Raw genomic sequence first — 86,074 nt, forward strand, 5'->3', positions numbered from 1 at the left:
TCGCCGCAGCCGGTGTCGGCTATGTCCTCGGTGCCCGTGCGGGCCGCGAGCGCTACGAGCAGATCGCCGCGACCACCCGCAAGGTGGCCGGCAACCCCAAGGTGCAGAGCGCGGCGAAGTCCGCCCAGGACACCGTCGCCACCCAGGCGCCCGTCGTCGCCGACGCGGTGAAGGACAAGGTCACGACCGCTGCGTCCGCCGCGGCCGACAAGGTCCGCAAGGACGACGGCAGTGACGGCGCCCCCGGTGATGTCAGCGTGACGCCCGGCGTCACGCCGCCGCCGGCCGGCTACTGAACCGCGCGGCGCCACCTGATCCGTCGTACGAGGTCCTCGGTGAGGATGGGGGAGTGAGCGAGCTCCTGCCCCATCCCCTCACCGGGGACCTCTTCGCGTCCCCGGTCCCGCCGGGCACCGGCTGGCCCGGAGACCCGGCGGACCAGGCGACGCCGGTCGCGCAGGACGCCGACGACGTGCGCCGATTGGTCACAGACGACCACCCCCATCCCGAAATCGCTGCCGTTGGGGACCAAACGGCAGCCCTGGCCGCCCTCGACGCCCGCGTCTCCGTCTGCCGGGCCTGCCCCCGCCTCGTCACCTGGCGCGAGGAGGTGGCGCACTCCAAGCGGGCGTCGTTCCGGGGCGAGCCCTACTGGGGCCGGCCCATCGGTGGCTGGGGGTCGCCGACCCCGCGGGTGCTGATCATCGGGCTGGCGCCGGCGGCCAACGGCGGCAACCGGACGGGGCGGATCTTCACCGGCGACCGGTCCGGGGACTGGCTGTTCGCGAGCCTCCACCGGGTCGGGCTCGCCAACCAGTCGACGAGCGTGCACGCCGGGGACGGGCTGGAGCTGATCGACACCCGGATGATGGCGGCGGTGCGCTGCGCCCCGCCCGCCAACAGGCCGAGCGTCGAGGAGCGCGACACCTGCGCGCCGTGGCTGCACGCCGAGCTCGCGCTGGTCGCGCCGAGCGTGCGGGCGGTGGTGGCGCTGGGCGGATTCGGGTGGGATGCAGCCCTCGGCGCCTACCGCGCGATCGGGTACGGCGTCCCGCGGCCCAAGCCGCGCTTCGGGCACGGCGTCGAGGCGGTTCTGGCCGCCCCGGAGGGCAGCGCGCTGCCTCCTGTGACCCTCATCGGCAGCTATCACCCGAGCCAGCAGAACACCTTCACCGGACGGCTCACGGAGACCATGCTGGACGACGTGCTCGGCCGGGCTGCGACAATGCCCGGGTGACCCTCCACGCCATCACCGTCCTCGGCCACGACCGACCCGGCATCATCGCCGAGACCACGGGCATCCTCGCCGGTCTGGGCCTCAACCTCGAGGACACCACGATGACCCTGCTGCGGGGTCACTTCGCGATGACGCTCATCTGCGAGGGCGACGCCACCGACGCCGCGATCGTGGAGGGCCTCGCCCCGCTGACCGCCGACGGCACGTTGACCGTCACCGTCCGCGAGGTGCCGCGCGAGGACACCGCCGCGGTGGGGGGTACGTCGTGGGTGCTGACTGTGCACGGCGGCGACCGGGCCGGCATCGTCTCCACGATCGTCGGAGAGGTCGCGAAGGCGGGCGGCAACATCACCGACCTCACGACCCGGCTGGCCGGTGATCTCTACCTGCTGATCGCGGAGGTCGACCTGCCCTCCGGTGCCGACGTCGAGGCCGTCGAGACGGCGTTGCGCGACGCCGCGGATGCCCTCGGGGTGGACGTGTCGCTGCGTGCGGTGGAGGCCGACGAGCTGTGATCGACGAACGCCTCGCCGCCTGGACCGAGGACGAGCTGGGCGTCGAGGGCAGGATCCTCGATGTCGTGCGCGCTCCCGCGAAGGTGCTCTCCACCGTCGGTGCGGAGGTCGACCCCACCGCCCCCGACATCGTCCAGCTCGCCGCCGACCTGGTGGCCACGATGCGCGTCAGTCCCGGCTGCGTCGGGCTGGCCGCGCCCCAGGTCGACGTCTCGGCGAAGGTCTTCTGCGTCGACGTCTCCGCGCACCCCAAGACCCGGGAACACCACGGCACGTTCGTGCTGTGCAACGCGGTGGTGGTCGAGTCCTCGCGCAACGAGAAGGCCCGCGAGGGCTGCATGTCGGTGCCCGACTTCACCGGCGACGTCAAGCGTGCGACGCGGCTCGTCGTACGAGGTCAGCTGCCCGGCACCGGCGAGCAGGTCGAGCTCAGCGCCAACGCCTTCGAGGCGCGGGCCCTGCAGCACGAGATCGACCACTGCGAGGGTCTGCTGTTCCTCGACCGGGCCGCGGGTGCCCACGCGATCTATGCCCGCAAGACCTACCAGTAGGACCCGCGGCCCCGGCCGAGCCCCCGTATCCCAATGGCAGAGGAAATCGCCTTAAAAGCGACTCAGTGTGGGTTCGAGTCCCACCGGGGGCACCACGCAGGCGAAGCCGGGCCGCCGAGCCGGGAACGTGCAGTCCCGTCAGGGTGTCGGGGCCCGCAGCAGTGACTCCGTGATCTGCCGCGAGCGTCGCGACAGCACTGCGAGGAACGTCAGCCCCCCGGCGACGCTCCCGAGGATCACCGCGAGGCCCCAGTCCTCCCCGAGCCGCAGCAGCACGAAGATGGCCACCGCCGCGACGCCGGCGGCGATGAGCTGGGCGCGCACGAGCAGGGCGAGCACATCGGCATAGATCGCCCAGGCGACGCGTCCGGGCACGGGCTGGCGAACAGGCTGGCCAATGGGATGGGGGGCATCAGGAGACCGGGTCACGAGCAGCACCGTAGGCGACCCGGGCGCAGGACCCCGCGAGGAGAGGCGCGCCGGCGGACGTGGAGAATGTGCGGGGCACGTGATGTTCGAAGGCGGTTCATGCGCGCGCCGGGGCGGGGACACCGCTGTGTCGGTGGTGGCCTGCCACGCTGGCCGCTCAGTCGGACGGGCACGTCAGAACGGGGGAGTCGCATGCGCACGGTGATCGTGGTGCCGACCTACAACGAGGTCGACAACCTGGCCTGGATCGTCGGCAGGGTCCGCACGGCCGTGCCCCAGGCCGACGTCCTGATCGTGGACGACGGGTCCCCGGACGGCACCGGCGAGGTGGCCGACCTGCTGGCCGCGGCCGACGCGCAGGTCCAGGTCGTGCACCGCACGGAGAAGGCCGGCCTCGGCGCGGCCTACGTGCACGGGTTCACGGTGGCGCTGGAGCGCGGCTACGACGTCATCGGGGAGATGGACGCCGACGGCTCCCACCAGCCCGAGCAGCTGCCCGACCTGCTGCGCGCCATCGACGCGGGCGCCGACCTCGTGCTCGGCTCGCGCTGGGTCCCGGGTGGGTCGGTCGTCAACTGGGCGCTCTCGCGCCGCCTGCTCTCGCAGGGCGGCAACCTCTACGCCCGGCTCCTGCTCGGCATCCCCGTGCGCGACGCGACCGGGGGGTTCCGGCTCTTCCGCGCGTCGACGCTGCGGGCCATCGACTATGCCTCGGTCCAGTCGTTCGGCTACTGCTTCCAGATCGATCTGGCCCGCCGCACGCTCGAGGCCGGCCTGTGCGTGGAGGAGGTCCCGATCGAGTTCGTCGAGCGGACCCTCGGCGAGTCCAAGATGAGCGGCTCCATCGCGCTCGAGTCGCTGTGGCGGGTCACCGGATGGGGCTTCGCGACCCGCTTCGGGCGGCGCCCCCTGGCCGTTGCCCGGGAAGCCGATCCGGTGGGCCCTTGAGCGTGCCCACGACCGGGGCCGCACCCGATGTCGAGCGCCCCTCCAGCCGGCTGCTGCCGCTGGCGGTGGTGCTCGTGGTGCTCGCCCGCTTCCCCGGCCTGCTCTGGCCGCTGAGCTCCGACGAGGCCGGCTTCCTGCTGGTCTCGCGCGCCTGGGACCCGACGCCCGACAGTCTCTACGGCACCTACTGGGTCGACCGGGCCCCCATCCTGATCGGCACCATCCGGCTCTCCGACCTCGCCGCCGGGGCGTACGGCGCTCGCCTGCTCGCCGCTGTCTTCGCGGCGCTGCTGGTGGTCGCCGTCCACCGTCTCGCGGCCCTCGTCGCCGGACCGGTGGCCGGGCGCTGGGCCACGATCATGGCGGTCGGGCTGCTGGCGAACCCCTACCTGAACGCGTGGACCGGCAAGGGGGAGGTCTTCGGGACCGCACTGGTGGCGCTGGCGTGCTGGTGGGCGGTCGCGGCGGTGCGGCGTCCGCCCGGCCTGTCCCGCGTCGCGCTGCTCCTGGCCGCAGGCGCGGCCGGTGCGCTCGCCGTCGGCATGAAGCAGAGCCTCGTCGGCGGGCTGGTCTTCGCCGGGGTCTTCTGGGTGGGGGCGACCTTCGCCGGGCGGGTCAGCGTGCGCGAGTGCGTCGGCGCTGCGCTCGCACTGCTCACGGGAGCCGCCGTGCCCGTCGTGGCCACCGTGGCCTGGGCGGTGTCGCACGGGATCCGGCTCGAGACGCTGAGCTATCAGGTGCTCGGGTTCCGCTCGGACGCCTCCGCGGTCATCGCGGACGGCAGCATGCGGATGGTGCTCATCCGCGGAGCGCTGCTGCTGCTGGTCTTCGTCACCGCGGGGATGGCGCCGGCGCTCGTGCTGCTCGCGAGCTCGGTGCGGCACCTGGTGCCCCACCATGCGCCGGAGCTCACCGCGCTGGGGGCGATGCTCGCGGTCGACCTGGTCGGGGTGGCGCTGGGCGGCAGCTACTGGCGCGCCTACCTGATCCCGCTGGTCCCCGGCGTCGCGCTGGCGGTGGCGTTCGTCGCGCTGCTGCCCGGCTGGCGCCGGCGCGCGACCCGGCTCCTGACGCTCTCGGCCTGCGCCCTGTCCGTCGTGCTGCTGGTGCAGTGGACGGCGACGCGCACGACCGGCCTGCTCGGCCCGGAGTCGCACAACATCGGCACCGCCATCAAGGAGGTGGCCGAGCCCGACGACACGGTCGTCACGCTCTATGGCATGACCGCGCTCGAGGAGGCCTCCGGGCTGCGCTCGCCCTACGAGCACCTGTGGAGCCTGCCGATGCGCACGCTCGACCCCGAGCTCACTGATCTGAAGGCGCTCCTCGCCGGACCCGAGGCACCCACCTGGGTGGCCGAGCTGATCTCTGCCAACTCCTGGAAGATCGACGAGTCGGGTGAGCTGCGCGGTCTCCTCGCCGAGCGGTACGTCGTGGCCGGTGAGCCCTGCGACTCGACCATCTGGCGCCTCGCGGACGAGCCGCGCCCCGAGCTGCCGGACGTCGACTGCTCGGCGCCGTGGACGCTGTGGACCGACTGACCGACTGACCGATTGACCGGCTGACCGGCTGACCGACTGGGGCTCAGCAGCCGGCGTCGTTGATGTCGCCGTCGAGCAGGACGCCACCCCCACCTGCTCGGCGCACGCCGTACGCCGAGCAGTAGTAGAAGCTCAGCAGCTCGTCGCGGCGCAGCGTGACCGGGTCCCAGCGTCCGCCGCCGGTCGGCTCGAGGTAGCGGAACCGCTTCGCGAGCAGGGCCCGGTCGTTGCGGCGGTGCTTGAGGTAGCGGTCCAGCCACCGCTGGACGTAGACGCTGCTCAGCGCCTGCCCCCAGCGGCTCGCGGGGAGCACCAGCGGGATGTCGGTGTAGTCCAGGTGCGTCGAGGCGCGCGGGACCATCAGCATCGCGTCGACGCCGGCGCGCCGCCACGCGTCGAAGCCGGTGGCGCGCTCGCGACGCGGGTCGGGGCCCTGCGGGGAGAGGGACGGGGACAGCGAGCTGCCGCCGCTGGTGAGGTACGGCGAGACCGTGAAGCCGTAGTCCGACTGCAGCGCCAGCGCGGGCACCACCGGTCGGTTGCCGGTGCCGTCCAGCAGACCCGCCGAATCGGGTCCGGTCAGCTTGTCGAGGGCGACCACCGCGGCCACCCGCCGGTCGGTGGCCTGGACCTTGGAGACCGCGGCAGCGCCCATCGAGTGCCCGACGATCGCGATCCGCATCCGGCGCCCCGGGGTGTGCGGCCGCGGGTCGCGCGAGCGGTCGAAACGGCGCCACAGCGGGTTGTGCCCGCTCACCGGGGCGCCCGCGGCGGCCGGGTTGGCATAGGGCCGGGCCGGGGTGGAGACGAAGAAGTCGAGGGCGTCCTCGGTGCCGACCACGAAGTTCGACAGCTGCTGGGACGGGACGCCGGGGCAGCCCAGCTGCTCACCGTCGCGCGGGGTGGCGAACGGGTTGCAGAAGGGCAGCGCGTCGATGGGGCCCTCGTGAGGCAGCGTCTCGCTGGTGCCCTGCCCCTGGACGTCGTAGGTCAGCACGACGTAGCCGCGCTCGGCGAGGTCCTGGGCGAGCCAGAGGTACATCCCCTCGGAGCCCTGCACCGATCCCGTGGTGATCACGACGCCGGGGAACGGTCCGCGCAGCCGCTTGCCGGTGTAGGGGTCGCGGGCGCCCGGCCGCGGGGCGTGCACGGTGCCGCGCAGCAGCGCGCCGTACCGGTTGGTGAAGGTGACCTTGCGGCTGATCCCGCGGGTGCCTGCCCAGCCGGCGCGCAGCGGGTTGCCGGCGTTCCAGCCCGGCACGACCAGACCCGGCGTCAGCGCGAGCCGCGCCGGGGTCGCCACCTGGGCCAGCAGCTGAGCGACGCTCACCTGGGTGGCGCTGGTGACCAGCCCCGGGAGGTAGGCGGGGTTGCGCAGCTGGCCGCCCGGTCCGGTGATCCGGCCGTAGGCGTCGGCGATGTTCGCCGCGTCGCGCGCGACGTACGCCGGGGTGCCCGGCTCGGGCGCTGCCGAGGCTGCGGGGACCACGGTGGCCGTCAGCGCGAGTGCCAGAGCGGGGGCCAGCGGGGAGGCCAGGCGGGCGAGTAGGCGGGCGAGCAGGGACATCGGTTCTCCTCCGGAGGGGGCTGCGGTGCCCAACGAGCAGCGCCGGCCGCCGTCACGCGCAGGGTCTTCGCGCAGAGGTAACCTCCGGCCTCCGGCGCCGTTGGTAGAACGTGTTGCACATGAGCGCTCGGGGTCCGCGTCCGGTTCTGGTCTGGCTGCTGAGCGTGGTGATGCTGCTCGGCTCGCTGCTGGCGCTCGACGCCTCGCCGGCCGTGGCAGCCCCCGGCGCTGCCCCCGTCGCTGCCGCCGAGCGATCACCCGCACCTCCGCCCCAGCTGCGCCGCCAGGGGCGGTGGCTGGTGGACCCGCAGGGCCGTGTGGTGATCGTGCACGGGCTCAACCTGGTGTGGAAGCGCAAGCCCTACGCCCCGCCGGCGACGAAGGCCGGGTTCACCGCCCGTGACGCCCGCTGGCTGGCCCGGCACGGCTTCAACGGCGCCCGGCTCGGCACCCTGTGGGCCGGCCTCACCCCGGACGAGGCCGGCGTCGAGGACCCGGCCTACGTCGCGAAGTGGCAGCGGGTGATGGACCAGCTCTCGAAGCGCGGGATCTGGATGATGCTCGACTTCCACCAGGACCAGTGGCACGAGACGTACGGCGGGGAGGGCGCGCCCGACTGGGCAGCGGTCCGCCCCTCGCCGTACGACCTGCTGCCGCCGGTGAACGCGCCCTTCCCGACCGGCTACTGGACGCCGGAGGTCTCCACGGTCTTCGACGACTTCTGGGCCAACAAGGGGGGCGTGCTCGACGGGTGGGTCGACGCGTGGAAGGTCGCGGCGCGGACCTGGCGCCGTCAGCCGCACCTGATGGGCTACGACCTGATCAACGAGCCGTGGGCCGGGAAGGAGTGGGCCGCCTGCCTGATCGGCGGCTGCGCGTCGACCTACGAGCGGGAGCTGCAGCCGGCGTTCGAGAAGGCACTGCGCGCCATCCGTCGCATCGACGGCGAGAACGTCGTGTGGTGGGAGCCCCAGCAGTTCGCCGGCGGCCAGCAGCTCGAGACCTTCTTCACCGACGTGGCCGGGGAGGACCAGCTCGGCCTGTCCTGGCACAGCTACTGCCCCGAGGTGTTCCTGGAGTCGCAGGGCCTCCCGATCGGGGACGTGGAGAAGTGCACGGACTTCGCCGGCGAGCGTCAGGAGCACGCGCTCGACCAGGCGAGGCGGATGCGCGCCGTGCCGCTGATGAGCGAGTGGGGCGCCACCGACAACGTGCGCGCCGTCGAGATCGACGCCGCCGCGGCCGACAGGCACCTGATGGGCTGGACCCACTGGGCCTACAAGTTCTGGAACGACCCGACCACCGCCGACACCGACCAGGGCCTCTTCCGTGACGACCGGGACCTGTCCACCGCCAAACGCGACAAGCTGCGCGTGCTGGTGCGCACCTATGCGCAGGCCACCGCGGGCACGCCGATGGCGATGTCGTTCGACCCGCGCAGCGGCGACTTCCAGTTCCGCTACCGCCCCGACCGGCGGATCTCGGCGCCGACCCGGATCTTCGTCAGCCCGCTGCACTACCCCGAGGGGTACGACGTGCGCGTGCGCGGCGGTCGGGTCGCGGAGCGCACCGCACGTCAGGTGCTGGTCCGGGCCCGCGGGAAGGGCCAGGTGACGGTGCGGATCACCACGCGGGTCCGCTGATCGGGGCCCGGCTCGGCCCGGGGCTGAGATGTTCCTGAGAGTGGGAACACCGGGGCCCGACCCCTCGTTGAACCTGACACAACCGCACGATGCGCGCTGACCCCTAGACTGGGCAGCACGCTTGATCGTCACCCGACGGTACCCCCGGCCTCGAGGAGAGACCATGCAGAGCAACAACCCGGTGTTCAGGCGCTCGGCCGAGTTCAACGGGTCGAGCACCAACCAGACCTACCCCGGCGGCTACGGCCAGCAGGGATATGGGCAGCAGGGCCAGCAGGGCTACGCCCAGCCCGGCTACTCCGACCCGTCCACCTGGGACATGACCCGCCAGGCCCCCCCGGCGCAGCAGGACCGGATGACCATCGACTCGGTCGTCCAGGCCACCGGCGTCTCGCTGGGCGTCGTGATCGTGACCGCGTTCGCGACCTGGCTGCTCACCCCCGAGATCACGGCCGAGACCGGGGTCTCCGGCTCGCTGATGCTCGCGTTCCTCGTCGGCTCGTTCGGCGCCTTCGCGATGTCGCTGGTCAACTCCTTCAAGCGCGTCATCAGCCCCGCCCTGGTGCTCGTCTTCGCGGTCCTCGAGGGCATGGCGCTCGGCGGCCTGAGCAAGATCTTCGACGCACAGTTCGGCGACGGTGTCGTCACCAACGCGGTGCTGGGCACCTTCGCGGCCTTCATCGGCACGCTGGCCGCCTACAAGTTCCTCAACATCCAGGTCAGTGACAAGTTCCGCAAGATGGTCGTGGCCGCGATGTTCGGCATGGTCGCGCTCGGCCTGCTCGAGCTGATGCTCTCCGCCTTCGGTGCCTCGTTCGGGCTCTTCGAGACCGGCGCGCTCGGCCTGATCTTCGCGGTCGCCGGCCTGGCGCTCGGTGTCTTCATGCTGATCCTCGACTTCGACTTCGTCGAGAAGGGGATCGCCGCCGGCCTCGAGCAGCGTGAGTCGTGGCGCGCGGCGTTCGCGATGACCGTCAGCCTGGTCTGGATCTACACCAACCTGCTGCGTCTGATGGCGATCTTCAGCTCCGACTGACGCAGCACCCACCACACGTCGTACGACGAGAGCCCCGGGCAGTGCGCCCGGGGCTCTCGTGCGTTCGGGCCGGGCTACTCCGTGTCGGTGGCCGGCGCGAAGCGCGCCGTCATCGCCGCGGAGATCGCGACGTGGCGCTCCAGGAACGCCCGCTCGTCGAGCTTCTTGCGACGCAGCCAGCCGGTGACCTCGTCGTTGCACTTGCTGGCGTTGCACGAGCCGCAGGCCGGCGCGATGTTGTCGAGGGTGTAGCGCCCGCCGCGTGAGATCGGCAGCACGCAGTCGCGCTGCAGCGGCTTGTCGCTCACGCCGCAGTAGGCGCAGCCGCCCCACGCCGACTGGAGGGCCTCCCACTGCTCGGGGCTCAGGTCGTGCTCGACGCGTCCCATCCGGACCTTGCGTCTGCGCGCATAGCGCGCCTTGCGACTCCGGTTGACCGCCACCGCACAAGTCTAGGAGCGGCCCGGTCCGAAGTGTCAGCCGAGCAGCCGGCTGATCCAGCGGCGCGTGTCGGCGGGGTCGATCACGTCGTCGAGCTCGAAGACGGTGGCGGCGTTGAGCGCCTTGCCCTGCTCGTAGGCGAGCTCGATCATCTCGTCGAGGAAGCGCTGCCGCTCGGCCTCGTCCTCGATCGCGTCGAGCTCGCGGCGGAAGCCGAGCTTGACCGCACCCTCGAGGCCCATCGCGCCGACCTCCCCGGTCGGCCAGGCCAGCGTCGCCAGCGGCACCTTGAAGCCACCGGCCGCCATCGCCATCGCGCCCAGCCCGTAGGCCTTGCGGACCACGACCGTGACGACCGGCACCGTGAGCCGCGCGCCCTTCGTGAAGAGCCCGCCGAACCGGCGCACCGACCCGCTGCGCTCGGCGTCCGGACCCACCATGAAGCCGGGGGTGTCGCACAGCGAGATCACCGGCAGCCCGTGGCTCTCGCAGAGCTCGAGGAAGGCCGCGGCCTTGTCGGCGCCCTCGCTGTCGATGGCGCCGCCGAGGTGCTCGCTGCTGTTGGCGAGCAGTCCGTAGGGCCGTCCCTCGACCCGGACCAGCGCCGTCACGATCCCGCGCCCGAAGCCGCGGCGCAGCTCGAGAACCGAGCCGGTGTCCGCGAGCAGCTCGACCAGGCGTCGTACGTCGAAGGCCCGGACCCGGTCGAGGGGGACGACGTCGCGCAGCTGCTCCTGGGGGGCGCACTGCCAGTCGTCGTGGGGTCCATCGAAGTAGGAGAGGTAGCGCTTCGCCACCGCGACGGCCTCCGTCTCGTCCTCGACCAGCACGTCGATGACGCCGTTGGCGCTCTGCACGTCGGAGGGGCCGATCTCCTCGGGGCGGTGCACGCCCAGGCCGCCGCCCTCGATCATCGCCGGGCCACCCATCCCGATGTTGGAGTCGCGGGTGGCGATGATGACGTCGCAGCAGCCGAGCAGGGCGGCGTTGCCGGCGAAGCAGCGTCCGGCCGCGATGCCGACGAGCGGGACCTGCCCGCTCAGCCGGGCGAAGCGGTGGAACGTCGAGAGGTCGAGCATCGCGACGACCGGCATGTCGGTGTCGCCGGGCCGCCCGCCCCCGCCCTCGGCGAAGAGCACCACCGGAGTCCGCAGCTGCTCGGCGAGCTCGACGAGGCGGTCGGTCTTCTGGTGGTTGCGCAGCCCCTGCGTGCCGGCCAGCACCGTCGCGTCGTACGCCAGGACCGCGCAGCGGCGCCCGTCGATCTCGGCGATCCCGGTGATCAGCCCGTCGGCGGGGGTGTTGGCGACCAGGTCCTCGAGCGAGCGACGGCTGCGCTGGGCGGCGATGGCGAGGGGGCCGTACTCCACGAGCGTGCCCTCGTCGCAGAGGTCGTTCACGTTCTCGCGCGCGGTGCGCTGGCCGCGCTCGCGGCGCCGGGCGACGGCCGTGGGGCGAAACTCGTCGAGGCCGAAGGAGTGGCGGTGCACGACCTCGGCGACGTCGGGGCGCAGGGTGTCGCTGTCGTCGGGCTTCGGGTCGGCCGCCGTGGGGGACGGGTCGGCCGGTGCCTGGGCCTCGCGGAGCACGACCAGCGGCTGGTCGCGCCGTACGCCGTCGCGCAGGGCGACGCTCACCGCGGTGACCTCGAACCAGCCGGATCCCGCGGGTGCCGTGATCGGGTGCTCCATCTTCATCGACTCCAGGACCAGCAGCGTGCCGCCGGCGGGGACGAGGTCGCCGGGGCCGGCGCTCAGCCGCACCACGGTGCCGATCATCGGGGCGCGTACCTGCAGCTCGTGAGTCACGGTGGACACCTTTTCATGCGACCTCGGCCCCGGGGCGCTGCGCAGGCCCTAGCCTCCTCGCATGCGCCTGAAGCTCGGTCGTCCCGACCTGGAGAGGTATGCCGCTCGCTTCGACGTGCCGGCGGCCCAGGGACCCTTCGCCGTCACGTTCCTGGGGGTCTCGACCCTGCTCGTGGACGACGGCAGCTGCGCCGTGATGACCGACGGGTTCTTCTCCCGGCCCTCGCTGCTGCGCGCAGGCGTCCGGCGGATCGCCCCCGACCGTGCGCGGATCGAGGCGGCGCTGGCCCGGGCCGGGGTCGACCGGCTCGAGGCGGTGGTGCCGGTGCACACCCACTACGACCACGCCCTGGACTCCGCCGTCGTCGCGGAGCGGACCGGTGCGCTGCTCGTGGGCGGCGAGTCGGCGGCGTACGTCGGGCGAGGGCACGGCCTGACCGAGGACCGTCTCCGCGTCGCCGTCGCGGGGGAGTCGATCGCCCTCGGGGACTTCGAGCTGGTGCTCATCGAGTCCGACCACTGTCCTCCCGACCGCTCGCCCGGGGTGATCACCGAGCCCGTGGTCCCCCCGGTGCGCCGCGATGCCTACAAGTGCGGCGAGGCGTGGTCGATCCTGCTGGCGCACGGCTCCGGGCGGACCGCGCTGATCCAGGGCAGCGCCGGCTTCGTGCCCGGGGCTCTTGCGGGATGCAGCGCCGACGTCGCCTATCTCGGGGTGGGACAGCTCGGGCTGCTGGACGAGGACTACCTGCGCGACTACTGGGCCGAGACGGTGGAGGCGGTCGGCGCGCGCCGCGTCGTACTCATCCACTGGGACGACTTCTTCCGCCCCCTGGACCGGCCGCTTCGGGCGCTGCCCTATGCCGGCGACGACCTCGACGTCACGATGCGGGTGCTCGGCGACCTCGCCCGGCGGCAGGGGGTCGTGCTCAGTCTGCCGACGGCGTGGCGGCGCGAGGATCCGTGGGCCTGACGTCCGCACCGCCCCCATGTAACGCGGGGTTATCGTGACTGCCACAGCGTTCTAGCGCTGCGGTAGCCGCGATAACCCCGCGTTACAAGGGGGCAGTGGGGGCTAGCGTGCGGCCATGACCTTCGCCGTCACGACGTACGCCGGCCCGGCCGGGGACCACAACGAGCGCGCCATGCGGGCCGTCTCCGCGGTGGGGGAGGCGCTGGGGCGACGACTCGGGGTGGCGCCGGTGTGCGTCGGCTCGCCCGGGGCGCCGCTGGACCAGGGGTGGGAGCCGGAGCTGGTCCACGCCACGCCTGCGCTGCGGGAGATGGCCGCGCGCATCGACGACGTGCTGAGCGGCGGGCTGACGCCGATCTCGGCGATCACGCGCTGCGCCGTGGCGCTGGCGACGCAGCCGGTCGTGCTGCGGCACCGGCCGGACGCCGTGGTCGTCTGGCTCGATGCGCACGGCGACCTGAACGTGCCGGCGGACACGGGCACCGGCTACCTCGGCGGGATGGCGCTGTCCGGGCCGCTGGGCTGGTGGGACTCCGGGCTGGGCGCCGGGCTGCCCGCCGAGCAGGCGATCCTGGTCGGCGCCCGTGACCTCGACCGGCCGAGCAGGAGCATCTCGACGCGGGGCGGGTCGCGCTGGTCGCGGGCGGTCCGTCGCTGGGGGAGCGGCTCGCCGAGGCCGTGGCGGGGCGGCCGGTCTACTTCCACCTCGACTGCGACGTGCTCGAGCCCGGTGTGATCAGCACCGACTACCGGGTGCCCGGCGGGCTCACGCTGGCCGACCTGCGGGCGTGCGCCGACGCGGTGGCGACCGGCGAGCTGGTGGGGGCGGAGATCGGTGAGCTGGAGGGGGAGGGGACTGCGAGCATCGACGAGCTGCTGGACGCCCTCGACCCGCTCTGGAGCGGGCCGCGGAGCTGAGGTCAGCCGATGGCCGGCTGTGACTCCCCGTCGGCGGCGCCGCTCGGACCCTCGTCCGCCTCCTGGCTGGGCTCGTCGTCGTCCTGCGGAGCCTCGGCCTCGGCCTGCGGGTGCCGGCGACGGTGGCGGATCTCCGCCCAGCGACCGCGTACGCCGCGGCGCGCGCCGGCCACCTCGGTGCCGTCGACCTCGGTGCCCGGGGTCCGGGCGGCCTGGACCGCCGCCGTCGCGATGGGCAGCACGCCCTCGCCGCGGAAGGCCTCGGGGGCTGCCTCGTCCTCGGGGATCAGGCCGAGCGCGGCCAGCGTCGAGGGCAGCAGCACCGCCGCCAGCGAGCGGTAGCCGTCCGCCGAGGGGTGGAACTGGTCGGGTCCGAAGAGCAGCGCGGGCGCCGCCTCGAACTCCGGGCCCAGCACCGAGCTGAGCGAGACGGTCCGTCCGCCCGCCTCGACGGCCGCGATCGTCTGTGCCGCGGCGAGTCGGCGCGACCAGGTGCGGGCGATCTGCTTCAGCGGCGGCGCGATCGGCTTGATGGTGCCCAGATCCGGGCAGGTGCCGACGACGACCTGCACTCCGGCCTCACGCAGCCGTCGTACCCCCTCGGCGAGGTGCTGCACCGACTGCGACGGCAGCACGGTGTGGGTCACGTCGTTGGCGCCGACGAGGATCAGCGCGACGTCGGGCTCGATGGGCAGGGTGCGGTCGATCTGGGAGGCGAGGTCGGAGGACTGGGCCCCGACGACGGCGAACTCGCGCAGGTAGACGCGCCGGTCCGCGCGCGCGGCCAGGCCCGAGGCTAGCCGGGCTCCCGGCGTCTCCTCGACGCGCTCGACGCCGTACCCGGCCGCGCTCGAGTCGCCGAGCAGCGCGACCTTGATCGCGGGCCCGGGGCGGCCGCGGCCGTACCAGCCGGTCGCGTCCGGGGGCGGCTCCTCGGAGACGGTCCCGATGGCCTTGCGGGCGAGCTTGGCCTCGGCGGTGAGCACGCCGTACAAGCCCGCGCCGAGGACTGAGAGGCCCCCGCCGCCGTAGGCGGCAGCCGAGGCGAGTCTCCTGGCGGCAGCAGCTTTCCCCACGGGGCCACTCTACGAGGGGGTGCGTGGGTTTGCTGCCCGACGGGTGCGGTGGCACATTGGGCCGGTGCAGTATGTGGACTCCCTCCTTGACCTGATCGGCAACACCCCGCTCGTGCGGCTGTCCCGATCCCTCGACGACCCCGACACCGACGCAGCCGCTCGCCTGGCCGGCACCACGACCGGGCCGATGGTCCTGGCGAAGGTCGAGTACCTCAACCCCGGCGGCTCCATCAAGGACCGCATCGCGGTCCGGATGGTCGACGCGGCCGAGAAGTCCGGCGCGCTGCAGCCCGGCGGCACGATCGTCGAGCCCACCTCCGGCAACACCGGCGTGGGGCTGGCGATGGTCGCGCAGGAGCGCGGCTACCAGTGCATCTTCGTGTGCCCCGACAAGGTGAGCGAGGACAAGCGCAACGTCCTCAAGGCGTACGGCGCGCAGGTCGTCGTGTGCCCGACCGCGGTGGCCCCCGAGCACCCCGACTCCTACTACAACGTCTCCGACCGCCTGGCCTCGCAGCCCGGCGCGTGGAAGCCGGACCAGTACTCCAACCAGGAGAACCCGCGCTCGCACTACGAGACCACCGGCCCCGAGATCTGGGCGCAGACCGACGGTCGGATCACCCACCTGGTGACCGGCGTCGGCACCGGCGGCACGATCAGCGGCATCGGGCGCTACCTCAAGGAGCAGAACCCGGCCGTCCAGGTCGTCGGCGCGGACCCGGCCGGCTCGGTCTACTCCGGCGGCACCGGTCGCCCCTACCTCGTCGAGGGCGTCGGCGAGGACTTCTGGCCGACCACCTACGACAAGTCCGTGGCAGACCGGATCATCGAGGTCTCCGACGCCGACTCGTTCGCGATGACCCGTCGCCTGGCCCGCGAGGAGGCGCTGCTCGTCGGCGGCTCGTCGGGCATGGCGGCCTGGGCCGCGCGCCAGCTGGCCCGTGAGCTCGCCGGCACCCCCGAGGGCGAGAACGCCGTCATCGTCGTGGTCCTGCCCGACTCCGGTCGCGGCTACCTGACGAAGGTCTTCAACGACGAGTGGCTGGGCCAGTACGGCTTCCTCGCCGCCTCATCGGAGCAGACCGTCGGCGAGGTGCTGCGCGGCAAGTCCGGCGTGCTGCCCGACCTCGTGCACACCCACCCCAGCGAGACCATCGCCGAGGCCGTGCACATCCTGCGGGAGTACGGCGTCTCGCAGATGCCCGTCGTCCGCGCCGAGCCGCCGATCGTGGCGGCGGAGGTCGCCGGCTCGGTCTCCGAGCGGACCCTGCTCGACGCGCTCTACGCCGGCACGGCCAAGCTGACCGATCCCGTCGAGGACCACATGTCCCCGCCCATGCCGACGGTCGGCGCGACCTCGTCGGCCTCCGCGGCGGTCGAGGAGCTCGAGGCGGCCGACGCCGTGCTCGTCCACGAGGACGGCAAGCCGGTGGGCGTGCTGACCCGGCAGGACCTGCTGGCCTTCCTCGCCCGCAGCTGAGTCAGGGGTGGAGGAGCTGGGCCAGCTCCTCCACGCCGTCGACCAGGCGGGTGCCCGGGCGGGCCCATGAGGCGTTCGCGTCGACGGCGTGGACGGGCACGCCGTCCGGGAGCACCCCCGATGCGACCAGCTCGTCGGCGAGCCGCTGCGACTCCGCCCGGTCGAAGCCGCACGGCGCGCAGACGATGACGTCGGGGGCGGCGGCGTGCACGTCCTCCCAGGTGACCCGGACCGACTTCTCACCGGCCGTCCCGAGGACGGCATCACCGCCGGCGAGCGCGATCATCTCCGGGATCCAGTGCCCGGGCGCGAACGGCGGCTCGGTCCACTCCAGGAGCATCACCCGGGGCCGCGACCTGCCTGCGACCCGCGCCGCGACCGCGGCCAGCCGGCGTCGTTGGTCGGCCACGAGCGCGTCCGCCTCGTCGAGGTGGCCGGTCGCCCGCCCCAGCGTGACGATCGATCCCAGCACCTCGTCGAGCGTGTGCGGGTCGATGGTGAGGACCTCGGCCCGGCACCCGAGGTGCGCGAGCGCGTCGTCCACCACCGAGACGTCGACCGCGCACACCGCGCACAGGTCCTGGGTGACGACGAGGTCGGCGTCGAGCCCGGCGAGCGCCCCCTCGTCGAGGTGGTAGAGGTCGACCCCGCGCCGCATCGCGTCCGCCACCCAGGCGTCGATCTCCGCGGGCGCGAGCCCCTCGGGCATCGCCGAGGTCGACACGATCGTGCGCTCGCGTGCCGCGGCGGGGAAGTCGCACTCGAAGGTCACCCCCACCACGTCGTCGCCCGCCCCGATCGCGAACAGGATCTCGGTGGTCGACGGCAGCAGGGAGACGATGCGCATGGCGGGGATCCTCCCAGGTGTCGGTTTCCCCGGTCGACCGGGGAAACCTGATGTTGTCGGGTGAAGTTTCGCCCGACAACATCAGCGATCCCCGGTCGACCGGGGATTCATGCAGCCCTATGAGCCCCTCAGGCCCACCACGGCCAGTCCGGTGACGGCTGCATAGGGTGCAGGCATGGACGACCCCACCACCACCGTCCTGCTCCTGCTCGGGCTGGCGGCGCTGGCGGCGGGGTTCGTCGACGCGGTGGTCGGCGGGGGCGGACTGATCCAGCTGCCGGCGCTCGTCATCGGGCTGCCGGGCGCGTCGCCGGTGCAGCTGCTGGCCACCAACAAGCTCGCGAGCATCTGCGGCACGACGGTCAGCTCGGTGACCTACTTCCGCCGGATCCGGCCGGACCCGCGCACGTTCCTGCCGTTGATGGCGTCGGCCTTCGCGGGATCGCTGGGCGGAGCGCTGATCGCGAGCCTGATCCCGCGCTCGGCGTTCGACCCGATCGTGCTGGTGGTGCTGGTCCTGGTCGGGGCCTACGTCGTGATGAAGCCCAGCGTCGGCGAGCTGACGCTGCTGCGCTTCGAGGGCCGCCGCCACCTGTGGGCGACCGCGCTCACCGGGCTGATCGTCGGTTTCTACGACGGCGCGCTCGGTCCCGGCACCGGCTCGTTCTTCGTGTTCGCGCTGGTGGGGCTGCTCGGCTACGGCTTCCTCGAGGCCTCGGCCAAGGCGCGGATGGCCAACTGGGCCACCAACCTGGCCGCGCTGGTCATCTTCGTCCCTCAGGGTGCGGTGCTCTGGCACGTCGGGCTGCTGATGGGCGTCGCCAACCTCGTCGGCGGCTACCTCGGCGCCCGCCTCGCGGTGGCCAAGGGCGCCGGGCTGGTCCGGGCCTTCTTCATCATCGTCGTGTCGGCGTTCATCGTGCGCATCGGCGGCGACGTCCTCGGGTTCTGGGGATGAGCGTCTCCTCCTACCTCGTCCCGGCCCGCGACGGCGAGGCGTCGATCGAGATCAAGCGCTCCCGCTTCCTCGCCACCGTGGCCCGCGTCGAGGACGAGGCGGCCGCCCGCGCGGTCGTCGAGCGGCTGCGCAAGCAGCACTGGGACGCCCGCCACCACTGCTCCGCGTTCGTGCTCGGTCCCGACGGGGCGCTCCAGCGCTCCAGCGACGACGGCGAGCCGGCCGGTACGGCGGGCGCCCCGATGCTCGAGGTCCTCCGCGGCCGCGAGGTCTCCGACGTGGTCGTGGTCGTCACCCGCTGGTTCGGCGGCATCCTGCTCGGCGCGGGCGGCCTGGTCCGAGCGTACGGCGACGCGGTGCGCGCCGGCCTCGACGAGGTCGGCACCCGGCGTCGCGACCTGGTCCGGGAGTTCACGCTCAGCGTCGACCACGCCGACGCGGGCCGGCTCGAGAACGACCTGCGCACCCGCGGCATCGCGATCCTCGGCACCGACTACGCGGCCCGCGCCACGTTGCGGATCGGCGTCGCCGACGAGACGGCGGACGCGCTGCCCGGGCTGCTGGCCGAGCTCACCGCCGGCTCCGCGGTCGCCGAGCCCGCGGGTGAGCGCTGGGTCGATCGGTAGGAGGGGTCGATCGGTAGGAGGGGTGGATCGCTGACCGGACGGACCGCGGGTCAGCCCACGTCCCCGTCGACGTAGACCCAGCGCCCACCCCGCCGCGCGAACCGGCTCCGCTCCACCAGCTCGTCGACCCCCGCGGCGGTGCGGAACCGCGCCCGGAACGCCACCACGCCCTCCACGTCGTCGGGGCCGCCGGCCACCACCTCGACGACCTCGAGGCCCAGCCACTCGAGGCCCGGGTCGGCGGTGAGGTCGTCGGGACGGGTGCGCGGGTGCCAGGTCCGGAAGACGTGGTCGAGGTCCCCGACCGCATAGGCCGAGTAGCGCGAGCGCATCAGCTCCTCAGCCGTCCCCGCCTGGCGCTGCTGGCGGTGCAGCGGCCCGCAGCACGCGTCGTACGCATCGCCCGAGCCGCAGGGGCACACGCGCCCGAAGAGCTCCTTGAGGTCTACTGAGTCAGCCACGCGCCGCAGCGTAGCCTCGGGCCATGAGCATCCCCGTGGCTGTCTCCGAGCTCCCCGCCACGCTGACCGGCTTCGGCGTCGGCTACCTGCTGACCGCCGGGGACCCGGCCGAGCGCCCGGGCGTCAAGGCCGTCTCCGTCGCCCCGGACCTGCGCGACGGCGTGCTCGTCGTACGCGCACCGGGCCGCGGCTCGCTGGCCAACGCGACCCACCAGCCGGCCGTCACCGTGCTCTACCCGCCGCGCGAGGAGGGCGGCTACTCGCTGCTCGTCGACGGGCAGGCGCAGGTCGCCGGCGACGACGTGCTGGTCACACCCACCTCCGCGGTGCTCCACCGACCCGTCGACCAGGGGGCGGTCGATCAGGGGCCCGCGCACCCGTGAGCGCGCCGTTCTGGATCTCCGCGTTCCTCGACCTCGCGCCCGGGGAGCACGGGGAGGCGACCCGCTTCTGGGCGGCGGTCACGGGGTACGACGTGTCCCCGGCGCGCGGCGCGCAGGGCGAGTTCACGACGCTCGTGCCGCCGGACGGCGACGACCACCTCCGCCTCCAGCGACTGGGCGATGGTCCGTCGCGGATCCACCTCGACGTGCACGTCGAGGACCCTGAGAGCGAGGCGGAGCGGGCCGTCGGCCTGGGGGCGAGCGTCGTCGCCCGGCCGCCGAAGGGGTACGTCGTGCTCGCCTCGCCGGGCGGGCTGGTCCTCTGCCTGGTGACGCATCCGTCGCGTCGTCGGCCCCCACCGGCGGACTGGGGCGGGCACCAGAGCATCCTCGACCAGGTGTGCATCGACGTCCCCGGCGAGCACTGGGACTCCGAGCGTGCCTTCTGGTCCGCGCTCACCGGGCAGGCGCCGCGGGCCTCGACGGTCAGCGACTCCTTCGTCGCCCTGGAGCGACCGCCGGGGATGGCGCTGCGGCTGCTGATGCAGCGCCTGGACGAGCCGACCGGCGCGGTGCGCGCCCACCTCGACCTCTCCACCACCGACCGCGCCGCCGAGGCCGCCCGCCACGAGGCGCTCGGGGCGAGCATCCAGGACATCCACGAGCGCTGGACGGTGCTGCGCGCCCCCACCGGCACGTCGTACTGCCTCACCGACCGGGATCCGCGGACCGGTCGGCTGCCCTGATCCGGCTAAGGTGCGCTGGTTGCGTTCTGCAACGAGCGGCCGACATCGGCATCACCGACGGGGGGGCGACGTGAGCAGCGGGACCATCGACGCGCGCCGGGCCCACCACTGGCTGACGTTCGGGGTGCTCGCGGTAGCCGTCTCGGCGTTCACCCTGCTGCAGTCACTGATCGTGCCCGTGCTGCCGGAGGTACAGCGTGAGCTGAGCACCGACCAGGCCACGGTCACCTGGGTGCTCACCGGCTACCTGCTCTCCGCGTCCATCTGCACCCCCCTGATCGGACGCATCGGCGACGTCGTCGGCAAGAAGCGGATGCTCGTCTTCGTGCTCACCGCGCTGACGGTGGGCTCGGGCATGGCGGCGCTGTCCACCACCGTCGAGTGGCTGATCGTGGCGCGGGTCGTCCAGGGTGCGGGCGGGGGAGTGCTGCCGCTGTCCTTCGGGATCATCCGCGACGAGTTCCCCCGCGAGCGCGTCAGCTATGCCATCAGCGTGATCGCCTCGCTCTCCGCGGTCGGGTTCGGCATCGGGATCGTGGTCGCCGGACCGATCGTCGACGGGCTCGGCTATCCCTGGCTGTTCTGGCTGCCGATGATCGCCACCGCCGTCGCGGGCCTGACCGCCGTCGTCCTGGTGCCCGAGTCGCCGGTGCGGACCCCCACCCGCCTGCCGGTGCTGCCGGCGCTGCTGCTGTCGACGTGGCTGGTTGCGCTGCTGATGGCGATCAGCCACGGCAACGACTGGGGCTGGGCCTCGGTGCGAGTGGTCGGTCTGCTCGTGGTCGCCGTCGTCGTCCTGGTCGTTTGGGTGGTGCTCGAGAGCCGGATCGAGGTGCCGCTCATCGACATGGCGATGATGCGACGCCGTGGGGTGTGGACGACGAACGTCGTCGCGGCCTGCGTGGGCTTCTCGATGTTCGCCTCGTTCGGCTTCCTCCCGCAGTTCCTGCAGACGCCGCCGTCGGCCGGCTACGGCCTGGGCGCCAGCATCAGCGAGTCGGGGCGGCTGATGCTGCCCTCGGCGCTGGGCAGCTTTCTGATCGGCTTCGCGACCGCGCCGCTGGTCCGGGTGTTCGGCGGGCGCCGGGTCGTGGTCACCGGCACGCTCACCAGCGCCCTGGCCTTCACCCTGCTCGCGCTCTTCCACGACGAGGCCTGGCAGGTCGTGGCGGTGACCTCGATCCAGGGGTTCGGCTCGGGTCTGGTCTTCTCCAGCCTCGCCGGGATCGTGGTCGCGTCCGTGCCGCCGTCGCAGACCGGAGTGGCCAGCGGGATGAACGCCAACATCCGCACCATCGGCGGTGCGGTCGGCTCGGCCGTGATGGCCGGGGTCGTGACCTCCCACATCGGTGTCGGCGGGCTGCCTGCCGAGCGGGGCTACACGATCGGCTTCTCGGTGATGGCGGGCCTGATGGTGGTGGCCGCGCTCGCCGCGCTGGCGCTGCCCGACAGCCACGAGCAGCACACGCACGACGCCCTCGAGGACGCCGACAACGCGGGTCTCGGGATGGTCGCCGTCGGCTCCCGGCCGTCGATCGAGGGGCCGTCGCGACACCGGCGCAATCCGGATGCCGGCGACGGCGCCGGTCACTAGGCTGCCTCACCATGATCGAACGCAGGGACCCGCCGATCGCCGGCGACGAGATCACGACGCTGCGCGGATGGCTCGACTTCCACCGCGACACGCTTCGTCTCAAGACCGCCGGCCTGGACGCGACGCAGCTCGACACAGCCCTGGCCCCCAGCTCGCTCACCCTGGGCGGACTGCTCGCGCACCTCGCGTTCGTCGAGGACTACTGGCTGCCGCACGTGATGGCAGGGCGCGACCCGGCCGCGCCCTGGGCCGGGATCGACTGGCGCGCCGACCGCGACGCCGACTTCCACCTGGCGGCGGGCAGGGAGCCCGGTGAGCTGCACGCGCTCCTCGACGACGCGGTCGCCGCCTCCGACCGGGTCCTCGACGAGCTGCTGGCCGACGGCGATGGCCTGGAGCGACTCTCAGCGCGGAGCCGTCACGGCAACCACGTCAGCCTGCGCTGGACGCTCACGCACCTGATCGAGGAGTACGCCCGCCACAACGGCCACGCGGACCTGATCCGCGAGGCCCTCGACGGGAGCACCGGCGAGTGAGCGACATCAGGGGGGCCACCGCCGACGACTGGCCCGCGATCTGGCCGATCTTCTCCGAGACCGTCGCCGCCGGTGAGACCTACGCCTACCCCGCCGACCTGTCCAGCGAGCAGGCGCGGGCACTGTGGGTCGAGCCCGCGCCGGGGCACGCCGTCGTACTCACCGCCGAGGGACAGGTCCTCGGCACCGCCAAGATGGGGCCGAACCGTCCCGGCAACGGCGCCCACGTCGGCACCGCCAGCTTCATGGTCGCGCCCGAGGCGCGCGGGCGCGGGGTGGGTCGCCGGCTGGGGGAGTACGTCGTGCAGTGGCACCGCGACGCCGGGTTCCGCGCGATCCAGTTCAACGCCGTCGTGGAGACCAACACCGCGGCCGTCCGGCTGTGGGAGAGCCTGGGGTTCACGATCGTCGGGACCGTGCCGGGCGCGTTCCGCTCGCCGGCGCACGGCTACGTCGGTCTGCACGTGATGCACCTGGACCTGACGACGGACTGAGCGGGACCCTCGCTGGCACCCGGCCTCCCTTGCGCCCCGGACTAGCGTTGAGGGCGTGACCCACGGACCCTCCTCCGCTGCCTCGACCACCGCGATCCCCACCCCCACCATCTCCACTCTGGGGGAGCTGCGCGCCTCCGGGCACGAGCTCCGCAGCCTGCGCGCCGAGATCCGCGCCAACCTCCTCGCCGCCCTCGCCGAGGGCCGCGACCCCTGGCCCGGCCTGCACGGCTTCGAGTCGACGGTGATCCCGCAGATCGAGCGGGCGCTGATCGCCGGCCACGACATCGTGCTGCTCGGCGAGCGCGGGCAGGGCAAGACCCGGCTGCTGCGCACGCTGGTGACCCTGCTCGACGAGTGGACGCCGATGATCGCCGGCTCCGAGCTCGGCGAGCACCCCTACGACCCCGTCACCCCGGCGTCGCGGCGGCGCGTGGCCGAGCTCGGCGAGGACCTGCCCGTCGCCTGGCGCCACCGCAGCGAGCGGTACGCCGAGAAGCTCGCGACGCCGGACACCTCGGTGGCCGACCTTATCGGCGACGTCGACCCGATGAAGGTGGCCGAGGGCCGCTCCCTGGGCGACCCCGAGACGATCCACTTCGGCCTGATCCCGCGCAGCCACCGCGGCATCGTGGCGATCAACGAGCTCCCAGACCTGGCCGAACGGATCCAGGTCGCGATGCTCAACGTGATGGAGGAGCGCGACATCCAGATCCGCGGCTACGTGCTGCGCCTGGACCTCGACGTGCTCGTCGTCGCGAGCGCCAACCCCGAGGACTACACCAACCGCGGACGGATCATCACGCCGCTCAAGGACCGCTTCGGTGCGGAGATCCGGACCCACTACCCGACCGAGCTGGTCGACGAGGTCGCGGTCATCCGGCAGGAGTCCCGGATGGTGGCGAAGGTGCCGGACCACCTGATCGAGATCCTCGCCCGCTTCACCCGCTCGCTGCGCGAGTCGTCCGCGGTCGACCAGCGCTCGGGCGTCTCCGCGCGCTTCGCCATCGCCGGCGCCGAGACCATCGCCGCCTCGGCGCTGCACCGCGCGACCGTCCAGGGCGAGGAGGTGGCCGTCGCCCGCGTCGTCGACCTGGAGACGGCCGTCGACGTGCTCGGCGGCAAGGTCGAGTTCGAGACCGGTGAGGAGGGCCGCGAGCAGCAGGTCCTCGAGCACCTGCTGCGTCTCTCGACCGCCGAGACCGTGCGCCACCACCTGCGCGGCATCGACTTCGCGCTGCTCGTCGACGCGATCGAGGAGGGTGCCTCGGTGACCACGGGCGAGCAGGTGAGCGCCCGCGACTTCCTCGCCGGGCTGCCGGTGCTGGGCGAGTCCGACCTCTACGACCAGGTGACCGACCGGCTCGAGGCAAGTGACGACGGCGAGCGCGCCAGCGCCATCGAGCTCGCGCTGGAAGGGCTCTTCCTGGCCCGCAAGGTCGGCAAGGAGTCCAGCGAGACCGGCGAGACGACGTACGGCTGATGGCCGGTCCAGGGAAGCACCCGGCCGACAAGAACCGGGCCGACAAGCACCGGGCCCGCTACGCGCGGTACGACGGCGGGCCCGACCCGCTGGCACCGCCGGTGGACCTCGCCGACGCGCTCGACGCGATCGGCGAGGACGTGATGGCCGGCTACTCGCCCGAGCGCGCCATGCGGGAGTACCTGCGCCGCGGCAGCGACAACCAGCGCGGCCTCGACGACCTGACCCGCCGGGTCGCCGAGAAGCGCAAGGAGCTGCTCGCCAAGCACAACCTCGACGGCACCCTGCAGGAGGTGCGCGAGCTGCTGGACCGCGCCGTGCTCGAGGAGCGCAAGCAGCTGGCGCGCGACCTCGACGACGACGCCCGGTTCGCCGAGATGCGGATGGGCAACCTGCCCCCCTCGACGGCGGCGGCGGTCAACGAGCTGGGCGACTACCAGTGGCGCAGCCCCCAGGCCCGCCAGGACTTCGAGAAGATCAAGGACCTGCTCGGCCGCGAGATGCTCGACCAGCGCTTCGCCGGCATGAAGCAGGCGCTGGAGGGAGCGACCGAGGAGGATCGCGCGGCGATCGCCGAGATGCTCGCGGACCTCAACGAGCTCCTCGCGAAGCACGCTCGCGGCGAGGACACCGCGCAGGCCTTCGAGCAGTTCATGGACAAGCACGGGGACTTCTTCCCCGAGCAGCCGCGCGACATCGAGGAGCTGCTCGACGCCCTGGCGGCGCGGGCCGCGGCGGCCCAGCGAATGCGCAACTCGATGACGCAGGAGCAGCGCGACGAGCTCGACGCCCTCGCCGCCCAGGCCTTCGGCTCTCCTGAGCTGATGGACCAGCTCTCCGCGCTCGACGCCAACCTGCAGACGCTGCGACCCGGCGAGGACTGGTCGGGCTCGGAGCAGTTCGACGGGGAGCAGGGGCTCGGCCTGGGGGACGGCACGGGCGCCCTGCAGGACCTCGCGGACCTTGACGACCTCGCCGAGCAGCTCGCCCAGTCCTATGCCGGCGCGCGGATGGACGACGTCGACCTCGACAAGCTGGCGCGCCAGCTGGGCGACGAGGCGGCCGTCGACGCGCGCACGCTGTCGGAGCTGGAGAAGGCGCTGCGCGACTCCGGCTACATGAAGCGCGGCACCGACGGGCAGCTGCGGCTCTCGCCCAAGGCGATGCGTCAGCTCGGGAAGGCGCTGCTGCGCGACGTCGCGCAACGGATCTCCGGACGGCAGGGCAACCGCGACCTGCGGCGCGCCGGCGCGGCGGGGGAGCGCAGCGGCGCGACGCGGGAGTGGGAGTTCGGCGACACCGAGCCGTGGGACGTCACCCGGTCGGTGCTCAACGCGGTGACGCGTACGGCGGGGGAGGGAGGTGTCCTCCCCACCACGTCCGGGCGGCGTCCGGTGCGGCTGGAGATCGGCGACGTCGAGGTGATGGAGACCGAGGCGCGCACCCAGGCGGCGGTCGCGCTGCTGGTCGACACGTCGTTCTCGATGGCGATGGACGGACGATGGGTGCCGATGAAGCGGACCGCGCTCGCGCTGCACACGCTGATCCGCAGTCGTTTCCGCGGCGACCACCTCCAGCTGATCGGCTTCGGCCGGCACGCGGAGGTGATGGACATCGAGGAGCTCACCGCGCTCGACGCGATGTGGGCCAAGGGGACCAACCTCCACCACGCGCTGCTGCTGGCCAACCGGCACTTCCGCAAGCATCCCAACGCCCAGCCGGTGCTGCTGATCTTGACCGACGGTGAGCCGACCGCCCACCTCGAGCCGGACGGGGAGGTGTGGTTCTCCTACCCCCCGCACCCGCTGACCGTGGCCTACAGCGTCAAGGAGCTCGACGCGGCCGGACGGCTGGGTGCGCAGACGACGTTCTTCCGGCTGGGGGACGACCCTGGTCTGGCGCGCTTCATCGACCAGATGGCGCGTCGGGTCGACGGCCGGGTGGTCGCGCCGGAGCTCGACGATCTGGGGGCCGCGGTGGTGGGCAGCTACCTCGGGTCCCGGCGAGGCGGCGCCGGCGGAGGCGGGGGCACGAGTGGGGGCAGGTTCGGCGACATGTTCGGGGGCCGCGGCTTCTGGGTCGGCGACTGAGTCCCACCATGTGAGCCGGCTCATGTTCAGAGCCGGTCTAGTCAGGGAAGGGTGGGCAGGTGCCTTCCCTTCCCGATCCCCGGCAGGACCTCGCCACGAGGGCTGCCTCGTGGCCGCTCCTCGCGGTGGCCGCGGGTGTGACCGTGGTGACCGTCGGGGTGGGCGCCGTGCTCGTGGAGCCTGCCCCCGGTCGGCTCGTGGCCACCGACGACGGGCAGATCGCCGAGCTGACGGGCGCCCGCCCGGTCAATGCCGCCCGGTCCGGAGCCCCGGAGGTCCTGGGAGGGACCCATCTGCGACGGCACTCGGCGAAGCCCTCGCCCGCGTCCGGTGCGTCGTCCTCGCAGGGCTCGCCGTCGCGGCGAGGGCCGGGCGAACAGCCGCTGAACGGCGCGCCCGGGCCTGAGGAGACGGATCCGCGCCCGGGCTCCGATCCTTCGACGAGCGAGCCGTCGCCCCTGGTGACCACCGAGCCGGAGCCCGACTCGTCTCCGGCTCCTTCTCCGTCCGGAGGCGCCTCGCCGACGTCCGAGCCGACCTCCGCGCCCACGAGCGATCCGGACCCCACACCGGAGCCGGAACCGGAGCGCGACCCCTGGCCGCCCAAGCCGTCCTGGTGGCCCTGGTAACGAGCCCAAGGGCGGGCCAGGAAGCTCAGCCGTGGACCCGCTGCAGCTCCTCGCCCATCTTGGCGACGACCGCGTGGAGCGCCTTGAGGGGACGGATCATCACCGTGAACTCCTGGATCAGCCCGTCGGCGTTCCAGGTGATCCGGTCGATGCCATGCACCTCGAGTCCCTCGACGGTGGTGGAGAACTCCAGGATGGCGTCGCTCTCGCGCACCCACTCGTCGTCGTACCGGAACCCGTCGCCCACCCCGTTGTCGAGCACGACCATGGCAGCGGAGAGGTACGCCGCGACGAGGTCGCGGCCCTCCTGGGGCCGGTGCACGGCGGGGGAGCGGAAGATCGCGTCCTCGGCGATCATCGCGGGGAGCAGGGAGGAGTCGCGCGAGGTGAAGACCTCGTGCCAGCGCTGCAATCCGCGAGCGGCTGGGGTGGTGTCGTCCTGGTGGTTGGTGTCGGGCATGGGACGACCGTAGCGGCCTACTCGCCGGTGCGGCCGTCGATGCGCTCGCGGAGCAGGTCGGCGTGCCCGTTGTGGCGCGCGTACTCCTCGATCAGGTGGACCAGCACCTCGCGCACGGAGATCGGCCCGTCCTCGCTCGACCCTGTGCTCGAGAGGTCGGCGGTGTCGTGGACGAACTGGTCGGTGAACGCGCACTCCGCGCGCCAGGCCGCCCAGGCCTCCTCGACCGCCACCGGGTCGGCGACGTCGCCGTCGAACGCTGCGTCGCGGTTGTCGGGCTGCCGAAAGTGGAAGTCGACCTCCTGGCCGGCCAGCCGGCGACGGGACCACGACAGCTCGACGTCCGCGAGGTGGCGCACCAGCCCGAGCAACGACATCGTGGACGGCGGGACCGAGCGCCGCGCCAGCTGGGCGGCGTTGAGCCCCGAGCACTTCATCTCCAGCGTCAACCGCTGGGTGCGCAGGTATTCCAGGAGCGTGGTGCGCTCGTCGCCCCGCGATGGTCCGCCCTCACGGGGATCGTCCTCCGGGTCCACCCACATGTCGGGGCGGGCGCGCGAGGGGCCTGCCGTCTTGGAGACGAGCTCGACGAGGTTCCCGTCGGGGTCGCGCACGACCGCGTTGCGGTTGTCGTTGCCGGCATCGTGCGGCTCCTTGACGGCCGGGGCGCCCGCCGCCACCAGGTCGGCGTACGTCGCATCCACGTCGTCGTTCCACAGCACGAGCGCCATCGCAGGGGTGCCCGGGGTGCTGTCGATCCCGTGCACCCGCCTGGCTGCCTCGACGGTGCCCAGCCCGAGCGTGAAGCCACCGGCCGCGAACTCGATGTGCTCAGGTGTCCCGGACGCGGGCGTCCTGAACGTCTCGGCGAGCCCGAGCCGGTCGCGGTAGAACACGATGGCGGCCTCCATGTCGCCGGTGAAGACGTTGACCATGCCCGAGGTGATCATGGAGGGCACTCTAATGCGCCGGACCCCGCCCGCCCCCTCGTTGGTCGAGCAGGTTGCGCAGCCCCCTCGCTGGTCGAGCAGGTTGCGCAGCAACCGACGTCGAGACCACCCGTAGACGCGCCGAAACCCCCGCCCGGTGCTGCCTACGACGGGGTCCGGGGCGGTACAGCTACTGGTCGGGTGGTGGTACGGCGCGCGACCGGTCGCGGGTCACGTCGAGCGTCCCAGTGTGATCACGCAGGTACTGATACCCCTGCGGACTCGTCCACAGGAACGTCCCGGGATCGATGACGGTGTAGGACCACGGCGAATGCGTCTTGTGACGGTGATGCCGCCGACACAACGGAGCCAGATTGCACGAACACGTATCTCCGCCGGCCGCGTGTTCCCGGACGTGGTCACAGTCCGCCCGGTGCCCATCAGGCTTGAGCTTGCGGGCTGGTCGGGTGCACCACGGGAACACGCAGCTGTGGTTGATCAACCCGATGCGCTCGACCAGTCGGTCGGGGACCTCGTAGGCGTTGACGTGGACGTGGTCCTCCAGATCGATGACCGGCTTCACCACGACCTGGGTGTCAGGGTTGGCGCACCAGTCGCGGACCTGATCGACCGAGACGAAGGAGCGGGTGTTCTCCACCCGGGCGAGGTGGATCCCGTCCCGGACCCCGTCGCGATCAGCGCCGACGCTGTTGTCGAGGCTCCGGGCGCGCAGGGCGTCGTGGGAGAGGTGGACGTAGAGCACGACCTGACGCGGACGACGTCCCGCGCCACGAGCGGGGGCCGGGCCGTCAGGGGCCGTAGAGGATGAGCGCGGTTGATCGGAAGGAGGGGGTGAGTCGGATCCACCGCGCTGAGCGGGTGCGGCGACATCGTCGGGGGTGCCGGGGTCATCGCTGGTGGTGTTGAGGTCGAACGCCAGCTGCTGACGGGCGAGGTCCGCGACCGCCTTCGCCCGGCGGACATCGAGGGGCTCCTCCGAGCCCAGGGCACGCTGGGCCTCCGCACCCGCTGCCACGGCGGCGTCGAGGTCCATCGCGTCCGCGATGTCGAGCTCGCCTCGGATCTGCATGGTGCCCTCGTAGGAGACCTGGTCGGTGTCCACATCGAAGCAGCGCCCGTCGGCCGCGGCGCGGCGGCGCTGTTCGGCGTCCTCGGGCTGGAACCGGACCCGGGCCTCCTCGATCAGCCGGTCCAGGGCCGCGATGCCGATCTTGTGCGCGACCGGCGCGACGTGACGGTCCACGAACGCCGCACCAGCGGGCACGAGGCTCATCGTGGCGTCGGCGATGCGGCGGGCCTTCCACGCCACCAGGTCACCGGCACAGACCCGCTTCCACACCTTCGGGAGGCGATACCTGAGCTCGACGGCTTGGCCGATGTAGCGGTTGCCGGCGTCGGTGGAGAGTCCGACGGCGAGGGCGAACTCGGTGATCGCGAACTCCGCGACCAAAGGTGCACCGGGCCCGGCGATGGGGAGGCCGTGGTCGCCGTACCCGTCGTGGGCCATTGCGGCGTCGGTGAGGGAGTCGACCGAGTGCATCGCCGCCCAGTCCACGGCCAACCGAAGCTGTCGAGCCTCTGCCGCATCAGCTCCGACACGGGTGATCCGGGCAGCCTCCAGCACCGCGGCGGCGGTGTCGGGGGCGGCTGTCTGGGTCATGGATCTATTGGATCAGGGACCGCCGACAGTGACCCCGCCCAGAAGCGGGGCGACGCGCCATCTGTGGAGAACTTTTTTCGCGGGTGGGTCTCGACGTCGGTTGCTGCGCAACCTGCTCGACCAGCGGGTGGGGCTGCGCAACCTGCTCGACCAACGAGCGGGGCTGCGCAACCTGCTCGACCAGCGGGTGGGGCTGCGCAACCTGCTCGACCACCGAACGGGGCTGCGCAGCCCCGAGGCTCAGACGGTCTCGGGGAACGGCACGCCGGTGGCGGAGTGGCAGCGGTAGCCGTTGGGGACCTTGACGAGGTACTGCTGGTGCATGTCCTCGGCGTAGTAGTAGGCAGGCGTCGGGGCGACCTCGGTGGTGATCTCGCCGTAGCCGCGGTCGGTGAGCGCGGGCTGGTAGGCGCGGATCATCTCCTCGGCGACCTGGCGCTGCTCGTCGGAGGTGTAGTAGATCGCGGAGCGGTACTGCGTGCCGAGGTCGTTGCCCTGGCGCATGCCCTGGGTCGGGTCGTGGACCTCGAAGAAGGCGCGCACCAGCGCGGCGTACGAGACCTTCGTGGGGTCGTAGACGACGCGGACGGCCTCGGTGTGGCCGGTGCGGCCCGAGCAGACCTCCTCGTACGACGGGTTGGGGGTGATGCCGCCCGCATAGCCGGCGGAGGTGGACCACACGCCCGGGATCTGCCAGAAGATCTCCTCCGCGCCCCAGAAGCAGCCGAGGCCGAAGAGCGCGACCTCGAGGCCGTCGGGGACCTCGTCGGTGACCAGCGGAGCGTCGAGGACCAGGTGCCGCTCGGCCAACGGGAACCAGCGCTCGGGGCGGCCGGGCAGTGCCTCGTCTGCGGTCGGCAGCGTGGACTTGTTGCGGTTCAGGAACACGTGAACTCCCAGGGGCTCGGGGCCGCCCGGAGGCGGGCCGTCGTCGGCGGCGGTCATCGGGGTCAACAGCGGACGGCCCGCAATCGTTCCCGAGATCGTGCCTGTCCCCGGACAGCACTACAGTCGGCCAGATGAGCGAGCAGGAGCACCAGTCCAAGTCCGGCTTCGAGACGCGTGCGATCCACGCCGGCTATGAGCCCGACCCGATGACGGGGGCGGTCATCCCGCCCATCTACGCGACCAGCACCTACAAGCAGGACGGTGTGGGCGGCATGCGCGGCGGCTACGAGTACAGCCGCTCGGGCAACCCCACGCGCACCGCGCTCGAGGGCAACATCGCGGCGCTGGAGGAGGGGGAGCGCGGCTTCGCGTTCGCCTCCGGCCTCGCCGCCGAGGACACCCTGATCCGGGCGCTGTGCCGACCGGGCGACCACGTCGTGATCCCCGACGACGCCTACGGCGGCACCTACCGGCTCTTCGACAAGGTCGAGAAGGTCTGGGGTCTCGGGTACGACGCGGCGCCGGTCTCCGACGTCGACGCGGTGCGCGCCGCGATCCGCCCGGGCGAGACCAAGCTCGTCTGGGTCGAGACGCCCACCAACCCGCTGCTCAACATCGGCGACATCGAGGCCCTCGCGGCCGTCGCCCATGACGCCGGCGCCCTGCTGGTCGTCGACAACACCTTTGCCTCGCCCTACCTCCAGCAGCCGCTGACGCTGGGTGCCGACGTGGTGGTGCACTCCACCACGAAGTACTGCGGCGGTCACTCCGACGTGGTCGGCGGGGCACTCGTCGTGAAGGACCTCGACGTCGCCGAGAAGGTCGCCTTCCACCAGAACTCCATGGGCGCCGTCGCCGGCCCGTTCGACTCCTGGCTGGTGCTGCGCGGCCTGAAGACGCTCGGGGTCCGGATGGACCGGCACTGCGACAACGCCGAGCGGATCGTCGAGTTCCTCACCGCCCACCCCAAGGTGGCGCAGGTGATCTACCCCGGTCTCGAGGAGCACCCCGGCCACGCGGTCGCGGCCAAGCAGATGAAGCGCTTCGGCGGCATGGTCTCCTTCCGCGTCACCGGCGGCGAGCAGCACGCGCTCGACGTGTGCGAGCGCGCCGAGGTCTTCACTCTCGGGGAGTCGCTCGGCGGCGTCGAGTCGCTCATCGAGCACCCCGGCCGGATGACCCACGCCAGCGTCGCCGGCACCGACCTCGAGGTCCCCTCCGACCTGGTCCGGATCAGCGTCGGCATCGAGACCGTCGAGGACCTGCTCGCCGACCTCGACCGTGCCCTCGGCTGACCCGCAGCCGGTGAGGGAGGGAGCCGTCGTCTGCGTCGACTTCGGCTCCACCTTCACCAAGGCAGCCCTGGTCGACCTGACGCAGGCCCGCATCGTCGCGGCCGCCTCGCACCCGACCACGATCGACACCGACGTCCTCGACGGGTACGACGCGTGCCTGGCGTCGCTGGCCGAGCATGACCCCCGTGCGCGTGACGCCGAGGTGCTCGCCTGCTCGTCGGCCGGAGGCGGCCTGCGGATCGCCGTCGTCGGCAACGAGGAGCTGGTCACCGCCGAGGCGGGGCGCCGCGTGGCGCTGTCCAGCGGCGGCACGGTCGTCGCCGTCCTGGCGGCCGGCCGCGGCGACGACCTCGCGGCCGGCGTGGAGAGCAGCCGCCCCGACGTCGTGCTGCTCACCGGCGGCACCGACGGCGGCAACGCCGAGCCCCTGCTGGCCTGCGCCCGTCAGCTCGTCGACGCTGGCTGGCGGGGACCGGTGGTGGTCGCCGGCAACGTCGAGGCCCGCGACGACGTGGCGGCGATCCTCGGCGCGGCGGGCACGCCGTACGTCCTGGCCGACAACGTCGTGCCTCGCATCGGGATCCTCGCGCCAGACTCGGCGCGCGCCGCCGTCCGTGAGGTCTTCCTCGCGCACGTCATCGGCGGCAAGCACCTGAGCGCCCGCGCCGACTTCGTGGCCATGGTCCAGGGCGCCACGCCCGACGTGGTGCTGACCGGTGTGGAGCTGCTCGCCCGCGGCCTCCAGCGGGACGAGGTGACAGGTGAGGGGGCAGGCGAGGGCACAGGTCACGACGGCATCGGCGACGTCGTGGTGGTCGACGTGGGCGGAGCCACGACCGACGTGCACTCGGTGGTCGAGGTCGACCCGGACACCGGCCTGGTCGAGACCGCCCCCGGCGGCGTGGGCCTGTCGCGCGAGGTGGTCGCGACCACCCCCGTGACCCGGACCGTGGAGGGGGACCTCGGCATGCGCTGGTCGGCGGTGTCGACGCTCGAGGCGGCCGTGGCCGAGGGACTGGAGGTCCCCGACGGCCTGGCCCGAGCGGCCGCCGCGCGGCGCGACGACCCGTCCCTCGTGCCGACGGACAGCGCAGGAGCCGACGACGACGAGGCGATCGCGCGCGCCGCGGTCCAGCTGGCGATGCGCCGCCACGCAGGGCGCTCCCGGGTCAGGCTCGGCGACGACGGCAGGGTGCTCGAGCGGACCGGCAAGGACCTGCGCGAGGTCGCGTTGCTGATCGGATCGGGTGGCGTGCTGCGGCACGGTCGCCCGGGGGTGGCAGGGCGGGTGCTCGCCGCCAGCACGGGCACGGACGTCCCCGGCGGCTGGCAGCTGCCCCGGGCGCCTCGGGTCGTGGTGGACACCGACTATGTCCTGGCCGCGGCCGGGCTGCTCGCGGCCCGACATCCCGAGGCGGCCCACCGGCTCGTCCGGCGGCTCGCGGGTGGGGACGATGGGTAGCCTGACCCGGTGAATGACGAGGTGGGAGGGAACCCCTCCGGCGAGCCCGGTGTGCCTGCTGCAGGGGAGGCGCGCGACAGCGGTGGGCCGGGGGAGGGACGCCGGCTCCTGCTGCCGATGATCAAGCCCCGCAGCCGCGGGCGGCTCGACCTCCCCGCGGGGGCCGAGCGGCCCGATCGGGAGGACGAGGAGAGCCTCGCCGAGCGGCTCACCCAGCAGCTCTCCCAGCAGTGGGCCCAGATCCGCGCGGAGCGCCGCACGGAGCCCGCCGTGATCACCTCAGGGCGCTCCAACTTCACCCGTGCCCAGGTGCCCTGGGGCCTCGACCTCGCGGCCGCCTGGGCCTGGCGCTTCCTGGTGATCGCCGGTGCCGGCTATCTCGTCCTCTGGCTCTCGGCGAAATTCGCGCTGGTCACCGTCCCGGTGGCCGTGGCACTGCTGATCTCGGCTCTCGCCACGCCTGCGGTCCGTGCGATGCACCGCGTCGGGATCCCCCGCGGGCTCGCCGCGGGGCTGGTGATCGTCCTCGGGCTCGCCGCGCTGACGGCCCTGCTCACCTTCGTGGGCCAGCAGATCGCCGACGGCTCGTCCCAGCTGGCCGACCAGGTCGTGCAGGGGCTCGGCAAGATCCGGGTCTGGCTCAAGGACGGTCCGCTGCACGCGAGCGACTCCCAGATCAACAGCTACATCGAGCAGACCCAGCGGGGCATCACCAACTGGAGCAAGGACGGTGGTGCGGTCAGCTCGGTAACGGAGCTGGGGTCCGCCCTGACCAACGTGTTCGCGGCGTTCTTCATCGTGCTGTTCTCCACCTTCTTCTTCCTCGCCGACGGCGGCCGGATCTGGGCCTGGGTCGTCCGGCTCGCCCCGCGCGCGGCCCGCGAGCGGCTCGACAGCTCGGGCCGGGTGGCGTGGGTCTCGCTGACGCAGTTCGTCCGGGCCACCGTGATCGTCGCGCTCGTGGACGCCATCGGCATCATGGTCGTGGCCGCCATCCTGGGGGTGCCGTTCCTGCTGGCGATCGGGGTCCTCGTCTTCATCGGCGCCTTCGTCCCGATGGTCGGCGCCACCGTCGCGGGCGCGGTCGCCGTCCTCGTCGCCCTGGTGGACCAGGGGCCGGTGACGGCCCTGCTGATGCTGGGCGGTGTGATCCTCGTGCAGCAGATCGAGGGCCACATCCTGCAGCCCTTCCTGATGGGTCGCTTCGTGTCGGTGCACCCGCTCGGCGTCATCCTCGCCATCACGGCGGGCATCCTCGTCGCGGGCATCGCCGGGGCGCTGATCGCGGTGCCGCTCGTGGCGGCCGTCAACGCGGTGGTGCTGCACCTCGCCGACGAGACCGATCCGGGAGACGACCCCGTCGAGGAGCTCAGCGAGGATCTGAGACCCGACGGACCTGAGCAGTTCGACGACGACGGCAACCCGCTCGCCGACAAGGTCGGCTCCGACAGCCCCGCGACGACGGAAGGCCAGGACCATGACTGAGCCCGCTCTCCCCGGCCCCCCGCGGGTCGCGCTCGCCGACATCGAGGCCGCCCGCGAGCTGCTGCGCGGCGTGGCGATCGAGACGCCTCTGGACCAGTCGCGCTGGCTCTCCACGCTGGTCGGCGGCCCGGTCGGACTCAAGTGCGAGAACCTCCAGCGGGCCGGGTCCTTCAAGATCCGCGGTGCCTACGTCCGCATCGCCGGGCTCTCCGAGGATGAGCGTGCCCGCGGCGTGGTCGCCGCCAGCGCCGGCAACCACGCCCAGGGCGTGGCGCTGGCCGCGTCCCTGCTGGGCATCCGGGCCCGAGTCTTCATGCCGGAGGGTGCTCCGATCCCCAAGGAGAAGGCGACGCGCGGCTACGGCGCCGACGTGGTCTTCCACGGGCGCTACATCGACCAGGCGCTCGTCGCCGCCAAGCAGTACGCCGAGGAGACCGGCGCGGTGCTGATCCACCCCTTCGACCACCAGGACATCGTGGCCGGGCAGGGCACCTGCGGGCTCGAGATCCTCGAGCAGGCGCCGGATGTGCGCACGGTCCTGGTGCCGACCGGCGGCGGTGGCCTGGCCGCCGGGGTCGCGACCGCCATCAAGGAGACCCGCGCCCGCGCCGGGCACCACGACGTACGCATCGTGGCGGTGCAGGCCGAGGGCGCTGCGGCGTTCCCTGGCTCGCTGGCCGCCGGGCACCCGGTGCCGATCGGGGACATGCTGACGATGGCCGACGGGATCGCCGTCGGCTGCCCCGGCGAGGTGCCCTTCGAGGCGGTACGACGCTACGTCGACGACGTCGTCACGGTCTCCGAGGAGTCGCTCTCCCGAGCGCTGCTGGCGCTGCTCGAGCGGGCCAAGCTGCTCGTCGAGCCTGCCGGAGCAGCAGCGGTGGCGGCGCTGCTCGACAACCCGTCTGCCTACGAGACCCCGGCCGTCGCCATCGTCTCCGGGGGCAACATCGACCCGCTGCTGCTCGGCAAGGTGATCCGGCACGGTCTGGCCGCAGCCGGGCGCTACCTGACGCTCGGGGTCCAGATCCCCGATCACCCCGGAGGCCTCGCGGGCCTGCTCGCCGTGCTGGCCGACGCGGGTGCCAACGTGCTCGAGGTGGTGCACGGTCGGGTCTCACCGTCGCTGCGCCTCGACGAGGTCGAGATCCGTGTCCAGCTGGAGACCCGCGGCGAGCCGCACGCCGAGCAGGTGCTCTCGCGCCTGCGGGCGTGCGGCTATCGCGTCGTGGAGTGACTCAGCCGTATGTAGGGACTCAGCCGGTGTAGGGGACCGCGTCCACGATCTCGACCTGGAGCTCCTTGCCGTTGGGTGCGGTGTAGGCGACCTTGTCGCCCTTCGACGCGCCGTTGATGGCGGTGCCCATGGGGGACTGGGGGGAGTAGACGACCAGGTCGCCCTCGTCGATCTCGCGCGCGCCGAGCAGGAACTCCTCGGTCTCGTCGTCGCCCTCGAAGCGGATCGTGACCAGCATGCCGGGCTCGACGACGCCGTCGTCGGGGGGCGTCTCGCCGACCTCGGCGCGGCGGAGCATGTCCTCCAGCTGAAGGATCCGGCCCTCGAGCTTGCCCTGCTCCTCGCGAGCGGCGTGGTAGCCGCCGTTCTCCTTGAGGTCGCCCTCGTCGCGGGCAGCCGAGATCTTGGCGATGACCTCTTGGCGCACGGGGCCCTTGAGGTCCTCCAGCTCGGCCCGGAGCTTGTCGTACGCCTCCTGGGTCAGCCAGACGGTCTTCGGTTCGGTGGACTGCGTCATCGTTACTCCTGCCGTGATTCACAGGTGCGAGGTCGCACCTGTTTGTCTCGTCTGGTTGCCGTCCTGCCGGGCGCGTCGGGGAGACGTGCGGGTGCGGCGCAACGTGGGCGGGCACTTCGTGCGAGCTCCGTCGGCTGCACGAGCCAGTCTCCTGGGCGGCCCTGCGGGACAGTGAGAAAGATCCAGACTAGCAAGGAACCCCGCAAACGTCGGGTCCTCGCCGAGTCCCAGTCAGCGGGGAAGGTCAGCGAGGCCGGTTCTGGTCCTCGGTGGTGCAGCCGAGGAGCTCCACGGAGGTGGCCCGACGCTCGGTGCGGATCTCCACGTCGTTGCGCCCGTCCACCGGGGTGAAGGCGAGGTCGCCGACCGCCGTCTTGTCTGCAGCCAGGGCGCGCACCCGACACTCGGCCTCGACGCCGTCCTTGAGCTGGACCTCCACCGAGGTGCGGGCCGTGTGCTCGTCGACGACCTCGAAGGTGACCTGGCTGGACTGCACGTCGGGGCTGGCCTGGTCGAACCCCGCCCAGGCGACCATGACCACGATCGCCGCCGCGATCGGTGTGAGGACGGCGAGCAGCACGACCGTCTTGCGCGAGAAGGACCGACGGCCGTAGCGCTCGGCGAGGAGGGCGTCCTGGGAGTGGTCCGAACCTGCCGGGTCACGCTGCTGGGTCACCTCTGCATGGTCCCACCTAGAATCGGCGCATGCCGAACCGCCCCCGCGCTGGCCTGCGCCTGATGCACGTGCACGCCCACCCCGACGACGAGTCCAGCAAGGGTGCGGCGTCGACGGCGAAGTACGTCGCCGAGGGCGTCGACGTCCACGTCGCCACCTGCACCGGAGGGGAGCGCGGCTCGATCCTCAACCCCAAGATGGACCGCCCCGAGGTGCTCGCCAACATCTCCGAGGTGCGGCGCCAGGAGATGGACGCCGCCCGCGAGATCCTCGGCGTGCGCCAGGACTGGCTCGGCTTCGTCGACTCCGGCTGGCCCGAGGGCGACCCGCTGCCGCCCCTGCCCGAGGGCTGCTTCGCCTCGGTGCCTGTCGAGGAGGCCGCCGAGCCGCTGGTCCGGCTGATCCGGGAGTTCCGACCGCACGTCCTCACGACGTACGACGAGCGCGGCGGCTACCCCCACCCCGACCACGTGATGTGCCACAAGATCTCTGTGGAGGCGTTCGCCGCAGCCGGCGACCCCGAGCGCTACCCCGACGCAGGGGAGCCGTGGCAGCCGCTGAAGCTCTACTACCACCACACCTTCAACCGGCCGCGCACCCAGGCGCTGCACGACGAGATGGTCGCGCGCGACCTCACCTCGCCGTACGCCGAGCGGCTGGAGAAGTGGAAGCCCGAGCCCGACTGGGACGCCCGGATCACCACCCGGGTGCCGTGCGGCGAGTTCTTCGCGGTGCGCGACCAGGCGCTGCTCGCCCACGCGACGCAGATCGACCCCGACGGCCCGTGGTTCGCTGTCCCGCTCGAGGTGCACCAGGCGGCCTGGCCGACCGAGGACTACGAGCTGGTGTCGAGCCACGTCGTGGCCCCGACCCCGGAGGACGACCTCTTCGCGGGCATCACCCTGGACGAGTAGGCGACCGTGCGGGTGAGACACTGGGCGGCATGGACGTCCTGATCGTGCACAGCCTGACCCTGCTCGCCACCCTCGCCGAGGAGGGTCCCGAGCCCAAGGACGTCAAGGCCGGCTGGACGGCGTTCGCGATCTGGATCGGTCTCGGCCTCGCGGTGGTCTTCCTGGCCTTCTCGATGACCAAGCGGCTGCGCAACGCGCAGGCGTCGAAGGACGCCGGCCGGTACGGCGACGAGCCGACGCCGACCGACGCCCAGACCGAGTCCGAGGACGGGCCGCGGGCCTGAGTCGCACGGCGGGACGCGCTCAGCGTCGTACGACGCGCACCAGGCAGTCGTAGGCCGTTCGCCCGCCGGACGGGTGCTCGTGCGTGCCGGACGCGTCCGTGACCACGCGCTCGACGCGCTCCGCGCGCACCACCTCGAGGTCGAGTCCCTCCAGGTCGCCGAGCACGTCCTCGGCCGTCATCAGCACGCGCTCGTCCTGGGGCCCGCCCGTGCCCTCGGTGAGGTTGGTCGTGTCGTGGGCGACCACCAGCAGCGTGCCGCCGGGCGCCAGCGCCTCGAACGCGTTGCGCACCGCCGCACGGCGCTCGGTCGCCGGCAGCTGCAGGTAGGCCAGGACCGCGAGGTCGTAGGTCCGGTCGGGCTCCCAGGTGGTCGCGTCGGCCCGCACCCACTCGACAGGCCGGGCGACCGGGACCTCCCCGGCGAGCCGGCGCCCCTTGTCGAGCGCCACCGCCGAGAAGTCCAGGGCCGTGACGTCCCAGCCGCGGGTGGCCAGCCAGATGGCGTTGCGCCCCTCGCCCGCCGCGACGTCCACCGCGGACCCAGGGGAGAGGTCGGCGCACTCGCGGGCCACGAACTCGTTGGGCTCCGCGGACCAGACCAGCTCGCGCGCCGTGTAGCGCTCGTCCCAGTCAGAGGTGTCCATGCTCAGGCGTGCTTGCGGTCGTCGGGCTGACCGGCGGCCTCGGCTGCCGTCTGCGCCGCGAGCTCACGACGGATCTCGTCCATGTCGAGTCCGCGGACACCGTCGATGAGCTGGTCGAGGGCGGCCGGGGGAAGGGCGCCGGGCTGGGAGAAGACGAGGATGCCCTCGCGGAACGCCATCAGCGTGGGGATCGAGGAGATCCGCGCGGTGCTGGCGAGCTGCTGCTGCTCCTCGGTGTTGACCGAGCCGAACCTGATGTCGGGGTGTGCCTCGGACGCCGCCTCGTAGGTCGGCGCGAACTGCCGGCACGGCCCGCACCAGGAAGCCCAGAAGTCCACGAACACGATGTCGTTGTCCAGGACGGTCGACTCGAAGTTCTCGACGGTCAGCTCGAAGGTGGCCATGGCGTCCACCGTAACGCGGTGCCGGAGAGCACCCGGTGACCATCGTGGTGACCAGCGGCTTGCTACGGTCTTCCAAAGATCATTGGAGGATTGATGGACAGCATGCAACGCAGAGGTCAGGTCTTCGACCAGCTCGCGGTGGTCGGCAAGGCCTTCGGCTCGGCCCGCCGCCTCGAGCTGGTGGAGCTGCTCGCGCAAGGAGAGCGCACCGTCGACGCTCTCGCCCAGGCGGCGGGCATGGGCGTCAGCACGGTCTCGGCGCACCTGCAGGTGCTCAAGCTGGCCAACCTGGTCCAGACCCGCCGCGAGGGGACCCGCATCCACTACCGCCTGGCCGGCGACGACGTCGCCCGGCTCTATGACGCGATGCGCACGGTCGCCCGTGAGCGCTCGGCCGACGTGGAGCGGGCCCTGCAGGCCTACCTCGACGTGCCCGGGTCCGGCGAGGTCGACCTGGTCACCCGGGTCGAGCTGGAGCGCCTGATCGAGCAGGAGGCGGTCGAGGTGATCGACGTGCGCCCCACCGAGGAGTACGCCGCCGGGCACATCCCCGGTGCGCGAAGCCTGCCGCTCGAGGCGCTGGCCGCGGCAGCCGACTCGCTGCGAGCACTGTCGCTGCCCGTGGTGACCTACTGTCGCGGGTCCTACTGCGTGCTGGCTCACGACGCCGTGCGCCTGCTGGGTGCCGAAGGAGTGCCGGCCCGTCGGCTCGAGGACGGGATGCTGGAGTGGCGCACCCATGGCCATCGCGTCGAGATCGGGGCCCTTCCATGAGTGCCCCGAAGGCCCCGAGTGCCCCGAAGGCCCTGAGCACCCTGAGCACCCTGAGTGCCCTGCGCGCCTGGCCGGTACGGCGCTGGCTCGCCGCCGCAGGAGCCGCGATCCTCTTCGTGCTCGCCGTGGCGATCCCCACGGACCTCATCGACAACCCCGTCTTCGGACGCGAGATCCCGCCCACCTGGTGGGCCTGGCCGTCGCTGCTCGTCTCGTCCGTGCTCGCCGGACTGCTCGTCGCGTCGTACGTCACCGGGCCGGAGTCCACCCCCACCGACCGCGGCTCCACGCGCGGCGGCTGGGCCGGCAGCCTGCTGACCTACTTCGCCGTCGGCTGCCCCGTCTGCAACAAGCTCGTCCTCGTCGCGCTGGGCAGCGCCGGCGCCCTCACCTGGTTCGAGCCGGTCCAGCCGGTCCTCCAGGCTGTCGCCGTCGCGCTGCTGGCCTGGGCCCTGCGCCAGCGCCTGCGCGGCGAGCTCTCCTGCACCATCACCCCCGACCGAGAGGCATCGCGTGTCTGATCGCAAGAGCCCACTCGTCCCGATCGCCGTCGCGGTCATCGCCATGATCTCGCTGATCCTGATCGTCGTCGCCTCGGGCGGCGAGGAGGAGCCGCAGCGGGCCGCCGACGTCGTCCCCGGGGGCAGCAGTCCCCGTAGCGGCGTCGAGGGCTCCGACGACCCACTCGAGCAGATCGTCCGTCGTGAGGAGGGCGACCCGATGGCCATCGGGGACGTGGACGCCCCTGTGGTGATGATCGCCTACTCGGAGTTCCAGTGCCCGTTCTGCGGCAAGTTCGCCCGTGACACTGCCCCGACCCTCGAGGAGAAGTACGTCGACGAGGGCGTCCTGCGCATCGAGTGGCGCGACTTCCCCTACCTCGGTGAGGAGTCGGTGCTCGCTGCCCGGGCCGGCCGAGCGGCGGCCGCGCAGGCCTCCTTCTGGGAGTTTCACGACGCGATGTTCGCCGATCAGCTGCCGCCCAACAGCGGGCGCCTCACCGAGGACCACGTCGCCGGCATCGCCGAGGAGATCGGCCTCGACGTCGAGCGCTTCCGCGCCGACCTGGACTCGGAGCCGGTGCGCAAGCTCGTCGACGCGGACTTCGAGGAGGGCCAGTCGATCGGGGTGACGGGCACCCCGTCGTTCCTCATCAACGGCACGCCGATCGTCGGCGCCCAGCCGACGGAGGTGTTCGAGCAGGTCATCGAGGAGGCCAGCGGAGCCGCCTCGTGATGGAGGTCGGGCTCCTGGCGGCGTTCGCCGCCGGAGTCCTCGCCCTCCTCTCGCCGTGCAGCGCACTGCTGCTGCCCTCGTTCTTCGCCTACGCGTTCGCGAGCAAGCGGGCACTGGTGCTGCGCACGCTGGTCTTCTACCTCGGTCTGCTGATCACACTGGTCCCGCTCGGGACCGGTGCCGGCGCGGCGTCCTCGCTCTTCTACGGCCACCGCTCCACGCTCATCGCCGTCGCCGGCTGGTCGATCATCGGGCTGGGGGTGCTGCAGATCCTCGGGCGGAGCTTCGCGATGCCATTCGCGGGACGACTGCAGGGGTTCGCGGCGGCCCGGTCGGGGGCCGGCTGGCTGCCCACCCTGGTGCTGGGCGGCGTCTACGGCCTCGCGGGGTTCTGCTCGGGGCCCGTGCTCGGAGCGATCCTCACCGTGGCAGCCACCCAGGACACCCCCTGGAAGGGCGGCGCGCTGCTGGCCGTCTATGCCCTGGGGATGGCCGCGCCGCTGCTGGTGCTGGCGGCGCTGTGGGACCGCCTCGACCTGGGTGCCCGGCCCTGGCTGCGGGGACGCACCCTCACGCTGGGGCCGCCCCGGTGGGCGCCCTGGCTGCGGCTGAGCGTGCACAGCACCTCCCTGCTGGCGGGCGTGATGTTCGTCGGGGTCGGGGTACTGTTCCTCCGCTTCGACGGCACCGCCGGGATCACCGGCGTGCTGGGCATGGGCGACACCGTCGACCTGGAGTTCCGACTCCAGCAGGCGGCTGCAGCGTGGGCGGCGCGCGTGCCGTCGTGGGCGGTGCCCGCGACGATCATGCTGGTGGCCACCGGCGTCGCCTGGCGCCGTACTCGGGAGAGCGATCCGCAGGACGAGGCGGAGAGCGCGCGCGAAGGTGTCCGGGTGGACGTCTAGCGCGACGCCGTCGGGGTGGAGCATGCTCTGGGAACCACACCGACCTCAGGAGGATCAGTGACCGACCACTCGGCAGCCGCCGACGCGCACGAGGAGCAGCGCGGAGCGTTCGCGTCTCGTCGCGTCTTCATCCTGGCCGCGATCGGCTCCGCCGTCGGGCTCGGCAACATCTGGCGCTTCCCCTACGTCGCCTACGAGAACGGCGGCGGGGCGTTCGTGCTGCCCTACCTGATCGCGCTGCTCACGGCCGGCATCCCGTTCCTGCTGCTCGACTACGCCATCGGCCACCGCTACCGCGGCTCCGCGCCGCTGTCGTTCCGGCGCGCCGGGGGCTGGGCCGAGGGCATCGGCTGGTGGCAGGCGGGCATCTGCGCGGTGATCGGCATCTACTACGCGGTGATCATCGCGTGGGCCATCCGCTACATGTTCTTCTCGGTCGACGAGGCCTGGGGCAACGACGCGGAGGCCTTCTTCGGCGGCGAGTTCCTCCAGGTCGGCGACTTCGAGATCAGCACCGACGTCGTCCCGGGGGTGCTGCTGCCGCTGCTCCTGGTCTGGGCGGCGACGCTGCTGGTGATGGCCCTCGGCGTCCAGCGCGGTCTCGGGTCCACGGCCGTGGTGTTCATCCCCGTGCTCGTGCTCGCCTTCGGTGCGCTCGTCGTGCGCTCACTGTTCCTCCCGGGGGCCGCCGACGGTCTCGACGCGCTGTTCTCGCCCAACTGGTCGGCGCTCGGCCACGCCTCGGTGTGGGCTGCGGCCTACGGCCAGATCTTCTTCTCGCTCTCGATCGGCTTCGGCATCATGATCACCTACGCCTCCTACGTCGGGAAGCGCACCGACATGAGCGGCTCGGGCCTGGTCGTCGGCTTCGCCAACTCCGGCTTCGAGCTGCTGGCCGGGATCGGCGTCTTCGCCGCGCTCGGCTTCATCGCCCAGGCGCAGGGCGTTGCCGTCGACGAGGTCGCCGCAGGCGGCATCGGGCTCGCCTTCATCGCGTTCCCGACGATCATCTCCGAGGCCCCGGCCGGCGCGCTGATCGGCGTGCTGTTCTTCGGCTCGCTGGTGATGGCCGGCTTCACCTCGCTGGTCAGCGTGCTCGAGGTCGTCGTGGCCGCGGTGCGCGACAAGTTCGAGCTCAGCCGAGTGGCCGCGGTGATGGTGGTCGGGCTGCCGGCCGCACTCGTGAGCATGGTGCTCTTCAGCACCACCAGCGGGCTGCACGTGCTGGACATCCTCGACAACTTCATCAACAAGTTCGGCATCCTGCTGGTCGCGATCGTCAGCATCGTGGTGGTCGCCTGGGTGCTGCGACTGCTGCCGACGCTCGAAGGACATCTCAACCGGAACGGCTCCATCCAGCTTGCCGGCTGGTGGTGGGCTCTGGTCGCGATCGTGATCCCGATCGTGCTCACGCTGATCCTGGGGCAGGAGTTCTACGACGAGCTGAAGGACTCCTATGAGGAGTACCCGTCCTGGATGATCCTGCTTGTCGGCTGGGGTGCCGTCGCCACGGTGATCGTGGTGGCCGCCGCGCTCACCGTGCTGCCCTGGAAGAGGGGCACCTCGCTGGCCGCACCGCCGGACGACCCGATCGGGCCACGAGGCCCCCGAACCTCAGACGGCTTCACCAAGGAGGCAGGACGATGAGCACCGGAGCGATCGTGATGATGCTGCTGGCGATGATCATCCTGTGGGGCGGGCTGATCGTCGCGGCGATCAACCTCAGTCGCAGCGAGGAGTCGATGGACGACGTGCCGATCCGCGACCTCTAGCCGACCTGGAAGGACGCTCGCGAGGCGAGCAGGTGGTCGGCCAGCCCGGTGGACTGGGCGCGCAGGTCCGGGATCGCGGCGACCTCCCACTCGACGCCGCGCCGGGCCGCGCCCACGACGTACACCCGCGGGTCCACCAGCCCGTCGGCACCGACGATGCGGCCGTCGGGGTCGAGATCGAGGCCCAGTCCGAGCCGATGGGGCCGGAGTGCGCCGCGCTCCAGCAGCGCGTCGACGAGCGGGTTCCAGCCGGGCGTGGGGACCGGCGCCGGCCCGGTGCAGTTCACGACGTGGTCGAAGGACCCCTCCTCCAGCTCGTCGACCCGGGTCACCCGCAGCACGCCGTCCGCACGCAACTGCGAGATGTGGGTCGCCATCGTCGGTGACATCCGGTGGCGCAGGGTCTCCCAAGTACGGGCCGTCTCGGCCACGAAGCGGTCCTGGTCGGCAGGGGAGAGGATCGCCCACAGGTCGTTGGCGTGGACGCGGAGCGAGTCGACGGCGTCGCGCCAGTCGCCGCCGACCTCGGCCAGCTCGTTGATCCGCTGACTGACCCGGTCGACGAGCTCGTCGAGGGTCGACGCCCCCGGGTGGAACACGTCGTGCAGGCGCTGACTGCCGAGCCGGTGGGCGTTCGGGAGTCGACCGCTGCGCGAGACGGCCGTGAAGCGAGTCCCAGGCGATGCTGCATGCAGCTGAGCGACGACGTCCGCCATCGTCAGTCCGGTCCCCACCAGCAGGACGTGCTGAGCGCCGGCGACCGAGGCGGTGAGGTCCTCCGCCCACGGGTCGTCGTGGACCGGCGCGTGCCGGCGCCAGGACGGGGCGAGCGGACGCGGCGGGGGGCTCCCCAGGGCGAGCACGACCACGTCGGCCGGGGTCGCCCATCCCTCGGCCAGCTCGACGCTGAGCTCGCGGTCGGGCCCTTCTCGGACATCGCTCACCGTGCCGAGCGCCCGGCGCAGCATGCTGCCCTCCGGCACGTCTGTCGCGTCCAGCACCTCGGCGAGATAGTCGCCGTAGAGCGCCCGGGGAAGGAACGACGTGGGCTCGGCCGGGATGCCTCGCGCGGCGCACCAGCGCAGCAGGTGGTCGGGATCGCCCTCCACCGCGCTCAGTCGTCCGGCGAAGTTGTTGAGCGTGTGCAGCGGGTCACGGGTGCGGTAGGCGAGCCCCGGGCCGAAGCCCTCGTCCCTCTCCGCGATCAGGATGTCCACCGGTCGCGCCCGGCCGGCGGCGCGCAGCAGGCCGCTCGCGGTGATCACCCCTGCGGCTCCGCCTCCCACGACCACCACCCGGGTCGGTCCTGCGTCGACTTGGCCCGACGGTACGAGATTCCTCATCGTTCTGCCTCCTTCTCACCCGCTGCTGGGGGTCCACTCCGCGAGCCGCCTTGCGTGACGTCCCGTCGCTGTGTCTAGTATTCCTACCAAGTTAGTCAACTTACAACTCGAAGGTGGCGACATTGAGCACTCTCCGCATCCCCGAGTACGACGAGCCCCCGGGCCCGGTGACCGACGACCTGTTCCGAGCGGTCTTCCGCGACCACGCCGCCCGCGTGGTCGTCGTCACGGCTCCCGGCGACGCCGGACCGGCCGGCTTCACGGCGACGTCGCTCGCCTCGGTCTCGCTGCGCCCGCCGATGGTGTCCTTCTCCGTCGCCCGGTCCGGCTCGGCCTGGCGGACGGTGTCGCGCTCGCGCCGGGTGGCCGTCCACCTCCTGGCCGAGGACCAGGACTGGCTGGCGAGCACGTTCGCCACCAGCGGCATCGACCGGTTCGCCGGTGTGACCTGGCGCAGTGCGCCGCGAGGGGAGCCGCTCATCGACGGCTGCGCGGGCTACCTGGGCTGCCAGGTGGTGCAGCACGTCCCGGCCGGGGACCACGTCGTCGTCCTCGCCCGGGTGACAGAGGTCCGGATGAGCCGGGCCGGCGCGCCGCTGGTCTATCACGACGGCGCCTACACCTCGGTGGCGCGATGACGACCCTGGCGTCGCCGCCGGTCGCGCCTGCGGTGCCCGAGCCGGCGGAGAAGCGCCGTGGCCCCCGTCGCCGTACCGGCCTCTCGTGGCTGCGCCGCTGGGTCAGCCCGGTGCTCCTCGTGCTCGGCTGGCAGGCCCTGAGCAGCACCGGCATCCTCACCGCCGACGTGCTCGCCTCCCCGTGGCAGATCCTGGCCACCGGGTCCGAGCTGCTCGCCGACGGCACCTTGCAGGCAGCGGCTGCGATATCGGTGACCCGGGTCGTCGTCGGGTTCACGATCGGGGCCACCGCGGGACTGCTGCTGGCCGTGGTCGCCGGGCTGTCCCGGCTGGGGGAGGACGCCGTCGACCCGGTGATGCAGATGCTCCGCACGCTGCCGCACTTCGGGCTGATCCCGCTCTTCATCGTCTGGATGGGGATCGGCGAGACACCCAAGGTCGCGCTGATCGCCCTGGGTGTGGCGTTCCCGCTCTACCTCAACACCTTCGCGGGCATCCGCAGCGTGGACCGCCGCCTGCTCGAGGCCGCCCACGCCCTCGACCTCACCCGCGCCCAGCGCCTGCGCCACGTGATCGTCCCCGGCGCACTGCCGCAGGCGCTGGTCGGTCTCCGGCAGAGCCTGGGCGTCGCCTGGCTCTCGCTGATCGTCGCCGAGACCGTCAGCGCCGACTCCGGGCTCGGCTACCTGATCAACGACGCCCGCGAGTTCCTCAAGACCGACGTGATCGTGGTCGGGCTGGCCGTCTACAGCCTGCTCGGCCTGATCACCGACACCCTCGTCCGACTCATCGAAAGGAAGGCGCTCGCATGGCGCTCCTGACCACCACCCACCCCGACGCCCCATCCGTCGCCACCGTCACCGAGCTGCACCGCTCCTACGGCGCCGCGCAGGTCCTGCGAGGGCTCGACCTGTTGATCCGGCGTGGAGAGTTCGTCGCCCTGCTCGGGCGCAGCGGCTCCGGCAAGTCGACTCTGCTGCGCACCCTCGCCGGCCTCGACCCGGCGTCGGCCACGGAGCTGGCCGTGGACGGCTCGGTCTCGGTGGCCTTCCAGGAGCCGCGGCTGCTGCCGTGGCGCAGCGTGGAGGCCAACGTCGCGCTGGCTCTCGCCAACGCCCCGGATCCGGGCCGACGCCGCGCTCGCGCATCGCTCGCCCGCACGGCGCTGGGGGAGGTGGGGCTCACCGACAAGGCGAGCGCGTGGCCGGGGCACCTCTCCGGCGGCCAGGCCCAGCGGGCCTCGCTGGCCCGGGCGCTCGTGCGGGAGCCCGACCTGCTGTTGCTCGACGAGCCCTTCAGCGCACTGGACGCGCTGACTCGCATCGACATGCACCGACTCGTCATCGACCTGTGGGAGCGTCACGGTCCGGCCGTCCTCCTCGTCACCCACGACGTGGACGAGGCGCTGGCCCTGGCCGACCGGGTGCTGGTCCTCGACCACGGCCGGGTGGGTGCGCAGTGGCCGGTGACCGTTCCCCGCGATGAGCGGCTCGACCACCCGCGGGTGGCATCGCTGCGTGGCGAGGTGCTGGGCGCGCTCGGCGTGGACCCGGTGGCGCACGATCCGCGCGCCGCTCGGCGTCCCGAGAGCGGTGCGGCATGAGGCGCGTCGGCCCGGGGGCCCGCATCGCCGCGGTCGCCGTCGTGGCGGCGACGGTGCTGGCCGGCTGCGCCGGTGCCGAGGGGCGCAACGCCGACGCGGTCCGCGAGGACGGCAGCGTCGACCTCGCCAAGGTGACCCTCGTGATCGGCGACCAGAAGGGCGGGTCCAAGGCGCTGCTGGCAGCGGCCGGCGAGCTCGACGACCTGCCCTACGAGGTGGAGTGGAAGGAGTTCACCTCGGGCCCGCCCCTGCTGGAGGCGATCAACGCCGGCGCGGTGGACGTCGGCGCGGTCGGCAACACGCCTCCGCTCTTCGCAGCGGCGGCCGGGAGCGACCTCCTCGTCGTCGCCGGCGACACGATGGGCGCCGAGGGCGACGCCATCGTAGTGCCGGAGGACTCGAGGATCGAGGACGTCGCGGACCTCGAGGGCAAGGACGTAGCCGTCGCCAAGGGCAGCTCGGCCAACTACAACCTCCTGGCCCAGCTCGAGGAGGCGGGCGTCGCCTTCGACGACGTCGACGTGCAGTACCTCCAGCCCGCGGACGCGCTGGCCGCCTTCAGTGCCGGCCACGTCGACGCCTGGGCGATCTGGGACCCCTACACCGCGCAGGCCGAGCTCGAGCACGGCGCCCGCGTGATCGCCGACGGCGCCGGTCTCGTCAACGGCATGCTCTTCCAGGCTGCCGCCCCCGAGGCCCTCGAGGACAAGGCGACGGCGGCCGGCATCGAGGACTACCTCGCGCGCCTCGCCCGGGCCAAGGTCTGGAGCAACACCCACCGCAAGGAGTGGGCCGCGGTCTGGTCGGAGGAGACCGGACTGCCGCTGCCCGTGACGACGCGCGCCGCCGAACGGCGGGTGGCGACCCCCGTGGCGCTCGACGAGGAGGTCATCGCATCCGAGCAGGCGATGGCCGACGCGTTCGTGGCCGCAGGGCTGCTGCCCGACGAGTTCGAGGTCGCGCCGTTCTTCTCCGACCGCTACGACGACACGGTCCTGCGCAGCTGGACCACCACCGAGATGGAGTGACGAATGAGGATCGAGCTGCACTGGTTCCTGCCCACCACCGGAGACTCCCGAGGCCTGGTCGGAGGCGGCCACAGCGTCCCGCAGGGAGTGGGACTCCCGACAGGAGGCGACGGGAGCGCCACGGCCATGCGCGAGGCGAGCATCGACTACCTCGCGAGCGTGGCGCGCACCGCCGACCAGCTCGGGTTCGAGGGAGTGCTGACGCCCACCGGGACGTGGTGCGAGGACGCCTGGCTGGTGACCGCCGCGCTGATCCGCGAGACCCGGCGGCTGAAGTTCCTGGTCGCCTTCCGTCCCGGCGTCACCAGCCCGACGCTCGCAGCCCAGATGGCGGCGACCTTCCAACGGATCTCCGAGGGCCGGCTCCTGCTCAACGTCGTGACCGGTGGCGAGCCTGTCGAGCAGCGCCGCTTCGGCGACCACCTCGACCACGCCGCCCGCTATGCCCGCACCGACGAGTTCCTCTCGGTCGTGCGAGGGGCCTGGACCCAGGCGCCGTTCGACTTCGCGGGGGAGCACTACCAGGTGGAGGGGGCCCAGGTCCGCGGCGAGCTCGACCCGCTGCCGCAGATCTACTTCGGTGGGTCGTCGGAGCCCGCCGGGCCCGTGGCCGCCCGCCACGCCGACGTCTACCTCACCTGGGGTGAGCCGCCCGAGCAGGTGGCGCAGAAGGTCGCGTGGATCCGCGACCTCGCCGCAGCCGAGGGGCGCCGGCCGCGGTTCGGGATGCGCGTCCACACCCTGTCCCGCGACACCAGCGAGCAGGCCTGGCAGCAGGCGCAGGGGCTGCTCGATGCGTTGGACCCGCGCGAGATCGACAAGGCACAGCGCGTCCTGGCTGCCAGCGAGTCCGTGGGCCAGCAGCGGATGCGGGCGCTGCACGGCGGGCGCTCGTCGTACCGCTCGGCGCACGACCTCGAGATCTCGCCGGGCCTGTGGGCCGGTGTCGGGTTGGTCCGCGGCGGTGCGGGGACGGCCCTGGTCGGCAGCCACCAGGAGGTCGCCGACCGGATCGAGGACTACCACCGCCTCGGCATCGACGAGTTCGTGCTGTCCGGCTACCCGCATGTCGAGGAGGCCTACTGGTTCGCCGAGGGCGTGATGCCGCTGCTGCGGAGCAAGGGACTGCTCGGCGACGATCGTCCGGGGTGGGTCGCCGAAGCGGTGGGGCGTACGGCGTGAGCGGGTCGGCGTGACGGGTCAGCCTCGGCGGCCGAGCAGGGCGAGCAGCCGGGCCTGCCGGTCGGCGTCCGCGGGGACCTCGGGGCCGCGTCGACACACACCCTCGCTGTAGAGCGCCTCGCCGAAGCCGGCCGCGCTGGACTCCACGAAGTCCAGCTCCTCCTCCGTGAGCCGCTCCTCGAGGCCGGCCGAGGTCGCGAGGTCCCAGCGGTGCACGACCAGGTCGAAGCCGTAGAAGCGCAGCAGGGTGTCGCCGACGGTCGTGGGGCCGAAGTGCCCGTCGTACTCTCGCTCGGCCACGGCCGGGTCGGCGAGCGCCGCAGCGAGGGCGTCAGTGTGAGCGTGCCAGGCAGCGGCCGGCTCGGCGTCCGGGGGCGGCTCGGGGAGCTCCACGCCCTGCAGGGTGAGGAACTCGCGCTCGGTGTCGATCACGTGGCGCAGCACGTCGCGGGCGGTCCATCCCTCGCACGGGGAGGGCTGGTCCCAGGCCGCGGCGGGCAGCCGGTCGCAGACGGCGCCGAAGGGGCCGGTGAGTCGCAGGAAGTCGGTGGCGGGGAGCGTCGAGGTGTCCATGCACCGAAATGTAGGCGCGGTGCGAGAGGCTGTGCTTGATGAAATCCGACAAGCGCCTCGATCCGGTCGAGCGGGCCCACCTGGTGGATCCCGCCGACCGCTCCTGGCGCATCGAGCGGCACGCGCCGCCACCGGAGCTCACCGACCTGCTGCAGCGCTTCTGGATCCCGCTGTGGAGTGTCCCGCCGGGGGAGGAGTCGACCCAGCAGGTGCTGCAGTACCCCGTCTGCCTGATGGTCGTCACCCCCGACTACGCGCGGTTCTACGGCGTCGTCTCGGGGCTCTCCTCGACGACGCTGACCGGGACGGGCTGGGCGGTGGGGGTGATGCTGCAGCCGGCGGCCGGCTCGCTGCTGACCGGCGGGTCGGTCGCTCGCTGGACCGACCGTCACGACGAGCTCGCGGTCGCGCTGGGTGAGCCGGGCGAGCGGGTCGCCGCCCGGGTGCGAGCTGCGATGGCCGGCGGTGCCGAGCTTCCCGGCTCTCAGGGGGAGGCGATGGACGCCTGCGCCGACCTGCTGCGGACTCTGCTGCCCGTGGACGAGGAGGGCCTGCTCGTCAACGAGATCGTGGCCCACGTCGAGGACGACCCCGAGCTGCTGCGCGTCGACCAGCTCTGCGAGCGGTTCGCGCTGAGCGAGCGGGGACTCCAGCGGCTGCTGCGGCGTCGTACCGGACTGAGCCCGAAGTGGCTGATCCAGCGCCGGCGCCTGCAAGAGGCAGCCGAGCGGCTGCGCAGGAGCGACGAGACCCTCGCCGCGACCGCGGCCCACCTGGGCTATGCCGACCAGGCCCACTTCACCCGCGACTTCCGGCGGGTGACGGGGATGACGCCGGGGCAGTTCGCCCGGCGGTTCCGATAGGGCTACCTGAGGGAGTACGTCGCCAGGGAGACGCCGATGTAGTGCGAGGCGAAGGCGAGGATCGTGAGGGTGTGGAAGATCTCGTGGAACCCGAACCACTGGGGCCACGGATCGGGACGCTTGAGCCCGTAGACCACGCCGCCGAAGGTGTAGAGCAGCCCGCCCACGATCACCATGACCAGGGCGGCCACGCCGGCGGTCCCGAGGGTGCGCGCGCCGTCCGCCATCGCGGGGATGAAGAAGACCGCCGCCCAGCCCAGGGCGATGTAGATCGGCGTGTAGAGCCAGCGCGGTGCACCGGTCCAGAAGACCCGGAACAGCACGCCCAGGATCGCGCCGGTCCACACCACCACCAGCAGCGTGGTGCGTTGCTGGCCCTCGAGCAGCAGCAGGCTGAACGGCGTGTAGGAGCCGGCGATCAGGATGAAGATGTTGGAGTGGTCGAAGCGCCGCAGGAACGCCCACGTCTTCGGCGACCAGGTCCCGCGGTGATAGATCGCGGAGACCGTGAACAGGATCATCGCCGAGGCGATGAACACGATCGAGCCGATCCGGGTCATCGTCGTGGGGGAGAGCACGATCAGCACGATGCCCGCGGCCAGCGTGGCCGGGACGGTGCCGAGGTGCAGCCAGCCGCGCAGCTTGGGCTTGATGTCGGCGATGGCCTCGCGCAGGTGATCCCCGGCTTCGTGGCGCAGTTCGGAGAGGCGAGGGTCCATGGGGGCTAACTTACCCTTCCGTAGGTTGAGCAAACGCGACGTGCGAGTCAGGTCACGAATCATCTTCGGCACACGGTGTTCGCGTCATGAGTCCGAAGTCCCGCCGGTACCATCGGCCAGGTGGCGGACTGGAAGAGCGGGCTTCGACGGGTGCTCTACCCGGCCTACGAGGCACGGATGGTCCGCCGACTGCCGCACGACAAGCTGCCCAAGCACATCGGGGTGATGCTCGACGGCAACCGCCGCTGGGCGAAGGCCGTCGGTGCCGACACCGCGCACGGCCACCGCGCGGGGGCGGCCAACATCGAGCCCCTGCTGTGCTGGAGCGAGGAGGTCGGCATCGAGGTCGTCACGCTGTGGCTGCTCTCGACCGACAACCTCAACCGCGCCCCCTCCGAGCTGGAGCCGCTGCTGGCGATCATCGAGGACGCGGTCGCCTCGCTGGCCGACGAGCGACGCTGGCGGCTCAACCCGGTCGGGGCCCAGGACCTGCTGCCGGCCGCGACGGCGGCCAAGCTCAAGAAGGCGGCCGAGGAGACCCGCGACGTCGACGGCATGCTCGTCAACATCGCGGTCGGCTACGGCGGACGGCGCGAGATCGCGGACGCCGTACGCTCCCTGCTCCTGGAGCACGCCGAGAAGGGCACCTCGCTGGAGGACGTCGCCCACAGCCTGGACGTCGACGACATCTCCGACCACCTCTACACGCGCGGCCAGCCCGACCCCGACCTGGTGATCCGCACCTCCGGCGAGCAGCGGCTCGGCGGCTTCCTGCTCTGGCAGAGCGCGAAGTCGGAGTTCTACTTCTGTGAGGCCTTCTGGCCGGACTTCCGGCGCGTGGACTTCCTGCGTGCCCTGCGGGCGTACGCCGAGCGCGAGCGCCGCTTCGGCTCCTGACGGGCCTCGCGACGACTCTCGTCGGCCCGAAGGAGAGCGACATCACCTCGTAACACAGCATTCACCCCGCAGACGGGCGTGTCGCGCTTGCGTCGACGTCTCGCGGCGTACCGTCGACGCCATCGGCGAGTGGGGAAGCTCGCCGCCACCGGAAGGCCCGAACGTGTCCGAGCACGACTGCTGCGAGCGCCAGTCCCGCTGGCGTGCGCAGAGGGGCCGGCACTCCGGTCCGCGGGCATCCTCCCGGTCCGTCAGCACGAGATAGGGCCGGGGCGAGGAGTGCGCGTGCCGGGCCGTGAGGGGTAACACCATGGCGACCACGCGCACGTACGTGCTCGACACCAGCGTCCTGCTGGCCGACCCCGGCGCGATGCGCCGCTTCGACGAGCACGAGGTCGTGCTGCCGGTCGTCGTGATCACGGAGCTGGAGGGCAAGCGCCACCACCCGGAGCTGGGCTTCTTCGCCCGCGCCGCGCTGCGTGCGCTGGACGAGCTGCGGATCCAGCACGGTCGTCTCGACCAGCCGGTCCCGATCGGGGAGGCGGGCGGCTCCCTGCGCGTCGAGCTCAACCACACCGACGCCGACTCCCTGCCGTCGGGCTTCCGCCTCGGGGACAACGACACCCGGATCCTCGCCGTCGCCCGCAACCTCGCCAACGAGGGCCACGCGGTCACGCTGGTCTCCAAGGACCTGCCACTGCGGATCAAGGCCTCCGCGGTCGGACTCGACGCGGAGGAGTACCGCGCCGAGGCGATCCACGAGTCCGACACGGGCTACACCGGCATGGCCGAGCTCGAGCTGGCGGCCGCCGACCTCGACGAGCTGTACGACGACGGGGTGCTCGCCCTGGACGCGGCCCGCGAGCTGCCCTGCCACACCGGGCTGGTGCTGCTCTCCGAGCGGGGGACCGCCCTGGGGCGGGTCGGTCCGGACAAGCAGGTGCACCTGGTCCGCGGCGACCGTGAGGCGTTCGGCGTGCACGGGCGCTCGGCCGAGCAGCGGATCGCGCTGGAGATGCTGCTCGACCCCGAGGTCGGGATCGTCTCCCTGGGCGGCCGGGCCGGCACCGGCAAGTCGGCGATGGCGCTGTGCGCCGGGCTCGAGGCGGTGCTCGAGCGCGGCCAGCACAAGAAGGTCGTGGTCTTCCGCCCGCTGTTCGCGGTCGGCGGCCAGGAGCTCGGCTACCTGCCCGGCTCGGAGTCGGAGAAGATGTCGCCGTGGGGACAGGCGGTCTTCGACACGCTGGGCGCCATCACCTCGCGCGAGGTGATCGAGGAGGTCCTCGAGCGCGGCATGCTCGAGGTGCTCCCGCTGACCCACATCCGCGGTCGCTCGCTGCACGACGCGTTCGTGATCGTCGACGAGGCCCAGTCCCTGGAGCGCAACGTGCTGCTTACGGTGCTCTCGCGGATCGGGGCCGGGTCCAAGGTGGTGCTCACCCACGACGTGGCCCAGCGCGACAACCTCCGCGTCGGCCGTCACGACGGGGTGGTCGCGGTGGTGGAGAAGCTGAAGGGGCACCCGCTCTTCGCCCACGTCACGCTCACCCGCTCGGAGCGATCGCCGATTGCCGCCCTGGTGACCGAGATGCTCGAGAACGTCACGCTCTGACGCGTCGTACGGCGACCTCTCGGTGAGGCCGCCCACACCGGCCCCAGGCTCCGGCTCGGGGCCGGTGTGACGTGTGGTGACCCCTGTGACGACAGAGGCCGGATGTGGGGAACTTCATCGGCTGGATTCGTGCGGTTCGGTTTGCAGACATCTGCCGAACCATGCAAGGTGGCCTGTGGTCGGGAGCCAGCCCCCGGCCGTTCTCCTGCTGCCTACCCCCGTGAGCACCTACCTGTGACCAAGCCCGAGAAGTACGTCCCGAAGCACCGCCAGGCGCCCGCCCGGCCGCCGATCGGACAGACTCCCAAGCTCGTCCTGCGCAACTCACTGCTCCTGTCGACGGTGGCGGTTGCCGCCACCGGAGTGTCGATCGCGGGCGGGGTCCTCGACGGGAGCTCCGCCACCGAGGAGACCACCGTGGCCGCCGCCGCGCTCCCGGACGTCCCGGTGGACGAGCTGAGCGAGGCCGAGCTCGCCGATCGTGAGGTCGCGACCCGCTCCGACCGCCGCGACAGCGCGGACCCGGTCAAGGAGGCGGCGCTGACCCAGGAAAGCGGTCGGGCCATCACCGGCGCCGAGACCCTGGCCGACGACGACCCGCGCGACATCGGGCGCGCACTCCTCGGGGAGTACGGCTTCGGTCCCGACCAGTTCCAGTGCCTCGACTCGCTCTACGTCAGCGAGAGCAACTGGCGCGTCGACGCCGACAACCCGACGAGCTCGGCCTACGGCATCCCGCAGGCGCTCCCCGGCGAGAAGATGGCCTCGGCCGGTGCCGACTGGGCCACCAACCCCGTCACCCAGATCCGCTGGGGCCTCGGCTACATCGCCGACGTCTACGGCACCCCGTGCAGCGCCTGGTCGTTCAAGCAGGCCAACAACTGGTACTGAGGTGGCGTGCTCCTGACCGTTTCACGAGTTAACTCGTGAAACGGTCACCTCCCACGTGAAGGTTCGTGTGGGAAGTGACCGTTTCGTGTGGTCAGTACGACGCGCCGCGGGCGCCCCGGCTCAGGGGTGCGTCATCGACTCCACGTCGAGACCGGCGTCGAGCTGCTCCTCGGTGAGCTCGCCGCGCTCGAGGAAGCCCATCGCGATGATGGTCTCGCGGATGGTCGCACCGTCGGCCATCGCCTTCTTGGCGACCTTGGCCGCGTTCTCATAGCCGATGTGCTTGTTCAGTGGCGTCACGATCGAGGGCGACGACTCGGCATAGCGGCGCATCCGCTCGGCGTCGGCGGTGATGCCGTCGACGCAGCGCTCGGCGAGCAGCACCGAGGAGGTCGACAGCAGCCGGATCGACTCGAGCAGGTTGCGCGCCATCACCGGCATCATCACGTTGAGCTCGAAGCTGCCGCTGGCCCCGGCGTGGGCGACGGTCGCGTCGTTGCCGATCACCTGGGCGCACACCATCAGCGTCGCCTCCGGCAGCACCGGGTTGACCTTGCCGGGCATGATGCTCGACCCGGGCTGCAGGTCGGGCAGGTGGATCTCCGCGAGGCCGGTGGTGGGGCCGCTCGACATCCAGCGCAGGTCGTTGCAGATCTTGGTGATGCCGACCGCGATCGTGCGCAGTACGCCGCTGAGCTCGACGAGTGAGTCGCGTGCGCCCTGGGCCTCGAAGTGGTTGCGCGCCTCGCTGAACTCCTGGCCGGACTCGGCGGAGACGACCTCGATCACCCGGGCCGCGAAGCCGGGCGGGGTGTTGATGCCGGTGCCCACCGCGGTGCCGCCCAGGGGCAGCTCGCGCACCCGGGGGAGTACGGCGTCGAGCCGCTCGGCCGCGTAGCGCAGGGTGGCGGCGTAGCCTCCGAACTCCTGGCCGAGCATCACCGGCGTCGCGTCCATCAGGTGCGTGCGCCCCGACTTCACCAGGCCGGAGAACTCCTCCGCCTTCGCCTCGAGGCTCGCGGCGAGCGTGGCCAGCGCCGGCTGCAGGTCCTCGGCGACGGCCAGCGCGGCCGCGACGTGGATCGAGGTGGGGAACGTGTCGTTGGAGGACTGGCTCGCGTTGACGTGGTCGTTGGGGTGCACGTCGACGCCGGCGCGCGCGGCCAGCGAGGCCAGCACCTCGTTCATGTTCATGTTGGAGCTGGTGCCCGACCCGGTCTGGAAGACGTCGAGCGGGAAGTGCGCGTCGTGACGTCCCTCGATGACCTCGGCGGCGGCGGAGCGGATCGCGCCGGCCTGCTCCTCGGTGATCACGCCGAGCTCGGCGTTGACCGCGGCGGCCGCCGACTTGACCCGGGCCATCGCCTGCACGTGGCGGGACTCGAGGGTGGTGCCGCTGATCGGGAAGTTCTCGATCGCGCGCTGCGTCTGGGCCCGCCACAGCGCGTCCTTCGGGACGCGGACCGCGCCCATGGAGTCGTGCTCGATGCGGTGCTCGGCCTGGTTCAGGTCGCTGGACTCGCTCAGATCGCTCATGGCCTCGACGGTACCCACCAGCGCCGAGACCTCACGACGTCCGTGGGCTGGTCCTCACGCGCGAGCGACGTACAGCCAGTAGGTCTCCTCGCGGCCCTGGAGCTGCACGTCGTACCCGCGTGCCTCGGCGTTCCCGAACACCTTGTGCAGGGCCGCCTCCAGGTCGTCCGAGGGCGAGGCCGACCAGATGACGAGGGTCCCGCCGGGGCGCACCGCCCGGCGAGCCGCCGCCAGAAGCGGAGGCTCGTAGATGATCGCGTTGGTCTCGTGCACGAGGTAGTCGGGCCCATTGTCGACGTCGAGCAGCACCAGGTCGTACGCCGCGTCACCGGCCTCGACGAGGGCCAGGGCGACGTCGCCCACCACCAGCCTGATCCGCTCGTCGGCCAGCAGAGCGGGGCCATGGGGGATGGTCCCGTCGCGCATCCACTCGACCAGCGCCGGCTCGATCTCCACGACCGTGCACCGCTCCACCCGGTTGTCGGCGAGGACCTCGTGCATGGTGAAACCGAGCCCCAGGCCACCGACGAGCACCGTGGAGGCCTGCTCGGCGAGCTCGAGTGCCGCGGTGGCCAGGGCGCGTTCGCTCGTGGTCTCCACGGTGTCCATCACGAAGATCCCGTTGGCGCGCAGCTCCAGGACCGCCGGGGCGCCGGGGGCGCGGCGCTCGCGCAGCACCAGCTCCCCGCGTTCGGACTCGGCCCGGGCGATCTCGACGTGTTCCACGGGTCCATCTTGCTGCATGCGTCGACGAGGCCCGCATGACGTCGGCGGTCAGCGGGTACCAGCCGCCACGCCACCGACGGAGGGAGCAACCATGAGCTCGCAGGACGACAATTCCGGCAAGCAGGTCTCCGAGGTGTCCGCCCTTGGCGCGGTCGAGGACGCCGACGACCCGATCTACCCGGAGGATGCCACGGCCGGCTTCCCGACGGACCTCGAGTCGCAACGCCCCCAGGAGGGGACGGCGGGTCCGCAGGCGCACCCCGAGCACGGGCGTCCGCGCCCGGGCGACCAGTCCTCGACGGACTGACCTCAGCCGAACCTCAACGCGGCTCGACTCCTGCGCAGCCCCCCGTGCTGCGCAGGCGATGAGGCACGCCATCTCAGACATGGAGGAACGATGACGACCACCCCGAGCACCAAGGAACGAGCGCAGGACGCCGCGTCCACGGCGGCCGACGAAGGCAAGCACGTCGCCGGCGTCGCGAAGGACGAGGCGCAGAACGTCGCCGCCGAGGCGGTCAACCAGGCCCGCGGCCTCGTCGACCAGGCCCTCTCCCAGGTCGACGAGCAGTCGCGCACCCAGCGCGACCGCGCCGTCGGGATGCTGCAGAGCCTGAGCGACGACCTGGAGCAGATGGCCACGCAGGCCGGCAGCAGCGGTCTCGCCAACGACCTGGCCCGCGAGATCGCGCAGCGGGCGCGGGCGATCAGCGCTCGCCTGGACGGCCGTGAGCCCAACGAGATCCTTGACGACGTGCGCAGCTTCGCGCGGCGCCGCCCGGGCACCTTCCTGCTGGGCGCGCTCGCGGCCGGCGTGGTCGCCGGGCGCGTCGTACGCGGCGCCAAGGCGGCGCAGGACTCCGGACCCTCCGCCTCAGGGGTCACCCAGTCGGGCTCTGTCAGCGCCGTCGCCGCGACGCCCGGCGCTCCGCTGGCCGCCCCTGCCACCCACGGCTACCAGACGATGGAGCCCGCCGGGACCGACGTCGCCGGCGACCCGCTGAGCGGTGGCGGACCCATGGGTGAGCCCACCACGGGCGCTCCGGAGACCGGCACGTCGCTGTACGGCGGGCCGACACGCCCCGACACCACCGGTTCGACCGCGACCACGCCGTCGTACGGCCAGAGCGAGATCGCCGCGCCGCCCGCCGACGAGGGGCTGAGCGGGGGGACCCGGTCGTGAGCACACCGACGAACCCGGGTGGTCACGTCGAGGTGACGACCCCCGCCTATACCACCGAGTCGGAGCCTCGCGGCACCGGTGACAGCCGCAGTCTCGGCGAGATCGTCAGCGACGTCACCGACGACCTGACGACGCTCATCCGCCAGGAGATGGAGCTGGCGAAGACCGAGATGAAGGAGGAGTTCAGCAAGGCCGGCAAGGGTGCCGGTCTGCTCGGCGGGGCCGGTATCGCCGGCCACCTCCTGCTGATCTCCCTCACCCTGACCCTGATGTTCCTGCTCGACAACTGGATGCCTCTCGAGGTGGCGGCCCTCATCGTCACCGTGGTGTGGGGCATCGTCGCCGCGGTCCTCGCACTGACCGGCAAGAAGGCACTCCAGGAGAGCAACCCGCAGCTGCCGGAGACGCAGCAGAGCCTGAAGGAGGACGCGCAATGGGCACGAGCACAGAAGAGCTGAACCAGGACATCGCCGGGACCAGGGAGTCCCTGGCCGCCGACCTCGACGCGCTGCAGGACCGGGTCAGCCCGGCCGCCATCGTGGAGCGCCGCAAGGCCGCTGCGCGGGGCCGCGTCGCCTCGGTGAAGGGCCGGCTGATGGGCACCGCCCAGAGTGCGCGCAGCAGCGCCGGCTCCTCCGCCTCCGGCGCGAGCGACAACGTGCGCGGCACGGCCGAGAGCGTGAAGGGCTCTGCCCAGGACGCGATGGGCGCCGCGGAGGAGCAGTTCGAGGGCAGCCCGTTGGCAGCCGGCCTGGTCGCCTTCGGCGCCGGGATGCTGCTCTCCGCCCTGCTGCCCGCCAGTGACAAGGAGGCCCAGGCCGCCCAGCGGCTCGTCAAGCAGGCGCAGCCGCTGGTCGACGAGGCGAAGTCGGTGGGTGCCGAGGTGGGCGAGCAGCTCAAGGGCGTCGCGGCCGACGCGGCCCAGGAGGTCAAGGACACCGCCCAGGAGTCCGCCCAGCGCGTGCAGGAGGAGGGCGCCTCCTCCGCCGACAGCGTGAAGTCGGACGTGCAGGGCAGCTGAGCCGCACCGCCACACGACGACGGGTCGTGTGCCTGCCGCCGCGCCGAGGCGCGCTGTGGGGCACACGACCCGTCGTGCGTCAGGGCCTACTTCTCGGCTGAGCGCACCCGCAGCCCGGTGACCGGCACCGTGACGGTGCCGGAGGGGTCGGTGAAGAAGTCGTTGCCCTTGTCGTCCACGACGATGAACGCGGGGAAGTCCTCGACCTCGATCTTCCAGACCGCCTCCATGCCGAGCTCGGCGTACTCCAGCACCTCCTGGCTCTTGATGCAGTCCTGGGCCAGGCGGGCGGCCGGCCCGCCGATCGAGCCGAGGTAGAAGCCGCCGTGCGTGTGGCACGCCTCGGTGACGACCTTGGAGCGGTTGCCCTTGGCGAGCATCACCATCGAGCCGCCAGCAGCCTGGAACTGCTCGACGTAGGAGTCCATCCGCCCGGCCGTGGTCGGGCCGAACGAGCCCGACGCCATCCCCGCGGGGGTCTTGGCGGGTCCGGCGTAGTAGACCGGGTGGTCCTTGAGGTAGGCCGGCATCTCCTCGCCGGCATCGAGGCGCTCCTTGATCTTGGCGTGCGCGATGTCGCGCGCCACCACGAGCGGGCCGGTCAGTGACAGGCGGGTCTTGACCGGGTGCTTGCGCAGCTCGGCGAGGATCTCGCTCATCGGCTGGTTGAGGTTGATCGGGACCACCGCGCCGCCGGAGATGTCCTCGGCGACGCCCGCCTCGGGCATGTAGTGCGCGGGGTCGGTCTCGAGCTGCTCCAGGAAGACGCCCTCGGGCGTGATCTTTCCCAGCGCCTGGCGGTCGGCCGAGCAGGACACCGCGATCGCGACCGGGCAGGACGCGCCGTGGCGGGGGAGGCGGACCACGCGCACGTCGTGGCAGAAGTACTTCCCGCCGAACTGCGCGCCGATCCCGAACGACTGGGTGAGCTTGAAGACCTGCTCCTCCAGCTCGAGGTCGCGGAAGCCGTGCGCGTCCATCGAGCCCTCGGTGGGCAGGTTGTCGAGGTAGTGCGCGGAGGCGTACTTCGCGGTCTTCAGCGCGAACTCCGCCGACGTGCCGCCGATGACCACGGCGAGGTGGTACGGCGGGCAGGCCGCGGTGCCCAGGGAGCGGATCTTCTCGTCGAGGAAGCTCAACATCCGATCCGGGTTGAGGATCGCCTTGGTCTCCTGGAAGAGGAACGACTTGTTGGCCGAGCCGCCGCCCTTGGCCATGAACAGGAACTTGTACTCCGGCTTCCCGGACGTCTGCGGCGTCGAGTAGATCTCGATCTGGGCCGGCAGGTTGGTGCCCGTGTTCTTCTCGTCGTACGTCGTGAGCGGGGCGAGCTGCGAGTAGCGCAGGTTCAGCTTGGTGTAGGCGTCGTAGACGCCCTGGCTGATCGCCTCGCCGTCGTCGGCGTCGGTCAGCACGCCCTCGGACTTCTTGCCCATCACGATCGCGGTGCCGGTGTCCTGGCACATCGGCAGCACGCCGCCGGCGGAGATGTTGACGTTCTTGAGCAGGTCGAGCGCCACGAAGCGGTCGTTGCCCGACGACTCCGGGTCGTCGATGATCCGGCGCAGCTGCGCCAGGTGCGCCGGGCGCAGGTAGTGGGCGATGTCGTGCATCGCCTCGGAGGTGAGCCGTTGGATCGCCTCCGGCTCCACCTGCAGGAACGTCCGTCCGCCCACCTCGAAGGTGGAGACCCCGTCGGTGGTGACGAGCCGGTAGGGCGTCTCGTCCTGACCGAGGGGCAGGAGGTCGGAGTAGCGGAACTCGGGGCCGGAAGCGGCAGCAGTGCTCACGGATCGTCAGATTACTCCCGGTCGGGGGCTGCTCCCTCGCCGGGCTGGGGTGGGGCGCTGCAGGTTTCCCCGGTCGACCGGGGATCGCTGAACATGTCGGGCGAAACTTCGCCCGACAACATCAGGTTTCCCCGGTCGACCGGGGAAACCGACCGGCCTGTCGCGCCCGCCGGGGCTGCGCTATGGTCGGCGGCATCCACCACGGGTGCTCGCGGCAGCGGGCTGAGATGGGGCTATGGCCGCCCTGACCGTCGAACCTGAACCGGGTAATGCCGGCGAAGGAAGCGAGGAGCTCTCCTGTGTTGCCACGTGTCTTCTGTCTGGTCGCCCCCCACGACGATCTGTCCCTGCTGCCCGACCTGGCCGCCGCCGGCGTGGACGGGTTCCAGATCCGCGCCAAGGGGCTCCGCGACGCCGACCTGCTCACGCTCGTGCGTCTGGTCGTGCGCGCCGTGCGCCCAGCCGGCGCCCAGGTCGTGGTCAACGACCGCGTGGACGTGGCGCTCGCCGGGGAGGCCGACGGGGTACACCTGGGGGCCCTCGACCTGCCGGTGAGCGTGGTCCGCCGGATCGCCCCCGCACTGGTCGTCGGGGGGACCTGTCGCGACGCGTCCCAGGTGCACGAGGCACGGCTGGCCGGCGCCGACTACGCCGGGTTCGGGCCCGTCTTCGCGACCACCTCGAAGCAGGGCCTCCCCGCACCCCTGGGTCCCGACCGACTGGGCGCAGCCGCCGGGCAGCTGCCCCTGATCGGCATCGGCGGGGTCGACGCGGGCAACGCCGCCCAGGTGATGGCCGCGGGCGCCCACGGCGTGGCCGTGATCGGCGCTATCTGGCGACAACCCGACCCTCTCGCCGCAGCCAGGGACCTCGTCTCCGCCGTCGGCTGATGCGCGTCCAGGTCCTCGGGGCCGGGATCATCGGGCTGGCCTGCGCGGACGAGCTGGTGCGGCGCGGCCACCGGGTCACGGTCGTCGACCCTGCTCCCGGCCGGGGCGCGTCGCACGCCGCCGCCGGGATGCTCACCCCCGCCGCGGAGGCGTGGTGGGGCGAGGAGGGGGTGCTCGACGTCGGGCGGCGCGGCCTCGCGCTCTGGCCGGAGTACGCCGCACGGCTGGGCGTCGAGCTGACGCGCACCGGCACGCTGCTCGCCGGCTGCGACGCCGGCGACCTCCAGCAGGTCGATCGCCAGGGCGAGCTCCTCGCGCGGCACGGCATCGCCGTGCACCGGCTGGGGCGTCGTGAGGCCCGCCGCCTCGAGCCCGGGCTGGGGCCACGGGTGGGCGGGGGACTGCTGCTCCCCGAGGACCCCAGCGTGGACCCCCGGGCGGTCGTGGCCGCGCTGCTGGCGCGGGTGCCCGTGCAGACGGGGCCTCCCCACGAGGGCGCCGAGGTCACCGTCCTCGCGACCGGCTCGAGCCTGCCCGCGCCGTTCGCCCACCTCGTCCGGGGTGTCCGCGGGGAGATCGTCCGGGTGCGCAGCGACGACCCGCCGACGTGCACGGTGCGGGGCTGGGTGCACGGCGAGCCCGTCTACGCCGTACCGCGGCGCACCGGCGAGGTCGTCGTCGGCGCCACCTCCGAGGAGCACGACGCACCGCCGGTCCCCACGCTGGGCGGAGTCGCCCGGCTCCTCGAGGCGGCGCGGACGCTGCTGCCCGGTCTCGAGCGGGCCGAGCTGGTCGAGGCGATCGCCCGCGACCGGCCCGGCACCGCCGACAACCTGCCGCTCGTCGGTCCCTCGGACGTCGCGGGCGTCGTGCTGGCCGCCGGCCACTTCCGCCACGGCGTGCTGCTCGCGCCGCTCACCGCCCGCCTGGTCGCCGACCACCTCGAGACCGGGGCCGTCGAGCCGCTCACGGACCCGCGCCGCCCCGCGCTCGTCTCCGGCCACCTTCCTGCCTGTCCCTCCACCTCAGGGAGCCCTCGATGACCATCACCCTGAACGGCCTGCCCTTCGACCTGCCCGACGCCTGGTCGATCGCCGACATCCTGGCCGGGCGGGAGAGCCGCGGCCTGGCGGTCGCCGTCAACGATGCGGTCGTGCCCCGCGGGCAGCACGCCACGCACGTCCTCGTCGACGGCGACCGGGTCGAGATCGTGACGGCGGTGCAGGGCGGATGAGCCTCGTGATCGCGGGGGAGACGATGGGCTCCCGGCTCTTCCTCGGCACCGGCGGCCTGCCGAGTCCGGCGCTCCTCGAGCCGGTGCTCGAGGCCGCCCGTCCGGCCCTGGTGACGGTGTCGGTACGGCGCGTCTCGGGGACCGGCGAGAGCGGGCTGCTCGCCACCCTGCGGCGGGCCGGTGTGCGCGTGCTGCCCAACACCGCCGGCTGCCTGAGCGCCCGCGAGGCCGTGCTCACCGCGGAGCTGGCCCGCGAGGCGCTGGAGACCGACTGGGTCAAGCTCGAGGTGATCGGCGACGAGACCAGTCTCCTGCCCGACGCCGTCGAGCTGCTCGACGCGGCCGAGACGCTGGTGCGCGGCGGGTTCGTGGTGCTGCCCTACACGACGCCCGACCCGGTCCTGGCCCGCCGGCTCGCCGACGTGGGCTGCGCCGCGGTGATGCCGCTGGGCTCGCCGATCGGCTCCGGACTCGGGATCCTCGACCCGCACGCCCTGGAGTCGGTGGTCGCCGCGGTCGACGTGCCGGTGGTCCTCGACGCCGGTGTCGGCACGGCGAGCGACGCGACGCTCGCGATGGAGCTGGGCTGCTCGGCCGTGCTGGCCGCCTCCGCGGTTACCCGCGCCGAGGATCCCGTGCGGATGGCCGGTGCGCTGCGGCTGGCGGTCGAGGCGGGTCGGGCCGCTCGCGAGGCCGGTCGGATCCCGCGGCGCACGGTGGCGCGGGCCTCCAGCCCGATGCAGGGACGGGTCCGATGACGCCGCTCGCCGCGGCTCGGCTGGTGCTGCTCACCGACCGCTCCCGCCTCCACCTCGGCCGAGGGCTGCTGCGCACGGTGCGCGAGTGCGCCGACGCCGGGCTGACCCACGTGATCGTCCGCGAGCACGACCTCCCGGCGGGGGCCCGCGTCGCGCTGGTCGCGCAGCTGGCCGCGGTCGACGGGCTGAGCGTGCTCTCCTCGCGCATCGTCGACCCGTCCGCGGCCGGGCTGCACCTCGCCGCCGCCCAGAGCGTGCCCGCCGGCTGGGACGGCCGGTGGGGGAGGTCGTGCCACAGCGTCGAGGAGGTACGACGCGCCGCGGCGCAGGGGGCCGCGTGGGCCACGCTCTCGCCGTACGCCGCGACGGCGAGCAAGCCGGGCTACGGTCCCGCGCTCGACGCGTCGGCGTTCTCCGCGAGCCGATCGGCCGGCGTCCCCGTCTGGGCGCTGGGCGGGATCACGCCGGACAACGCCGGCGCCGCCCTGGCGGCCAGAGCGCACGGCGTGGCCGTGATGGGAGCCGTGATGGGCGCCGCCGACCCGGCCGCCGTGGTCCGGGCGCTGCTCGCCGCGACGACAGCCGAGGTCGGACACCGGACCGACGGGTGCGAGGTGGCGCGGTGAACCCCGACGTCCTGCTGACCGTCGCCGGCACCGACTCCGGTGGGGCCGCGGGCGTCGCGGCCGACCTCGCGACGTTCGCCGGTCTCGGCGCCCACGGCTGCTGCGTGGTCACCGCGGTCACCGCGCAGGACACCACCGGCGTGCACGCCGTTCACCCGGTGCCGCTCGAGGTCGTCTCCCGCCAGCTCGACGCGGTGCTGGGCGACCTGCCGGTCGCGGCGGTCAAGACCGGGATGCTCGGCGACGCCGAGGTGGTCCGGCTGGTGGCGCGCCGGCTGGGGGGAGGCCCGGACATGGGGGCGCGTCCCCTCGTGGTCGACCCCGTCCTGGTCGCGACCAGTGGAGCCGTGCTCGGCGACGCGGCCGTGGTCCGCGCCTACGTCGAGGACCTGCTCCCGGTCGCGGGGGTGGTGACGCCCAACGCCGACGAGGCGCGGTCGCTGCTCGGTGCGGCGCCGGACGCGTGTCCGCGCGACCTGGCGGCCGCGCTGGCCCGCCTCGGCCCCCACGTGGTGCTGACCGGCGGCCCGGCGCCCGGTGCCGCCCCCAGCACCTGCACCGACTGGGTCGCCTGCCCCGGCGAGGACCCGGTGGCGCTGACCCATCCGGCCGTCGCCACCGGCAACGACCATGGCACCGGCTGCACCTTCAGCGCCGCCCTCGCCGTCCACCTCGGCCGGGGGATGACGCTGCTCCCGGCCGCGCGCCGCGCCGCGGCGTACACCGCTCACCAGCTGCGGATCAGCCGCGGCTGGACGCTGGGTCGCGGCCGCGGCCCGGTCGCCCATGTCGGCGCCCACCTCGCCACCCATCCCGGCAGCCACCCCCAGGAGACCCGATGACCGTCCACCCCGCCCACTCCCGCGTGCTCGTGCCCGCCCCCGGATCGCGCCCGGACCTCGCCGTACCCGTCACGCGCGTCGCGCTGACCAACGGCGAGACCTTCGACCGCTACTGCACCTCCGGGCCCGGCTCCGATCCGGCGGTGGGGCTGCCTGCCCTGCGTGCCGCGTGGATCGAGGAGCGCGGCGACACCGAGGCGGGGCCGTCCGGTGCCCGCCGCGCCGCGGCCGGGCGCACCGTCACGCAGATGCACTACGCCCGTCAGGGGATCGTCACGCCCGAGATGGAGTACGCCGCGGCGCGCGAGGGCTGCGACGTCGAGCTGGTGCGCAGCGAGGTCGCGGCGGGCCGCGCGATCATCCCGGCCTGCGTCAACCACCCCGAGTCGGAGCCGATGGTGATCGGGCGACGCTTCCTGGTGAAGATCAACGCCAACATCGGCAACTCCGCGGTCACCAGCAGCATCGCCGAGGAGGTCGACAAGCTCACCTGGGCGGTGACGTGGGGCGCCGACACCGTGATGGACCTCAGCACCGGCGACGACATCCACGCCACCCGCGAGGGCATCCTGCGCAACTCACCCGTCCCGATCGGGACGGTGCCGATCTACCAGGCGCTGGAGAAGGTGGACGGCGTCGCCGAGCGCCTCAGCTGGGAGGTCTTCCGCGAGACGGTGATCGAGCAGTGCGAGCAGGGCGTCGACTACATGACGATCCACGCCGGCGTGCTGCTGCGCCACGTCCCGCTGACCGTCGAGCGGGTCACCGGCATCGTCTCGCGCGGCGGCGCGATCATGGCCGGCTGGTGCCTGGCCCACCACGAGGAGAACTTCCTCTACACGCGTTTCGACGAGCTCTGCGCGTTGCTCGCGTCGTACGACGTGAGCGTCAGCCTGGGCGACGGCCTGCGGCCCGGGTCGCTCGCCGACGCCAACGACGAGGCCCAGCTCGCCGAGCTGCGCACGCTCGCCGACCTCACCGAGCGCGCCTGGGCCCACGACGTCCAGGTGATGGTCGAGGGTCCCGGCCACGTGCCGCTGCACCTGGTGGAGGAGAACGTCCGGCTCCAGCAGGACTGGTGCCACGGCGCGCCGTTCTACACCCTCGGCCCGCTGGCCACCGACGTCGCGCCGGGCTACGACCACATCACGTCCGCGATCGGGGCCGCGGCGATCGCCATGCACGGCACCGCGATGCTCTGCTACGTCACGCCCAAGGAGCACCTCGGCCTGCCGAATCGCGACGACGTGAAGACCGGCGTGATCACCTACAAGCTCGCCGCGCATGCCGCGGACGTCGCCAAGGGACACCCGCGGGCGCGGGAGTGGGACGACGCGCTGAGCCGGGCCCGCTTCGAGTTCCGTTGGCACGACCAGTTCGTGCTGGCGCTCGACCCGCAGACGGCCGAGGAGTTCCACGACGAGACGCTGCCGGCGCCGGCGGCCAAGACTGCGCACTTCTGCTCGATGTGCGGGCCGAAGTTCTGCTCCATGAGGATCAGCCACGACGTGCGCGAGCAGTTCCGGGCCCGCGAGGAGATGGACCGCAAGTCGGCCGAGTTCGTCGAGCTGGGCGGCACCGTCTATGTCGAGGCCGCGCAGTAGCCCCAGGTGGAGGCCACGCGCTGCCCCGGGTCGATAGGCTGGCGGCATGGAGGGACCAGGGCCGTGGGCCAACGATCCGGCGCAGCTGAGGATCTCGGATGCCGACCGGCACCAGGTGGCCGAGTTCCTGCGTGAGGCCGCGGGGGAGGGACGCCTCGATCTCGACGAGCTGGACGAGCGGCTCGGGGCGACGTACGGCGCGAAGGTCTACGCCGACCTCGTCCCGATCGTCGCCGACCTGCCCGGCCAGCTGCCGGCCCCCGTCCAGCAGGGCGGCGTGCCGGTCGTCGGCCAGGCGCCCGGTCCCCTGATGCCCGGTCCGGTGGTGCCCGGCCCCGCCGGCGGCTTCCTCCCGCGCCACGACGCCAGCCTGGCGATCCTGAGCGGCCAGGATCGCAAGGGCCCCTGGGAGATCGGCCCGACCCACAACGCGTTCACGCTGATGGGCGGGATCACCCTCGACCTGCGGCAGGCGCGCTTCTCCAGCATGGAGATCGTGATCAACGCCAACGCGGTGATGGGCGGCATCGACGTCGTCGTCAACCAGTGGACCCGCGTCTCGATCGAGGGCCACGGCATCATGGGCGGCTTCGAGATGGCGCGCGACAAGGTCGCCCCCGAGATCGGTCCCGGGTCCCCGCTGGTGCGCGTCCGCGGCATCGCCCTGATGGCCGGCGTGACGGTGACGCGCAAGCGGATGCCCGGCGAGCCCCGGCCCAAGCGCCTGCGCAAGTCCTGAAACAGCCCAGTCGGCGCAAGTTCACCGCCGAGTCGGCGTGAATTCACGCCGACTGGCCTGTGAAAGTGCGCCGACTGGGCTGTGAAGATGCGCCGACTCGGCTGGGGTCAGGAGGCGGGGTCCTCCTGGGCCGTCTGCTCGGCGGCGATCTTCTGCTCGCGCTCGTGCTGCTGGGCGATGTTCTCCCGCGCGTTGCCGTCCGCGTCGTACGACGGGACGTGACCGGCGTGGGCGAGATCGATGGTGAGGTTCTCGCCGGTCTCGGGATCGAACAGGTGCATCTTGGAGGAGTCGACCCAGATCTCGGCGTCGTCGCCCTCCGCGATCGTGCTGGACCCGTCGAGCGAGACCACCATCTGGGTGCGCAGGGACTCACCGTCGAGGTCGCGCTCGAGCTGCTCGAGCTGGGACTGCACCTCCGGCGGTGCCTCGAACGGCACGTAGGCGTAGGCCTCGTTGCCGAGCCACTCGACGACCTCGACCTTGGCGCGGAACGTCGAGCCGCGCGTCTTCTCGGGATCGACGACCGAGGCGTCGTTGAAGTGCTCGGGGCGGATGCCGGCGATGAGCAGCCCGCGGCCCTTCACACGCTCGGCCTTGTCGGCCGGGATCTCCACCTTGCCGAACGGCAGCTCGACGGTGGTGCCGTCGACCGTGGCCGGCAGGAAGTTCATCGGCGGGGAGCCGATGAAGCCGGCCACGAACAGGTTGCCCGGGTTGTTGTAGAGCTCGCGCGGTGACGCGAGCTGCTGGAGCAGCCCTCGCTTGAGGACGGCGACGCGGTCGCCCAACGTCATCGCCTCGGTCTGATCGTGGGTGACGTAGACCGTGGTGATGCCGAGCTTCTTCTGCAGCCGGGAGATCTCGGTGCGCATCTGGCCACGCAGCTTGGCGTCGAGGTTGGAGAGCGGCTCGTCGAAGAGGAACGCGTCCGCGTCGCGCACGATCGCGCGGCCCATCGCCACCCGCTGACGCTGACCACCCGACAGGTTGCCGGGCTTGCGGTCGAGGTGCTCGTCGAGCTCGAGGGTCTTGGAGGCCTCGCGCACCTTCGCGTCGACCGTGGCGTTGTCGGCCTTGGCCAGCCGCAACGGGAACGCGATGTTCTCGTAGACGGTCAGGTGGGGATACAGCGCGTAGTTCTGGAACACCATCGACAGGTTCCGCTCGCGCGGGGCCAGGTCGTTGACCCGGCGCTCGCCGATCATCATGTCGCCGGAGGTGATGTCCTCCAGACCCACGATCATCCGCAGCAGGGTCGACTTGCCGCAGCCGGAGGGCCCGACCAGGATCACGAACTCCCCGTCCGCGATGTCGATGGAGACGTCGTTGACCGCCGGGAAGCCGTCGCCGTACTTCTTCACGATGTTCTTGAGCTGGATGGCAGCCACGGATTCACCCCTTCACCGCGCCGGACGTCAGCCCGGCCACGATCTTGCGCTGGAAAATCAGGACGATGAGCACGATCGGGATCGTCGCGATGACGGCTCCCGCGGCCAGCAACGACGCCGGCCGGTTGAACGGATCGTTGCCGACGAAGAACGAGAGCGCCGCCGGGATCGGCCGTGCGGTCTCGGTCGAGGTCAGCGAGATCCCGAAGACGAAGTCGTTCCAGGCGAAGAAGAACGTCAGGATCGCCGCGGTGAACACGCCCGGTGCTGCGAGCGGCACGATCACCTTCCGGAAGGCCTGCCACGACGTGGCGCCGTCGACCTGGGCGGCCTGCTCCATCTCCCAGGGGATCTCCCGGAAGAAGGCGGACAGGGTCCAGATCGCCAGCGGCAGCGTGAAGGACATGTAGGGGATGATCAGGCCGGGCCAGGTGTCGTAGAGGCCGAGCGTGCGCCACATGTCGAACAGCGGTCCGACCAGCGACACCACCGGGAACATCGCGATGACCAGGGCCATCGTGAGCACGAACTTCTTGCCCTTGAACTCCAGGCGGGCGATGGCGTACGCCGCCAGCGTCGCGATGATCACCGACAGCAGCGTCGCGATCAGCGAGATCCCGATGGAGTTGAAGATCGCCCGGCGGAACTGCTCATTGTCCCACACGTCGATGTAGTTCTGCCAACCGGCGCTGGTTCCCTCCTGGGGGAAGAAGCCGGGGTTGCCGTTGGTGATGGAGTCCTGGGACTTGAACGACAGCGAGATGATCCAGGCGACCGGCAGCAGGCACCAGGCGAGGATCAGCAGGCAGCCGAGAGTGATTCCGACCTTCTTCATGTCACGACTCCTGCCTGGCCTGTGCCAGATCGACCTTGAACAGCTTGACGATCACCCACGCGATGAGGATCACGGAGAGGAACAGCAGCACCGAGAGCGCCGAGCCGATGCCGAGCTGGAACTGCTCGATCGTCTGGCGATAGGTGAGGAACGAGATGGACTCGGTGTTCACCGCGCCTGCGGTCATCACGAAGATGTTGTCGAAGATGCGGTAGGCGTCGAGGGCTCGGAAGAGGACCGCCACCATGATCGCGGCCCGCATGTTGGGCAGGACCACCTTCCACATCCGCTGCCACCAGGTGGCGCCGTCGACCTGCGCCGCCTCCACCATGTCCTCCGACACCTGCGCCAGCCCGGCCAGCAGCAGCAGCGACATGAACGGCGTGGTCTTCCAGATCTCCGAGACCATGATCGCGATCACCGCGGGCGTGGTCTCGCCGAACCAGTTGAAGTTGTCCTCGATGAAGGGCAGCCAGGCGTTCACGAACCCGTTGTTGTTGCTGAACGCGAACTGCCAGGCGAAGCCGGAGACCACCGTGATGATGCCGTAGGGGATCAGGATCGAGGTGCGGATGACGCCCCGGGCGAAGATCACCCGGTGCATGACCAGTGCGAAGACGAACCCGATCACGAGCTCGACGGCCACTGTCACCAGCATGTAGAGCACGGTGACGCCGGTCGTCTGCCAGAAGAGCGGGTCGGTCAGCGCGGTGACGTAGTTGGACAGCCCGACGAACTCGCGGTCGTCGGGCGCAGTCAGCGAGTAGTTGAACAGCGACAGGTAGAGCGCTCGCAGCATCGGGAAGGCCGTGACCAGGAGCATCACGGCGATCGCCGGCGCGACGAGCTTCTGACCGAGGCTGTTCTCGGCCTTGGAGCGGTCGCTGGTGTCAGGACGGCTCTTGGGGGTCTTCTTGGTGGCCGCCGGGTTGGCGATCGTCGTCTCGGTCACAGGAGCGCCTTTCCTTGCAGGACGTCCTCGAGGAACTTCGCCGACTCCTCAGGGGTCGACTCGGGGTCGACGTCGGCGGGGGAGTGCCAGCGGCTCTGGATGGCGCTGGAGATCATCGCGTAGAAGGCGCTCTTGGGCCGGGGGCCACCGGTGTCCACGCTCTCCTGGAACAGCTTCAGGAGGTCGGGCGGGTAGGCCTCCGCGAGCTCGGGTGCGGCGTACGCCGAGGCGCGGGCGGGCATCAGGCCGTTGTTGACGGCGAGCTGCACCTGGGCCTCGGTGCTCGTGACGCAGACCGCCGCCTCGCGGGCGAAGTCCGGGTGCTTGGTGAAGGCGCCCACGCCGATGTCGATGCCCCCGATCGGGGGCTTGGACTCCTCACCCTCCACGGTGGCGGGGTAGCGGGCCCAGCCGAGGTCCTTGAACTGCTCCTCGGTGATGCCGTTGGTGTCACTGGGCTCGTAGTTCTTGAAGACGAACGTCCAGTTGACCATGAACTCGCCGGGGCCCTCCTCGGGGAACATCAGTCCGAGGGCGGTGCCCTCGTTGGAGACGGTGAAGTCGTCCTGCCGTGCTTCGGAGTCGGCGAGCTTCTCGATGATCCCGGCGGCGAGCTTGCCCGCCTCGGAGTCGATCTCGATCGTCGCGTCCTTGCCGGCCTCGGTGTCGGTGACGATCGCGCCACCCGCGCCCTGGATCATCGCGCTGATCCACACGACGTAGCCCTCGTACTTGTTGGCCTGGACGCCGACGGTGCCGCCGTTCTGGTCCGCGGCCTCGATGATCTGGTCCCAGGTGACCGGCTGGCTCATGTCCAGACCGGCGGCCTCAGCGAGTGACTTGCGATACCAGAGCACCTGGGTGTTGGCCCACTGCGGAGCCGCGTAGACCTTGTCCTCCCACTGCACGGTCTCGGCGGCGCCCTTGAGGACGTCGTCCTCGATGAGCTTCTCGCCCTGCTCGCCCTCGAACTCCAGCAGCCAGCCGGCGTTGGCGAACTCCGGCACGAAGACCGGGTCGAGGCTCATCAGGTCGGTGGCGTCGTCGTCGGCGGCGAGCCGGCGCGCCAGCTGGGTGCGCTGGTCGGTGGCGCTCGAGGGCAGCAGCTGCACCTCGATGTCGTAGTCGTCGGTGCTGCACTCCTCGGCGAGCGTGGTCAGTGTGTCCACCCCGTCGGGGTTGACGTACCAGTTCAGCGTCGGCTTGCCGTCGTCGCCGGAGGCGATGCCGCAGGCGGTGAGCAGGCTGCTGGTCAGCACCACCACACCGGCGAGCGCCAGCCCGGACCGGCTCCGTGGGGTCTTCCTCCGGTTGCGGCCCTCCGACCGCCCGGAGGGTTGGGGCTTCGTCATGGAGCTCCTTCCCTTCCCGTCGCAGGCGCGGGTGGCCCACGTCACACGTCTAGTCCGCTCTGGGCAGTATGTCCACCCTGTTGAGCGCTAATCCCCGAAATGCAAGGGACTTGTGAGACGGGAGGGAAAGGAGCGATCCGGCCGGGGGAGCCGGATCAGGCCCGGTCGGCCGTGCGTCGGATGACGTCGACGAAGGTGTCGAAGAGCCCCTGGGGCAGGTCGTGGCCCATCCCCTCGATCGTGACGAGCTCGGCGCCGGGGATGGCCGCCGCCGTCGCGCGGCCGCCCGAGACGTGCACCATCTTGTCGGCGAGGCCGTGGATGACCGCGGCGGGGATCCGCAGACTGCGCAGGGGCTGGGAGCGGCTGGGCTGGGTCAGGATCGCGAGCATCTGACGCAGCACACCGGCCTGGCTGACCCCACGGTCGTAGGTCTCCTCGCCGCGGCGGCGCAGCTCGGCGTCGTCCTCGGGATAGCCGGGCGAGCCGATCAGCTTCGACATCGCGATCGTGCCCTCGGCGTAGGCCTCCCGGCCCGGCTTGCGGGGCGCGATCATGATCGGCAGCAGGCGCGGGTGCTGCCACCCGACGGTGCGCTTGCCGGTCGTCGACATGATCGAGGTCAGCGAGCGCAGCCGGCCCGGGTGCTCGATCGCCATCGTCTGCACGATCATCCCGCCCATCGACACCCCGGCCACGTGGGCCGAGGTGATGCCGAGGTGATCGAGCAGGCCGATGCCGTCGCGCGCCAGGTCGCTGAGCGAGTACGGCGGGCGCACGGGCCGGCCGAGGAACGCCTGGAGGATCTGCGCGCGAGTGACCCGCTGGGGCAGCTTCGTGGACCGGCCGGCGTCGCGGTTGTCGTAGCGGATCACGAAGAAACCGGCATCCGCCAGTCGCACGCACAGCTCGCGGGGCCACCACGTCATCGGCCCGCCCAGCCCCATCACCAGCAGCAGCGGCTCGTCCGCCGGGTCCCCGAACGTCTGGTAGCACAGCTCCACGTCCGGGCTCACCGGCGCGAAGAGCTCGTTGGAGACCGGCTGATCAGAGGGGAGACCGGGGGTCGGGGAGGCGCTCATCCCTGTAGTCAACAGGCAAAAGCGGCGAAACCGAACCCCGGTCCGTGAAAAATACCGGCGTCCACCTACAGACATCCGGCCCGGTGCGGGCTTACCGTCGGTCGCTATGGGCTCACCCTTGGCGCCGTTCCTCACCCCGCACGGCTTCGCGCCGCCCCACGTGGCGGCCGTGCTGCGCGAGGGGAGCCTGCTGCCGGAGGCGGCCCGCTACTTCGTCCGGCACGTGGGCGACGGCCGCGCCCGCCGCGCCACGTCGTACGTCGACCGGGTCCCGCTGCGCGGCGGCGAGCCGGTGGTGCTGGTGCCCGGCTTCCTGGCCGGCGACGCCTCGCTCTCGATGATGGCGCGGGCGCTGCGCCACCAGGGCTACCGCACCTATCGCTCCCACATCCGGGCCAACATCGGCTGCACCCTCGACGCCGCCGCCCAGCTCGAGCGCCGTCTCGACCAGGTCGCCCAGCGCCGGGAGAGCAAGGTCCAGATCGTCGGGCACAGCCTGGGCGGGATGCTGGCTCGCGGCCTCGCCCACCGGCGTCCCGACCTGGTCTCCGGCGTCGTGACGATGGGGAGCCCCACGCTGGCACCGGGCGCGCACCACATCAGCCTCAGCGCGAGCGTCGACCTGCTGGTCCGGCTGAGTCGCGCGGGGGTCCGGGGGGTGATGGCCGCCGAGTGCGTCGCCGGAGCCTGCGCCCGGCAGAGCTTCGAGGAGGCGCAGGGACTCCTCGCGCCGCACGTCGGCCTGACCGCGATCTATTCCAAGCGCGACGGCATCGTCGACTGGCGCGCCTGCGTCGACCCGCTGGCCCACGCCGTGGAGGTCACGGCCTCCCACATCGGGATGGCCGTCGACCCGCGGGTGCGCGACGCCGTCGTGGAGGCGCTGGGGCGGCACGCGGCGCATGCCGCCCGGGTGACCCCGACGGTCTCGGGATCAGTGGTCGAAGTCGATGGCCGAGTAGGCGCGTAGCTTCTCGAGGCTGTGCTCGGAGGTGATCCGGCGGATCGTGCCGCTGCGCGAGCGCATCACCAGTGAGTCGGTGGTGGCCCCACCGCCGCGGTAGCGCACGCCCTGCATCAGCTCGCCGTCGGTGATGCCGGTGGCGACGAAGAAGCAGTCGTCGCCGGTGACCAGGTCGTCGGTCGAGAGCACGAAGTCGGGGTCGAGGTTGTGCCCGGCGTCGAGGGCGCGCTGGCGCTCCGCGTCGTCCTGGGGCCACAGCCGCGCCTGGATGACGCCGCCCGTGCACTTCATCGCACACGCGGCGATGATGCCCTCGGGAGTGCCGCCGATGCCGAGCAGCAGGTCGATGCCGGTGCCGGGCCGGGCCGCCATGATCGCCCCGGCGACGTCGCCGTCGGAGATGAACTTGATCCGGGCGCCCGCCTCGCGGATCTCCTGGGCCAGCTTCTCGTGGCGCGGACGGTCGAGCAGCACGACCGTGACGTCCTCGGGGCTGGAGCCCTTGGCCTTGGCGACCAGGCGGATGTTCTCCGCGACCGGCAGCCGGATGTCGACGACGTCGGCCGCCTCGGCTCCGGCGACCAGCTTCTCCATGTAGAAGACCGCCGAGGGGTCGTACATCGTGCCGCGCGGCGCGACGGCCAGGACCGCCACGGCGTTGCTCATGCCCTTGGCGGTCAGCGTGGTCCCGTCGATCGGGTCGACGGCGACGTCGCACTCGGGGCCGGTGCCGTCACCGACCTCCTCGCCGTTGTAGAGCATCGGCGCGTTGTCCTTCTCGCCCTCGCCGATGACCACGGTGCCCTTCATGCCGATCGTCGAGATCATCACGCGCATGGCGTTGACCGCGACGTTGTCGGCGCCGTTCTTGTCGCCGCGCCCCACCCAGCGGCCGGCCGCCATCGCGGCTGCCTCCGTCACGCGCACGAGCTCGAGCGCGAGGTTGCGGTCGGGCATCTGGTCGGTCACGGACAGCTCGGGAGGCACGCTCTCAGACATGGGCGGCACCCTACCGGCTCGGCCGGGACACGCCGAGCGTCTCGGCTGCGGTGGGCAGGTCGGCGGCGTAGCGCCGTACCGACGTGGCCTTGACGCTCAGCCACACCTCCCGCCCGGGGACCAGGCCGAGCTCGGTCGCGGCGCCCGGGGTGACGTCGGCGAGCAGGTCCCGCTCGGCGGCCACGAGGACCCGGACGGCGGCCCCGTGCGGGACGACGCTGCTGACGGTCCCGTGCCAGCGGTGCCTGGCCGAGCCCTCCGGCTCAGCCAGGGAGACCGTCACGTCGTGCGGGCCGAAGGCGAGGAACGCGTCGCCGTCACGCAGCACGTTGAGCCCCACCAGGCGGGCGACGTGCTCGGTGCGCGGTCGCGCCGCGACCTCCTCCGGGGAGCCGACCTGTGCCACGCGTCCCTCGTCGAGGACCAGCACCCGATCGGCCAGCGTCAGCGCGTCGAGGGCGTCGTGGGTGACCAGCAGCGCGATCCCGTCGTACGCCGCGAGGTGGCGGGCCAGCTCGATGCGCAGCGCGGTCGCCACCCCGACATCGAGGCCGGCGAACGGCTCGTCGAGCAGCAGCAGCGCCGGACGGGTGGCCAGCGCCCGGGCGATCGCCACCCGTTGGGCCTGGCCTCCGGAGAGCTCGCCGGGGCGCCGCCGGGAGAGCTCGCCGACGCCGAGCCGGTCGAGCCAGGCCTGGGCGTCCTGGCGGGCGGCGCCCCGCGGTGTGCCGCGGCTGCGCAGCCCGAACGCGACGTTCTCGAGCGCACTGAGGTGAGGGAAGAGGGACTGGTCCTGGAAGACCAGCCCGACTCCGCGCAGCCGGGCCGGCAGCGCTGGGGTCGACCAGGACTCGCCGCCCACGGTGAGGTCGCCGTCGTGGGGGAGCAGACCGGCGAGCGCCTGGAGGAGCGTGCTCTTGCCGGCGCCGTTGGGGCCGATCACCGCGATCACGTCGCCGGGGGCGGCGTCGATCGCGGCGTCGAGGCGGCCGGGGACCGCGATCCGGGCGTGCAGGTCCGCGTCCCGTCCCAGCGGTCCCGACCCGGGCGCGCTCCTGGGCGCGCTCACGGGCGCACCAGCCACTGGTTGCGCAGCGCGGCGAGGATCGCGACCGAGACCAGCAGCAGGATCATGCTGAGTGTCCTGGCCACCTCGGGGTCGCGCTGGAGCTCGGTGTAGATCAGCGACGGCATCGTCTGCGTGGTGCGGGGGTAGTTGCCAGCGAACGTGATCGTCGCGCCGAACTCGCCCAGCGACCGGGCCCAGGCCAGGACGGTGCCGGCGATGATCCCGGGCAGCGCGAGCGGCAGCGTGATCCGGCGGAACGTCGTCCACCGGGTGGCGCCCAGCGTCGCGGCCACCGCGTCGTACCCCCCGCCGGAGGCGCGCAGCGCGCCCTCGACCGCGAGCACGTAGAAGGGCAGGGCCACGAAGGTGTGCGCGAGGATCACCGCCGCCGTCGTGTAGGGGACGCTCTGCCCGGTCAGCTCGCGCAGCAGCGACCCCAGCGGGCCGTTGCGTCCCAGTGCCGTGATCAACGCGACGCCCGCGACCACCGGGGGCAGCACCAGCGGCACCGTCACCGCCGCGCGCAGCAGGGAGCGGCCCGGGAAGTCGACGCGGGCCAGCAGCCAGGCGAGAGGCGTGCCGAGCACGAGGCAGGCCACGACCGTCGCGCCCGAGGTGAGCCCGGTCAGCCAGAGCGCGTCGAGCACGGCCGGGGTGCGCAGCTGGTCGACGAACGACCCCCACGGGGTGTCGAGCACGAGCGTGACGAGCGGGATCACGAGGAAGAGGGCGGCCAGCGCGGCGGGTACGACGAGCACCGCGGGCGGGCGTCCCAGCAGTGGGCCGGAGGAGCGAGCCACGTCAGGCCCCGGGCTCGGCGAAGCCGGCCGCCTCGAGCACGGCGCGTCCCTCGGCGGAGAGCACCAGGTCCACGAACTCCCGGGCCAGGTCCGGCTCGGCCGCCTGGTCGAGGACGCCGATGGGGTACGTCGTGGCGTGGGCGTCCGCGTCCGGCACGTCGATCACGCGCACCCGGTCGCCGGCGGCGACGGCGTCGGTGGCGAAGACGAGGCCGGCGTCCGCCTCTCCGGAGAGCAGCCGGGCCAGCACCGCCTTGACGTCGACCTCGAGGCTGGCCGGCTCGTGGGTGATGCCGCCCTCCTCGAGGACCGCGGCAGCGGCGGCTCCGCAGGGCGCGGTCTCCGCGCACACGACGTAGGTCACCTCGCCGTCCAGGTCCGCGAAGTCGGCGATGCCGGCCGGGTTGTCCGCGGGTGTGGCGAGCACGAGCGTGTTGCTGGCGAACGGCGTCGCGGCGTCGGCCAGCGCCCCTGCGTCCTCGGCGTCGGCCATCGTGGCGAGATCGGCGGTGGCCAGCACGTCGGCCGGGGCGCCCTCGGCGGCCTGGGCGGCCAGCGTCGCCGAGGAGTCGAGGGCCAGGTCGACCTGGACCCCGGGGTGGGCGTCCTCGAAGTCGGCTGCGAGCACGGTGAAGGTCTCGGTCAGCGACGCTGCGGCCAGCACCGTCAGTCGCTCTCCCGGCTCGTCGGCCCCTCCGGAGCACGCTGCGAGGGGGAGCGCGGCAAGCGTCGCTGCCAGGGCCGCCGCCGGCCGTCGGCGGGGCCGTCTCACGGTCGCTCCACGATGACGTTGGTGGACTTGACCGAGGCGATCGCTCGCGCGCCGGGCTCGAGGCCGAGCTCCTCGGCGGCCTCGCTGCTCATCAGCGAGACCAGGCGGTAGGGGCCGCAGATCAGCTCGACCTGCGCCATCACGAGGTCCTTCTTGACCCGGGTGACGATGCCGGGCAGCCGGTTGCGGGCGCTCACCGCCGAGGCGCGGGTCTGCTCCCGGTCGGGGTGGTCGGCGAGCGACTCGGCGAGCACGGCGAGGTCGGTGCCGCGGATGACGCTGCGCCCCGCGTCGACCTCGGCCGGCAGCCGACCGCCCTCGACCCAGCGCCGTACCGTGTCGTCGCTGACGCCGAGCACCTCGGCTGCCTCCGCGATTCGATAGGTGGTCACAGTGAGAGTGTGCCGCATCTGCGGTGAATGGGGCACGGAGTCGCCGCATCTGCGCCTGACGATCTCCGTTGTGGAGCGACCGCGCGGGGGCCCGGCCCGGCGTGCGCTCCGGGCGACTGTGAGGATGTGCGCGTGAGTGAACAGCCTGGCCGCTACCAACGCAGTGCCCCCGGACTCGTCGGCGCGATGATCGTGCTGCTGCTCGCGGTGGCCGCGTTCGTGGGCTACCGCGCGCTCTTCCGGGCCGAGCTCGAGGTGGAGCCCGAGGCGCTCGACTACCTCGAGTTCGTGGCCGCCGCCCAGAACAACGGGGTCGAGGTCGTCTACCCGCCGAGCCTGCCGAAGGGCTGGATCGCCACCAGCGCCGGCACCAGTGGCGCCGAGCGCCCGAGCTGGCGCCTGGGGATGCTGAGCGAGACCGAGCGCTTCGTCGGCGTGCGCCAGGAGGACCGCGCCCTCGACGAGATGATCGAGCTCGCCGTCGGCGAGGACGACGCCGAGGAGGTCCAGGAGGGCGAGCCCGTGCAGACCCCCGGGGCCCTCGCCGAGGAGTGGCGCAGCTTCGACGCCCCCGACGAGGACGTCATCCTGGCCGCGGAGGTCGGTGAGAACCTGGTGCTCGTCTACGGCCGGCTGGACCGCGAGGCGCTGGCCGACTTCGCCCAGACGCTGACGACTGAGTCGCTCACGACGGAGCCTTCGCCCGCCGAGACCGACTGAGCGTCCCGACCACGACGGTGGCGTCCAGCTCGTCGTCGCGTACGACGCGCGCGGCGAGGCCCTGCGCCCGCATCAGGGCGGCAGTCGTCGGTGCCTGGTGGATCGCGGTCTCGACGAGCAGGTGCCCGCCCGGAGCCAGCCAGTCCGGCGCCGCGCCGATCACGCGACGCTGCACGTCGAGACCGTCGTGGCCTCCGTCGAGCGCGACGCGATGCTCGTGCAGGCGAGCCTCGACCGGCATCAGCGAGATCTCATCGGTGGGGACGTAGGGCGCGTTGGCCAGCAGCACGTGCACCCGGCCCCGCAGCCGGTGGGGGAGCGGAGCGTCGAGATCGCCCTCGTGGGCAGTGCCGCCGACCCGGGCCAGGTTTTTGCGAGCGCACGCCACCGCCGCGGGGTCGACGTCGCACGCGTGCACCTCGGGATGCAGCCCTCGCTCGTGCAGGGCGCCGGCGAGCGCCGTACCGGCCGCGGCCGCACCGCAGCACAGCTCGACGACGACCGGCCCTCCGCCTGGATCGGCGTCGTCCGTAGTCCGGAGCAGCCGATCGGCCTCGGCGACCATCAGCTCGGTGCGCCGGCGGGGGACGAACACGCCGGGGGCGACCGCGAGCCGCAGCCCGGCGAAGTCGACCCAGCCGAGCAGGTGCTCGAGCGGCGCCCCCGCGACGCGGCGCGCGAGGAGCGACTCGAGCTCCGCCTCATCGGCCGCGGAGCCCTGCAGCAGCGTCGCCTCGGCCTCGGCGAAGACGCACCCCGCGGCGCGCAGCCGCGCCACCAGGGCGGGCGCGGGCTCGCTCAGCTGTCGTCCTCCTCGTCGTCGGCGACCGCCGCGTCGAGCCGGCTGCGGGCGCCGTCGAGCCAGCGCTGGCAGGTCGTGGCGAGCTTCTCCCCGCGCTCCCACAGCGCCAGTGACTCCTCCAGGGTGGTGCCGCCGGCCTCGAGACGGCGGACCACGTCGATCAGCTCCTCGCGGGCGTCCTCATAGCTGACCGCCTCGTCCTTCTGGTCTGCTGACTGCTCAGGCATCGCTCTCCTCGTCGTGGGCGGGGTCGTCGGGGGCCGGGTCGTTGTGGGCCGGAGCGTTGGGGGTCGGAGCGTTGGGGGTCGGGTCCGGGTGCGTGAGTGCCTCGACCCGCGTGGTCTGGGCGTGCACCCGGCCGTCCGCGACCCGGACGCTGACCTCGCCCCCGGGCGCGACCGCGTCGATGGAGGTCACCACGTGCCCGTCCGCGTCCTGGAGCACGGCATAGCCGCGGCGCAGCGTCGCCAGAGGGGAGAGCGCGCGGGTGCGGGCCAGCTGGTGGCCGACGTCGTCGGCGGCCCGGTCCAGCGAGTGACCGAGAGTGCGGCGGGCGCGCTCGCGCAGCCGGTCGATCTCCTCGGCGCGGGCGTCGAGCAGGCTCCGCGGGTCGGCCATCGCCGGGCGGGAGCGCAGCGCGTCGAGGCCGGCCTGCTCGCGAGCGATCCAGTGGCCGAGCAGGCTGCGGAGCCGGTCCCGCGAGGCGGCGATGCCGCGCTGCTCCTCGGCCATGTCGGGCACGACCCGCTTGCCGGCGTCGGTCGGTGTCGAGGCGCGCCAGTCGGCGACCAGGTCGAGCAGCGGCGAGTCGGGCTCGTGGCCGATCGCCGAGACCACCGGGGTGCGCACTCGGTGGACCGCGCGGATGAGTGCCTCGTCCGAGAAGGGGAGCAGGTCCTCGACCGAGCCGCCGCCCCGGGCGATCACGATCACCTCGACGTCGGCGTGCCGGTCGAGACGCTCGACGGCCTCGATCACCTCCGTCGCGGAGCGCTGGCCCTGCATCGCGGCGTACGCGATCTCGAAGCGGACCGCGGGCCAGCGGCGGCGGGCGCTCTCGAGCACGTCGCGCTCGGCGGCCGAGTTGGGGGCGGTGACCAGGCCGACCAGGCCCGGGAGGAAGGGCAGGGGCCGCTTGAGCTCGCGGGCGAAGAGGCCCTCGGCGGCCAGCAGCTGCCGACGGCGCTCGAGACGGGCCAGCAGCTCCCCGAGGCCCACCATCTTGATGTCGCGGGCATAGAGGGAGAGCGTGCCGCGGTTGGCGTAGTAGGACGGCTTGGCGTGCACCACCACGCTCGCGCCCTCCACCAGCGGCGGGTTGAGGCCGTCGAAGAGGGTGCGCGAGCAGGTCAGCGGCACCGAGATGTCGGCGACCCCGTCGCGCAGCGTCATGAAGACCGTGTTGAGTCCCGGTCGGCGGCTGATCTGGGCGACCTGGCCCTCGACCCACACGGCGCCGAGCCGGTCGACCCAGCCTGCGATCGCGTTGGCGATCTGCCGGACGGGTGCCGGCGACTGGGGGGAGGTCTCCATGGCCACGGGCGCGAGCCTAGGTCACGGGACCGACGTTGGTGTCGCCCTCTCCCCGCCCCCGTAGACTGGCGCGCATGAGCATCGACGTGGGGATCCCGTCCGTCCTCTCCCCCGAGGAGGCGGAGAAGGCCGTGCTGCTGGCGGCGCCACGCGGCTACTGCGCCGGCGTGGACCGGGCGGTGATCACCGTCGAGAAGGCCCTGGACCTCTACGGTGCCCCCGTCTACGTCCGCAAGCAGATCGTGCACAACAAGCACGTGGTGGCCAACCTGGAGTCGCGCGGGGCCATCTTCGTCGAGGAGCTCGACGAGGTGCCCGCCGGCAAGACGGTCGTGTTCTCCGCGCACGGCGTCTCTCCCGAGGTGCACCGCCAGGCCGCCGAGCGCGAGCTCAAGACCATCGACGCGACCTGCCCGCTGGTGACCAAGGTCCACCACGAGGCCAAGCGCTTCGCGGCCGACGACTACGACATCCTGCTGATCGGCCACGAGGGTCACGAGGAGGTCGAGGGCACCGCGGGTGAGGCGCCTGAGCACATCCAGCTCGTGCAGAGCCCGGCCGACGTCCCCAACATCGTGGTCCGCGACCCCGAGCGCGTGGCGTGGCTCTCGCAGACCACGCTCTCGGTCGACGAGACCCTGGAGACGGTCGCCGCGATCCGCGAGCGCTTCCCGCACCTGCTCGACCCGCCCAGCGACGACATCTGCTACGCCACCCAGAACCGCCAGCTGGCCGTCAAGGAGATCTCGCTCGACGCCGACCTGGTGATCGTGGTCGGCTCGGGCAACTCCTCCAACTCCGTGCGCCTCGTCGAGGTCGCGCTGGAGGCCGGCGCCAAGTCGTCGTACCGCGTCGACGACGCCAGCGAGATCGACGAGGCCTGGCTCGACGGCGTACGCACCGTCTCGGTGACCTCCGGGGCGTCGGTGCCCGAGGACCTCGTCGACGGCGTGCTGGCCTACCTGGCCGAGCGGGGCTACCCCGACGCCAAGGCCGTGCACAGCGCGGAGGAGTCGCTGATCTTCGCGCTGCCCGTCGAGCTGCGCCGCGACCTGCGTGCGGCCGAGGCCGCGGCGCGAGGCTGACGACCATGGCGCGCTACGTCGATCTGCACCCCGAGAACCCCCAGCCCCGGCTGGTCACCAAGGTGGTCGAGGCGCTGCGCGACAACGCGCTGATCGCCTACCCGACCGACTCCGGCTACGCGCTCGGCTGTCAGCTGGGCAACCGCGACGGGCGCGACCGGATCCTGAAGATCCGCCAGCTCGACGACCGCCACGACTTCACGCTGATGTGCAAGGACTTCGCCCAGCTCGGGCAGTTCGTGCAGATCAACAACGCCGCCTTCCGCGCGATCAAGGCGGCGACCCCGGGCCCCTACACGTTCATCCTCCCGGCGACGAGCGAGGTGCCCAAGCGGCTGATGCACCCCAAGAAGCGCACCGTCGGGGTCCGCATCCCGCAGCACCCGCTCGTCTCGGCCCTGCTCGAGGAGCTGGGCGAGCCGATGCTGACCAGCACGCTGATCCTCCCCGGCGAGGAGGGCCCCCGGACGATGGGCTGGGAGGTCAAGGAGGACCTCGACGTCGACGTCGACATCGTCATCGAGTCGGGCGAGACGCCGGCCGTGCCCACCACGGTCGTGGACTGGTCGGAGGGCGTGCCCGAGGTGGTGCGCCACGGCGCGGGCGACCCGGAGCCGTTCGAGGGGTAGGTCTCAGGCAGGCAGCTGCCGGGTGCGTACGGCGAGCGCGGCCAACGCCAGCACGTAGCCCACAGCCAGTGACGTCGCGTGGGTGAACAGCCCCGAGATCACGGCCTGCACCACGCCGTCGCGCTCGTCGGCGACGGTGCCGGGGGCGACGGCGGCGAGCAGCAGGAAGACCGCCAGCATGATCAGCGGCGGCAGGATGCCGACCGTGAAGAAGTCGCCGGGTCGCACCAGAAGTGCGAGCCCGAGGCAGAGCACGATGAAGCACAGGTCGAAGAAGAGGCTGAGCCGCCCGCTGAGGAACAGGTCGAGCACCACGGTCGTGAGCGCGACGGCCACGCCGAGGACGATGACCTGCCGGCCCGGCTCCTGACCCTCCACCCACAGGGAGCGTGTCTGGCTCACGAGGTCACGGTAGGACCCGGGTCAGGCCCCGCGTGCGCGGCGCGCCGAGCCGAGGTCGAGCTCTGCGTCGGGTCCGTGGGTCGCGTCATCGTCCTGCTGGAGCTCCACGGCGCCGAGCGAGCGGGTGGTGGCCTCGACCTGACGCGGGCTGGGCAGGTCGGCGTCGGTGACCGCGAGGTCCTGGAAGCGTCGCGCCGTCACCAGCACACGGCTCTCCAGCGAGCCCACCGCGTGGTTGTAGCTCTTCACCGCCGCCCCCAGCGAGCGACCGACCTGGTCGAGGTGGCCCCCCACCGTCCCGATCCGCTCGTGCAGCTCCCGGCCCAGCCGGTGGATCTCGCGCGCCTGCTCGGCGAGCGTCTCGTGGCGCCAGCCGTGCGCGACCGTGCGCAGCAGCGCGATCAGCGTCGTCGGCGTGGCCAGCACGACCTGGCGCGCGGCCGCGTGCTCGAGCAAGTCGCGGTCGGTCTCGAGGGCCGCGGAGAGGAACGACTCCGCGGGCACGAACAGCACCACGAACTCCGGGCTCTCGTCGAGCGCCCGCCAGTAGCGCTTCGCGGAGAGCTGGTCGACGTGGGTGCGCAGCTGACGCGCGTGGCGGCGCAGGTGGGCGTCGCGCTCGTCGTCGTCCTCGCACTCCGCGGCGTCGAGGAACGCGTCGAGCGGCACCTTGGCGTCGACCACGACGCACTTGTCACCGGCCAGTCGGACCACGAGGTCCGGCCGCAGTGGGCCGCCGTCGAGCACGACCTGCTCGGAGAAGTCGCAGCGGTCGACGAGGCCGGCGAGCTCCACGGCGCGACGCAGGTGCAGCTCGCCCCACTGCCCGCGCACCTGCGGCTTGCGCAGGGCGGTCGACAGCGCGTGCGTCTCGCGGCGCAGCCCGTCGGTGGTGTGCCGCATGTCGAGGACCTGCTGGTGCAGCTCGCCCTGCCACACGGCGCGGTTGTGCTCCAGATCGCGCATCTGGTCGCCGATCCGCTCCAGCCCCTCGCGCACCACCGCGTCCCCGGCCGCCCGCTGCTCCAGCGCCGCCAGTGCCGCCGGCAGCGCCGCGGTCGCCGGCGCCCGCCCCCGCGCCCACAGCACCCCCAGCGCCGCCCCGGCGATCATCCCCACCACGAGCAGCACCAGCGCCAGCACCAAACCAGTCACGTCCATGACGCCAGCATGGACGACGCCACCGACAGTGCGGGGCGTCCCACGAGTCCCAGGCGCCACACGTTTCACGAGTTAACGTGGGAAACGGTCACTTCCCACGCGAAGGATCACGTGGGAAGTGACCGTTTCGTGTGGTCAGTACGGCGTGCGACGGGTCCTCCCGACTTCGGGCCCGGAAGCGACCGTTCAGAAGGAAGACTCGCCAGGGCTCACGCTCACCAAGGCTTGTGAGGCCCGCGTCTTCCTTCTGAACGGTCGCTG

General features: G+C 72.3%; 96 protein-coding genes, 1 tRNA gene and 1 riboswitch (1 of these 98 only partly in view). Of the genes, 61 read left to right on the top strand and 36 right to left on the bottom strand.

What is annotated here, in order from left to right; all coding sequences use genetic code 11:
• From ACYU7L_RS10145 to ACYU7L_RS10165, 5 genes are all read left to right on the top strand, one after another.
• Positions 1–296, top strand: partial view of a hypothetical protein gene (locus tag ACYU7L_RS10145; protein WP_460795775.1) — the 3' portion only. Its footprint begins 22 nt before the window's first position; 296 of the gene's 318 nt are visible here — the last part of the coding sequence; its start codon lies beyond the left edge, outside the window; its stop codon occupies positions 294–296.
• 53 nt (positions 297–349) lie between these two features.
• Complete coding sequence (locus ACYU7L_RS10150; RefSeq protein ID WP_460795778.1) at positions 350–1,237, top strand: uracil-DNA glycosylase; 888 nt, start codon at positions 350–352, stop codon at positions 1,235–1,237.
• On the top strand, positions 1,234–1,752 hold the full coding sequence (locus ACYU7L_RS10155; RefSeq protein WP_460795780.1) for a glycine cleavage system transcriptional repressor: 519 nt from the start codon (positions 1,234–1,236) through the stop codon (positions 1,750–1,752). Before ACYU7L_RS10150 ends, ACYU7L_RS10155 begins: the two co-directional genes overlap by 4 nt.
• Complete coding sequence (gene def, locus ACYU7L_RS10160) at positions 1,749–2,303, top strand: peptide deformylase (protein WP_460795783.1); 555 nt, start codon at positions 1,749–1,751, stop codon at positions 2,301–2,303. Before ACYU7L_RS10155 ends, def begins: the two co-directional genes overlap by 4 nt.
• Before the next feature lie 19 nt (positions 2,304–2,322).
• Positions 2,323–2,398: transfer RNA gene (locus ACYU7L_RS10165), tRNA-Leu, on the top strand.
• A gap of 43 nt (positions 2,399–2,441) precedes the next feature.
• Here the strand turns inward: ACYU7L_RS10165 and ACYU7L_RS10170 are convergent.
• Positions 2,442–2,678 carry a hypothetical protein gene (locus tag ACYU7L_RS10170; RefSeq protein WP_460795785.1) on the bottom strand — a complete coding sequence of 79 codons (237 nt, stop codon included), beginning with the start codon at positions 2,676–2,678 and terminating at the stop codon, positions 2,442–2,444.
• Between the two features lie 246 nt (positions 2,679–2,924).
• Here ACYU7L_RS10170 and ACYU7L_RS10175 point away from each other — a divergent pair, with 246 nt between their 5' ends.
• Both ACYU7L_RS10175 and ACYU7L_RS10180 read left to right on the top strand, forming a co-directional pair.
• On the top strand, positions 2,925–3,680 hold the full coding sequence (locus ACYU7L_RS10175; RefSeq protein ID WP_460795788.1) for a polyprenol monophosphomannose synthase: 756 nt from the start codon (positions 2,925–2,927) through the stop codon (positions 3,678–3,680).
• The gene (locus tag ACYU7L_RS10180; protein WP_460795790.1) at positions 3,677–5,221 is read left to right on the top strand and encodes a hypothetical protein; all 1,545 of its coding nucleotides are present in this window, start codon (positions 3,677–3,679) and stop codon (positions 5,219–5,221) included. Before ACYU7L_RS10175 ends, ACYU7L_RS10180 begins: the two co-directional genes overlap by 4 nt.
• Before the next feature lie 43 nt (positions 5,222–5,264).
• Here the strand turns inward: ACYU7L_RS10180 and ACYU7L_RS10185 are convergent, their stop codons facing one another.
• On the bottom strand, positions 5,265–6,788 hold the full coding sequence (locus ACYU7L_RS10185) for an alpha/beta hydrolase family protein (RefSeq protein WP_460795792.1): 1,524 nt from the start codon (positions 6,786–6,788) through the stop codon (positions 5,265–5,267).
• 119 nt (positions 6,789–6,907) lie between these two features.
• Here ACYU7L_RS10185 and ACYU7L_RS10190 point away from each other — a divergent pair, with 119 nt between their 5' ends.
• Both ACYU7L_RS10190 and ACYU7L_RS10195 read left to right on the top strand, forming a co-directional pair.
• Complete coding sequence (locus ACYU7L_RS10190) at positions 6,908–8,431, top strand: cellulase family glycosylhydrolase (protein ID WP_460795795.1); 1,524 nt, start codon at positions 6,908–6,910, stop codon at positions 8,429–8,431.
• Between the two features lie 163 nt (positions 8,432–8,594).
• Entirely contained in the window at positions 8,595–9,467 is an 873-nt protein-coding gene (locus ACYU7L_RS10195; RefSeq protein ID WP_460795797.1) for a Bax inhibitor-1/YccA family protein, read from the top strand.
• A gap of 74 nt (positions 9,468–9,541) precedes the next feature.
• Here ACYU7L_RS10195 and ACYU7L_RS10200 read toward each other — a convergent pair whose 3' ends face one another.
• Together ACYU7L_RS10200 and ACYU7L_RS10205 are read right to left on the bottom strand one after the other, a co-directional pair.
• On the bottom strand, positions 9,542–9,910 hold the full coding sequence (locus ACYU7L_RS10200; RefSeq protein ID WP_460795800.1) for an HNH endonuclease: 369 nt from the start codon (positions 9,908–9,910) through the stop codon (positions 9,542–9,544).
• A gap of 33 nt (positions 9,911–9,943) precedes the next feature.
• The gene (locus ACYU7L_RS10205; protein WP_460795805.1) at positions 9,944–11,716 is read right to left on the bottom strand and encodes a carboxyl transferase domain-containing protein; all 1,773 of its coding nucleotides are present in this window, start codon (positions 11,714–11,716) and stop codon (positions 9,944–9,946) included.
• A gap of 61 nt (positions 11,717–11,777) precedes the next feature.
• Here ACYU7L_RS10205 and ACYU7L_RS10210 point away from each other — a divergent pair, with 61 nt between their 5' ends.
• The 3 genes from ACYU7L_RS10210 (at position 11,778) to ACYU7L_RS10220 (ending at position 13,607) form a co-directional block, all read left to right on the top strand.
• A complete protein-coding gene (locus ACYU7L_RS10210) occupies positions 11,778–12,689 on the top strand; it encodes an MBL fold metallo-hydrolase (protein ID WP_460795808.1) in 912 nt (303 codons plus the stop codon).
• Positions 12,690–12,804: 115 nt separating this feature from the next.
• Positions 12,805–13,425, top strand: coding sequence for an arginase family protein (locus tag ACYU7L_RS10215; protein WP_460795811.1), 621 nt, complete (start codon positions 12,805–12,807; stop codon positions 13,423–13,425).
• On the top strand, positions 13,407–13,607 hold the full coding sequence (locus ACYU7L_RS10220; protein WP_460795814.1) for a hypothetical protein: 201 nt from the start codon (positions 13,407–13,409) through the stop codon (positions 13,605–13,607). Before ACYU7L_RS10215 ends, ACYU7L_RS10220 begins: the two co-directional genes overlap by 19 nt.
• Positions 13,608–13,609: 2 nt before the next feature.
• On the opposite strand, the gene ACYU7L_RS10225 is transcribed toward ACYU7L_RS10220, so the two are convergent.
• Positions 13,610–14,683 (bottom strand): SGNH/GDSL hydrolase family protein, encoded by a 1,074-nt coding sequence (locus ACYU7L_RS10225; RefSeq protein WP_460795816.1) that lies wholly within the window; start codon positions 14,681–14,683, stop codon positions 13,610–13,612.
• A gap of 64 nt (positions 14,684–14,747) precedes the next feature.
• Here ACYU7L_RS10225 and ACYU7L_RS10230 point away from each other — a divergent pair, with 64 nt between their 5' ends.
• Complete coding sequence (locus ACYU7L_RS10230) at positions 14,748–16,163, top strand: cystathionine beta-synthase (RefSeq protein ID WP_460795818.1); 1,416 nt, start codon at positions 14,748–14,750, stop codon at positions 16,161–16,163.
• Between the two features lies 1 nt (position 16,164).
• Here ACYU7L_RS10230 and ACYU7L_RS10235 read toward each other — a convergent pair whose 3' ends face one another.
• Positions 16,165–17,010 carry an ABC transporter substrate-binding protein gene (locus tag ACYU7L_RS10235; RefSeq protein WP_460795820.1) on the bottom strand — a complete coding sequence of 282 codons (846 nt, stop codon included), beginning with the start codon at positions 17,008–17,010 and terminating at the stop codon, positions 16,165–16,167.
• A gap of 175 nt (positions 17,011–17,185) precedes the next feature.
• Between ACYU7L_RS10235 and ACYU7L_RS10240 the strand changes: the two genes are divergently transcribed.
• Positions 17,186–17,968 carry a sulfite exporter TauE/SafE family protein gene (locus tag ACYU7L_RS10240; RefSeq protein ID WP_460795824.1) on the top strand — a complete coding sequence of 261 codons (783 nt, stop codon included), beginning with the start codon at positions 17,186–17,188 and terminating at the stop codon, positions 17,966–17,968.
• A complete protein-coding gene (locus ACYU7L_RS10245; protein WP_460795826.1) occupies positions 17,965–18,594 on the top strand; it encodes a YigZ family protein in 630 nt (209 codons plus the stop codon). Before ACYU7L_RS10240 ends, ACYU7L_RS10245 begins: the two co-directional genes overlap by 4 nt.
• A gap of 50 nt (positions 18,595–18,644) precedes the next feature.
• Here ACYU7L_RS10245 and ACYU7L_RS10250 read toward each other — a convergent pair whose 3' ends face one another.
• Positions 18,645–19,055, bottom strand: coding sequence for a YchJ family protein (locus tag ACYU7L_RS10250; protein ID WP_460795830.1), 411 nt, complete (start codon positions 19,053–19,055; stop codon positions 18,645–18,647).
• Between the two features lie 23 nt (positions 19,056–19,078).
• Between ACYU7L_RS10250 and ACYU7L_RS10255 the strand changes: the two genes are divergently transcribed.
• From ACYU7L_RS10255 to ACYU7L_RS10290, 8 genes are all read left to right on the top strand, one after another.
• The gene (locus ACYU7L_RS10255; protein ID WP_460795832.1) at positions 19,079–19,438 is read left to right on the top strand and encodes a pyridoxamine 5'-phosphate oxidase; all 360 of its coding nucleotides are present in this window, start codon (positions 19,079–19,081) and stop codon (positions 19,436–19,438) included.
• On the top strand, positions 19,435–20,184 hold the full coding sequence (locus ACYU7L_RS10260; RefSeq protein WP_460795834.1) for a VOC family protein: 750 nt from the start codon (positions 19,435–19,437) through the stop codon (positions 20,182–20,184). Before ACYU7L_RS10255 ends, ACYU7L_RS10260 begins: the two co-directional genes overlap by 4 nt.
• Before the next feature lie 70 nt (positions 20,185–20,254).
• Complete coding sequence (locus ACYU7L_RS10265) at positions 20,255–21,778, top strand: MFS transporter (protein ID WP_460795838.1); 1,524 nt, start codon at positions 20,255–20,257, stop codon at positions 21,776–21,778.
• Positions 21,779–21,789: 11 nt separating this feature from the next.
• Positions 21,790–22,314 carry a DinB family protein gene (locus tag ACYU7L_RS10270; RefSeq protein WP_460795840.1) on the top strand — a complete coding sequence of 175 codons (525 nt, stop codon included), beginning with the start codon at positions 21,790–21,792 and terminating at the stop codon, positions 22,312–22,314.
• On the top strand, positions 22,311–22,808 hold the full coding sequence (locus tag ACYU7L_RS10275) for a GNAT family N-acetyltransferase (RefSeq protein ID WP_460795842.1): 498 nt from the start codon (positions 22,311–22,313) through the stop codon (positions 22,806–22,808). Before ACYU7L_RS10270 ends, ACYU7L_RS10275 begins: the two co-directional genes overlap by 4 nt.
• 55 nt (positions 22,809–22,863) lie before the next feature.
• Positions 22,864–24,291, top strand: coding sequence for a MoxR family ATPase (locus ACYU7L_RS10280; RefSeq protein WP_460795844.1), 1,428 nt, complete (start codon positions 22,864–22,866; stop codon positions 24,289–24,291).
• Positions 24,291–26,381 carry a vWA domain-containing protein gene (locus tag ACYU7L_RS10285; protein ID WP_460795847.1) on the top strand — a complete coding sequence of 697 codons (2,091 nt, stop codon included), beginning with the start codon at positions 24,291–24,293 and terminating at the stop codon, positions 26,379–26,381. Before ACYU7L_RS10280 ends, ACYU7L_RS10285 begins: the two co-directional genes overlap by 1 nt.
• A 59-nt stretch (positions 26,382–26,440) precedes the next feature.
• On the top strand, positions 26,441–27,010 hold the full coding sequence (locus ACYU7L_RS10290; RefSeq protein WP_460795849.1) for a hypothetical protein: 570 nt from the start codon (positions 26,441–26,443) through the stop codon (positions 27,008–27,010).
• 25 nt (positions 27,011–27,035) lie between these two features.
• Here ACYU7L_RS10290 and ACYU7L_RS10295 read toward each other — a convergent pair whose 3' ends face one another.
• From ACYU7L_RS10295 to ACYU7L_RS10305, 3 genes are all read right to left on the bottom strand, one after another.
• The gene (locus ACYU7L_RS10295) at positions 27,036–27,470 is read right to left on the bottom strand and encodes a nuclear transport factor 2 family protein (RefSeq protein ID WP_460795852.1); all 435 of its coding nucleotides are present in this window, start codon (positions 27,468–27,470) and stop codon (positions 27,036–27,038) included.
• A 17-nt stretch (positions 27,471–27,487) separates the two neighbouring features.
• Entirely contained in the window at positions 27,488–28,420 is a 933-nt protein-coding gene (locus ACYU7L_RS10300) for a mycothiol transferase (protein WP_460795854.1), read from the bottom strand.
• 169 nt (positions 28,421–28,589) lie between these two features.
• A complete protein-coding gene (locus ACYU7L_RS10305; RefSeq protein ID WP_460795857.1) occupies positions 28,590–30,080 on the bottom strand; it encodes an HNH endonuclease signature motif containing protein in 1,491 nt (496 codons plus the stop codon).
• A gap of 100 nt (positions 30,081–30,180) precedes the next feature.
• Here ACYU7L_RS10305 and ACYU7L_RS10310 point away from each other — a divergent pair, with 100 nt between their 5' ends.
• Positions 30,181–30,369 carry a hypothetical protein gene (locus ACYU7L_RS10310; protein ID WP_460795859.1) on the top strand — a complete coding sequence of 63 codons (189 nt, stop codon included), beginning with the start codon at positions 30,181–30,183 and terminating at the stop codon, positions 30,367–30,369.
• Here ACYU7L_RS10310 and msrA read toward each other — a convergent pair.
• Positions 30,321–31,025: a peptide-methionine (S)-S-oxide reductase MsrA gene (gene msrA / locus ACYU7L_RS10315; RefSeq protein WP_460796648.1), complete on the bottom strand. Its 705-nt coding sequence runs from the start codon at positions 31,023–31,025 to the stop codon at positions 30,321–30,323. The genes ACYU7L_RS10310 and msrA overlap by 49 nt on opposite strands.
• Positions 31,026–31,099: 74 nt before the next feature.
• Here msrA and ACYU7L_RS10320 point away from each other — a divergent pair, with 74 nt between their 5' ends.
• Genes ACYU7L_RS10320 through ilvA form a run of 4 tightly spaced genes read left to right on the top strand, consistent with a single transcriptional unit; the run spans position 31,100 to position 36,447 of the window.
• Complete coding sequence (locus ACYU7L_RS10320; protein WP_460795862.1) at positions 31,100–32,263, top strand: cystathionine gamma-synthase; 1,164 nt, start codon at positions 31,100–31,102, stop codon at positions 32,261–32,263.
• 10 nt (positions 32,264–32,273) lie between these two features.
• The gene (locus ACYU7L_RS10325; RefSeq protein ID WP_460795864.1) at positions 32,274–33,725 is read left to right on the top strand and encodes a glutamate mutase L; all 1,452 of its coding nucleotides are present in this window, start codon (positions 32,274–32,276) and stop codon (positions 33,723–33,725) included.
• 9 nt (positions 33,726–33,734) lie between these two features.
• Complete coding sequence (locus ACYU7L_RS10330; protein WP_460795867.1) at positions 33,735–35,210, top strand: AI-2E family transporter; 1,476 nt, start codon at positions 33,735–33,737, stop codon at positions 35,208–35,210.
• Complete coding sequence (gene ilvA, locus ACYU7L_RS10335; protein ID WP_460795870.1) at positions 35,203–36,447, top strand: threonine ammonia-lyase; 1,245 nt, start codon at positions 35,203–35,205, stop codon at positions 36,445–36,447. Before ACYU7L_RS10330 ends, ilvA begins: the two co-directional genes overlap by 8 nt.
• Before the next feature lie 19 nt (positions 36,448–36,466).
• Here ilvA and greA read toward each other — a convergent pair whose 3' ends face one another.
• Complete coding sequence (greA, locus tag ACYU7L_RS10340; RefSeq protein WP_460795872.1) at positions 36,467–36,964, bottom strand: transcription elongation factor GreA; 498 nt, start codon at positions 36,962–36,964, stop codon at positions 36,467–36,469.
• A 244-nt stretch (positions 36,965–37,208) separates the two neighbouring features.
• Positions 37,209–37,640 carry a DUF4307 domain-containing protein gene (locus ACYU7L_RS10345; RefSeq protein WP_460795875.1) on the bottom strand — a complete coding sequence of 144 codons (432 nt, stop codon included), beginning with the start codon at positions 37,638–37,640 and terminating at the stop codon, positions 37,209–37,211.
• Positions 37,641–37,669: 29 nt separating this feature from the next.
• Here ACYU7L_RS10345 and mca point away from each other — a divergent pair, with 29 nt between their 5' ends.
• Positions 37,670–38,554, top strand: coding sequence for a mycothiol conjugate amidase Mca (gene mca, locus ACYU7L_RS10350; protein WP_460795878.1), 885 nt, complete (start codon positions 37,670–37,672; stop codon positions 38,552–38,554).
• 29 nt (positions 38,555–38,583) lie between these two features.
• A complete protein-coding gene (locus ACYU7L_RS10355; RefSeq protein ID WP_460795879.1) occupies positions 38,584–38,838 on the top strand; it encodes a hypothetical protein in 255 nt (84 codons plus the stop codon).
• A 19-nt stretch (positions 38,839–38,857) separates the two neighbouring features.
• Here ACYU7L_RS10355 and ACYU7L_RS10360 read toward each other — a convergent pair whose 3' ends face one another.
• Together ACYU7L_RS10360 and ACYU7L_RS10365 are read right to left on the bottom strand one after the other, a co-directional pair.
• Entirely contained in the window at positions 38,858–39,484 is a 627-nt protein-coding gene (locus tag ACYU7L_RS10360; RefSeq protein ID WP_460795880.1) for a class I SAM-dependent methyltransferase, read from the bottom strand.
• Between the two features lie 2 nt (positions 39,485–39,486).
• Entirely contained in the window at positions 39,487–39,888 is a 402-nt protein-coding gene (locus ACYU7L_RS10365; RefSeq protein WP_460795881.1) for a thioredoxin family protein, read from the bottom strand.
• A gap of 102 nt (positions 39,889–39,990) precedes the next feature.
• Between ACYU7L_RS10365 and ACYU7L_RS10370 the strand changes: the two genes are divergently transcribed.
• From ACYU7L_RS10370 to ACYU7L_RS10395, 6 genes are read left to right on the top strand one after another with little or no spacing between them, the layout of a single operon-like run.
• Positions 39,991–40,662: an ArsR/SmtB family transcription factor gene (locus tag ACYU7L_RS10370; RefSeq protein WP_460795882.1), complete on the top strand. Its 672-nt coding sequence runs from the start codon at positions 39,991–39,993 to the stop codon at positions 40,660–40,662.
• Positions 40,659–41,183 (top strand): hypothetical protein, encoded by a 525-nt coding sequence (locus ACYU7L_RS10375; RefSeq protein WP_460795883.1) that lies wholly within the window; start codon positions 40,659–40,661, stop codon positions 41,181–41,183. Before ACYU7L_RS10370 ends, ACYU7L_RS10375 begins: the two co-directional genes overlap by 4 nt.
• Positions 41,176–41,898, top strand: coding sequence for a DsbA family protein (locus tag ACYU7L_RS10380; protein WP_460795886.1), 723 nt, complete (start codon positions 41,176–41,178; stop codon positions 41,896–41,898). The genes ACYU7L_RS10375 and ACYU7L_RS10380 overlap by 8 nt, the downstream gene beginning before the upstream one ends.
• A complete protein-coding gene (locus ACYU7L_RS10385; protein ID WP_460796650.1) occupies positions 41,898–42,803 on the top strand; it encodes a cytochrome c biogenesis CcdA family protein in 906 nt (301 codons plus the stop codon). Before ACYU7L_RS10380 ends, ACYU7L_RS10385 begins: the two co-directional genes overlap by 1 nt.
• Before the next feature lie 57 nt (positions 42,804–42,860).
• Positions 42,861–44,450 (top strand): sodium-dependent transporter, encoded by a 1,590-nt coding sequence (locus ACYU7L_RS10390; protein ID WP_460795888.1) that lies wholly within the window; start codon positions 42,861–42,863, stop codon positions 44,448–44,450.
• Complete coding sequence (locus ACYU7L_RS10395; RefSeq protein WP_460795890.1) at positions 44,447–44,575, top strand: methionine/alanine import family NSS transporter small subunit; 129 nt, start codon at positions 44,447–44,449, stop codon at positions 44,573–44,575. Before ACYU7L_RS10390 ends, ACYU7L_RS10395 begins: the two co-directional genes overlap by 4 nt.
• On the opposite strand, the gene ACYU7L_RS10400 is transcribed toward ACYU7L_RS10395, so the two are convergent.
• Positions 44,572–45,918: an FAD/NAD(P)-binding protein gene (locus ACYU7L_RS10400; RefSeq protein WP_460795892.1), complete on the bottom strand. Its 1,347-nt coding sequence runs from the start codon at positions 45,916–45,918 to the stop codon at positions 44,572–44,574. The genes ACYU7L_RS10395 and ACYU7L_RS10400 overlap by 4 nt on opposite strands.
• A 122-nt stretch (positions 45,919–46,040) precedes the next feature.
• Here ACYU7L_RS10400 and ACYU7L_RS10405 point away from each other — a divergent pair, with 122 nt between their 5' ends.
• The 5 genes from ACYU7L_RS10405 to ACYU7L_RS10425 are packed head-to-tail and all read left to right on the top strand — an operon-like array spanning position 46,041 to position 50,369.
• Positions 46,041–46,556: a flavin reductase family protein gene (locus ACYU7L_RS10405; RefSeq protein WP_460795894.1), complete on the top strand. Its 516-nt coding sequence runs from the start codon at positions 46,041–46,043 to the stop codon at positions 46,554–46,556.
• On the top strand, positions 46,553–47,377 hold the full coding sequence (locus tag ACYU7L_RS10410) for an ABC transporter permease (RefSeq protein ID WP_460795897.1): 825 nt from the start codon (positions 46,553–46,555) through the stop codon (positions 47,375–47,377). The genes ACYU7L_RS10405 and ACYU7L_RS10410 overlap by 4 nt, the downstream gene beginning before the upstream one ends.
• Positions 47,365–48,159: an ABC transporter ATP-binding protein gene (locus ACYU7L_RS10415; RefSeq protein WP_460795899.1), complete on the top strand. Its 795-nt coding sequence runs from the start codon at positions 47,365–47,367 to the stop codon at positions 48,157–48,159. Before ACYU7L_RS10410 ends, ACYU7L_RS10415 begins: the two co-directional genes overlap by 13 nt.
• On the top strand, positions 48,156–49,187 hold the full coding sequence (locus ACYU7L_RS10420) for an ABC transporter substrate-binding protein (RefSeq protein WP_460795902.1): 1,032 nt from the start codon (positions 48,156–48,158) through the stop codon (positions 49,185–49,187). Before ACYU7L_RS10415 ends, ACYU7L_RS10420 begins: the two co-directional genes overlap by 4 nt.
• 3 nt (positions 49,188–49,190) lie before the next feature.
• Positions 49,191–50,369 (top strand): LLM class flavin-dependent oxidoreductase, encoded by a 1,179-nt coding sequence (locus ACYU7L_RS10425; RefSeq protein WP_460795905.1) that lies wholly within the window; start codon positions 49,191–49,193, stop codon positions 50,367–50,369.
• Between the two features lie 18 nt (positions 50,370–50,387).
• On the opposite strand, the gene ACYU7L_RS10430 is transcribed toward ACYU7L_RS10425, so the two are convergent.
• Positions 50,388–50,942: a TIGR03086 family metal-binding protein gene (locus ACYU7L_RS10430; RefSeq protein ID WP_460795907.1), complete on the bottom strand. Its 555-nt coding sequence runs from the start codon at positions 50,940–50,942 to the stop codon at positions 50,388–50,390.
• 38 nt (positions 50,943–50,980) lie between these two features.
• On the opposite strand from ACYU7L_RS10430, the gene ACYU7L_RS10435 reads away from it, so the two are divergent.
• Positions 50,981–51,805: a helix-turn-helix domain-containing protein gene (locus ACYU7L_RS10435; protein WP_460795909.1), complete on the top strand. Its 825-nt coding sequence runs from the start codon at positions 50,981–50,983 to the stop codon at positions 51,803–51,805.
• A 2-nt stretch (positions 51,806–51,807) separates the two neighbouring features.
• Here the strand turns inward: ACYU7L_RS10435 and trhA are convergent, their stop codons facing one another.
• Positions 51,808–52,524 carry a PAQR family membrane homeostasis protein TrhA gene (gene trhA, locus ACYU7L_RS10440; RefSeq protein WP_460795911.1) on the bottom strand — a complete coding sequence of 239 codons (717 nt, stop codon included), beginning with the start codon at positions 52,522–52,524 and terminating at the stop codon, positions 51,808–51,810.
• A gap of 120 nt (positions 52,525–52,644) precedes the next feature.
• On the opposite strand from trhA, the gene ACYU7L_RS10445 reads away from it, so the two are divergent.
• From ACYU7L_RS10445 to ACYU7L_RS10455, 3 genes are all read left to right on the top strand, one after another.
• Positions 52,645–53,421, top strand: a complete 777-nt coding sequence (locus tag ACYU7L_RS10445; RefSeq protein ID WP_460795913.1) for an isoprenyl transferase — start codon at positions 52,645–52,647, stop codon at positions 53,419–53,421.
• 310 nt (positions 53,422–53,731) lie between these two features.
• The gene (locus ACYU7L_RS10450; protein WP_460795915.1) at positions 53,732–55,033 is read left to right on the top strand and encodes a PhoH family protein; all 1,302 of its coding nucleotides are present in this window, start codon (positions 53,732–53,734) and stop codon (positions 55,031–55,033) included.
• 234 nt (positions 55,034–55,267) lie between these two features.
• A complete protein-coding gene (locus ACYU7L_RS10455) occupies positions 55,268–55,924 on the top strand; it encodes an aggregation-promoting factor C-terminal-like domain-containing protein (RefSeq protein ID WP_460795917.1) in 657 nt (218 codons plus the stop codon).
• A gap of 120 nt (positions 55,925–56,044) precedes the next feature.
• Here the strand turns inward: ACYU7L_RS10455 and ACYU7L_RS10460 are convergent, their stop codons facing one another.
• Both ACYU7L_RS10460 and ACYU7L_RS10465 read right to left on the bottom strand, forming a co-directional pair.
• Entirely contained in the window at positions 56,045–57,460 is a 1,416-nt protein-coding gene (locus tag ACYU7L_RS10460; protein WP_460795920.1) for a class II fumarate hydratase, read from the bottom strand.
• A gap of 54 nt (positions 57,461–57,514) precedes the next feature.
• Positions 57,515–58,186, bottom strand: coding sequence for a spermidine synthase (locus ACYU7L_RS10465; protein WP_460795923.1), 672 nt, complete (start codon positions 58,184–58,186; stop codon positions 57,515–57,517).
• A gap of 91 nt (positions 58,187–58,277) precedes the next feature.
• Here ACYU7L_RS10465 and ACYU7L_RS10470 point away from each other — a divergent pair, with 91 nt between their 5' ends.
• The 4 genes from ACYU7L_RS10470 to ACYU7L_RS10485 all read left to right on the top strand — a co-directional run bounded on the left by ACYU7L_RS10470 (position 58,278) and on the right by ACYU7L_RS10485 (position 60,390).
• A complete protein-coding gene (locus tag ACYU7L_RS10470; protein WP_460795925.1) occupies positions 58,278–58,493 on the top strand; it encodes a hypothetical protein in 216 nt (71 codons plus the stop codon).
• Positions 58,494–58,583: 90 nt separating this feature from the next.
• Complete coding sequence (locus ACYU7L_RS10475; protein ID WP_460795927.1) at positions 58,584–59,369, top strand: hypothetical protein; 786 nt, start codon at positions 58,584–58,586, stop codon at positions 59,367–59,369.
• A complete protein-coding gene (locus ACYU7L_RS10480; RefSeq protein ID WP_460795930.1) occupies positions 59,366–59,827 on the top strand; it encodes a phage holin family protein in 462 nt (153 codons plus the stop codon). The genes ACYU7L_RS10475 and ACYU7L_RS10480 overlap by 4 nt, the downstream gene beginning before the upstream one ends.
• Positions 59,803–60,390: a DUF3618 domain-containing protein gene (locus tag ACYU7L_RS10485; protein ID WP_460795933.1), complete on the top strand. Its 588-nt coding sequence runs from the start codon at positions 59,803–59,805 to the stop codon at positions 60,388–60,390. The genes ACYU7L_RS10480 and ACYU7L_RS10485 overlap by 25 nt, the downstream gene beginning before the upstream one ends.
• An 86-nt stretch (positions 60,391–60,476) precedes the next feature.
• On the opposite strand, the gene ACYU7L_RS10490 is transcribed toward ACYU7L_RS10485, so the two are convergent.
• Positions 60,477–62,180, bottom strand: a complete 1,704-nt coding sequence (locus tag ACYU7L_RS10490; protein ID WP_460795935.1) for a fumarate hydratase — start codon at positions 62,178–62,180, stop codon at positions 60,477–60,479.
• A gap of 191 nt (positions 62,181–62,371) precedes the next feature.
• Positions 62,372–62,482, top strand: a riboswitch (TPP riboswitch).
• Here ACYU7L_RS10490 and thiE point away from each other — a divergent pair.
• The 8 genes from thiE to ACYU7L_RS10530 all read left to right on the top strand — a co-directional run bounded on the left by thiE (position 62,480) and on the right by ACYU7L_RS10530 (position 68,873).
• Positions 62,480–63,070, top strand: a complete 591-nt coding sequence (gene thiE / locus ACYU7L_RS10495) for a thiamine phosphate synthase (RefSeq protein ID WP_460795939.1) — start codon at positions 62,480–62,482, stop codon at positions 63,068–63,070. Its footprint overlaps the riboswitch before it by 3 nt.
• Positions 63,070–64,113 carry an FAD-dependent oxidoreductase gene (locus ACYU7L_RS10500; protein WP_460795941.1) on the top strand — a complete coding sequence of 348 codons (1,044 nt, stop codon included), beginning with the start codon at positions 63,070–63,072 and terminating at the stop codon, positions 64,111–64,113. Before thiE ends, ACYU7L_RS10500 begins: the two co-directional genes overlap by 1 nt.
• Positions 64,110–64,304, top strand: coding sequence for a sulfur carrier protein ThiS (gene thiS / locus ACYU7L_RS10505; protein ID WP_460795945.1), 195 nt, complete (start codon positions 64,110–64,112; stop codon positions 64,302–64,304). Before ACYU7L_RS10500 ends, thiS begins: the two co-directional genes overlap by 4 nt.
• On the top strand, positions 64,301–65,062 hold the full coding sequence (locus tag ACYU7L_RS10510; RefSeq protein WP_460795949.1) for a thiazole synthase: 762 nt from the start codon (positions 64,301–64,303) through the stop codon (positions 65,060–65,062). Before thiS ends, ACYU7L_RS10510 begins: the two co-directional genes overlap by 4 nt.
• Positions 65,059–65,688 (top strand): thiamine phosphate synthase, encoded by a 630-nt coding sequence (locus ACYU7L_RS10515; protein ID WP_460795953.1) that lies wholly within the window; start codon positions 65,059–65,061, stop codon positions 65,686–65,688. Before ACYU7L_RS10510 ends, ACYU7L_RS10515 begins: the two co-directional genes overlap by 4 nt.
• Positions 65,685–66,530 (top strand): bifunctional hydroxymethylpyrimidine kinase/phosphomethylpyrimidine kinase, encoded by an 846-nt coding sequence (thiD, locus tag ACYU7L_RS10520; RefSeq protein WP_460795955.1) that lies wholly within the window; start codon positions 65,685–65,687, stop codon positions 66,528–66,530. Before ACYU7L_RS10515 ends, thiD begins: the two co-directional genes overlap by 4 nt.
• Positions 66,527–68,134, top strand: coding sequence for a phosphomethylpyrimidine synthase ThiC (gene thiC, locus ACYU7L_RS10525; RefSeq protein WP_460795956.1), 1,608 nt, complete (start codon positions 66,527–66,529; stop codon positions 68,132–68,134). Before thiD ends, thiC begins: the two co-directional genes overlap by 4 nt.
• 46 nt (positions 68,135–68,180) lie before the next feature.
• Positions 68,181–68,873 (top strand): DUF1707 SHOCT-like domain-containing protein, encoded by a 693-nt coding sequence (locus ACYU7L_RS10530; protein WP_460795958.1) that lies wholly within the window; start codon positions 68,181–68,183, stop codon positions 68,871–68,873.
• Positions 68,874–68,980: 107 nt separating this feature from the next.
• On the opposite strand, the gene ACYU7L_RS10535 is transcribed toward ACYU7L_RS10530, so the two are convergent.
• The 5 genes from ACYU7L_RS10535 to ACYU7L_RS10555 form a co-directional block, all read right to left on the bottom strand.
• Positions 68,981–70,264 (bottom strand): ABC transporter ATP-binding protein, encoded by a 1,284-nt coding sequence (locus ACYU7L_RS10535; RefSeq protein WP_460795960.1) that lies wholly within the window; start codon positions 70,262–70,264, stop codon positions 68,981–68,983.
• A 4-nt stretch (positions 70,265–70,268) separates the two neighbouring features.
• Complete coding sequence (locus ACYU7L_RS10540; RefSeq protein ID WP_460795964.1) at positions 70,269–71,099, bottom strand: carbohydrate ABC transporter permease; 831 nt, start codon at positions 71,097–71,099, stop codon at positions 70,269–70,271.
• Position 71,100: 1 nt separating this feature from the next.
• Positions 71,101–72,051: a carbohydrate ABC transporter permease gene (locus ACYU7L_RS10545; protein ID WP_460795969.1), complete on the bottom strand. Its 951-nt coding sequence runs from the start codon at positions 72,049–72,051 to the stop codon at positions 71,101–71,103.
• The gene (locus ACYU7L_RS10550; RefSeq protein ID WP_460795973.1) at positions 72,048–73,403 is read right to left on the bottom strand and encodes an extracellular solute-binding protein; all 1,356 of its coding nucleotides are present in this window, start codon (positions 73,401–73,403) and stop codon (positions 72,048–72,050) included. Before ACYU7L_RS10550 ends, ACYU7L_RS10545 begins: the two co-directional genes overlap by 4 nt.
• Positions 73,404–73,558: 155 nt before the next feature.
• The gene (locus ACYU7L_RS10555; RefSeq protein WP_460795978.1) at positions 73,559–74,485 is read right to left on the bottom strand and encodes an alpha/beta fold hydrolase; all 927 of its coding nucleotides are present in this window, start codon (positions 74,483–74,485) and stop codon (positions 73,559–73,561) included.
• 106 nt (positions 74,486–74,591) lie between these two features.
• On the opposite strand from ACYU7L_RS10555, the gene ACYU7L_RS10560 reads away from it, so the two are divergent.
• Positions 74,592–75,455, top strand: coding sequence for an alpha/beta hydrolase (locus ACYU7L_RS10560; protein ID WP_460795983.1), 864 nt, complete (start codon positions 74,592–74,594; stop codon positions 75,453–75,455).
• Here the strand turns inward: ACYU7L_RS10560 and glpX are convergent.
• From glpX to ACYU7L_RS10585, 5 genes are read right to left on the bottom strand one after another with little or no spacing between them, the layout of a single operon-like run.
• Entirely contained in the window at positions 75,420–76,448 is a 1,029-nt protein-coding gene (gene glpX, locus ACYU7L_RS10565) for a class II fructose-bisphosphatase (RefSeq protein ID WP_460795988.1), read from the bottom strand. The two genes, ACYU7L_RS10560 and glpX, sit on opposite strands and share 36 nt — an antisense overlap.
• Positions 76,449–76,458: 10 nt before the next feature.
• A complete protein-coding gene (locus ACYU7L_RS10570; RefSeq protein ID WP_460795991.1) occupies positions 76,459–77,517 on the bottom strand; it encodes an ABC transporter ATP-binding protein in 1,059 nt (352 codons plus the stop codon).
• Positions 77,514–78,317, bottom strand: coding sequence for an ABC transporter permease (locus tag ACYU7L_RS10575; protein WP_460795993.1), 804 nt, complete (start codon positions 78,315–78,317; stop codon positions 77,514–77,516). The genes ACYU7L_RS10570 and ACYU7L_RS10575 overlap by 4 nt, the downstream gene beginning before the upstream one ends.
• Position 78,318: 1 nt before the next feature.
• Entirely contained in the window at positions 78,319–79,089 is a 771-nt protein-coding gene (gene modA / locus ACYU7L_RS10580) for a molybdate ABC transporter substrate-binding protein (protein ID WP_460795996.1), read from the bottom strand.
• Positions 79,086–79,481 (bottom strand): TOBE domain-containing protein, encoded by a 396-nt coding sequence (locus ACYU7L_RS10585; protein WP_460796000.1) that lies wholly within the window; start codon positions 79,479–79,481, stop codon positions 79,086–79,088. Before ACYU7L_RS10585 ends, modA begins: the two co-directional genes overlap by 4 nt.
• Positions 79,482–79,613: 132 nt before the next feature.
• On the opposite strand from ACYU7L_RS10585, the gene ACYU7L_RS10590 reads away from it, so the two are divergent.
• Positions 79,614–80,201, top strand: coding sequence for a DUF4245 family protein (locus tag ACYU7L_RS10590; protein ID WP_460796004.1), 588 nt, complete (start codon positions 79,614–79,616; stop codon positions 80,199–80,201).
• On the opposite strand, the gene ACYU7L_RS10595 is transcribed toward ACYU7L_RS10590, so the two are convergent.
• From ACYU7L_RS10595 to xseA, 3 genes are read right to left on the bottom strand one after another with little or no spacing between them, the layout of a single operon-like run.
• Entirely contained in the window at positions 80,167–80,979 is an 813-nt protein-coding gene (locus ACYU7L_RS10595; RefSeq protein WP_460796008.1) for a putative protein N(5)-glutamine methyltransferase, read from the bottom strand. The genes ACYU7L_RS10590 and ACYU7L_RS10595 overlap by 35 nt on opposite strands.
• A 20-nt stretch (positions 80,980–80,999) precedes the next feature.
• Positions 81,000–81,230, bottom strand: a complete 231-nt coding sequence (locus ACYU7L_RS10600) for an exodeoxyribonuclease VII small subunit (protein WP_460796012.1) — start codon at positions 81,228–81,230, stop codon at positions 81,000–81,002.
• Positions 81,223–82,542 carry an exodeoxyribonuclease VII large subunit gene (xseA, locus tag ACYU7L_RS10605; RefSeq protein WP_460796015.1) on the bottom strand — a complete coding sequence of 440 codons (1,320 nt, stop codon included), beginning with the start codon at positions 82,540–82,542 and terminating at the stop codon, positions 81,223–81,225. Before xseA ends, ACYU7L_RS10600 begins: the two co-directional genes overlap by 8 nt.
• A gap of 68 nt (positions 82,543–82,610) precedes the next feature.
• Here xseA and ACYU7L_RS10610 point away from each other — a divergent pair, with 68 nt between their 5' ends.
• Positions 82,611–83,621, top strand: a complete 1,011-nt coding sequence (locus tag ACYU7L_RS10610) for a 4-hydroxy-3-methylbut-2-enyl diphosphate reductase (protein WP_460796017.1) — start codon at positions 82,611–82,613, stop codon at positions 83,619–83,621.
• Between the two features lie 5 nt (positions 83,622–83,626).
• Entirely contained in the window at positions 83,627–84,250 is a 624-nt protein-coding gene (locus ACYU7L_RS10615; protein WP_460796019.1) for an L-threonylcarbamoyladenylate synthase, read from the top strand.
• Positions 84,251–84,253: 3 nt separating this feature from the next.
• Here the strand turns inward: ACYU7L_RS10615 and ACYU7L_RS10620 are convergent, their stop codons facing one another.
• Together ACYU7L_RS10620 and ACYU7L_RS10625 are read right to left on the bottom strand one after the other, a co-directional pair.
• Entirely contained in the window at positions 84,254–84,652 is a 399-nt protein-coding gene (locus ACYU7L_RS10620) for a DUF6542 domain-containing protein (RefSeq protein WP_460796022.1), read from the bottom strand.
• Positions 84,653–84,673: 21 nt separating this feature from the next.
• Entirely contained in the window at positions 84,674–85,813 is a 1,140-nt protein-coding gene (locus ACYU7L_RS10625) for a DNA recombination protein RmuC (RefSeq protein ID WP_460796024.1), read from the bottom strand.
• Between the last annotated feature and the right edge of the window lie 261 nt (positions 85,814–86,074).

This window comes from Nocardioides pacificus (genome assembly GCF_054775955.1).

What these genes read in the sequence shown, in the direction of transcription:
- ACYU7L_RS10470 (WP_460795925.1), top strand. Translation starts at nt 58,278, where the DNA reads ATGAGCTCGCAGGACGACAATTCCGGCAAGCAGGTCTCCGAGGTGTCC.
- ACYU7L_RS10370 (WP_460795882.1), top strand. Translation starts at nt 39,991, where the DNA reads ATGCAACGCAGAGGTCAGGTCTTCGACCAGCTCGCGGTGGTCGGCAAG.
- ACYU7L_RS10270 (WP_460795840.1), top strand. Translation starts at nt 21,790, where the DNA reads ATGATCGAACGCAGGGACCCGCCGATCGCCGGCGACGAGATCACGACG.
- ACYU7L_RS10510 (WP_460795949.1), top strand. Translation starts at nt 64,301, where the DNA reads ATGAGCCTCGTGATCGCGGGGGAGACGATGGGCTCCCGGCTCTTCCTC.
- ACYU7L_RS10615 (WP_460796019.1), top strand. Translation starts at nt 83,627, where the DNA reads ATGGCGCGCTACGTCGATCTGCACCCCGAGAACCCCCAGCCCCGGCTG.
- ACYU7L_RS10420 (WP_460795902.1), top strand. Translation starts at nt 48,156, where the DNA reads ATGAGGCGCGTCGGCCCGGGGGCCCGCATCGCCGCGGTCGCCGTCGTG.
- ACYU7L_RS10540 (WP_460795964.1), bottom strand. Translation starts at nt 71,099, where the DNA reads ATGAAGAAGGTCGGAATCACTCTCGGCTGCCTGCTGATCCTCGCCTGG.
- ACYU7L_RS10240 (WP_460795824.1), top strand. Translation starts at nt 17,186, where the DNA reads ATGGACGACCCCACCACCACCGTCCTGCTCCTGCTCGGGCTGGCGGCG.
- ACYU7L_RS10245 (WP_460795826.1), top strand. Translation starts at nt 17,965, where the DNA reads ATGAGCGTCTCCTCCTACCTCGTCCCGGCCCGCGACGGCGAGGCGTCG.
- ACYU7L_RS10385 (WP_460796650.1), top strand. Translation starts at nt 41,898, where the DNA reads ATGGAGGTCGGGCTCCTGGCGGCGTTCGCCGCCGGAGTCCTCGCCCTC.
- ACYU7L_RS10215 (WP_460795811.1), top strand. Translation starts at nt 12,805, where the DNA reads ATGACCTTCGCCGTCACGACGTACGCCGGCCCGGCCGGGGACCACAAC.
- ACYU7L_RS10195 (WP_460795797.1), top strand. Translation starts at nt 8,595, where the DNA reads ATGCAGAGCAACAACCCGGTGTTCAGGCGCTCGGCCGAGTTCAACGGG.
- ACYU7L_RS10395 (WP_460795890.1), top strand. Translation starts at nt 44,447, where the DNA reads ATGAGCACCGGAGCGATCGTGATGATGCTGCTGGCGATGATCATCCTG.
- ACYU7L_RS10400 (WP_460795892.1), bottom strand. Translation starts at nt 45,918, where the DNA reads ATGAGGAATCTCGTACCGTCGGGCCAAGTCGACGCAGGACCGACCCGG.
- ACYU7L_RS10475 (WP_460795927.1), top strand. Translation starts at nt 58,584, where the DNA reads ATGACGACCACCCCGAGCACCAAGGAACGAGCGCAGGACGCCGCGTCC.
- greA (WP_460795872.1), bottom strand. Translation starts at nt 36,964, where the DNA reads ATGACGCAGTCCACCGAACCGAAGACCGTCTGGCTGACCCAGGAGGCG.
- ACYU7L_RS10550 (WP_460795973.1), bottom strand. Translation starts at nt 73,403, where the DNA reads ATGACGAAGCCCCAACCCTCCGGGCGGTCGGAGGGCCGCAACCGGAGG.
- ACYU7L_RS10285 (WP_460795847.1), top strand. Translation starts at nt 24,291, where the DNA reads ATGGCCGGTCCAGGGAAGCACCCGGCCGACAAGAACCGGGCCGACAAG.
- ACYU7L_RS10190 (WP_460795795.1), top strand. Translation starts at nt 6,908, where the DNA reads ATGAGCGCTCGGGGTCCGCGTCCGGTTCTGGTCTGGCTGCTGAGCGTG.
- ACYU7L_RS10500 (WP_460795941.1), top strand. Translation starts at nt 63,070, where the DNA reads ATGCGCGTCCAGGTCCTCGGGGCCGGGATCATCGGGCTGGCCTGCGCG.
- ACYU7L_RS10485 (WP_460795933.1), top strand. Translation starts at nt 59,803, where the DNA reads ATGGGCACGAGCACAGAAGAGCTGAACCAGGACATCGCCGGGACCAGG.
- ACYU7L_RS10255 (WP_460795832.1), top strand. Translation starts at nt 19,079, where the DNA reads ATGAGCATCCCCGTGGCTGTCTCCGAGCTCCCCGCCACGCTGACCGGC.
- ACYU7L_RS10410 (WP_460795897.1), top strand. Translation starts at nt 46,553, where the DNA reads ATGACGACCCTGGCGTCGCCGCCGGTCGCGCCTGCGGTGCCCGAGCCG.
- trhA (WP_460795911.1), bottom strand. Translation starts at nt 52,524, where the DNA reads ATGGACCCTCGCCTCTCCGAACTGCGCCACGAAGCCGGGGATCACCTG.
- ACYU7L_RS10305 (WP_460795857.1), bottom strand. Translation starts at nt 30,080, where the DNA reads ATGACCCAGACAGCCGCCCCCGACACCGCCGCCGCGGTGCTGGAGGCT.
- msrA (WP_460796648.1), bottom strand. Translation starts at nt 31,025, where the DNA reads ATGACCGCCGCCGACGACGGCCCGCCTCCGGGCGGCCCCGAGCCCCTG.
- ACYU7L_RS10415 (WP_460795899.1), top strand. Translation starts at nt 47,365, where the DNA reads ATGGCGCTCCTGACCACCACCCACCCCGACGCCCCATCCGTCGCCACC.
- ACYU7L_RS10210 (WP_460795808.1), top strand. Translation starts at nt 11,778, where the DNA reads ATGCGCCTGAAGCTCGGTCGTCCCGACCTGGAGAGGTATGCCGCTCGC.
- ACYU7L_RS10435 (WP_460795909.1), top strand. Translation starts at nt 50,981, where the DNA reads ATGAAATCCGACAAGCGCCTCGATCCGGTCGAGCGGGCCCACCTGGTG.
- ACYU7L_RS10610 (WP_460796017.1), top strand. Translation starts at nt 82,611, where the DNA reads ATGAGCATCGACGTGGGGATCCCGTCCGTCCTCTCCCCCGAGGAGGCG.
- ACYU7L_RS10430 (WP_460795907.1), bottom strand. Translation starts at nt 50,942, where the DNA reads ATGGACACCTCGACGCTCCCCGCCACCGACTTCCTGCGACTCACCGGC.
- mca (WP_460795878.1), top strand. Translation starts at nt 37,670, where the DNA reads ATGCCGAACCGCCCCCGCGCTGGCCTGCGCCTGATGCACGTGCACGCC.
- ACYU7L_RS10625 (WP_460796024.1), bottom strand. Translation starts at nt 85,813, where the DNA reads ATGGACGTGACTGGTTTGGTGCTGGCGCTGGTGCTGCTCGTGGTGGGG.
- thiC (WP_460795956.1), top strand. Translation starts at nt 66,527, where the DNA reads ATGACCGTCCACCCCGCCCACTCCCGCGTGCTCGTGCCCGCCCCCGGA.
- ACYU7L_RS10360 (WP_460795880.1), bottom strand. Translation starts at nt 39,484, where the DNA reads ATGGACACCTCTGACTGGGACGAGCGCTACACGGCGCGCGAGCTGGTC.
- ACYU7L_RS10185 (WP_460795792.1), bottom strand. Translation starts at nt 6,788, where the DNA reads ATGTCCCTGCTCGCCCGCCTACTCGCCCGCCTGGCCTCCCCGCTGGCC.
- ACYU7L_RS10365 (WP_460795881.1), bottom strand. Translation starts at nt 39,888, where the DNA reads ATGGCCACCTTCGAGCTGACCGTCGAGAACTTCGAGTCGACCGTCCTG.
- ACYU7L_RS10530 (WP_460795958.1), top strand. Translation starts at nt 68,181, where the DNA reads ATGGAGGGACCAGGGCCGTGGGCCAACGATCCGGCGCAGCTGAGGATC.
- ACYU7L_RS10600 (WP_460796012.1), bottom strand. Translation starts at nt 81,230, where the DNA reads ATGCCTGAGCAGTCAGCAGACCAGAAGGACGAGGCGGTCAGCTATGAG.
- ACYU7L_RS10295 (WP_460795852.1), bottom strand. Translation starts at nt 27,470, where the DNA reads ATGCCCGACACCAACCACCAGGACGACACCACCCCAGCCGCTCGCGGA.
- thiS (WP_460795945.1), top strand. Translation starts at nt 64,110, where the DNA reads ATGACCATCACCCTGAACGGCCTGCCCTTCGACCTGCCCGACGCCTGG.
- ACYU7L_RS10560 (WP_460795983.1), top strand. Translation starts at nt 74,592, where the DNA reads ATGGGCTCACCCTTGGCGCCGTTCCTCACCCCGCACGGCTTCGCGCCG.
- glpX (WP_460795988.1), bottom strand. Translation starts at nt 76,448, where the DNA reads ATGTCTGAGAGCGTGCCTCCCGAGCTGTCCGTGACCGACCAGATGCCC.
- ACYU7L_RS10355 (WP_460795879.1), top strand. Translation starts at nt 38,584, where the DNA reads ATGGACGTCCTGATCGTGCACAGCCTGACCCTGCTCGCCACCCTCGCC.
- ACYU7L_RS10555 (WP_460795978.1), bottom strand. Translation starts at nt 74,485, where the DNA reads ATGAGCGCCTCCCCGACCCCCGGTCTCCCCTCTGATCAGCCGGTCTCC.
- ilvA (WP_460795870.1), top strand. Translation starts at nt 35,203, where the DNA reads ATGACTGAGCCCGCTCTCCCCGGCCCCCCGCGGGTCGCGCTCGCCGAC.
- ACYU7L_RS10320 (WP_460795862.1), top strand. Translation starts at nt 31,100, where the DNA reads ATGAGCGAGCAGGAGCACCAGTCCAAGTCCGGCTTCGAGACGCGTGCG.
- ACYU7L_RS10375 (WP_460795883.1), top strand. Translation starts at nt 40,659, where the DNA reads ATGAGTGCCCCGAAGGCCCCGAGTGCCCCGAAGGCCCTGAGCACCCTG.
- ACYU7L_RS10300 (WP_460795854.1), bottom strand. Translation starts at nt 28,420, where the DNA reads ATGATCACCTCGGGCATGGTCAACGTCTTCACCGGCGACATGGAGGCC.
- ACYU7L_RS10450 (WP_460795915.1), top strand. Translation starts at nt 53,732, where the DNA reads ATGGCGACCACGCGCACGTACGTGCTCGACACCAGCGTCCTGCTGGCC.
- ACYU7L_RS10425 (WP_460795905.1), top strand. Translation starts at nt 49,191, where the DNA reads ATGAGGATCGAGCTGCACTGGTTCCTGCCCACCACCGGAGACTCCCGA.
- ACYU7L_RS10515 (WP_460795953.1), top strand. Translation starts at nt 65,059, where the DNA reads ATGACGCCGCTCGCCGCGGCTCGGCTGGTGCTGCTCACCGACCGCTCC.
- ACYU7L_RS10460 (WP_460795920.1), bottom strand. Translation starts at nt 57,460, where the DNA reads ATGAGCGATCTGAGCGAGTCCAGCGACCTGAACCAGGCCGAGCACCGC.
- ACYU7L_RS10235 (WP_460795820.1), bottom strand. Translation starts at nt 17,010, where the DNA reads ATGCGCATCGTCTCCCTGCTGCCGTCGACCACCGAGATCCTGTTCGCG.
- ACYU7L_RS10175 (WP_460795788.1), top strand. Translation starts at nt 2,925, where the DNA reads ATGCGCACGGTGATCGTGGTGCCGACCTACAACGAGGTCGACAACCTG.